Raw genomic sequence first — 111013 nt, forward strand, 5'->3', positions numbered from 1 at the left:
CGGCCACCACTGGCGGTTTCCGCCGCCCTGAGTCGGGTGCGGGGCGCGCCCGTGCGCGACGGGGCAGCCACCTCCGCCCTCTGTCTTCGCGTCGGTGACGATTGCGTCATGGTTCTCGGACATGGGAATCCTTCCGGACGGGGCGGATCGCGTTGCTCAGTAAGTGCGGGCGTTGGAGCGGTCGGGGCACAGGAGTGAGTGACCTCGGTTCGGCCGATCGACAAGCGGTGCGGTCGGACGCGCCGGTCCGATGGCCTCGGCGGCCGTTCGGCCGACGGGACGCGTCCCGTCGCGGTCAGCACGTGGAGGGGCTCGTCCAGGTTCTGAACGGGGCTGCCCGCACGATCGCTCACCCCGGAGACGACCGCCTCGGCAACTCCGAGGCGGTCACCGCCCCGGAGGGTCTCGAGCGGCGCGACGCGGGCAGTAGTCATCCGCGGACCGGCACCACGCAGGTCCTCGGGGATGGTCCCGTCACGTCTCTCTCCTGCCGTTCTGGAGTCTTCCTGTCCCTTGGCTATCGCCGGAACTGATCCTACGATGGATAGAGTCCAGGTCAACAAGAACACCAGACTCGTACTCAATCGGAGGCCGGACACTCACCGGTGGACGTCGGGTATATACCGCCAAGGCTGAAATAGGTGAACCGATATGAGTGACCTGCTGGAGCGACTGCGAGGACGTGGCTGGCGGATGACCTCCCAGCGGCGCGTCGTCGCGGAGGTGCTCGACGGCGACCACGTGCACCTCACCGCCGACGAGGTGCACGCGCGTGCCGTACAGCGACTGCCCGAGATCTCCCGTGCGACCGTGTACAACGCCCTGGGCGAGCTGGTCGCCCTGGGTGAGGTCATCGAGGTCTCCACCGACGGCCGTGCCAAGCGCTTCGACCCCAACGCGCACCGCCCTCACCAGCATCTGGTGTGCTCCACATGCGGCACGGTCCGGGATGTTCACCCGACCGGCGATCCGCTGGCCGATCTCCCGGTCGATGAGCGGTTCGGCTTCACGGTGTCCGAGGCCGCGGTCACCTACCGCGGGCTGTGCCCGTCCTGCGTCCCGGTGTCCTGACCCTGAGGCGAGGGGCGCTCGGATGGCCTCCTCGCCCTGATGCGCCGCACTGCTTCACCCCCGTCCGGCGGCCAGGACGTGTTCACGCAGGCTGACCGTTCGGTCCTGTAAAGGGCGGCGGACGCGGCCCCAGCCTGCCGTAGGGCAGCCGGCGCGGCACGGCCGACACGGCATGAGGGGGTCATCTCACCCTTGACCTGCAGGGCGTAGGCCAGGCTGGTGGTTTTCGAGGCCGTGGCGGAAGTCGGCGTCGCCCCGAAGCCGGTGTCCGCGACCTGCGCCGCTGCGCGACCGCGGCGAGTTCATCGAGCATGTTGAGCGCGAGCTGCCACCCAGGCCGGTGACGCCCCTCCTCGGAGATTCGGCAACGGGTCCGGCGGCTTCGGTGTCGTCCCACCCTGCTGGGCAGGAACAGCCGCCGGGACAGCGGGCACGAAGCGGCGTCGGACGCGGCATGGATGCTGACCCCGGTCTGACAGTTCCCGACCTTGCCCAAGGCGCCGGAGTGCTGCCTGGCCACTCCGGGCGAGGGACGCTCCGTCCTTGGGGACCCGATGGCACCCGCCACCCACACCACCGCCCGGCGGGCCAACCTGAAGCGCACCGTGTCCACCTGACACGCGACGACTTCACGAACTGCTGACGGTCCACACCCCGCCCCCTGCAATCGGCTGCATCGACTTCCGACGACGTGACAGTGCCCTATGGAACCCAGGAGGAGGTGGGGCCGCAGTGTGTGGTTCGGACGATCAGTCGCCGACGGAGGAGGAGACGAACTTGTGGTCGAGCGTGAGATCGTCGCCGGCCTTGGTCCGGAAGGTGGTGATCAAGTACCGGGTGTGCTCCGGGAGGTTGCCGCCCTTCCAGGCGCTGCACTGGCCGGCGCTGAGTCCCGACGTGGTCACCGTGCGGAGGATGTCGTAGTTCGAGTTCATCAACGTCGCCTTGACCCCGTAGCCGTCCGCGTCGGTGTCGCATGCCCTGAGCGCGTCGCCAGGCGTCGAGCCGGCCGGGTCGGCGTTCCACTCGGCGCGTCCGTAGCTGCCCGCCGGGATGGTCGTGGCGGCCGAGGCCGCCGTCGACATCCCGATCACGAGAACACCGCTCGTCAGGACTGTGCCGATCGCCTTGGTCTTCGGACCGATACGCATCAGATTGCTTCCCTCCCCATCGGGCGGCTGAACGTGCCGACCCTCGAACGGGTGATCATGCCGCAGCAGGAACGTCAGGTCCAGTCAATAAGTCCGCTGTCTGCGCGGGCAGTTCGGGGTGCCGACGCCAGGAGGACACCGCTCGGCGGCACCGCGTCGGGAGCGGGTCGGTGGTGCCGTGGCGCGCGGCATCGTCCAGCATCAGGGCTGATGAACGAGTTCTGTCGTTGATCTTGTGACGGCCGCATCCCCCGTGGGGTGTCTGGCCCCGTCAGCCTATGCTGAACGCGTTCAGTCGATCATTGGGCGGGATGCGGATGAGCACTTCATCGGGACGGTTGTCGGCTCTGGCTGCCGTGTTGGCCTGGGCCTGCGTGGGTTGCGCCGGCGCAGGGGGTGAGGCAGCCCGCGTTGATGAGTCGGCTCTTGCGGGCGCGTGGAGCAACCCGGCCGGCGCTCGCCTTGTTTTGAGAGCCGACCGCGGCATGACGTGGGACAGACTCGATAGCGCCATGTGGGGAGGCACACAGTGCCCTGACATGGCAGCCGGGCACTGGAGCTTCTTCAGCTCGCCGGACGACACGGGTACGTCATTCGCCGACGACGATTTCACCAGCGGCGACCACATGGCGCTGACGATTGGCGATCAGAAGACCCCCTGCCTCCTTCGAGCCCAGATCCGGCATGATGGGCAAGGACTCAACCTCTGCCTGGTAGAGGACCCGGACTCCGACTGCTCTGCCGAAGAACTCCTTCGCCCGGAGTCGGCGACGCCCACAGACCGGGCACGGAAATGACCGGCTGTCCTCACCTCCAGAGAGATCACTTCGGCCGAGTACGCCGGTCCCGCCTGCGTTTCGTGATCATTCGTGCGGGATGAGGGTGGCACCGCGCGGTAGGGATGGGCTGTTCGGGGTCGAACCCGTCGGGAAGAGGCAGCCGCAGGGCCGTCCGGCGCCGGTGGACAAGCGGGTCAGGGCGTTCGACCCGCTCGTCCCATGCCTTGTTCCACCTCCCGCGCAGCCCTGCGGGCCGCGCCGCGAGATGCGGTGCCTTCCATGGTGCCGTCGGCGGCCGCACCTCCTGGGCCCTGGACCGCAGTTCGGCCCTGAGGGCACGTCGGCGTCCGCCCGCGTCTCACGGTGTCGGGCCGCCGGTGGACGCAGGTGGCCGGAGCCGTGCGAGAAGCTCCCGGCCTCGAACACCGTGTCTTCGGTGCCGACGCCTGATTCCCTCGGGGTGAGGTATCTCCCACGGGCGTGAGCTATCTCCCGCTGGTGGGAGATCGACGCCAACGCTACTGATCGGTACCGTCCACGGGGACAGCGGATGCCGATCCCGGCAGCCGGAATGACATCGCCACCTGGGGCCGCTGTGCCCGCAACACGACAGGGGACATTGATGTTCCGCAAGGTATTGGTCGCCAACCGGGGCGAGATCGCGATCCGCGCGTTCCGTGCGGCGTTCGAGCTCGGCATCTCCACCGTGGCCGTGTTCCCCCACGAGGACCGCAACTCGCTCCACCGTGCCAAAGCAGACGAGGCCTACCAGATCGGTGAAAAGGGCCATCCGGTGCGGGCCTACCTCTCGGTCGACGAGGTCATCAAAGCCGCGCGCAAGGCGGGTGCCGACGCGGTCTACCCCGGATACGGCTTCCTGTCGGAGAACCCCGACCTCGCCGCCGCGTGCGCCGAGGCCGGGATCACCTTCGTCGGGCCGCCCGCTTCCGTACTGCACCTGACGGGCAACAAGTCCCGTGCGGTGGCGGCCGCCCGCGAGGCCGGGGTTCCCGTACTGAAGTCGTCGGAGCCGTCCACCGACGTGGACACGCTGGTCGGCGCGGCCGACTCCATCGGCTTCCCGGTGTTCGTCAAGGCCGTCGCCGGCGGCGGCGGGCGGGGGATGCGGCGTGTCGCCGAGCCCGCAGAGCTGCGGGAGTCGATCGACGCGGCGATGCGCGAGGCGGAGTCGGCGTTCGGTGATGCCACCGTCTTCCTCGAGCAGGCCGTCATCAACCCACGCCACATCGAGGTGCAGATCCTCGCCGACACCCAGGGCAATGTCGTCCACCTGTACGAGCGGGACTGTTCGTTGCAGCGACGCCACCAGAAGGTGGTCGAGATCGCGCCCGCGCCGAACCTCGACCCCGAGCTGCGTGCGCGCATCTGCGCCGACGCCGTGGCGTTCGCCAAGCACATCGGGTACGTCAACGCGGGCACCGTGGAGTTCCTGGTCGACGAGCGCGGCAACCACGTCTTCATCGAGATGAACCCCCGTATCCAGGTGGAGCACACGGTCACCGAGCAGGTCACCGGGCGGGACCTCGTGATCGGGCAGCTGCGGATCGCCGCGGGGAAGTCTCTTCCGGAACTGCGCCTGACGCAGGACGACATCGTGCTCACCGGCACCGCCATGCAGTGCCGTATCACCACCGAGGACCCCGCCAACGGCTTCCGCCCCGACACCGGCACCATCTCCGCGTACCGTTCCCCGGGCGGCCCCGGAGTGCGGCTCGACGGCGGCACCGTCCACACCGGTGCCGAAGTGTCCGCCCACTTCGACTCGATGCTGGTCAAACTGACCTGCCACGGCCACGACTTCGCCAACGCCGCCCGCCGCGCACGGCGTGCGATCGCCGAGTTCCGTATCCGCGGAGTGTCCACCAACCTGCCGTTCCTGGGCGCCGTGCTCGACCACCCCGGCTTCCGCGAGGGCCGCATCACGACGAGCTTCATCGCCGATCACCCCGAACTGATCCGGGCGCGCCCCTCGGCGGACCGCGGAAGCCGCATGCTCACGTACCTGGCCGAGACGACCGTCAACCGTCCCCACGGCCCGCGTCCCCAGGTCATCGACCCGGCCGTCAAGCTCCCTTCCGTCTCCTCGGGCACACCGTTCCGCGAAGGATCGCGGCAGCGCCTCGCGGCCCTCGGGCCGGAGGCATTCGCGGCGGAGCTGCGTGCGCAGCGGGCCGTCGCGGTGACGGACACGACGTTCCGCGACGCGCACCAGTCCCTGCTGGCCACCCGGGTGAGGACGCGCGACCTGCTGGCCGTCGCCCCGCACGTCGCCCACACCGCACCGGAGCTGCTGAGCCTGGAGTGCTGGGGCGGTGCCACCTACGACGTGGCCCTGCGCTTCCTCGCGGAGGACCCCTGGGAGAGGCTCGCGGCCCTGCGGGAGGCGGTGCCCAACATCTGTACGCAGATGCTGCTGCGCGGGCGCAACACCGTCGGCTACACGCCCTACCCGGTCGAGGTGACCGAAGCCTTCGTCGCCGAAGCGGCGGCGACCGGCATGGACATCTTCCGGATCTTCGACGCGCTCAACGACGTCTCGCAGATGCGTCCCGCCATCGACGCCGTACGGTCCACCGGCACCGCTCTCGCCGAGGTGGCCCTCTGCTACACCGCGGACCTGTCGAACCCGGCCGAACAGCTGTACACGCTCGACTACTACCTGCGCCTCGCGGAGGAGATCGTCGAGGCCGGCGCGCACGTCCTGGCCATCAAGGACATGGCCGGCCTGCTGCGCCCGCCCGCCGCCCGCACCCTGGTGACCGCGCTGCGCGAGCGCTTCGACCTTCCGGTGCACCTGCACACCCATGACACCGCGGGCGGCCAGCTGGCGACGCTGATCGCCGCGATCGACGCGGGCGTGGACGCCGTCGACGCCGCCGTCGCCTCGATGGCGGGCACCACCAGCCAGCCCTCGCTGTCCGCGCTCGTCGCCGCCACCGACCACACCGAGCGCGCGACCGGGCTCTCGCTCGACGCGGTCGGCGGACTCGAGCCGTACTGGGAAGCCGTGCGCAAGGTCTACGCACCCTTCGAGTCGGGACTGGCGTCGCCCACCGGACGTGTCTACCACCACGAGATTCCCGGCGGGCAGCTGTCGAACCTGCGCCAGCAGGCCATCGCGCTGGGCCTCGGCGACCGCTTCGAGCTGATCGAGGACTGCTACGCGGCGGCCGACCGGATGCTGGGCCGACTGGTCAAGGTGACGCCCTCCTCGAAGGTGGTGGGCGACCTCGCCCTGCACCTGGTCGGAGCCGGGGTCAGTGCGGCCGACTTCGAGTCGGACCCCGGCAAGTTCGACGTACCGGACTCGGTCGTCGGATTCCTGCGCGGCGAGCTGGGCGACCCGGCCGGCGGCTGGCCCGAGCCGTTCCGTACGCGCGCCCTCCAGGGCCGCCCTGCGCAGTCCGAGGCCGCGACCCTGTCGGAGGAGGACCGTGAGGGACTCGGCCGGAACCGGCAGGCGACACTGAACCGGCTGCTGTTTCCCGGCCCGACCAAGGAGTTCGACGCCCACCGCGAGGCCTACGGCGATACGTCCGTACTGCCCACGCAGGACTTCTTCTACGGTCTGGAGCCGGACACCGAGCACACGGTCACCCTGGGCGCCGGTGTCACGCTGCTGATCGAGCTGGAGGCGATCTCGGAAGCCGATGAACGCGGCTTCCGTACGGTGATGGCCACGCTCAACGGCCAGTTGCGCCCGGTCGCGGTACGGGACACGTCCGTCGCCACCGAGGTCAAGGCCGCGGAGAAGGCCGAGCGGGGCAACGACGGGCATGTCCCGGCGCCGTTCGCGGGCGTCGTGACGCTCCAGGTCGCGGAGGGCGACTCGGTGTCGGCGGGTCAGACGGTCGCCACCATCGAGGCGATGAAGATGGAGGCATCCATCACCGCCCAGCGTGCGGGCACGGTCGAGCGTCTCGCGATCGGACGGATCCAGCAGGTCGAGGCGGGCGATCTGCTCATCGAGATCGGCTGACGTCCGTCTCCTCATGGGGGAAGGCCGGTCCGGGCGATGTTCCCGGGCCGGCCTTCCCCCACGCGTGCCGAGTCATCCGGCCGCCGGGGTCCTTTCCGCCTCGATGCGGCGCAGCCGTTCGGCGTCGCAGGTGCGGGGGCAGGTGTCGCACGCCTCAGCGGGGCGGATCGTGTAGTAGAGGCAGCAGCCCGCCCGGTCCCGTGTCGGGTACGACCTGCCGTCCGCGGCCGTCAGGTCCCGGAAGCCGGCGCCGGCCGGGAACGGCGCGACCGGCCCCGGCAGCAGCCGTCCGGCCTCGCCGACCGCCCGTTCCTCCTCGCCGAGCATGCGTCCCACGTACCAGATGCCCGAGACGAGGTCGTCCTCGACCATGCCCCACAGCGCCCGGGGCCCGCGACGCACCCGGGGGCCGAGCGCCGCGCACAGCGGACGCACCAGATCGGCGACCGCCGTCCGCAACACGTCGCCGAGCGCTGCCTCGTCGGACACCCGGCGCACTCCTGGGAGGCCCTCGGCGGGATCGCCCGGCAGACAGGCGAACGTCCCGGGCACCACCTGGTACCGGTCCTCGCACCGGCCGATCCGCACATCCTCCGGCCGGGGCAGCGGGACCCGGCGGTCCAGGTACCAGGGTCCGCTCAGCAGCAGGCACAGCGACCAGAGGCAGTCGTGCAACAGGCGGGAGGCCACCACGTCGGGGCGCGCCCGGTGGTCGAAGCGCTGCGTGATCCGTGCGGCCTCCGTTTCGAGGAAGGCGTCCAGCAACCCGGGCCGGAGCGCCAGTTCGGCGACATCGACCCAGCTCTGCCCGGCCGGGGCACGCGGCTCGGCCACCTCCGCGTCCAGACCCGGGCAGAGTGAGGTGAGGCGGCGGTAGGTGGAGGCGAGGAGGGCGGAGGCGCTCGCGGCGGGCCGGAGTGACGCCGGTGCCGGGGCGAGGATCACGGGAGGCTCCTAGAGGGCGGGGGTACACACGTACGCAGGCGCGACCGCGGAGGTGCGGCAGCCCTGGCGGAGCGAGCGACTTAGGGGAGGCTCACCTTACTACCTTGCTGTCGATCGCGTCTCGGTTCGCGAACCCCCTGTGCGTGGCGACCAGTTGGTAAAAGTAGGTTTGCCTAACCTAAGCTCTCTTTCCTTTCTTGTCGTACCAGCGCGCCGGAAGTGATCGCCCATGCAGACGTACCTGCTTGCCCTCAATCCGACCGATTCGGTCATCAGTGGCTTCCTCCCGGCTGCCGGGCGGCTCGGCCTGTCCGTGACCGTGCTCACCGACCAGCCGGAGGCGTACGGGTCACCCGCCGCCCTCGGGCCGGACGTGGAGGTCGCCGCCTGCGACGTCCGCGACCACCGCGCCGTGATCACCCACATATCCCGGCAAGGGCAGCCCGCCGCGGTCTTCACCAACAGCGACCACCTCCAGACCCAGGGCGCACTCGCAGCAGACTTCTTCGGCCTGCCCGGCAAGAACTGGCAGGCCGCGCTGCGCACCAAGGACAAGGCCCTGATGCGCCGCCACCTCGCCGCCGCCGGGGCCGAACCCCTCCATGCTGTCGAGATCCTCCCCGGACAGTCACCCGCCGCGTGCGTCGAGGCCGGGGGAGTGGTGTATCCCTGCGTCGTGAAACCGCGCGACGGCGTCGCCAGCGAAGACGTCGTACGCGCCGAGGGACCCGCCGAACTCCTGCGCCTGTGCGCGGAGATCCGCGCGCGCCGACCGGACGCCGCCCTGGTCGTCGAGGAGTTCCTGCCCGGTGAGCTGTACACCCTGGAGACCCTGGGCGACGGTCGGCGCCTGCACGTCCTCGGCGGATTCCACACCCGCCTCTCGCCGCCACCCCACTTCATCGAACAGCGGCTGACCTACGTCCCCGACCACCCCGCCCCCGTACGTGAGCAGATCCTGGATCGGCTCGCGCTGCTCGGTGTGGGATTCGGCGCCTGTCACACCGAGTTCGTCGTCCACGAGGGCCGGGCGCGCATCATCGAGGTGAACTACCGCGCCATCGGCGACCACGGCGACCTGCTGCTCGCCGAACTGCTCGACATCCCGCTCTTCGACCACATCCTGGCCACCCATCTGGGTGCGGCCCTGCCGGAGAGCCTCGGCGCCCGCACGGACCGGGCCGCACGGATCGACTCCCCGTGCGCAGACCGGGCCGGGGTCCTCGCGTCCGCGCCCGGCCCGGTCGACCGGGTGGAGGGAGACGTACGCCTGACCTACCGGCCCCTGCGCCCGACCGGCGAGCGCCACCCGCTGCACCGCACCAACCGCGACTACCTCGGCATCCTGCGGACCATCGGACCCGACCAGGAATCCGTGGACCACGCCGCCGACACGTTCCTCGCCGACCAGCGGTGGGAGATCACCCCATGAGCGCGGACCGGCCCCGTGCCTCCGGCGAACAGGGGACGGCCCGGTCGGGCGCCGCAGAACCCCCGGCCGCCGCAGCCCACCAACTGCTGCGTGTTCTCGGTGCCCTGCTGCGCGAGGACGTGGCCGGGCTGCGCACCCGTACCACCCTCCTCCACCGTGCCGACGGCCCCTGGCTGCGGCTCGCCACCGGTTCCGGCCGCGCCCTGCTCCTCCCCGTGCGCGAGGACGGCTTCCAGGGGACCTGGGGCGCCCGGCTGCCCCTCCTGCACCAGGAACCGGAGGGCACCGACCTGACCACCACCGACGAGGTGCTCGCCGCTCTGGCCCTGCTCGCCGTGCCCGAGGACGCGCCCGGCTACGCGGCCTTCGCAGAGGAGTGCCGCAGCGACCTCGCGGCCCGCCGACTGCATGCCGCGACCCGGGACCGGGTCCTCGCCCGGCTGACGGACAGCCACGGGCCCCGTCCGGCCCACTGGCGCGGCCACACCGGATCCCTCGCCCACGACACCCTCGCCGCCCGGACCGACCACCCCGTGCACCCCGTGTCCCGGGGCCGCAAGGGCCTGGGGGAGCAAGAACTGCGCGCGTACGCACCCGAATTCCACCCCCGCTTCGCACTCCGCTGGCTGTCGTTGCCCGCCGGGCGGGTCACCCTGGCGCCCGGAACCGGGTCCGGCGTGACCCCGGCCCCGTACACCGCCTCGGAAAACGGAGACGTACCTCTGCACGAAGGCTGGCCCACGCCTGCCGAGCTGGGACTGCCTGCCGACCACCACGAGGGGCACATCCTGCTGCCCGTCCACCCCCTCACCGCCGCCGGCCGTCTCCGCGATGCCCTGGCCGAGTCCGGTCTCGGCCGGCACGCGGTCCTCGCCGAGACGCCCCTGCTCGACGCCGTACCGACTCTGTCCATGCGGACCGTCGCGCTCGTGAGCCGGCCCGACACCCACCTGAAACTCCCCCTCGCCACGGCCACGCTCGGACTCCTCAACCGGCGTACCGTCACGCCTGGTTCACTTCGCGACGGTGCCGCCGGACAGCGGCTGCTGGAGGGCGTCCTGCGCCGCGAACCCCGCTTCGCAGGGCGAGTCCTGCTCGCCGACGAGACCCGCTACGCCCACGCCGGACACGAACTCCTCGCCGTACTCCGCCGCACCCAGCCGGCCGGACTCGACGACGCCGCCGTCCTCCCGCTCGCCGCACTGCAGGCACCCGCCCCCGACGGGCGCCCGGTCATCGAGCACCTGGCCGACCGCTTCCACGGTGGCGATCCGGTCGCCCTCGCCGACGCCGTCCTGACCTTGCTGCTGGACTGGCAGACCACCCTCTTCGGCCACGGCATCGCCCTGGAGTCCCACCAGCAGAACATCTCCCTCGTGCTCGGCGGCGGAACGGACAAGCCCCGGCTGCTCCTCAAGGACAACGACGGACCGCGCGTCCACACCCGGCGGCTCGCCGAGGCATGGGGGTGCGCGGAGCCCACCGCCGACGACCTCGGTTTCGCCGACGGGCGGATATGCGGCACGGAGGACGCGCCCGTCGCCGACCTGTTCACCACCATCACCGTTCACCTGTGCTCGGGCTCCCTGGCCTTCGGCCTCGCCGCACACGGCACCGCGCCCCTCGACTGGCTGCTCGGGCTGATACGTGACCGGCTCGCGGACGCGATCGACCGGACCGCCGCCACCCGACCGGGCGCCGCGGCCGTGCTGCGCGCCCGCGTCCTCGACGCACCCGAGCTGCCCGTGAAGGCCATGGTGACGGCCGGCACCCTGCTCACCAAGGCCCGGTCCGGCGCCGCCGACATCAACAAGCACTACACCACCGGCCCCAACTACCTTTTGCGGAAGGCATGAACACCGATGCCCAGCACCACCACGCCCCGCACCCCGGCCCGCACACCGGCACACCCGCCCACCGCGGACGAAGCGGTCGGCCACACCCTCCTCAACTGCCTGCTGCGTGAGGCGACCGCACCGCAGGACCGCACCCTCGCCGACGGCCGACTCGTCCTGCGCCTGCCACGCCACGACACCCTTCTGCGGGTCGGCGTTCGCCGCGCCTCACTCCTGGGCGCCCACCGCTTCACCGGCCCCGTGAGCATCCGGGAGAGCCTGCCGGGCGGCGCGTGGACGGCGATCGGATGGCAACGGCTCGCCGAACTGGTGCACGCCGAACTATCCCTGCGCACCGGCACGGACAACGACGAGTTCCTGGCCCAGGTGGCCGCCAGCCACCGCTCGGTCGCCAGCGCCCTCGCCCGCCGGGCCACCGCCTCCGCCCCCGGGAACCCGGCGGGCCGACCGGATCCGCTCGCCGCCTACCTCGCCTCCGAGCAGTCCCTGCTCCTCGGCCACCGCTTCCACCCCACGCCCAAGGCGCACGGCGGCGACCCGGACGCCTGGACCGCGTACGCCCCGGAGGAAGGCGCCCGCTTTCCGCTGCGGCTGCTCGCCGTCCGGGAGAGGTTTCTCGCCGAGGAGACCGCCGAGCCCGGGGGAGCGGGGGCCCTCGACCGGGCCGGAGAGGCACCGCCCGGGTACCGGCTGCTGCCCGCGCACCCCTGGCAGTTCCGGCTGCTGGGCGGACACCCCGCCCTGCTGGCCGCCCTCGCCCGTCAGGACGTGCTCGACCTCGGTCCGGCAGGGGCACCCGTCACCCCCACCGCCTCGGTGCGCACGGTCCACGACGGGCACGCCTTCCTGAAGTTCAGCCTGGACGTACGCATCACCAACTGCCTGCGGAAGAACGCCTCGTACGAGCTCACCGGTGCTGTCGCCCTGACCCGGCTGCTCGCCCCCGTCCTCGCCGACCTCGCCCGGCGCCACCCCGCCGCCTCCGTACTCCGCGAGCCCGCCTACCGCTCGCTCGCCCTCCCCGGCGCGGACGGCCGCCCCGACCGCACCCTGCTCGAGGGCTTCGGTGTGATCGTCCGGGAGGGCCTCGCCCGCCACACCCCGGCGGGCACAACCCCCCTGCTGGCCGCGGCCGTTGCCGACGAGTACCCACTCGGACCCGGCCGGGTCTCCGAACTCCTGGCCGGCGCCGGACCCGACGAGGCCGCCGAGTGGTGGCGCCGCTACACCACCCTGCTCGTCCCGCCCGTCCTGACCGCGTACTTCCGCCACGGTGTGGTCCTCGAACCCCACCTCCAGAACGTCGTCGTCTGCGTCGGCCACGACGGCCTGCCGGAGCGGGTCCTCTTCCGCGACCTCGAAGGCACCAAGCTCCTGCCCGACCACCACGCCGCGGCGCTGCGCAGGCTCCCCAGCGAAGTTGCCGGGCCCCTCACGTACGACCGGCGGCGCGGCTGGGACCGGGTCGTCTACTGCCTGTTCGTCAACCACCTCGCCGAACTCCTCGCTGCCGTCGCGGACCTGCACCCCGAGACCGAACCCGCTCTCTGGCGGCAGGTGCGCACCACACTGGAACAGAGCGCGGACTCCCTCGGCCGACCGGCCCAGCTGAGCGCCCTGCTGGCGGGGGCACCGCTGCCCGCCAAGGCGAATCTGCTCACCCGCTGGCGCCGCTCGGCGGACCGCGACGCCGGGTACGTCCGCCTGCCGTCCCCGCTGGCCCCGCGACCTTCCAGCGGGGCGCACGCCCCCTGACCCCGGGCCGATACCGCCGACCAGCACTCCGGCCCGCCGACGACGAACGGATCACCGTTGCCCCCTTCTCTGCTCAACCCCGCCGTACGGGCCGAGGCCCGAGCCCTCGAATCCGATGAACTGCCCTGCTACGTATATGACCTGACGGCCCTGGACCTCCACGCTGCGGCGGTGCGCGCCGCCCTTCCGCGAACGGTGGAGCTCTACTACGCCGCGAAGGCCAACCCCGAACCTGAGGTCCTCGCCGCCCTCGCCCCGTGGACCGACGGCTTCGAGGTGTCCTCCGGCGGCGAACTCGCCCATGTACGAGCTGTCGTGCCGGGGCAGGCCCTCGCCTTCTCCGGCCCGGGCAAGACCCCCGACGAGCTCGCTGCCGCACTCGCCGCCGGGGTGGAGCGGGTGCATGCCGAAAGCCTCCACGAGGTGCGGATGCTCCGGGCGCTAGCCGCCCGCTCTCCCGCGCCGGGCCGCCCTCCCACCAGGGTCCTGCTCCGCATCAACCCGTCCGTTCCCGACGGGACCCTGGCAGGCAGCGCACTCACCATGGGAGGCCGTCCCACTCCCTTCGGCATGGGGACCGAGGAGGCATCCGAAGCGCTCCGCCTGCTCACCGGCGACGACTGCCCCGGGCTCGAAGCGGCCGGATTCCACGCGCATCTGGCCAGCGGGCTGCACGCCGAAGCCCTGCTGCGGGTGGCCGAGGCGGTCGTGGACGCGGCGTCCGGTCTGTCCCGCCACCACGGGACGGCCCTGCCGGAAGTCGTCGTGGGCGGCGGTATGGCCGTGGACTACACGCGCCCCGCCGACCGCTTCGACTGGGCCGCCTACGGAGCGGGTCTGGACGCCCTGGCCCGGCGTCACCCCGGCGTGCGCCTGCGCGTCGAGCCCGGCCGTGCCCTGACCGCCTACTGCGGCTGGTACGTGACCGATGTACTGGATGTGAAGCGCAGCCACGGGGAGGACGTGGCCGTGGTCCGCGGCGGCACCCATCACTTGCGGACGCCGGCCGCCAAGGGGCACGACCAGCCGGCGGAGGTGGTGCCCGTCGAGCCGTGGCCCCACCCGTGGCCGCGCCCGGCGGCGGAGGGCGGCCGGGTGACGGTCGCCGGTCAGCTCTGCACGCCCAAGGACGTGCTCGCCCGGGGTCTGGCGGTGGCCGGGCTCAGGGCGGGGGACCGGGTGGTCTTCGCTCTGGCCGGCGCGTACGCCTGGAACATCTCCCACCGCGACTTCCTGATGCACCCACCGCCGGGCTTCCGATTCATCGGCGAGCCGGGGACGCGGAGCCCCGGAGAGTGTTAAATTAGGCAAGCCTAACCTAAGGAGTTGCCAATGGCAGTCGTCCCTGCCCGCACCGCCCGGCTGTCCCACGCGGAGCGGATCCGCTCTGTCATCGCCGCCGCGGGCTCGCTCAGCCTGACCACCGCCGGCGCGTCCTACGACCTCATCGCCATGCACACGGTCGAGAACGGGCGGCTCGTGCTCCGCGTGCCCGAAGACACGCCGCTCGCCGCGGAGATGGTGTGCGCTCCGCACGGCGCGCTGGGCGCGCTCCTGGAGTTCACCGACATCGCGCCCGTCCGGGCACGGGACCGGATCCGCGCCCGGGTCACGCTGTCGGGATGGCTCTCGCCGTCCGGTCGGGGGCACGGAAGTGTCCTGGTCCTTGGCCTGGACCCGGCGCGCGCCGGCATCCAGTGGCACGGGCGTGTCCAACACGTCGGCCCCGACGAGGTGTTCCGCGCGGAGCCGGACGCCCTCGCGCTCCAGGAGGCGGCCATGCTGGGCCATCTGGACGACGACCACCACGACGTGGTCGCCCGGCTCGCCCGCCTGGCCGCCCCCGAGGTGCGCCGCGGAGTGGTCGACGTCCGCCCGTACGCCATGGACCGGTACGGGTTCACCCTCCGCTACGAGTACGCCCAGGGCCACCGCGACGCCCGCCTCCTCTTCCCGGCCCCGGTACGCGACGCCGCGGAGGTCGGGGTCCAGGTGGAGGCCCTGCTCGCCCACGCCCGCCACTGCCGGGGTGCCTCCCACTCCTGAACCGCCGCCGTTGACGCCCGGACGGTTCGGCCTCAACAGTGCCGCTCGGACGGCCCGGCTCAGCCGTGCAGCCGCACCGGCAGCGTCCGCACGCTGTTGCCCACGAAGGACGCGTGGCGCGGCAGTTCGGGGTCGGGGACGGCGAGATCGAGGTCGGGGAAGCGTGTGAACAGCTGCTCGAGCGCAACCGTGCTTTCCATCCGGGCCAGGGGTGCGCCCATGCAATAGTGCGCGCCATGGCCCAGCGAGAGGTGCCGGGCCTCGCCGTCACGGGTGATGTCGAAGCGTTCGGCGTCGGGCCCGTGGGCCTTCATGTCGCGGCCCGCCGCGGAGTAACCGGCCAGCACCGGAGTTCCCTTGGGTATCACGGTACCGCCGAGCGTCAGGTCGCGGGTCGGGTAGCGGAAGGGGAAGTAGCTGACCGGACTGTCCCAGCGCAGCGTCTCCTCGACCACGTCCGACCATGTCGCACGGCCTGTGCGGACCAGGGCGAGCTGATCCCGGTGCGTGCACAGAGCCCGTACGGCGTTGGTGATCAGATTGAGCGTCGTCTCGTGCCCGGCGATGATCATGAGCATCAGGGTGCCGATCAGCTCGAGCGGGCCGAGCCGGTCGCCGTCCTCCTCGCGGGCCGCGATCAGCGCGCTGGTGAGATCGTCCCCCGGATCCCCCGTCCGGGCGGCGGCCACCGCACCCAGTACCTCGACCAGATCCCGGTTGGCCGCTATCGCCTCCGCGGGTCCGATGTCCGTGGCGACCACCTGGTTGGACAGGTGGTGCAGCCGGTCGTGGTGTTCGGCGTCCACGCCCAGCAGTTCGCAGATGACACCCATCGGCAGCGGCAGCGCGAAGTGCGTACGCAGATCGGCTGCACCGTCACCGACGGTAGCCGCCTCTTCGAGGTCATCCAGGAGAGAAGCCGTCAACGCCTCGACGCGCGGGCGCATTTCCTCGACCCGGCGGGTGGTGAACGCCTTGCTCACCAGAGACCGCAGGCGCCGGTGATCGGTGCCGTCGGCGGTGGTCATCCCCTGCACGGTGGCGAACGTCTTCAAAGGCCAGCCGTCGGCGATCTCACCGGCCTGGAGCGCCGCGAAGTGCTGGGCGTTCTTGGCGACGTCGGGGTGCGACAGGAACTCCTTGAGCGCGTCGTGATCCAGTACCGCCATTCCCTCCACCTCGCCCGGGAGTATCACCGACGTGACGGCACCCTGGGCGAGGAGTCGGGCGTTGGCCGCGTGCGGGCAACCGCCTGCCGGGTCCATACGGTGCGGCTGGTCCACCGCGGAGTTCACCGGTGACGTGTTCAACAGGACTCTCCAGACTGAAGAAGTGAGTGGGTTCGGAGCACGCCGCGGGGTGCGGCATGTGGTGACCTGGGCGTCATCTTCTGTGGGACACCCCCAGCTCGATGAGGTATCGCTTCGTCACCCGGCCGTCGTACCGCCTCTCGATCAGGCCCGCGACGCACCCGAGCAGGCCGCTCCTGGCTGCTTCCGGAAGATCTCGGTGGCCGGAGTAGGTCCGCAGCAGTTCCAGATAGTCCGACGTGGTGTAGGTGAGGTCCTGCTCGTACCGGCGGTAGGCCGTGGGGCCGAACCGGCCGCTTCGCGCCACCTCATTCGTGTGGTCCGAGCCGTCGACGTCGGCGGCCGCCGGAGGCCTGAGCCCGGGTGGCGTCCGGGGGTCGAAGCGCTCGTAGCAGCGCTGGACCTCGATGAAGAAGTCCTCGGTGCCGCCCCGCACATGCTGGCTGCGCACCACGGCGAGTGCGCCGCCCGGACGCAGCGCGTCGGCGGCTTTGACCACCCGCACCGCGGGGTCGATCCAGTGGAACGCCGTCGCCGAGACGACCGCGTCGAACGGCTCCGGCGGCAACGGCCAACTCTCGAACCGAGCCGTCACCACCTCCACCGACGCGGCCCGGCCAGGTTGCGGCGGGCGACCGAGGCCATGCGCGCGCCCGCCTCGACAGCGGTGATCCGGCAGCCCCGCCCGGCCAGTGGCACCGTCGCCCGGCCGGTTCCGCAGCCCACCTCCAGCACGCGGCTGCCGGGGCGGACACCGGCGAGTTCCGCGAGGCCGTCGTACAGCTCCGGCGGATATCCGGGCCTGGCCCGGTCGTACAGCTCCGCGTCCTCGTCGAAGATCCCGCCCAAATGCACCCGCCGGGACTCCTCGGGCCTGTCGTCGCGTCGCGGACGGTCGGTGTTGTCGGGCATGTGAGCAGGCTAGCGATGTCGGCCCGCTCCTGAGGGGCGCCGGATGAATGGGCGGAAGGCTTTCGGGTGATCAGCGGCGCCGCAGCGACGGGTCGAGGAGCGCGGGCGGGGTGTCGAACTTCTCGTGCGCGGCAAGATCGACACCGGGAGCGACGATCGCGTCGATCGCATCGAGGACGTCGGCGGAGAGCACGGTGTCAGCGGCGGCGAGTTGCGAGTGCAGGTGGTCCAGTGTGCGGGGACCGATGATCGCGCTGGTCACCGCGGGATGGGCGGTCACGAAACCGAGCGCGAGCTGAATCATGGTCAGGCCGGCCTCCTCGGCGACTCCGGCCAACTGCTCGACGGCGTCGAGCCTGGCCCGGTTGGAGGGGATGGTGGTGTCGAAGCGTTCAGGCATGAACGTGGAGCGGCTGGTGCTGATCTCCCGGCCCTCGCGGACCGTACCCGACAGCCAGCCGGAGGCCAGCGGGCTCCACGCCAGCACACCGAGCCCGTACTGCTCGGTCACGGGCAGCACATGGGTCTCGATACCGCGCTGAAGGATCGAGTAGCTGGGCTGTTCGGTGACGTAACGGCCCAGGTGGAACTCGCGGGCGGCCCATTGGGCCTGCACGAGGCGGTAGGCGGGGAAGGTCGAGGAGCCGAAGTAGCGGATCTTTCCCGCGCGCTGCAGGTCGGTCAACGCCGACAGCGTCTCCTCGTCACTGGTGCGCGGGTCCCACCGGTGGATCTGGTAGAGATCGACGTGGTCGACACCGAGACGGCGCAGGCTGTTGTCCAGCTCGGTGACCAGCCAACGGCGGGAACTGCCCTGGTGATTGCGCTCGTCGCCCATCGGCATGTTCGCCTTCGTGGCCAGCACGATGTCGTCGCGGCGGCCGGCGATGGCTTTGCCGACCATCTCCTCCGACTCGCCGTCGCTGTACATGTCGGCGGTGTCGATGACATTGATCCCGCCTTCGAGTGCGGCATCGACGACAGCGGTGGCCTCCTCCTGGGTGGTGCGACCGATCCTGCCGAAGTTCATCGCGCCGAGCGTGAGGGAGCTGACCTGCACGCCGGTACGGCCCAAGGTGCGGTACTGCATGATCGTATTCCTCCATGGCGGGGGAGTGCGGCAGCGGCGCGGATTGGTCGCCGGGCCGCGCTCTGGCATGATGAGTAAACGGAACCTTGCTCCGTTAACGATACGGAACAGTGTTCCGCTTTGGCAAGCCCAACAGTGGACGGAGTGGCGCGGTGAAGGACGGCGACGATGGGACCGGGCGCGCGGCCCGGTCCAAGCGGGCGGACGCCCGGCGGAACGAGGAGACCCTGCTCGACGCGGCCGCCGCGGTGTTCGTCACGTCAGGGGTGGAAGCACCGGTACGCGACATCGCGGCCAGGGCCGGGGTCGGGATGGGCACGATCTACCGCCACTTCCCGACGCGGGCGGACCTCATCATCGCCGTCTACCGACACCAGGTCGAGGCCTGTGCCGAGGCCGGTCCCGCCCTGCTGGACGCCTCCGGGAGTCCGCACGCCGCACTGGGGCAATGGATCGACCTCTTCGTCGACTTCCTGGTGACGAAGCACGGCCTCGCTGCCGTACTGCAGTCCGACGACGCCGGTTTCGACACGCTGCACGCCTACTTCCTCGACCGCCTCGTGCCCGTGTGCACCCAACTGCTCGACGCCGCGGCAGCATCCGGCGAGGTCCGGTCCGATCTGGAGGCCTACGCGCTCATGCGCGGCGTCGGGAACCTCTGCATCGGAGCCGACCGCGATCCCCGGTACGACGCCCGCCGACTGGTCGGACTCCTCGTCGCGGGGCTGCGCCGGCCGCAGTGACCATCGGCCTCGGGGATCGCACCCCCGGTTCGCCGGTGGGGGGCGTCCTCCCCCGAACAGCTCCGCAGGAGCGGACCGGGCGGCGAGGCCGATGACGCGTTCATCGTCCGGGTGCTGGACGAGGACCCCGAGGTCCCGGGAATCCTGGAGGCCAACGGCGGCGCCACCGTCTGGGGCGTGGCGGACTGCTGGACCTCGCCCGTACGATCCTGCTCCTCGAGGAGGGCGCCCGCGCCCTGACGCTGGCCGCGAGCATCGGCGGATCCAGGAACTACGGTCCCGGGGTGCCGGCCCAGCAGTGGACCGCCATGGGGCGCGCCGACGGTCCCCGGGCCCAAGCCCGTATCGCCGAACTCGACGCGGTCGCGGACGGACGGGCGCCCGGTGGAGCACGGGACCGGTGAGCGGTAGGGGCCTTCCGTGAATGCGGAGGTCGGAGGCCCGCGCGGCGTCCCGCCGCGCGGGCCGCCTGGCATGTCTGCGGCCCGCCCCGCCCGCCCCCTCCTGCGCCCAGGTCACACGACCACGTGATTTGCCTAATAGTATTAGGTAAATGCATAATGGGCTCTGTCGAACGGGAGAAATGCATGGTGCGCGCAGGGCTGACCGCGGAACGTCTGACCCGGGCCGGAGCGGAGATGGCCGACGAGGTCGGCTTCGAGCAGGTGACCGTCTCGGCCCTCGCCAGGCAGTTCGATGTCAAGGTCGCGAGTCTGTACTCGCACATCAAGAACTCCCAGGACCTCAGGACCAGGATCGCGCTGCTCGCACTGGAGGAGCTCGCCGACCGTGGCGCCGCCGCCCTGGCGGGGCGGGCCGGCAAGGACGCCCTGGCCGCCCTCGCGAACGTCTACCGCGACTACGCCCACGAGCATCCCGGCCGCTACGCCGCCGCCCAGCTGAGGCTCGATCCGGAGGCGGCTGCCGCCAGTGCCGGCAGCAGGCACGCACAGATGACGCGCGCGATCCTCCGGGGCTACGACCTGCAGGAGCCCGACCAGACCCACGCGGTCCGGCTGCTGGGCAGCTTCTTCCACGGCTACGTCAGCCTGGAGATGGGCGGAGGCTTCAGCCACAGCGCCCCCGACACCCAGGAGACCTGGACCCGGATGATGGACGCCCTCGACGCCCTGCTGCGGAACTGGCCCGCGCCCTGAGACCACTGCCCCACGCACCCGAACGCTTCGACCAACAGGCTGAGACATGTACACCGAGCGCAACTGGATCACCACGCCCGTCACCGCTGACATCCTCCGCGGCGCCCTCGACCTGGAGCACACCGCGCAGGGCCTCCTGCCGCACCGGCTTCCCGCCTGGGCCCGCGCCCAGTGCACCGACGGTCAACTGTCGATGGCGGAGGCCCAGCCCTCCGGCGTACGGCTCGTGTTCCGCACGCGCGCCACCGCCGTCGAACTGGACACGGTGCCGACGAAGCGCGTCTACGTGGGTGCTCCGCCCCGCCCGGACGGCATGTACGACCTGCTCGTCGACGGCCGCCTGACCGGCCGGGCCGGCGTGTCCGGCGGCAACACCCTCACCATCGACATGACCACCGGATCGGTCGTTCACGAGCCCGGCGGGGCAGGCACCCTCCGTTTCGCCGATCTGCCCGACGGCGACAAGGACGTCGAGATCTGGCTGCCGCACAACGAGACCACCCAACTGGTCGCGCTGCGCACCGACGCCCCCATCGAGCCCGCACCGGACACGGGGCGCAAGGTATGGCTGCACCACGGCAGTTCGATCAGCCACGGATCCGATGCCGCAGGCCCCACCGGCACCTGGCCCGCACTCGCCGCGTCCCTCGGCGGCGTGGAACTGATCAATCTGGGCCTGGGCGGCAGCGCGCTGCTCGACCCGTTCACCGCGCGGACCATGCGGGACACCCCCGCGGACCTGATCAGCGTCAAGATCGGCATCAATCTGGTCAACACCGACCTGATGCGCCTGCGTGCCTTCGGTCCGGCGGTGCACGGCTTCCTCGACACCATCCGGGAGGGGCACCCGACCACGCCGCTGCTGGTCGTCTCGCCCATCTTCTGCCCGATCCACGAGGACACCCCCGGCCCGGCCGCCCCGGACTTCAGCAACATCGGAGAAGGGAAGCTGAGCTTCCTCGCCACGGGCGATCCTGCGGACCCCACCCGCCTGACGCTCAACATCATCCGGCAGGAACTCGTCCGCATCACCACCGTGCGGGCCGCCGACGACCGCAACCTGCACTACCTCGACGGACGCGAGCTCTACGGTGAGGCGGACTTCGCCGAACTGCCGCTGCCCGACCAGCTCCACCCGGACGCCGCGTCGCACCGTCGCATAGGCGAGCGCTTCGCCGGTGCCGCCTTCGCCGGCACCGGCGTCTTCACGGGCAGCAGCACCTGAACCGGCTGCTGTTCGGTCCGCCGAGTCACGCCCCTCGGGAGCCGAACGTCCGCCGGTACGCCTCGGGCGGCAGGCCCGTGACGCGGGTGAAGTGCCGCCGCAGAGTGGCGGCCGTCCCCATGCCCGTCCACGCCGCGATCCGCTCGATGCCGGCGTCGCTCGATTCCAGCAGCTCCTGCGCCCGCCGCACGCGCTGACTGAGCAGCCACCGCAACGGTGGCGTTCCGGTGACGGCGTGGAAGTGGCGGGCCAGGTTGCGGCTGCTCATGCCCGCCTGCCGGGCCAGGTCCTCCACCGTGAGCGGCTGGTCGAGCCTGGCCAGCGCCCAGGGAAGCAGATCGGCGAGTGGGTGGTCGCGCCCGTGCGTGACGGCCGCCGGAATGAACTGTGCCTGGCCGCCGTCCCGATGGGGCGGGGTGACGAGACGTCTGGCGAGCGCGTTGGCCACCGTCGCCCCGTAGTCGGCACGGACGATGTGCAGGCACAGGTCCATACCCGCGGCCTTCCCCGCCGAGGTGAGAACGTTGCCCTCGTCGGTGAAGAGCACTCCGGCATCGACCCTGACGCGCGGGTACCGCGCGGCGAGCAGGTCCGTATGGGCCCAGTGCGTGGTGACTCGGCGTCCCTCCAGGAGCCCGGCCGCGGCCAGGACGAAAGCCCCGGTGCACAGGGACACGATCCGTGCTCCCGCCGCGTGGGCGGTACGGACGGCGTCGACCAACTCCTCCGGCGGGTCCCCGTCGACGCCACGCCACGCCGGGACGACCACCGTGTGCGCGTCGGCCAGGGCTTCCAGCCCCCGTGAGGCCTCGGCCCGGAACCAGCTCCCGACGCGGGCCCCGTCCGTACCGCAGACGCTGAAGGAGTACCACGGGCGGGCGGCGAGGTCGGAGTGGTCCGTGCCGAAGACCTCGCAGGCCGCGGCGGCCTCGAAGAGCATGCTGCCCTCGGTGAGCACCATCACCACTGTTCGCATGTCCGAAACTGTACGCCCCTCGTCGTTTCAGCCGCTGGTGACGTACTGGGTGGGCGTAGATCATTGCGGGCAGGGGCACTTCGCCCTCCGGAGACCAGGAGTCAACGATGAGCTACGCCCCTTCCGCATCTGCCGCACCGTCCGCCGGGAACCGCTCCGGGCGGCCGGTGGTTGCCGTGCTCGGCGCCTACGGCCACACCGGCCGCTTCGTCGTGGCGGAGCTGCTGCGCCGGGGCCTGACACCCCTTCTTGTCGGGCGGGACCGCCAGAAGCTCGACGCGCTGCGCGGCACGGACGGCGACCTGTCCGTGCGTGTGGCGTCCACAGAGGACCCGGCGTCCCTCGACCGTGCCCTCGACGGTGCGGCGGCAGTCGTCAACTGTGCAGGACCGTTTGTCGCTACGACTCCTGCCGTCGCCCGGGCGGCGCTCCGTGCAGGCATCCCGTACCTTGACGTCGCGGCCGAACAGGGCGTCACCGCCGCCCTGTTCGACACCTACGGCGACAGCGCCCGGGAGGCGGGCGTCCTCCTCGTGCCGTCCCTGGCCTTCTACGGCGGCCTGGGTGACCTCCTCGCCACCGCGGCCCTGGGCGACTGGCCGGACGCCGACGAAGTCACCCTTGCCTATGGCCTCGACAGCTGGCACCCGACTCCCGGCACACGGCTCACGGGTGAGACCAACGCCGGGCAGCACCTCACGTACACGGGAGGGCGGCTCCAGCCCTTCAACTACTCCCAGGACGTCTTCCCGTGGCGTTTCCCGGAGCCGTTCGGCACCCAGGACGCCAGCGCGTTCGCGACGGCCGACCAGGTCACCCTCCCGCGCCACGTGCGGACGCCGGAGGTGCGCGCGGTGATGAACCTCGCGCCACTGCAGGACATCCGTGCCGCGGAGACCCCGGCGCCCGTACCCGCCGACGAAAGAGGGCGCTCCGCACAGAACTTCCTCGTCGAGGCGGTCGTCCGCCGTGGCCGTGAGACACGCCGAGCCGTCGCAGGAGGGCGCGACATCTACGCCGTCACGGCGCCGCTCGTGGTGGAAGCGGTCGCGCGCATCCTCGACGGGCGCTGCAAGGCGACGGGTGTGGCCGGTGTGGGTGAGGCGTTCGACGCCGTGAGCTTCCTGCGTGCGCTGACGCCCGAACACCTCACCCGGCTCGACCTGCCGGCCGACGAGGACCGGTGAGCTCAGCGGGCGTCCGCCGGCATGCCGCGGAACGTACGCCGGTAGGCGAGCGGAGTCACGCCGATGGCCGTGTGCAGGTGCTGACGCAACGACGTGCCGGTGCCGAAGCCGACCTGCGCGGCGATGTCGTCCACCGGGAGATCGCTGGACTCGAGCAGGTGGCGTGCTCGGGCGACCCGCTGCTGGATCAGCCAGCGGCCCGGACTCATTCCCACCTCGTCGCCGAAGCGGCGGGCGAAGGTACGCAGGCTCATGCGCGCGTGGCCGGCGAGTTCGGTCAGGCTCAGGGGCTCGTACAGGTGCTCCAACGCCCACTGGCGGGTGGCGGCCGTACTGTTCGCGGACGCCCCGGGCACGGGCTGCTCGATGTACTGGGCCTGCCCGCCGTCCCGCCACGGCGGAACGACGCAGGCGCGCGCGACGTGGTTGGCGACGGCGCTGCCGTGGTCCTTGCGCACGAGGTGCAGGCACACGTCCACTCCTGAGGCCGCACCCGCCGACGTCAGCACGTCGTCGTCGTCGACGAAGAGCACGTCCGGATCCAGCGCGATGTGAGGGAACCACTCCTGGAAGAGCCGGGTGACGGCCCAGTGCGTCGTGGCCGGCCGACCGTCGAGCAGTCCGGCCGCGGCGAGGACGAAGGCGGCCGTGCAGATCGACACGATGCGCGTGCCCGTCGGTACGGACGCGAGGGCCGCAGCGACCGGCGGCGGTACCTCCCGGGTGATGCGCGAGGTGTCGAAGGGCGGGATCACCACGGTGTCGGCCTCGGCCAGTGCCTCCGGTCCCTGTTGGACACTGATCGAGAAGTCGGAGTTGGTGTGCACCGGACGTCCGTCGACGGTGCAGGTCACGACCTCGTACAGGCCCCCTGCGGCCCCGAAGACCCGGCTCGGAATACCCAGCTCGAACGGGTACACGCCGTCCAGTGCGAGCACGACGACGCGGTGTGGACGTCCCATGGCAGAATCCTGTCGAAAGGTGGCAATCATGCCATGGTACTCAACCGGTGGTGCCGCGAAGCTGGACGTATGAGTCACAGCACAGCGAACAGCGCTGCCCCCGCCGCCACCATGCGCGCCATCAGCCAGAACACCTACGGAACCCCGGACGTCCTCGAGGAGGTCCGCCTGCCGCTGCCCGCCCCCGGACCGAGCCAGATTCTGGTCGCCGTCCGCGCGGCCGGCGTCAACCCCACCGACTGGAAGCACCGTGAGGGCGGCATGTTCCTCGACCGGCTGCCGCTCGTCCTCGGCTGGGACGTCTCCGGGACCGTCGAGGCCGTCGGCTTCGGCGTCACCCTGTTCAAGCCCGGTGACGAGGTCTTCGGAATGCTTCCGTACCCGTACGGACTCGGCTCCCACGCCGAGTACGTGAGCGGGCCGGCGCGGGCCTTCGCCCACAAGCCGGCCGGTATCGACCACGTCCAGGCCGGAGCCCTCCCGCTGGCCGCCCTCACCGCGTACCAGGCACTCGTCGACACCGCCGGGGTCCGGGCCGGGCAGCGGGTTCTCGTCCACGCGGCCGCGGGCGGCGTCGGCCACCTCGCCGTCCAGATCGCCAAGGCCCGCGGCGCCTACGTCATCGGCACCGCGAGCGGCGCCAAGCACGACTTCGTGCGCTCCCTCGGCGCGGACGAGGTGATCGACTACCGCAGCGTCGACTTCGCCGAAGTGGTTCAGGACATCGACGTCGTCCTCGACCCCCTGTCCGGCGACACCCGGGCCCGCTCCCTCGGCGTCCTGCGCACCGGCGGCATCCTCGTCTCCCTCCTGCCGGGGACCGACCCGGGCGAGGCGGACAGGGCGGCCGAGCTGGGCGTGCGTGTCGTCTCCATGCTCGTGGAGGCGGACCGGGCCGGCATGGAGGCGATCGCGAGCCTCGTGGCAGCGGGCTCCCTGCGTGCCCATGTCGAGGCCGCCTTCCCGCTCGCCGAAGCGGCGAAGGCCCATGCCCTCGGAGAGACCGGCCGGACCACCGGCAAGATCGTTCTGGTCGTCGGGCCCCAGGACGTCTGACCGGGCCCCGAGGTCGTGGCCGGACCGGGCGTCCGGCCACGACCTCGGGCGCACGCCGTCCGCCCCGTCGACAGGCCGCCCGGATCAGGTTAGCGTTACCTAAGTTCCGGCCGGTCGCCCGCCATCCGAGCGGCGGACAGCCCTGCCCAAGTGCCGGGCACGGACGACGAGATGGCCGCGACCTGCGACGACCGGTGACTGACTGCCCATGCTCTCCACGAGGCTGACGAACGCACACATCCTCACCATGGACCCGGACCGCCCCGTCGCCCACGAACTGGGCATCTGGAACGGCCTGATCGTGGGACTCGACGACGAGGCGGCCGCCCTCCCCGCACGTGAGGTCATCGATCTCCAGGGCGCCACCGTGCTGCCCGGTTTCATCGACAGCCACGTACACCTGGCATGGACCGGTCTCAGAGCGAGCACGCCCAGCGTCGCCCCCTGCGAGCGGGTCGAGGACGTCCTCGCCGTCGTCGCGGAGGCCGTCACGCGGACACCTGCGCCCGGTGCGTGGGTCGACATCGCCGGCTACGACCAACGGGCCCTGGGACGCCATCTGACCGCCGCCGAACTGGACCGGGTCAGCCAGGGGCGCAAGGTGTTCCTGATGCACGACTCCGGACACGCCTGCGTGGTCAACAGCGCGGTCCTGGAGCTCCTCCCGGCCGGAGTGCCGCAGCAGGAGGGCTTCCTGGCGGAAGGCGCCATGACCGCGGCACGCGGACTGCGCCTGCCGTACTCCCAGGAGGAGCTCGCCGACGCGATCGAGTACGCGGCCCGCGGCTGCCTCGCCGAGGGCATCACCGCGTGCGCGGAAGCGGGCATCGGTGGCGGCCTCCTGGGCAACAGCCCGGTCGAAGCCGGGGCGTACCAACTGCTCCGGGACCAGGGCCGGCTGCCCCTGAGGGTCCAGCTCATGGCCGCGGGAGACACCCTGCGGCCACGCGCCGCGCACCGCGACGACGGCATTTCGCGGGCCATGGACCTGGGCATTCGCACCGGGTTCGGCGACGGCTGGCTCTCGCTGGGGGCGCTCAAGATCTACACCGACGGCGGGATGATGGCGCGCACCGCGGCGCTCACCTCCCCGTACGAGGGCATGACCCACACCGGGCAGCTCCAGGACGACCCCGGCCGTCTCACGGACCTCATCGTGGACGGCCACCTCGCCGGCTGGCAGCTCGCCGTCCACGCCATCGGCGACCGTGCCGCCGACCTGGCGCTGGACGCGCTGGAGCGGGCGCAACGGCTGAGGCCCCGGCCGGACGCGCGCCACCGCGTCGAGCACGCCGGGCTGATCAGGCCCGATCAGCTGCCGCGCTTCGCCCGCCTCGGCGTGAGCGCCGTGATCCAGCCCAACTTCCTGCGCTACTTCGGCGACGACTACGCGGCCGTCATGGGGGAGGAGCGAGCGGCGTGGATGTACCGGGGCCGGGGATTCCTCGACCACGGCGTCACACTCGTGGGCAGCTCCGACCGGCCCGTCACGGACGGTGCGCCGCTGCGCGCGATCCAGTTCATGGTCGAGCGTGCCTCCGCCTCCGGCCTGCTGATCGGACCGGGCGAAGGCATCACCGTCGACGAGGCCCTGCGTGCCTACACCGTCGCCGGTGCCCACGCCTGCCGGTGGGACGACACCGCCGGCACCCTCAGCCCGGGCAGACGCGCCGACCTCGTGGTGCTCGGGGACGATCCGAGGCGCGTCGACCCCTCGCGCATCGGAGACATCGAGGTCGTAGCCACGTACGTGGCCGGCCGTGACACCAAGGAGACGGGAAAGCCGTGAGTGGACGAACGGAAGCACCCGAACGATGGGCAGGGCTGTGGCAGAAGACGCCCGCGCCGGCCGCCCGGTGGGTCATCTGGAACACGGACGGGGCGAGCATGGTCTTCGACAGGGAGCTCAACATGCCTGCCGAAGTGGCCGATACGGACCTGCGTGAGGTCCTGCGCAGAATGCGGGAGGCCGGGGCGCCGGAGGACGACGAGTATCCGGGCCGCGCGTGCGCCTAGCGGGCGCACCACTTCGCCCGTCGACCACCGTGCAATATCCGGTTGCTCCGGCCGTACGCCGTTGGCAGACTCCTGGCCATGATCGCCTTCACCGCCCATGACGGTACCGAGCTTGCCTGCCATGCGTTCGGAGAGGGCGCTCCGGTGCTCTGCCTTCCCGGCGGACCGATGCAGGACTCCGTGTACCTGGGGAACCTCGGCGGCCTCGCCGCGCACCGGCAGCTGATCATGCTGGACCTGCGCGGAACCGGACGGTCGGCCGTACCCGAGGATGTCTCCTCCTACCGCTGCGACCGGCTCGTCGACGACGTGGAATCCCTGCGCGTGCACCTGGGCCTCGACACGGTGGACGTCCTCGCGCACTCGGCCGGCGCCAATCTGGCCGTGCTGTACGCGGAGCGCCACCCGGAGCGCGTCGGCAGGCTCGCGCTGATCGCGCCGAGCGTCATGGCCGTCGGCATCACGATCACGGGAGAACTCCGGCGCGGGACCGCCCGCCTCCGCCGGGACGAGCCGTGGTTCCCCGAGGCCTTCGCCGCCCTGGAAGCGATCGTTGCCGGCAGCGCGACCCCCGAAGCGTTCGAAGCCATCGCCCCGTTCTTCCACGGCCGCTGGGACGAAGCGGCCAAGGCGTTCCGGGCCGCGGAGCCCGCTCAGAAGAACGCGGAGGCGGCGGGCGTGTTCGCGGCCGAGGGCGCCTTCGATCCGGACACCACCCGGGCGGCGCTCGCACGGTTCCCCGGGCCTGTCCTCCTGTTGGCAGGAGAGGTCGACCTCAACTCCCCACCGCCCGCGGTGAACGAGTTCGCCGGTCTGTTCCCGCACGCCGAGCTGGTCGTTCAGTCCGGGGCCGGGCACTTCCCGTGGCTCGACGATCCCGACGCGTTCGTGGCGTCCACCGCGGCATTCCTCGGATGAGGGACGCCACACCGCTGATCACGCCGTGGTCGGTTCCTCGTCGGAATGGATGATCGAGACCTCGAGCTTGCGCAGCAGTCGCGCCAGCTGGCGGCACTCGGACGGCGAGAGCCCGCTGAGCATCCGGCGTTCGTTGTCGAGGTGTTCAGAGAACACGGTGTCCACCGTCGACAGGCCCTTGTCGGTCAGACGGGAGTAGACGACCCGGCGGTCGTCGGCGTCCCGCTCGCGAACGATGAGACCGTCCTTCTCCAGGCGGTCGATCCGCAGCGTCACTCCTGCCGATGACACCAGTCCGGTGTCCGCGAGCTGACCTGCCGTCAGCCGGAAGGGCGCTCCGGACCGCCGTAGAGCGGTCAGCACGTCGAAGCCGGCCACGGAAAGACCGTGACGCTCGATCGACGCCGTCAGCCTGGTGCTGTAGCGCAGGAAGGAACGGTGGAGGCGCGCGAGGACCTCGAGGGGACTGGTGTCCAGCTCGGGGCGTTCACGTGCCCAGTCCTCGATCACGCTCGCGACGGCGTCCCGGTCCACCGGCTTCGATGCAGCCATGCCCATCCCCTCGTACAGCGCCCGCCACTTGTCACGGCACTGAGAATCTTACCGCTGAGGCGATGGGCCGGACCGGGGGAGGGGCCGGACAGCCCGCATCACCTGCGGGAACGTCGCCTCAGCAGCTGGATCACCACGACCGTGACCAGCACCGCCGCCGTCGGCACGGCTGCCTTCCTGAGCAGTACGGGCAGCACCGCCGCTCCGAGGTCCACCGCCTCCGGCTCGGACGGGAACCGGGCGGACGGCATCGCCGCGCCCGCCGCCGCAGTGACGGAACCGGAGTCCCCGGAGCCCCGCAGCAGCTCTTCGAGACGGGTGGCGAACTGCTGGACGATGCGGTCGCCGACCTCCGTCATGATGCCCCGGCCGAACTGGGCGGGACGGCCGGTGATGTCGAGGTCCGTACGTACACGCACCCGGGTGCCGAGCGGGTCGGCGGCCAGCGTCGCGGTGACCGTGGCCGACGCGGTACCCGAGCCCCGGGTCTCGCTCCCGCTGAGGTCGAGGTGCATCGAACGGGCGGACCCGTCGCGGCTGACGGTGCCCTCGCCGCGGTAACTCATCTGCACCGCGCCGACCTTGACCTTGACGCGGCCGGTGAACGAGTCACCGTCGAGGGTGTCCAGCACGGCGCCGGGCATACACGGTGCGACCCGGTCGAGGTCGAGGAACAGCTTCCAGGCGTCGTCGGGACCTGCCGGGACGGTGAAGGAGTGGTCGAGTTGCATGGGTGTCCAATCGGAGGAGCTGCCGGCCGGGCCGGAATGAGGGAGGTCCGGCCGCGGCGGTCACGCGGAGTCATCAACGGGCCGGATTCAGGTGCGGAACAGGTCGGGCGCTGCACGGGCTCACGTGCGGAACGGGTCAGGTGCTGCCCGGGCTCACATGCGGTCGGCCGTACGGATCAGGTCACGGACCCGGCTGGGGGAGAGCGGCCCGCGGCGTACGACCACGCCGAAGGGGCGCAGCGCGTCCTCGACGGCACCGGCCAGCACCGCTTGTGGGGCGATCGCGCCGCCCTCTCCGAGCCCCTTGACCCCGAGATCGTTCATCGGGCTGGGGGTGAAGGTCTCGTCCATGTCGAGGTCGGGTATCTCCGAGGACGTGGGCACCAGATAGTCCATGTACGTGCCGGTGCGGGGCTGGCCGTCGGGGCCGTAGACCATCTCCTCGTACAGGGCACCGCCGATCCCCTGAGCGATGCCGCCGGTGACCTGGCCCTCCGCGATCATCGGGTTGACGATGTTGCCCGCGTCGTGGACGACGACGTAGTGCAGGATCTCGATGCCGCCGGTGTGCGCGTTGACCTCGACGACCGCCGCCTGTGCTCCGGCCGAGACCGCGAAACCCGGTGGGCGGAAGTGCACGGTCTCGCTGATCTCCGTGCCGTACCGCCCGTCGGCGGGTTCCGGGGTGCCGGGCAACGGTGCGCGCCCGGCCAGCTCGGCCAGACCGATGGACGGGCCGCCCGGCTCCTTGGACGACACGACGCCGTCGTGCAGGCCGAGTCCGTCCGCGTCGACGCCGAGACGGCGCGCCGCCGCTTCGACGATCTTCTCGCGGACCAGCCGACCGGCCCGGTGGGTGGCGTTGCCCGCGTTGACCAGGGCCCGGCTGGCGATGGTGCCCACACCGAACGGGGTGGCCTCCGTGTCCCCGCCGACCACATCGATGGCATCGAACGGCACCCCGATGGCGTCCGCGGCGATCTGTGCCATGGAGGTGCGGTGCCCCTGTCCCTGGGAGGGGGCGCCGATGGCGAGGCGCACCCTGCCGCTGGGGGCGACGTCGATCCGGGCGGTCTCGAACGGTCCGAGGCCGGTGGCCTCGATGTACATGGCGAATCCGATGCCGACGTACTTTCCGTCACGGTCACCTGCGCGCTGCCGTGCGCGCACCCCCTCGACATCGGCCTTGGCCACGGCGCGGCGCAGCAGTTCGGGATAGTCCCCGGAGTCGTACGTCTGCGGTCGGCCCGAGCGGTCCACGAGTCCGGTCGCGTACGGCATCGCGTCCGGCCCGACAAGGTTGCGTGCCCGCAGCTCCTCCGGCTCGATCCCCAGTTCCGCGGCCAGCCTGTCCATCGCGCGTTCCATGGCGAAGACCGTCTCCGGGCGTCCGGCTCCCCGGTAGGGCGTGGCGAAGGTGGTGTTGGTGAGCACACCGACCACGTCGATGTCCACGTTGGGGATGCGATAGGGGCCCAGCAGATGGCAGAGCGAGTTGTACGGCACGACGAGGCCGGTCATGTTGTAGGCGCCGAAATTGACGGTGATCCGGTCACGTACGGCGATGATCAGGCCCTCGGAGTCCGCGGCGAGCTCGATGCGGTGGATCTGCTCGCGGGCGTGGGAGGAGGCGGTGAGGTTCTCGTTGCGGTCCTCGCGCCACAGCACGGGGCGGCCGATGCGGCGAGCGGCATGGGGGACGATGAGTTCCTCGACGTAGAGGATGCCCTTCTGGCCGAAACCGCCGCCGACGTCGGCCGCGATGACGTGGACGGCTGCGGGTTCCAGCCCCAGGGTGTGTGCGATGGCGTCCCGCAGCCGGTGCGGGGTCTGGGTGCCCGACCAGACGGTCAGCCGGCCGCTGTACGGCTCCACCTGGGCCGAGATCGCGCGGGTCTCGATCGGGGAGGCGACGTACCGGTGGGCCTCGAACCGCTCGCTCACCACGGTGTGCGCGCGGGTGAACGCCGCGTCCGGGTCGCCGACACGGGCGGCGACGGTGACCGCCGTGTTGTCGGGCAATTCCTCGTGCAACCGAGGCGCGTCAGGGGTAAGGGAGAGCTCGGGGTCGACGAGCACGGCCAGCGGGGAGTAGCGCACGTCGACGAGTTCCAGGGCGTCCTCGGCGAGGTAGCGGTTCTCGGCGAAGACCACGGCGACGGGCTGGCCGACGTAGAGGACCTTGTCGGCGGCGAGCAGCGGCATGGGAGTCATGCGGACCACCGGGTCCAGGAGTTCGGCGAGCCCCGGCGGGGTGCGCAGCTCCTCCTTGTTCAGCATCGCCGGAAGGTCCGCCACGTCGTCGCCGGTCCAGACGGCGACGACGCCGGGTGCGGCCAGCGCCGCGCTCACGTCGACGGAGTCGATGCGGGCGTGAGCGTGCGGACTGCGCAGGAAGGCGGCCTCGACGGCGCCGGGCAGGGCGATGTCGTCGACATAGCGGCCGTTGCCGCGCAGCAGCCGGTCGTCCTCGACGCGCGGGACGGAGCGGCCTATCCAGCTCCCGTCGCCGGGCCGGTGCGGGTGGGAATCCTGGGACATGCGGGTCACTCCCCGAATCGCTCGTCGAGTGCCTGGCACACGGCACGGCGGATGTTGCGGTAGCCGGTGCACCGGCACAGGTGCCCGCTGAGTGCGTCGGCGACCTGCTCCTTGTCCGGGCGCTCCGGCTGCTCGGTGAGGGCGGTCGCCGTCATCACGAACCCGGGCGTGCAGAAGCCGCACTGCATGCCGTGGCACTCGTGGAAGGCCCGCTGCACGGAGGTGAGCGGGGCGTCGCCGGGGGTGAGGCCCTCGACCGTGCGGATCTCGGCGCCCCGGCACTGCACGGCCAGAGTCAGACAGGTACGCACCGGTTCGTCGTCGACGAGGACGGTGCAGGCGCCGCAGACCCCGTGTTCGCAGCCGACGTGCGTACCGGTGAGACCGAGCCGGTCGCGCAGGAAGTCGCTGAGGAGCAGCCGGGACTCGACCTGGGCGCTGACCGGACGGCCGTTGACGGTGAGGGAGATCTCGTGCCAGGCGGAGGGCTCGGCGAGAGGCGGCGTACGCGCCGCGAGCGGGGTGGGGACGGACGGGGTCATCAGCAGCGCTCCCAGGCGGTGGTGCAGGCGCGGACGAGGAGATGAGCGGCGCCTTCGCGCCGGTACTCGGCGGAGGCATGGATGTCGTCGGAGGGGGCGAGCCCGGCCAGAGCGGCGTCGGCCGCCGCGGCGAGGGCCTGCCCGCCGGCATTGCTGCCGACGAGTGCGTCCTCGGATGCGGCCAGCCGTACGGGGACGGGGGCCGCGCCGCTGAAGACCACACGGGCGGTCCGGACCGTGCCCGTCCCGGCGCTCCGTTCCAGCACGACGGCCACGCCGACGGTGGCGAAGTCGCCGTGTCTGCGGGTGAGTTCCTCGAAGGCCCAGCCGTGACCCGCCGGGAGCGGGGGGAACACGACCTCGGTGAGGAGTTCGTCCGCCTCGACCGCCGTGGAGAAGGTCGCGACGAAGAAGTCCTCGGCGGTGACGGTACGCGTACCGCGAGGCCCGGTGATCACGAACCGTGCGTCCAGGGCGAGGGCCGCGGTGGGCAGCTCGGCGGCCGGGTCGTGGTGGGCGAGGCTGCCGCAGACGGTGCCGCGGTTGCGGATCTGCGGGTGGCCGATCTGCTCGATCGCGGCGGCCAGCAGGGGCCACCCGTCCCGTACCGCAGGGTCGGCGGCCGCGCGGGCCTGCCGCACGGCCGCTCCGATGCGGAGGTTGCCTTCCGTGTCGACGTGAAGGCGCCCGAGCTCCGGGATGCGGGTGATGTCGACGAGCAGCTCGGGTCTGGCGAGGCGCATGTTCAGCATGGGGATCAAGGACTGGCCGCCCGCCACGACCTTGGCCTCCCGCTCCTCGTCGGCGAGGAGGGCGACCGCCTCGCCGACGGTGCTGGGGGCGGTGTAGTCGAAGGATGAGGGTTTCAACCTGCTGCCACCGTTCCTCTCTGGTCGTCGTCGCGCCGTTCCGTTCGACACGTACAGATCTATCTAGTACCTAAAATGATTTACACTAAAGTTTCTTCTTGGCAAGAGGCTGTCCGAGATTTCCCAGTCCGAGGTGAGCGACGTGCGACACATCTTCGAGCAGGCGGACGCCTGGCAGCGCGACGGAATCCGCTTCGCCATGGCGACCGTTCTGCGGACCTGGGGCTCGGCGCCGCACGCGCCGGGCGCGTCGATGCTGGTGTCCGAGGACGGCCGTATCGTCGGCAGCGTCTCCGGCGGCTGCGTCGAAGCCGCCGTCTGCGCGATCGCGGAGGAGGTGCTCGCGGGCGCCGCCCCGACCGTCGAGCGCTGGGGCGTCGGTGACGAGGACGCCTTCGCGGTGGGTCTGACCTGTGGCGGCACGATCGAGGTGCTGATCCGTGAGGTGGGGCCCGAGGTGCCGCTCGGCCGTGTCGCCTCCGATCTGGCGGCCGGCGTACCGGTGGCTCTGGTCACTCCCCTCGACGGCGGCGGACTGGCCGTCGGCGGTGGGACGGTGACCGGCTCCCTGGGTGACCCGCATGCGGACAGAGCGGCGGTCCTGGCCGCCGAGGGCATGCTCGGACGGGCCGTGAGTGGGCTCGTGACCAGCGGAAACGATGCGGCCGACGGCGCTGCCTGCGGGCCGGAGAGGGAGCTGCTGGTGCAGTCGTTCGCCCCCCGGCCGCGGCTGCTGATCTTCGGCGCGGCCGAGTTCGCCCGGCCCCTGGCGGGCATCGGCGCCGCGCTCGGGCACCGCGTGACGGTCTGCGACGCCAGGCCCGCCTTCGCGGCGCCCGAGCGCTTTCCCGGCGCCGACGAGGTGGTCACCGACCGGCCCGAGCGATGGTTCCGCACCCAGGAGGATCTGGTCGACCCGGGGACCGCGGTGATCGTGCTGACCCACGACCACCGCTTCGACGTGCCGGTCCTCGCGCTCGCGCTGCGCAGCCGGGCCGGATACGTGGGCGCCATGGGCAGCCGCCGTACGCATCAGGACCGGCTCGAACGACTGCGTGCGGCCGGCACCACCGAGGCGGAGATCGCACGGCTGCGTTCCCCGGTCGGCCTGGATCTCGGCGGCCGGGGACCCGAGGAGACAGCCGTGTCGATCATGGCCGAGATCATCGCGGTGCGGCGTGGCGGCAGCGGACTTCCACTCACCTTCCGGTCCGGCCCCGTGCACACAGTGTGACCATTTTTGAACGACTGTTTTTATGAACACTCGTTTAATGTGAGGCCTGTGGATCCGATGAGCAAGGGCCGTCGACGAGCGGCCGGAAGTCCCGCCCCCGATGCCGGGCAGTCGGCGGCAGCGCCGCGCCGCCCCGGCTCCCACGACCCGGAAGGCAATCGACGCGCGGTCCTCGATGCTGCCCGCCGGTTGTTCGGCGCGCACGGCTACAAGGGTGTCGGGGTCCGCGCCATCGCGGCCGAGGCCGGGGTGACACCGGGCCTGGTGATGGCGTACTTCGGCACCAAGGACGGGCTGTTCCGCGAGGCGGTCGGGGGTGGAGCGGGTGTCAGCGGCGATGTGCTCGGTGCCGACGCCACGGGTGATCTGCCGGCTGCCCTGGCCCGGGCCTACCTGGAACGGTGGGACCGGCTGCCGGCCGACGATCCCTGGCCCGCTCTGATCCGTTCGGCGGTCAGCCACCCGCCGAGTGCGGAACTGCTGCGCACGATCCTGGAGAAGCAGGTCGGCGAACCGCTCGCGCGGCTGCTCGGCGACTCGGCCGAGGCGGAGGTGCGCATCGCCATGATCCGCAGCGTTCTCTTCGGCGTGATCATGGAACGCTATGTCTTCGCGCATGATCCGGCGGTTTCCGTCCCGACCGGGGAACTCGCTCCCGCGCTGACGGACGTGCTCACCACCGCCTTCGGCGACGCCCTCCGTTCCGCCCGCGGCCAGGAACACGGCACCCAGGGTTCCGGCGGGGCCTCGTCCACCCGCCCCGAGATGCCGGAGACCGGGCACCCGGAGGCCGGGCACCCGGAGGCCGGGCACCCGGAGGCCGGGCACCCGGAGGCCAGGCACCCGGAAGCCGGACAGCCGGACGCCCGGCGCCCGGAAGCCTGGCGGTCCGCGCAAGCAGCACCCCCTGGCGCGGACGATTCCGCCTCGTCCCTGTTCGACAGCCTCAGCGAGTGCGCCAGGCGTCATCAGGAGCTCGTCGGCAGGACCGTCCGGGCGTATGGCATCACTCCGCCCGCCTACGAGGTGCTTGCCACGCTGCGCGACGCGGGTGAGCCCCACCGCCGGACCATGGGCGAGGTGGCGGCCGCAGGCACCGTCCGTGCGGGCGGCCTCACCCAGCACGCGGACCGTCTGGAGGCGGTGGGCCTGATCCGGCGTGAGCGCGACGCCGATGACCGCCGGATCGTCCGGCTGTGCCTCACTCCCGAGGGCATCGCGCTGTCCGACCGGGTCTCCGCCGCACGGTCCGCCCAGGAGCGCGAACTGCTCGCCGGGCTGGGGATTGCGGACCGGCGCCGGCTGGCCGGGCTGCTCGGCACCCTGGGGCACACGCTGGGGGCCGGAGTCCCGGAGCAGTGATCACTGCTCCGGGACACCGGCCCCTCACCTGGAATTCCGGGTGCGTCAGGAGTTGAGCTCCTCCAGTGTTTTGCCCTTGGTCTCGATCGCGAACCAGGCGATCGCGGCGCCCACCGCGGCCACCACGGCGAGCTGGGCGAAGACGAGCCCCAGGCTGCCGCCGGCTCCGATGATCGCGCCCACGGTCACCGGGCCGAGAATGACGCCGCACCGGTTCCACAGGCCACCGAACGCCGCCCCCTTGGCCCGGTTGGCCGTCGGGTACAGCTCGGGGGAGTACAGGTAGAGACCCGCGTTGATCGCGTACAGGAAGAACGTCGTGCACGAGGCGAAGACGGCGACCTGGCCGCCCGAGGTCGCGCCGAGCAGGGCGAGCACGCCGAGTGAGAGAACAGTGCCCACGAGCGCGCTCATCAGGGCGGGCCTCCGGCCGAGGCGGTCGATCACCATAGCCATGATGAACGTACCGAGCAGACCGGTGACGTTGCTGAGCAGGGTGTAGACGAGTGCGGTGGTCAGATCCAGGCCGAACTGCTTCGTGTAGAGCGACGGCAACCAGGTGGAGATGCCGTGGTTCACGTAGTAGGCAACGAACCACAGGCCTGACAGGACCGCCGTGCGCCGCAGGTAGCGGCCCTGGAACAGGTCGCGCAGACGGCCCTGGGAGGCCTCGTCGGGGGCGCCGGCGGCCGGTGCGGGCAGCGGCTCGGCGGTGGCGCGGGCAACCTCGGCCTCGATGAGGCTGATGGCTTCCTCGGCCTCCTGCGTACGTCCACGGGCCAGCAGCCAGCGCGGGGATTCCGTGACGTGGCGCGGAAGCGCGGCGGCGATCAGCACCGGGAGGCCGCCGACGACGAACATCGCGCGCCATCCGAAGTTGGGCACCACCCAGACGGCGAGCAGGGTGGCGGCCGCCAGACCGGCAGGGAAGATCATCTCGTACAGCAGGACGAAGCGGCCCCGCTTGTCGGAGCGGGCTATCTCGTTGATGTACGTAGCCGCGACGGGCACGACGCCGCCGATGCCGAGACCCTGGACGAACCGGAAGAGCGAGAAGGTCTCGATGCTGCCCGAGAAGGCGACGGCGAGGCTGGCGAGGCCGGTGATCGCGACGCCCAGGGCGACGGTGCGCACTCGGCCGATCCGGTCGCCCAGCCAGCCCGCGGCGACGGCGCCGAGCAGCATGCCGATGGAGGCGGAGGTCACGGCGAAGGTGGCCTGGCCGGTGGTCAGGTTCCATTCCTTCATCAGGACGGGCAGTGCGGAGGCGGCCAGCAACTGGTCGAACGCCTCGAAGAACGTGACGGCGCCGATCAGGAACCGGACTTTGACGTGCCAGCGCGATTGCGGCAGTCGTTCGAGTCTCGCGGCTATGGAGCCGAGGGCTGGCTTGCCGGCCACAGTCGTCATGGAGGGGTTCCTTCCGCGGGCAGAGCAGTTGCGGAGACAGTAGGTTCCAGTATCTAAGCGGTCAATGGTTAAGAGCTTAGGAATCTTGCTTCCGGCAACTTGGTGTTCATCATCGACGCCACGGAGGGCGTGCTCAAGGCATGGAAGGCAACGATTTCACCCCGGGTCCTTGCGGAAAAATAGTTAAGCACTTAGATTTCTAGCACTTCGACGGTTTCGAGTGACGGAACGCACCCCGTGCTCCCTCACCTGCGGCCCAGCCCTGCCCGCCACCTCGCCCGGAGGTACACCCGTGCCGCACATCCCCACCGACATCCTGATCGCGGGCCAGTGGCGACGCGGAGCGGGCGAGCTGCTCGACACCGTCGACCCGGCGACCGGCCTCGTCCTCGCCACCCTCCACACCGCCTCCGCCGACGAGGTCGACGAAGCGGCCGAAGCCGCGGCGAAGGCAGTCGCCGACCCGGTCTGGCGGGACCTGCTCGCCCATGAGCGCGCCCGGCTGCTGCACCGCATCGCCGAGCTGACCGAGGAGGCGGCGGACGACCTCGCCGCACTCCAGACCGCCGACACCGGCAAGACGCTCACCGAGACCCGCGCCCTCGCGCTCAGTGCGGCAGGCACCTTCCGCTACATCGCGGCAGCTCTGGAGACCGCCGAGGACTCGGTCACGCCGTCCCGCGGCCCGTACGTCACGATGAGCGCGTACGAGCCGCTGGGAGTCGTCGGCGCGATCAACCCCTGGAACTCTCCCGTCGCCAGCGACGCGCAGAAGATCGCGCCCGCCCTCGCCGCCGGGAACGCGGTCCTGCTCAAGCCGGCCGCCTGGACACCCCTCGTCTCCCTCGCCCTCGGCCGCCTGATCACCCAGGCCCTCGACGAGTTCCGCCTGCCCACCGCCCTGTTGTCGGTACTGCCGGGCAGCGGCCGGGTGGTCGGTGACGCCGTCGTACGCCACCCCCTCGTCGCCCGCATCGGTTTCACAGGCGGTACGGAGACCGGTCGTTCCATCGCCACGCTCGCCGCCCGGAAGCTCATCCCCGTCTCCCTGGAGCTCGGCGGCAAGTCGCCGACGATCGTCCGCGCCGACGCCGACATCGAGCAGGCCCTGGCCGGGGTGATGTTCGGAATCTTCTCCTCCAGCGGGCAGTCCTGCATCGCTGGCTCCCGGCTCTTCGTGGCCCGGGAGATCTACGACTCCTTCGTCGGCGAACTCGTCGAGCGCGTCCGCAAGCTGCGCGTCGGACCCGGCACCGAACCGGGCACCCAGGTCGGCCCCCTGGTGCACCACAGCCACCGCGACTCCGTCGCCGCCTACGTGGACCTCGCCCGCTCCGAGGGCGCACGGGTCCTGTGCGGGGGCTCGGCGCCCGAGGGCGAGCGCTACCAGGACGGCGCGTACTACCTCCCGACGGTCCTGGACGGACTGCCCAACACCTCCCGCACCTGCCAGGAGGAGATCTTCGGGCCCGTCCTGGTCGCCCTGCCCTACGACGACGAGGACGACCTGGTCCGCCAGGCCAACGACTCCATCTACGGGCTCGCCTGCGGAATCTGGACCCGTGACCTGAGAGCCGCCTGGCAGCTCGCCCGCCGGATCGAGGCCGGCACGGTCTGGATCAACACGTACAAGCAGTTCAGCGCCTCCACCCCGTTCAGCGGATGGAAGGACAGCGGCCTCGGAACGGAGAAGGGCCGCGACGCGATCCGCGCCTACCAGCGCCAGAAGTCCCTGTACTGGGGCACCTCGGGCCACCCGCTTCCCTGGGCCGGCTGACCCGGCACGCACCGACGCCCGTCCGTCCGTCTGGAGAGACTGATGCACCAACCACCCCACGGCCCGATCGCCCGGCTCCGCTCACTGCGCTACGTCGAGCTGCACACCCCGGCCTTCACCGAGACCGCGGACTTCTACGAAGAGGTCTGGGGCCTGGAGACCGTCGAGTCCGACACCGGCGCCCGCTGGCTCCGCGGCACGGGCGACGAGCACCACGTCCTCCATCTCGCCGAGCGGGAGAAGGTCGGCCTCGGCCGCCTCTCGTTCGCCGTCACGACCCCTGCGGAGGTCGACGAGGCCGCGCGGCGCCTCGACGCACGCGGCATCGTCCCCGTCTTCGGGCCAGGTCCGCTGCATCAGGCGGGCGGCGGCTACGGGCTGCGGTTCACCGATCCCGAAGGGCGCCTCATCGAGATCAGCGCCCAGGTGGAGGCGGTCGTCCCGCGCGGCCGGGACGGCGCCGTACCCGTCGGGGTGACGCACGCCGTCCTCAACACCACCGACATCGACGCCGCCGTCACCTTCTACTGCGAGGTGCTGGGGCTGCGCGTCTCCGACTGGTCCGAGCACCAGATGGCGTTCCTGCGCTGCAACGCGGACCACCACTGCATCGCCTTCAACCAGGCCGAGTGGACCTCGCTCAACCACGTGGCGTACGAGATGACCTCGGTCGACCACTTCATGCGGGGCCTCGGCCGGCTCCGCCACCACGGCATCACCCCCCAGTGGGGTCCCGGTCGGCACGGCCCCGGGAACAACACCTTCTCCTACTTCACCGACCCGTCGGGCCTCGTCTGCGAGTACACCTCCGAGGTCGCCCAGATCGTCGAGGACGCCTGGATCGCCCGGGTGTGGCGGCGGGTGCCGGACCTGTCCGACCTGTGGGGGACGGCGGGACCGCCGTCCAAGGAGATCCGCTGCCACATGGCGGGCGCGCCGGACCCCGGCCCGCTCGCCCCCCTCGACGCCCAGGAGGCCACCGCATGAGCACCGTACGCAAGGTCGGCATCGTCGGCTGGGGCGCGATCGGCCGTGTCGTCGGCACCGCCCTCGCCGAAGGCCGGGTGGGCGGCGCCGAGCTGGTGTGCGTCGTCGACAACCGCCCGCTCGGCGAAGCCGCACCTGCGCGGCAGGCCACCTTCGAGGAAGCTCTGGAGACCTGTGACCTGATCGTCGAGGCCGCGGGCCAGGGCGTCGTACGGGAGTGGGGCGAGCGGGTGCTGGAATCCGGCACCGATCTGCTGATCGCCTCCACCGGAGCGCTGACCGACGAGGACCTCGCGAAGCGGCTGCTCGCGGCGGGACCCGGCCGGGTGTACTTCACCGGTGGTGCCGTCGGCGGTCTCGACCTGCTCCAGGCGGTACGTTCCCTGGGCCCGCTGGACGAGGTGAGCCTCACCACCACGAAGCTGCCCTCCACGCTCGAACAGCCCTGGATGGGCGAGGAGCTGCTGGCCCGGATGCGGTCGGCGACCGGCCCGGTCGTGGTCATGTCCGGCACCGCCCGCGAGGTCCCGGTCAAGTTCCCCAAATCGACGAACGTGGCCGCGTCCGTCGCGCTGGCCGTCGGCGACCTGGACACTGTGCGGGTCCAGGTCGTCGCCGACCCGGCGGCGCACCGCACACGGCATGTGATCGAGGCGTCCGGCGCACACGGTGCGTACCGCTTCGAGGTCGCCCACCTGCCCGACCCGGGCAATCCGGCCACCAGCCAGGTGGTGCCGTACGCGGTCCTGCGCAGCCTCGCGGCGCTCGCCGGACAGTCGGGCCGGATCCTGTGAACGCCCCGGCCGACGTCCACGTCGAAGAGGCCGGTGACCACGGCCCCCTGCTGCTGTGCCTGCACGGAATCGGCTCGTCGTCGGCGGCGTTCGCCCCGCAGCTCGCCGAACTCTCCTCCTATGCGCGGGTCGTGGCCTGGGACGCCCCCGGCTACGCGAAGTCGCCCGACCCGACGGGCCCGCTCGGTCTGGACGACTACGCGGACGCGGCAGCCGCTCTCATCCGTGAGCGCGCCTCGACCGCGCACGTCCTCGGAGTGTCCTGGGGCGGCGTGATCGCGCTGCGGCTCGCCGCCCGCCACCCCGAGCTCGTCGCCTCACTGATCGTCGCCGACTCCAGCACGGGCTCCGGCACGGACGAGGCGAAGGCGAAGGGTATGCGGGCGCGGGCCACCGAGCTCGCCGAGCTCGGCCCGCGCGCCTTCGCCGAGGGACGCGGACCGCGGCTGGTGTCGCCCGGCGCCCCCGACGAACTCGTGCGCAGGGTCGTGGACACCATGGCCGCCTCGGTACGGCTGCCGGGGTACGCGTACGCCGCCGAGTCCATGGCCGCCGCCGACCTGCGCGCCGAACTCCCCTCGATCGCCGCGCCCACCCTCGTGCTCTGCGGCGAGCAGGACCGGGTCACCGGCGTCGAAGCGAGCCAGGCCATCGCCGGAGCCATCCACAGGACCGCCTACGTGATCGTCAAGGACGCCGGTCACCTGGCCAACCAGGAGCAGCCGGGCCACTTCAACGCCTGGGTGCTCTCCCACCTCCGCATCACCGCATCCATCCCCGAGTAGGAGCTTCCACCATGCCTCTGACCACCGACGCGTACGACAACGGCGACGACCTCTCCGCGTACACCGACTCCCTCATCGCCACCAAGGCCTCCCGCGTGGCGGACTTCGACACCCTCTCCTTCCAGGAGAAGGCCGGCGCGCAGTTCCGCCGCGGCCAGATCCGGTACGTCGGCTCGGGTGCCACCGGCAACCACGAGAGCGACAGCCGGATCCTCCCGTCCGGCGGGTTCACCTTCTCCAACATGCTGCTGCCGCCCGGCGCCGAAGGCCCGGCCCACACCCACCACGACGTCGAAGAGGCCTTCTTCGTCCTGGAGGGCGAGGTCAAGGTCGGCATCCACCGCGGTCCCGACGAGGCCGAGTACCGCACCCTCGGCTACCGCGACATGATCGTGGTCCCCGCCGGAGTGACCCGTTCGCTCAAGAACGAGGGCGACACCGACGCCCTGTTCTGCGTCGTCATCGGCACGCAGAAGCCGCAGGTGCCGACCTACCCCGAGTACTCGCCGATGCACGGCGTCACCCGTGGCTGACCAGCCCCCGGCCGACGCACGCACTGTCGTCGTCACCGGTGCGGGCCGTGGCCTGGGACTGGCCACGGCCCGCCGGGCGGGCGCCGACGGCTTCCGGGTCGTCGTCGCCGAACTGGAACGGGAACGGGGCGAGCACGCCGTCGCCGAGCTCCGCGCGGAGGGCATCGACGCCCGTTTCGTGCGCTGCGACGTGGCCGACCCCGCCTCGGTGGCCGCGCTGGCCGCCGCCGTACGCGAGATCGGCCCCGTGTACGGGCTGGTCAACAACGCGGCCCTCGCCAACGGTGTGGGCGGCAAGGAGTTCCAGGACATCGACATCGAGGTGTGGGACCGGCTGATGGCGGTCAACGCCCGCAGCCCCTGGCTGGTGGCGAAGGCGCTGTACCCGCTCTTCGCGACACCCGGGCGGATCGTCAACATCGCCTCGGACGCCGCGCTCTACGGATCCCCCCGCCTCGCCCACTACATCGCCTCCAAGGGTGCGGTCATCGCACTCACCCGGGCCATGGCACGCGAACTCGGCGACAAGGGGATCACCGTGAACGCGGTCGCCCCCGGACTCACCGAGTGCGAGGCGACCGAGACCGTGCCCGCCGAACGGCACGACCTCTACCGCATGAACCGGGCCATCTCCCGGCCGCAGCAGCCGGACGACCTCACCGGGGTCGTCTCCTTCCTGCTCGGCGAGGAATCCCGCTACCTGACCGGACAGGTGATCGCCGTCAACGGCGGCTTCACCATGAACTGAACTGCAGGAGACACGAGTTATGGATCTGGGACTCGCCGACCGCACCATTGTGGTCACCGGCGGCAGCTCGGGCGTCGGCCTGGCCACGGTCCGCGCCCTCCTCGACGAGGGAGCCCGCGTCGCCACCTGTGGCCGTGACGCCGACCGGCTCGCCAAGGCGGCTGCCGACCTCGGCACCGGACACGACCGCCTCCTGACCGGAGTCTGCGACGTCCGCGACGCGGACGCCGTACACGACTTCGTCCGCCGCACCGCCGAGGAGTTCGGCGCCATCGACGGACTGGTCAACAACGCCGGACAGTCCCGGATGAAGGGCCTCGACGACGCCACCCCCGCGGACTGGCGCGACGAGCTGGAGCTGAAGTTCGCCGGGGTGCTCAACCCTCTGCAGGCCGCGCGCCCGCACCTCGCCGCCTCCGGCGCGGCGAGCGTCGTCAACATCAACGCGGTGCTCGCCAAGCAGCCCGAACCCCGGCTGATCACGACGAGCGCCGCCCGGGCGGGCATCCTCAACCTCTCCAAGTCCCTGTCGGTCGAACTCGCCGGCGAGGGCATTCGGGTCAACTCCGTCTGCCTCGGCCTCATCGACACCGGCCAGTGGACGAGGCGCTACGCAGCCGCCGACTCCGGCAGGAGCTACGAGGACTGGCAGGCGGAACTGGCCGCCGACCGCGGCATCGCCCTCGGCCGGCTCGGCCGGGCCGAAGAGGTCGCGTTCGCCGTCCTCACCCTGCTCTCGCCCCTCGCCTCGTACATCACCGGCACCAGCATCGACGTCTGCGGCGGAGTCGGCCGCTCCATCCTCTGAGGAGACACCATGCGTTACGACAACGGAGGCGATCTCCTCGTCGCCGTCCTGCGGGAACTCGGCATCGACACCGTCTTCGGTATCGTCAGCGTGCACAACCTGCCGCTCGTCGAGGCCGTCGACCGCGAACTGCGTTTCGTGCCCGTGCGGCACGAGGCGTCCGCCGTGAACGCCGCCGACGCCTACGGACGTGCCCGGGGCACCCTCGGCTGCGCGCTGACCTCCACCGGCACGGGAGCCGGCAATGCGGCCGGATCGCTGATCGAATCGCTCAGCGCGGGCAGTTCCGTCCTGCACATCACCGGTCAGGTGGAGAGCGAATTCCTGGGCAGCGGACGGGGATTCATCCACGAGACCAAGGACCAGCTCGGCATGCTCAAGGCGGTCTCCGCCCACGCCGCGAGCGTGCCGGACGCCGTACAGGCGGGCCGCATCCTGCGCGAGGCGGCCCGCGCGGCGCTCACCGCGCCGGGCGGCCCGGCGAGCGTGGAGTGGCCGATCGACCTCCAGTTCGCGGCGCAGACCGACGAGCCGGCCGAGCCCCCCGCAGCCGCCGCCCCGGTTCCCGCGGCGAGCGAACTGGCCGCAGCCGGCGCCCTTCTGGCCGCCGCCCGCCGCCCGCTGATCTGGGCAGGCGGCGGCGCGGCAACCGCCCGCGGCGAGCTGGCCGGGCTGCTGGAGGCGACCGGAGCGGGACTGCTGACCTCGAACTCCGGGCGTGGCGCGGTGCCCGAGGACCACATACAGGTCATCGGCAACTTCGCCACCACCCCCGCGGTCCGCGCCCTGCTCGCCGACGCGGACGTGCTGCTCACCATCGGTACGCACTTCCGCTCGAACGAGACGGCCGACTACACGCTGGAACTGCCCGGGGCGCACATCCAGATCGACATCGACGAGGACGCGCTGGGCCGGGTGTACCCCGCCACCCACGCGTTGCACGGCGATGCCGCCGCCGCCCTGACCGCCCTGCTGCCGCACGCCCGGCCCGCGGAGAGCGGCTGGACGGACCGCGTCGGCGCCGTCCGCACCGAGGTACGGGCGCTCCTGCACGACAACATCGGACCGCAGGCCGCGATCTGCGACGCGATCCGTGCCGCGCTGCCCCGCGAGGCCGTCGTGGCGCGCGACGTCACGATCCCCTCCAGCAGCTGGGGCAACCGGCTGCTGGAGATGTACGACCCGCGCGACAACGTCTTCCCGCGCGGCGGCGGCATCGGACAAGGGCTCGGCATGGGCATCGGTGCGGCGCTCGCCCGGCCCGACGCACCCACGGTCGTCATCGCCGGCGACGGCGGGCTCGCCGTCCACCTCGGCGAACTCCTCACCCTCGCCCAGGAACGGCCCCGGCTGACCCTGATCGTCTTCAACGACGGCGGCTACGGAGTGCTGCGCAACATGCAGGACCGCTACAGCGAGCGCCGCTCCGGAGTGGACCTGGCCACTCCCGACTTCGAACTGCTCGCCCGCGCCTGCGGGTTGCCGTACCTGCGGATCGCCGCCGAGGAGCACGCCGGCCCGGTGCTCAATGAGGCCATCGCCTCCGACGGGCCTACGCTCGTCGAGGTCGATCTGACGGCACTCGGACCGATGAAGGTCCCGTTCACCCCACCCGTGAGGATCCCGGGCCAGTAGCCCGGTCGCGCGTACTGCCGGTAAGGAGGCAACAGGCCATGAGCGAGCATTCGCTGCAGCTGGTCGTCCATCGAATGACCTGGGAGGCGGAGGGCGTACTCTCCGTCGAACTCACCCACCCCGACGGCAAACCCCTGCCCGCCTGGACTCCGGGCGCGCACCTCGACGTCCATGTCGGGGGCCAGGTACGCCAGTACAGCCTGTGCGGCGACCCGAACGTGCCGGACGTCTACCGCATCGGCGTGCTCAACGAGCCGGCCTCGCGAGGCGGTTCGCGGTTCGTGCACGCACAGCTGCGCCCCGGGCAGCCGGTCACGGTCTCCGAGCCGCGCAACCACTTCGCGCTGGAGGAGGCCGACGCCTACCTGTTCGTCGCCGGAGGCATCGGGATCACCCCGCTGCTGGCGATGGCCAGGGAGGCGGCCCGCAGGGGCACCACGTGGCGGATGGTCTACGGAGGCAGGGGCCGGGCGTCGATGGCGTTCACCTCGGAACTCGCCGCGCTCGGCGGGGACGTCACGCTCGTCCCGCAGGACGAACTGGGTCACATCGACCTGGATGCCGCGCTCGCGGAACTGCCCGACGGCACCCTGGTGTACTCCTGCGGTCCCGAGCCCCTGCTCGCGGCCGTCGAGGCACGCTGCCCCGAGGACCGGCTCCGCCTGGAGCGGTTCGCCGCGCCGACCGTGGAACGCACCGGTGACGACGAGGAGTTCGAGGTCGAGTGCCGGACCTCGGGCGTGACCCTCACCGTCGGCGCCGGCACCTCCATCCTCGACGCCGCCGAGGCTGCCGGGATCGACGCACCGCATTCGTGCCGCGACGGAATCTGCGGGTCGTGCGAGACCCGGGTGATCGAGGGCACCCCCGATCACCGTGACTTCCTGCTCAGCGAGGCCGAACGTGCCACCTGCGCCACGATGATGATCTGCGTCTCGCGGTGCGCCTCACGGAGCCGGCTCGTCCTCGACCTGTGACACCTTCCCCCGCACTTTCAGGAGACACCGTGACCGACACCTGGCCGTACCTCGACATCCACCAGTCCCGTACGCACGAGCCGACCCCGTACGAGTACAAGCTCGCCGCGACCCTCGAGGAGGTCTTCACCAAGGAGGGCCACGAGCTGGCCGACGTGGTGCGCGGACTCAACGCCCGCCAGGTCCACGCCGGTGACGGCACACCGTGGACCGAGGAATCCTTCCGTGCCGAGATGAACCGACTGGGAGCCTGACCATGACGCTGACGACCTCCGCCACGGCGGACCACATCTACGCCACCGGCCTGCGCAACCAGTGGCACCCCGTCGTCCCCTCGCACTTCGTCGCCCCCGGCGCGATGCGCAAGGTGACCGCGCTCGGCGAGCAGTGGCTGCTGTTCCGCCGCTCCGACGGAGCCCTGTCCATGCTCGCCGACCGCTGTCCGCACCGCGGTGCACCCCTCTCGCTCGGCAAGCACCTCGGCGACCGGGTCGCCTGCTGGTACCACGGTGTCGAGGTGCAGTCCGACGGGACGGTCTCCTCCGTCCCCGGGCTGCCCGGCTGCAGCCTGGAGGGCAAGAAGCTGGTCACCTCGCTGCCGGTGCGCGAGGTCGCGGGCGCGATCCTCGCCTACTTCGGCGACGAGGAGCACCCGGAGCCTGCCGAACTGACGCTCCCGGAACCGCTGACGGACCCCGAGGTGGACGCGTTCCTGTGCTACGCCGAGTGGGAGTCACCGTGGCGCTACGCCGTGGAGAACCTTCTCGACCCGATGCACGGCGCCTTCCTGCACCACGACTCGCACACGATGTTCGACGGTGACACGACGGCCAAGTTCCGTATTCGGGAGACCGGGCGCGGCTACTTCTTCGAGAAGACCGACCAGCGCGGTGTCAACTTCGACTGGGTGGAGCTCTGCCGCACCGGCGTGGACTGGGTCGACCTGTCCATCCCGTACCCGCCGTCGGCCGGACCCGGCGGACCGTTCGGGATCGTCGGCATGGTCTGCCCGGTCGACGAGCGGCGCAGCGGCGTCTTCTTCTGGCGCTACCGCCGGGTCGAGGACTGGCAGCGCGCTTCCTGGCGCTTCCTCTACCGGACGCTGATCGAGAAGCGCCACTGGGAGGTCCTGGAGCAGGACCGCGTCATGCTGGAGGCCATGCCGGCCGACGCCGACCAGCAGGAGAACCTCTACCAGCACGACCTGGGTGTGGTGAGGCTGCGCCGGCTCTACCGTGCGGCGGCCGAGACACAGTCGTCGGCGGGTGCCTGAGGGCGCCGCGACAGCCGCCGGTGCCGGGCGCGACGGGCGGGAAGACCGCGCCCCCGGCGCCCGGCCCGGGCCCGGTTTGTCAGAACTCGACAGGCTCGCGGATGAGGGGACAGGTCATGCAGTGGCCACCGCCCCGGCCGCGGCCGAGCTCCGCACCGACGATCGGGATGACCTCGACCCCGGCCGCGCACAGCAGGTCGTTGGTCTGGGTGTTGCGGTCGTAGGTGAAGACGACCCCGGGTTCGAGGGCGACGGCGTTGTTGCCGCTGTCCCACTGCTGGCGCTCGGAGGCGTACACGTCGCCGCCCGTCTCGATCACCCGTAGAGCGGGCAGACCGAGGCTCCGGGCCACCACATCGACGAACGGGCGGGACCCCTCATCGGTGACCTCCACGCCCGGTGACGTGTCGCCGGGGCGGAGGGAGAACGTGTGGACCGCGTCCATGATCTTCGGGTAGAGGGTGACGATGTCGCGGTCGGCGAAGGTGAAGACGGTGTCCAGGTGCATCGCCGACCTCAGCTTCGGCATGCCCGCCACCACGACGTGCTCCGCGGCGCCTTTCCTGAACAGGGCGGCGGCGACCTGGGTGATGGCCTGCCGGGAGGTCCGTTCGCTCATGCCCATGAGGACGACACCGTTGCCGACGGGCATGATGTCACCGCCCTCGAACGTGGCGCTGCCCCAGTCGAGTTCGGGATCACCCCACCAGACCGTGTCGCCGGCGAAGTCCGGGTGGAAGCGGTAGACCGTCTTCATCAGCAGGGTCTCGTCATGACGGGCGGGCCAGTACAGCGGGTTGAGCGTGACTCCTCCGTACAGCCAGCACGTGGTGTCGCGGGTGTAGAGGGTGTTCGGCAGCGGCGGCATGAGGTACTCGCGCGCCCCGGTCGACTCACGGGCCAGGCCGAGGTAGCCGGAGCGGTACTCCGCGGGCAGGTCGGTGGTGGCCAGGCCCCCGATCAGGTACTCGGCGAGCTTCCGGGGTTCCAGGGACTCCAGGAAGGCGCGGGTCGCGTCGATGAGCCCCAGGCCGACCTCGTTGGCGGTGATCTTGCGGTCGAGGAGCCATGACGTGGCCCCGGGCACCGTCAGGGTCGCGGCCAGCAGCTCATGCAGTTCCACGACCTCGACGCCGCCCTGCTGGAGCTTCCTGACGAAGTCGGCGTGGTCACGCTGCGCGTTGTCCACCCACATCACATCGTCGAACAGCAGGTCGCCGGCGTTGCTGGGGGTGAGCCGGCGGTGGGCGAGGCCGGGTGCGCAGACCAGCACCTTGCGCAGTCTGCCCACCTCGGAGTGCACACCGTGCACGGGAGCTGCGCCGGCGTCGGTCGTGTTCGTCATGAGTGCGTCCTTTCGGTCGTGTGCTGGTGTGCCTGCCCGGAGCAGGACGGATTGCGGACGGGTCGTCAGAGGCTGATCCAGCCCGCGGCCAGGGCGATCACTCCGACGGCGGCTCCGGCGATGGAGACGCCGAAGATGACGAGTTCGGCAGGCGAGAACACCTGCCGCTGCTGCTCCCGGCGGGCCATGGCGAACAGGATCGTGGCAGGGGCGTAGATGATGAGGGAGACCAGCACGAACTTCAGGCCTGCCGCGAACAGCAGGAACGCGGTGTAGAGCGTCGCCACGACGCTCACCACGAGGTCACGCCTGCGGCCCTGTCCGGCCGTCAGCTCATCCGGCCGCACCATGATCTTCACGGCGAACATCGCCGCCATCAGGAAGGGGATCAGGGACAGGGAGCTGGTCAGGTCGAGCGCGAAGTTGAACGCGTCGTCCGAGAACAGGGTGACGACGAGGACCACCTGGGACAGTGCGGTGGTCATCAGCAGGGCGGGCACGGGCACATCGGCGGAGTTGGAGCGGCGCAGGAAGCGCGGCATGTCGTCGTCCTTGGCGGCCACGAAGAGCACCTCCGCCGCCATGAGGGTCCAGGCGAGATAGGCGCCGAGCACGGAGATGATCAGCCCGACGCTCACGAAGACCATGCCCCAGGTCCCCACAGCCGCTTCCAGCACGGCAGCCATGGACGGCTGGCGGAGTTCGGCGATCTCGGCCATGGGCAGGATGCCGTACGACACGATCGTGACCGAGGCGAAGACGGCGAAGACGCTGAGGAAGCCCAGCACAGTGGCCCGTCCGATGTCCTCGCGCCGCTTGGCGTGACGTGAGTAGACGCTGGCGCCCTCCACGCCGAGGAAGACGAACACCGTGGCCAGCATGGTGCCGCGCACCTGGTTGAACAGGGAGCCCGCGTAGTCCGCTCCGGCGAAGTTGTCGGCGAAGACGCTCGTGTCGAGGCAGAAGAGCGCGAGGATGACGAAGACGAGGATCGGGACCACCTTGGCGACGGTGACCACCCTGTTGATCGCGGCGGCCTCCTTCACGCCCCGGCGGATGAGCAGGTAGAAGGCCCACAGGCCGAACGTGGACAGCACGATGGCGAGCACGGTGTCGCCGTCCCCGAGCGCGGGCCAGACGGCTCCGATCGTCGACATGATCAGAACCCAGTAGGTCACGTTGCCGACGCAGGCGCTGGCCCAGTATCCGAACGCCGAGAAGAATCCGAGGTACTCGCCGAACCCGGCCTTGGCATAGGCATAGACACCGGCGTCGAGGTCCGGCCTGCGCACGGCGAGCGTCTGGAAGACGAACGCGAGCATCAGCATGCCCGTACCCGCGATGGCCCAGGCGATCAGCGCCCCGGCGACACCGGTCTCCTGCGCGAAGCGGGAGGGCAGGGAGAACACTCCGGCGCCGACCATCGAACCGACCACCATCATGGTCAGCGTGAGCAGCGTCATCTTGACCGCGGTGCCGGAGCCCTGGACGGCATCGGTCCCGGTGTCGGAGCTTGCCATGTCATCCCCTCGTGCGAGACAGATACGGGAACCGGCGGATGGAAGAGCCACCGGACCCACCGTCCAGCCGCCTGATGCCGCGGAGGGCGTTACGGACTTTAGCGACAAAGTGGACTTCGTGTCTGGTGGGTGGGCAGGCACCCGGGACCGGGTCGGGCTCGCAGCACGGGAATCCTGGTGGGCCGCGAGCGTTGAATCGTGCGTGAGCCCTTCGATCGAATCGACCCGTTTCTCGTTCCTGGACCGCTCCCGCACCCGGGAGGGGCGCGACGGTCCGCAGGCACTGCGCGACACCGTCCGGCTGGCCGGAGTGGTCGAATCTCTCGGGTACCACCGCTTCTGGGTTTCCGAGCACCACAGCGTGCCGGGCGTGGCCGGATCCGCGCCGACCGTCCTGGCCGCCGCCGTCGCGGCCGCCACCTCCGTCATCCGCGTCGGCACGGGCGGAGTGATGCTCCCCAACCATCAGCCGTTCGTCGTCGCCGAGCAGTTCGGCGTGCTCGCCTCGCTGTTCCCCGGGCGGATCGACATGGGCCTCGGACGCTCGGTGGGCTTCACCGACGGCATCCGCAGGGCGCTGGGCCGGGGCAAGCAGGACGCCGACGACTTCGCGGGGCAGCTCTCCGAGCTCCTGGGCTGGCTGGACGGCACCCAGCAAGCCCATCCCCAGGTCCACGCCCGGCTCGCCGAAGGGCTGCGGATCCCCCCATACGTCCTCGCGACCGGCGAGGGCGCGTCGATCGCCGCCGCGGCCGGGCTTCCTCTGGTGGTGGGCGACCTTCGCGGCCGGGAGAAGCTGCTGCACGCCGTCGACGTCTACCGCAGGGAGTTCCGGCCCTCCGCCTGGGCCCGGGAACCCTACGTGGTCGTGGCGGGAACGATCGCGGTCGCCGGGACGGCCGAGGGGGCCCGGCGGCTCCTGGTTCCCGAGGCCTGGTCCATGGCGTACGCGCGCACCCACGGTACGTTCCCGCCGCTCGCCCCGGCGGAGCGGATCGAGGGACTGGCGATGACCGACAAGGAGCGAGGGCTGTTCGAGAGCGGGCTGCGCGGCCACCTTGCGGGCACGGAGGAGACGGTCGCGGCCGAACTGGAGCTGGTGATCAAGGAGACGGGCGCCGACGAAGTGCTGGTCACCACGAGCACGTACGACCGTGAGGCGCTCGAGGACTCGCTGCGGCGGCTCGCGAGGGCAGCAGGTCTGAGCGGGCCGGGCACCGCGACTGCCGGCGGAACAGCCGACAGTGCGGAGTGACCGGGGCGTCGAGGGTTACTCGAACCGTGCGGTATCACCCGCTCCGCGACGTACGATCTCGAGTTCGCCGTTCGAGAAGTCGATGACCGTGGTCGGCTCGGTGCCGCAGTCGCCGGAGTCGAGCACGACGTCCACCACGTGGTCGAGGCGTTCCTTGATCTCCCAGCCCTGCGTCATCGGCTCCTCCTCGTCGGGCAGGAGCAGCGTGCTGGAGAGCAGCGGCTCACCCAGTTCGGCGAGGAGTGCCTGAGCGACGGCGTGGTCGGGAATCCGGACCCCGACGGTCTTCTTCTTCGGGTGCAGCAACTGCCGCGGCACCTCTTTGGTGGCGGGGAGGATGAAGGTGTAACTGCCGGGCGTCGCCGCTTTGATGGCCCGGAAGACGTCGTTGTCGATCTGCACGAACTGCCCCAGCTGTGCGAAGTTCTGGCACACCAGGGTGAAGTGGTGGCGATCGTCGAGATTCCGGATCGACCGGATCCGCCCGATGCCGTCGCGACTGCCCAACTGGCATCCCAGGGCGTAGCAGGAGTCCGTCGGATACGCGACGAGCGCACCGGACCGGATGCTGTCGGCCACGCTGCTGACGGTGCGTCGCTGAGGATTTTCGGGGTGTACGTCGAGATACTTCGCCATTCGCCGAGTCTAAGGGCTCGGGGCGGTCCCGTTCGGCAGCAGGCGGTACCGGCTGGAGCGACCTGACAGCACCGCGCCCCCGGAGCTCGCCGAGGAGCTCCGGGGGCGCACTGTTCGCTGTCAGGCGCCGGACGCGTCCAGCATGGCGGCGCGCTCGACGACCTTGATCCGCTCGCGGCCCTGCTCCGCTCCGAGCGCCTGCTCATGGGCGTCCAGGCGGTGCCAGCCCTCGCGGGTGGTGTAGCGGACGCCGCGCTGCTCGAGGAATTCGACGACCGCATCGGGCTCGGGCTGCTCGGGGGCGGGCAGTCGCCCGGCGGTGTGGTCCTGAAGGAGGCAGGCGACCGTCTCGTTGGCGTCGCCCTTCGTGTGCCCGATCAGGCCGATCGGACCACGCTTGATCCACCCGGTGACGTACACCGAGGACATCGGCTCCTCACCGCTCAGAACCCGTCCGGCGGCGTGCGGGACGGTACCGGAGGCCACGTCGAAGGGCAGCTTCGGCAGCTCCTCCGAGTAGTAGCCGACCGCGCGGTAGACGCTCTGCACGTCCCACTCGGTGAAGCGGCCGGTGCCCCGGACGTTGCCGGTGCCGTCCAGTTCGGTCCGCTCGGTACGCAGGGCGGCGACGCGGCCGTCCTCGCCCAGGACCTCCACCGGGGACTCGAAGAAGTGCAGGAACAGCTTGTGCGGACGGTCGCCCGTGTCCCGGATCGCCCAGTTCTCCAGCGTGGAGGCGACCATGTTGGCCTGCTTGTTCTCCCGCCGGGTCGCTATCGAGCCGTCGTCGTAGTCGATGTCCTCGGGGTTGACGATGACCTCGATGTTGGGGGAGTGGTCCAGCTCGCGCAGTTCCATCGGGCTGAACTTGGCCTGGGCCGGACCTCGACGCCCGAAGACGTGCACCTCGAGCGCCTTGTTCGCCTTGAGGCCCTCGTACACATTCGCGGGGATCTCCGTCGGGAGCAGCTCGTCCGCCGTCTTGGCGAGCATGCGCGCCACGTCGAGGGCCACGTTGCCCACGCCCAGCACGGCGACCTTCTCGGCCTCCAGGGGCCAGGTGCGCGGGACCTCGGGGTGCCCGTCGTACCAGGCGACGAAGTCGGCGGCGCCGTAGGAACCGTCGAGGTCGATCCCCGGTATGTCCAGGGCGCGGTCCGCGTCGGCTCCCGTGGAGAAGATCACCGCGTCGTAGAAGGTCCGCAGGTCGTCCAGGCCGATGTCGTTGGGGTAGTCGACGTTGCCGAACAGCCGCAGCTGCGGCTTGTCCAGCACCTGGTGCAGGGCCTTCACGATGCCCTTGATCCGCGGGTGGTCCGGGGCCACGCCGTATCGGATCAGGCCGAAGGGGGCGGGCATGCGCTCGAACAGGTCGATCGATACACCCGGGTCCTGGGCGGCGTCGGATTTGAGCAGCGCGTCCGCTGCGTAGATTCCGGCAGGACCGGCTCCGACGATGGCGACGCGGACGGGGCGTGTCATGGAGGTTGTTCCTTCGGGCGGGTGGTCAGGGGCATGGTGCGGCGGAGTAAGGCTTGGCTTACTACACTCCGCCCCACGGTATGCCCTGCGCACGAGCGACCCTGGAGCGGGGCAAGTGTGTAATTCGGATATAAGTGTGTATATAGACATCAAAGGTGCGCGATTAAGTGAGCGGATGTCTCATGAGCCCCGTGGAGGCACCCGGACGTGACCTGTCCGCCGGTGTCCCCGCGTGCCCCGGACCTTCCGGGGAAGTGTGAGGGACGAACGACGCAGGACGTCGACGAGAGGAGCACGTGTCATGCCGATCGAGGGCGAGTACGAGCCGAGTCCGACGCCGTGGGTGCGTGAGCAGGTCGAGCTCATCGAGAGTTCGGGCGGCACGCAGGGGACGACGTTGCACGGCAAGCCCGTCATCCTCCTGACCACGCGCGGCGCCAGGAGCGGCAAGATCCGCAAGACGCCCCTCATGCGGGTCGAGCACGACGGCCGCTACGCCGCGGTCGCCTCACTCGGTGGCGCCCCCAAGCACCCCGTCTGGTACCACAACGTGGTCGCCGATCCCCATGTGGACCTGCGGGACGGCACCGTGCGGCAGGGCATGGTCGCCCGTGAGGTCACCGGTGAGGAGAAGGCCCTGTGGTGGGGCCGGGCCGTGGAGGCCTTCCCCGACTACGCCGACTACCAGACCAAGACCGACCGAGAGATCCCCGTGTTCGTCCTGGCGCCGGCCGGAGAGCGGTAGCGGAGCCGCTGCTCGGGGAGATCTCCCTGAGGTCGGGCGCCTGCCTGGACAGCGCCCCGACCCGGGCGCCTATCAGGAGAGCGCCTTGACCCGGGCGCCTACCTGGGCAGCCCCCGACCCGGGGGCCTACCAGGACAGCGCCCCGACCCGGGCGGCGATCCGGTCGCGGTCCCAGGCGCCGTCCGCGACCAGGACCCGATAGCGGCGGGTCATCGTCTCAGCGGGTGCCAGGACCAGTTCGTCATGGAAGGCGAACGACGGAGCCACAGCGGCGAACGGGGTGTTCCGCACGAACCAGTGCGCCGGATGAGTTCCGCCCGCGCCGGTGTGGTCGTTCTCGGGGGAGTGGACGAAGACGAGCGTGGCGTGGCCGTCCACCCCGTCGTGCTCACCGCTGTAGGCGAGCCAGTCGGCCTGCTTCCCCATGAGCTCCGGGCCCTCGGCGTCCGGTGCGAGGATCCGCCCGTCGCGGAAGGCGCGCGGCCCCCGCCAGAACAGCCCGGTGTACCCCGCGCCCGGACGGCCGTGCGTCGTCGGGCTGCCGAGGCGGAGCGGCTCCTCGCGCCGGTTGGTGACCGCGGACGACCATGTCAGCGCCCAGCTCCCGGTCGTCGCGTCGACATCGTGCACCTCGATGTGACGGACCTCCTCGGCCCAGACCTCTCCGCTGTGCGGGTGCCAGGTCAGCCGCTCGGTGATGCCGGCCCCGCGGTCGTGCACCGACACCTCGTCGAATCCGCGGTGCGCCATCGAGCCGACGCGCTCGGGCAGGGCGAGATAGCCCTTGCCGTGCACATAGGTGTTGCCGCCCCACAGATTCTGTCCCGACAGATGCGAGGCGGTCATCTGCAGGCCCTTGTGCCAGCGGTGGTCGTTGGGGCGGTAGTCGGTCACCACCCGGCCGGACAGCGTCCGCAGCGGGTGGATGTACGGTTTCGGGGCCTCCCAGGGGGCCTCGGCCCGGTACACGTACCGCAGCAGTTCGACCCCGCTGCCGGCGACGGACACGGCGAGGTGGTCGCCGTGCACGTGGGTGAGCTCCACCGCCCCCGTCATGCCGTGACCTCCGCGGATTCTGCCCTCGGGCGGGGAGCCCAGCCGGGAGCGTTGCCGTGCAACGCGCCGTAGAAGGGATCGCCGGGACCGGTCTCACCGGCCCGGACCGTCGCCCCGGTGAAAGCGGCCTTGTAGAGGGCTGTGACCAGTTCCAGACTCTTGCGGCCGTCGGTGCCGCTGCTGCGGGGCCTGCGCCCGGCCCGCAGGTCCTCCAGCAGCTCGCGCAGCTGTGCCTCGTGCGAAGTGGGGACGTCGGCTCCGAAGTCCCGCCAGGAGGCTGCCTGCGCGGGTGGGACTCCCGGTGCGGGCGTGATCCGCCAGTCCGCGTTGCGATGCCCGTACAGGTGAGTGAGTTCGACCGTGGCGTGCTCGCAGTCGATGCGGATCCGGCTGACCTCGTCCGGGCTGAGCACGCTGTTCACGACCGTGGCCATCGCGCCGCTCTCGAAGCGGATGAGCGCGGTGGAGACGTCCTCCGTCTCGACGTCGTGCACCAGCCGCCCCGCCATCGCGCGGATCTCCGTCCACGGGCCGAGCAGGTCGAGCAGGAGATCCATCTGGTGGATGCCGTGCCCCATGGCGGGCCCGCCGCCCTCGCTGCTCCAACTCCCGCGCCAGGGAACGGCGTAGTATGCCTCGTCGCGGTACCAGGTCGTCTGGCAGTGGGCCACCAGGGCCCTGCCCATCGCTTGTTCGGCCAGTAGTTCCCGCACATGGCGGGAGCCCGAACCGAAGCGGTGCTGGAAGACGATCGCCGCGTACGGCCCGCCGTCCTCGGGGCCTTCGGCTGCCTCGATCGCGTCGAAGTCCTCGAGCGAAGGACAGGGCGGCTTCTCGCACCACACCCATGCCCCGGCCCGCAGTGCGGCAACGGTCTGATCGCGGTGGAACCGGGGCGGGGTGCAGAGCGTGACCAGGTCGGGCCGCTGTTCGGCCAGCATGGCGGACAGGTCCGTGTACGGGTGGGGGATGCCCGCATCCGTGCAGAACGCCTCGGCCGACGCCGCATCGACATCGACCGCGGCGACGATCTCCAGCGGCTGACCGGCGGCGAGCGCGGTCAGCGCGGGCAGGTGGCTGCCCCGCGCGATCGCGCCCGTGCCGACGATCGCGACCCGGACCGGTCCTCGGTGTGAAGGACGGCTGGGCATGACGTACCCCCTTGAAGATCACCGGTCGGATGGCGAGCGCCTGATAGCAAGCGCTTTCTCTCCAGGGGAACCTAGGCTCCGTACGCGAGCCGGGTCAAGTGCCCGGCCCCGCGTATGCGGAGGTCAGGCCTTCAACAGCCGGGGCAGCCGGGCGAGTTGCACCGCCTGCTGGAACGGTCCGCCGCCCTCGTGGTCGTTGAAGTCGTACACCTCGATCTCTTTGTCCGGGTGCGCGTACGCGTTGAAGGCGGCGAACACCGTGGACGGCGGGCAGGTCTGATCCTCGAGGGCGACCGAGAACAGTGCGGGCGCCCGGCAGCGGGCCGCGAAGTGCACCCCGTCGAAGTAGGCCAGCGTCGCCCTCGCCTGCTCGGCGCGGCCCCGGTGCGTCTTGAGGTAGTTGCCGATCTCGCGGTAGGGCATCCTGTCGGTCAGGCTGATCGCCCGGGGGAAGTCGCACAGGAACGGGACGTCGGGTGCGACAGCGGCCAGGTCGGGTATCAGCCCGCCGACCGCGAGGGCGAGCCCGCCGCCCTGGCTCGCACCGATCGCGGCGGTGCGGGCCGCGTCCGTCAGCGGGTGCGAGCGGGCCGCCTCGACGGCCCGTACCGCGTCCGTGATCAGCCGCCGGTAGTAGTACGCGTCCCGGTCCTCGATGCCCCGGGTCATGAACCCCGGCAGCGACGGGCCGCTCCCCACGGGGTCGGCCGTGTCGCCCGGAGCCCAGCCGCTTCCCTGGCCACGGGTGTCCATCACGAAGTGGGCCATGCCGGCCGACGCCCAGAGCAGGTACGAATGCGGCAGCCCGCGCCCGCCCCCGTACCCGATGAACTCCACGACCAGGGGCAGCGGCCGCGTGGTGCCCGCCGGCATGACGAGCCAGCCCCGGACCGGATGTCCGCCGAAGCCGGCGAACGTCACGTCGTACACATCGACGGTGGTCAGGCCGGTGTCGGTGCGCAGTTCGAATGTGGCATCGAGGTCGTGGGTTCTGGCCTCCTCGAGGGTGGCCGACCAGAAGGCGTCGAAATCGGCCGGCTCCGCCGACCCGCTGCTGTAGGTGCGCAGTTCGTCCAGGGGCAGATCGAACAGGGCCATGCGGGACCGCCTTTGTCGTGAAGTCGATATGGATGATCACACCGTACGACCGGCATCGCGGCAGTCAGGAATTTCTTGTGTCCACCGACCCGCCGCACCGCAGGCGCCGGCCCGCCGGGAACGCGGAAAATCGCGTTGCCCGTACGGCCGGCGCCTGCCACGCTTCCGGCATGTCCGAAACAGATAACCGCAGTTCGCACCAGGTGGCAGCGCTCTTCTCGCACGGTCGCCTGACGGCGATCCCCCGGAAGGTTGCCCGCCGCGAGCAGCTGCTCGTCCACCTCGCCCACACGCTCTTCGAGCAGGACCGGGACTACACCGAGCGCGAGGTCAACGAGGCGCTGCTCACCGTGCACGAGGACTGCGCGGCCCTGCGCCGCTATCTGGTGGTTGCCGGGTTGCTGGTCCGCCCGAAGGACGGCAGCAGCTACCGGCGGGGCCGCTGAGGGCCTTTCCGGGTCACAGAGGGCTTTCCGGCAGGTGGGATGATCTCCCCATGGGGAGACGTTCGGGCTCGTGCGCCCGGTGTGGGAGACATCGTCGGCTGAGTGGCGGGACCTGCCGGAAGTGCCGGTCCGCGGGACACCGGGCGGACCGGGCCGATGCGGCCGCGGACCTCGGCGAGACCGCTGTGGAGATGGGCGCCCTGGGGGCGTTGGGACGCGTGTTCCGCGCCGTCCTGCGGGCTCTGCTCGACTGACGGCCGGTTCCGGTTCAGTTGAGGGTGTCGGGGTCCGGGCCCGTGCGCATGCCCCGGTCGAGACCGGCGATCGCGTCCATGTCCGCGGACGAGAGTTCGAAGTCGAAGACGTCGATGTTCTCCCGGATGCGGGCGGGTGTGACCGACTTGGGGATCACGACGTTGCCGAGCTGCAGGTGCCAGCGAAGGACCACCTGGGCGGGGGACTTTTCGTGGCGCTCGGCGACCGCTACCAGCGCGCTGTCGTCCAGCAGCGCGCCCTGCGCCAGAGGGCTCCATGCCTCGGTGGCGATGCCGTGCTCGGCGTGCAGGGTGCGCAGTTCCTTCTGCTGGAGGCCCGGGTGCAGCTCGATCTGGTTCACGGCCGGGACGACGGAGCCGGCGTCGATCAGGCGGCGCAGGTGGGCGGGCTGGAAGTTGGACACTCCGGCAGCCCGGATCCGGCCGTCGGCCAGCAGCTTCTCCAGGGCACGCCAGCTGTCCGGGTAGAGGTCGCGGGCGGGCGTGGGCCAGTGGATGAGGTAGAGGTCCACATAGTCGAGGCCGAGCTTGGCCAGGCTCGCGTCGAAGGCGGCGAGCGCAGAGTCGTAGCCCTGGTCCGCGTTCCACAGCTTCGTGGTGACGAACAGTTCCGCGCGTGGGATCCCGGACGTGGCCAGGGCGCGGCCCACGCCGGCCTCGTTTCCGTACACGGCGGCGGTGTCGATGGAGCGGTAGCCCGCGTCGAGCGCGCCGGACACCGCTGCGGTGGTCTCGTCGTCGGGAACCTGGAAGACGCCGAAGCCGAGCTGCGGAATCGTGATGCCGTTGTTGAGAGTGACGGTGGGGACCGTGGACATGGGAGACCTTCCTGAGGTGCCGGACGCTGCCGGGCCGAAGGGCTGCGGCTGCGCCGGACTGTGCCGATCCGCGTACGATGATTACTGGCGCCAACAATAATTGCATACGCGGGTTAATGGCAAACGCGGGTAAGTTGACAGGCTAATGCGCCCCGAGCGCACAGTAGGAGCCGCCGGGGTGCGGCGCACGCGGCCCGGGGCCGTCCGGGCCCGGGCCATGTGCTGAACTGTCCGGGAAACACCGGATCCAGGAGCACCCTTGAACAGCTATCGCCACCCCGGCCTCGTCCTCACCGACCGTCGGTTCACGGTCCCACTCGACCACGACGACCCCGGCGGCGAGACCATCGAGATCTTCGGCCGGGAGGTCGTGGCGGGTGGCAAGCCGGACGAGGACCTGCCCTGGCTGGTGTACCTGGAGGGCGGTCCCGGCTTCGGCGCCCGCAGGTTCATCGGCACGGAGGCATGGCTGGGGCGGGCGGTGCGGGAGTTCCGCGTCCTGCTCCTCGACCAGCGCGGCACGGGACTCTCCACCCCGGCCAACCGGCAGACCCTTCCGTTGCGCGGGGGGCCGCGCGAGCAGGCCGACTACCTGGCGCACTTCCGCTCCGACAGCATCGTCCGGGACTGCGAACTCATCCGCCCCCGGCTCACCGGTGGTGCGCCCTGGACCGTTCTGGGTCAGTCCTTCGGTGGTTTCTGTGCCGTCCGGTATCTGTCCGCCGCCCCCGAGGGGCTCAAGGCCGTCCTGATCACCGGCGGGCTGCCCTCCCTGGACGCCCATGCCGATGACGTCTACCGGGCCGCGTATCCGCGTATCGAGCGGAAGGTCGCGGCCCACTACGCCCGCTACCCGCAGGACATCGACCGCGCCCGGGCGATCGCCGCGTACCTGTCCGAGCACCGCCCCACGAGCGGCGGGCACCGCCTGACACCCGAAGGATTCCAGTCCCTCGGCATCCTGCTGGGCGGCGGGAACGGCAGCCACCAGCTCCACCACCTCCTGGAGAACGCCTTCGTCGGCGGCCCGCACGGCATCGAGCTCTCCGACACCTTCCAGGAAGCCATGCGTACGGCCACGTCGTTCGCGGGCCACCCGCTGTACGCCGTGATGCACGAGGCGATCTACGGGCAGGGCGGCCGGCCGACCGGCTGGGCCGCCGAACGCGTACGCGCCGAATTCCCGCAGTTCGACGCCGCGTCGGTGGGCGACGGCCCCGTGATCTTCACCGGCGAGAGCATCCACCCCTGGCACTTCGAGGTCGATCCTGCGCTGCGCCCCCTGCGCGAGACGGCCGAGCTGCTCGCCGCCCGGCGCGACTGGCCCGCCCTGTACGACACCGAGCGGCTCGCGGCCAACGAGGTGCCGGTCGCCGCGGCGGTCTACCACGACGACATGTACGTGGACACGGAGCACGCGCTGCGCACGGCCGCCGCGATCCGCGGCCTGCGTACCTGGGTGACGAGTGAGTTCGAGCACGACGGACTGCGGGCGGGAGGACCGCGCGTCCTGGACCGGCTGCTCGCACTCGTCCGCGGCGAGAGCGACCGGTAGCCCCCGCCGCGGCCGGGTCAGCGCTGCAGGGCGTCCAGGGTCGCGTCCAGGTCGGCTGCGGCACGAGGCGCACGGTTGTGCGGGAGCTTCGCCAGTGCCGCCGCCATGCCGCAGGTGTTGGTCACCGCGGAGAAGACGAGACCGGAACCGATGCCCGCCGACAGCCAGCGCGCTGCGGGGAAACGCTTGCCCGCGAGCAGGCCGGCCACGACCAGGGAACCGGCCGCGAGCCGCACCTGGCGCTCCATCGGCCAGGTGGCCCGGCCCCCCTCGGGGCGGTCCAGGCCGTGCCCGTCGCCCGCCCAGGCGGACGTGCCGCCGGTCAGCGTGACGGCTTGGATGTCCGCCCGGGCGAGGACCTCGCAGGCCTTCGTGGAGCGCACACCGGAGGCGCACACCACCAGCAGGGAGCCGCGGGCGGAGGCGGACTTGAGTGCGGGTACCGCTTCGCCGAGCCGGTCGAGCGGAATGTTGAGGGCGCCGGGGACGTGCCCCGAGGCGTACTCACCGGGCGCCCGCACGTCGATGACGGTGAACTCCTCCAGCCGGGCTGCGGCCTGGGCGGGGGAGAGGGAAGCGGGACTGGTCACGAGCGGGTTCCTTTCGTTCGTTCACCGGGGCACGGAGAGCGGCGGGGTCTCACCCACCCCGCGCCAGAATACCCACCGGGGTATCGGAGGCAGGGGCGGCTCGACACGACCCGGCTCGGTCGGGCAAGCGGCTCCCCTCCCTCACCCTGCCCTGATCCGTTCCCGGAATGCACGAGGTCGCGGCCGTCCGTGGGCGGCCCGCAGGGTGTAACGCGGGAGGACCGTCCCGTCTTCCCGTCAGGGACGGGATCCTCGGCCGATTGACAAAGCCGTTTGCTGATTCTGCAATGGGGTCATGAAGGAACAGAGTCAGGACGACCCCGAACTCGATGCCGTACTCACCGGAGTCGGCCCCCGGCTGCGCCGGCTCCGCAAGGACCGGGGAGTGACCCTCGCCGCGCTCTCGGAGGCCACCGGAATCTCCGTGTCCACCCTGTCGCGGCTGGAATCCGGGGGGCGGCGTCCCAGTCTCGAGCTGCTGCTCCCCATCGCCCGCGCCCACGAGGTGCCGCTCGACGATCTCGTGGGGGCGCCCCCCGTGGGCGACCCGCGGGTCAGGGCGAAGCCCATCGTGCACGGCTCGAAGACCTCCCTGCCGCTGACCGGGAGGCCGGGCGGTCTCCAGGCGTACAAGGTCATTCAGGAGGCGCCCTGCACGGAGGAGCCGGAACAGCGCACCCATGAGGGATACGAGTGGCTCTATGTGCTCAACGGGCGGCTGCGCCTCAAGCTCGCCGAGCACGACCTGGTCCTGGTGCCCGGAGAGGCGGCGGAGTTCGACACCCGGTTGCCGCACTGGTTCGGACCCGTGGGCGACGAGCCGGTCGAGTTTCTCAGCCTGTTCGGGCCGCAGGGCGAGCGCATGCATGTCAGGGCGCGACCGAAGCGTGCGTGAAGGAGCTGTCGCCGACCGGTGCCAGGTGTTCCCAGACGGGCAAGCAACCGCTTAGTATGCGCCGGAGCAGTGGTAATGCCGACAGTGTTGTGGAGGCCCCTCATGCAGGCATGGCGAGTGCACCGGAACGGCGAGCCGAGCGAGGTGATGGAGCTCGAAGAAGCGGACCGGCCCAGTCCCGGACCGGGGCAGGTGCTGCTCGAGGTGCGCGCGGCGAACATCAACTTCCCCGACGCGCTGCTCTGCCGCGGCCAGTACCAGGTCCGGCCCCCGCTCCCGTTCACCCCAGGTGTGGAGATCTGCGGCGAGACGGAGGACGGGCGCCGTGTGCTCGCCACCCCCGCTCTCCCGAACGGCGGCTTCGCCGACTACGTCGTCGCGGACGAGGCCGCCCTGCTGCCCGCCCCCGACGCCCTGGACGACGCCGAAGCGGCCGCACTGCACATCGGGTACCAGACCGGCTGGTTCGGACTCCACCGCCGCGCGCATCTGCAGGCGGGCGAGACGCTGCTCGTGCACGCGGCGGCCGGCGGCGTCGGCAGCGCCGCCGTCCAGCTCGGCAAGGCGGCCGGCGCCACGGTCATCGGAGTCGTCGGCGGACCGGACAAGGCCGCGATCGCCCGTGGACTCGGCTGCGACCTGGTCATCGACCGCCACAGCGAGGACATCGTCGCCGCAGTGAAGGAAGCCACCGCGGGACGCGGCGCGGACGTCGTCTACGACCCCGTCGGTGGCGATGCCTACGCCAAGTCCGTGAAATGCATCGCCTTCGAAGGCCGCGTCGTCGTCGTCGGCTTCGCGAGCGGCACCATCCCCACCCCGGGCCTCAACCACGCCCTGGTGAAGAACTACTCGATCGTCGGGCTCCACTGGGGCCTCTACAACACCAAGGACCCGGCCGCGGTCCGCGCCTGTCATGACGAGCTCACCAAGCTGGCCGCACAGGGCGTCGTCAAGCCCCTGGTCAGTGAGCGGCTCCCGATGGCCGACGCCGCGCGCGGCGTCCAGCGTGTCGCCGACGGCACCAGCACCGGCCGCATCGTAGTCCTACCGGCAGGAGGCGCCCGATGACCAGCATCGACGCAGCAGAGATCCGTCGGCGTACGCAGGAACTGCTCGCCGCCCATCCGCCGGCCACGACGGACCGTACCGACTTCCTCACGGCACGCTTCGACGCCGGTCTCGCGTGGGTGCACTACCCCGTCGGCCTCGGTGGACTCGACGCATCCCGCTCCCTGCAGCCCGTCGCCGACGCCGAACTCGCCGCCGCCCAGGCCCCGGACAACGATCCGCGGCGTATCGGCATCGGTCTCGGCATGGCGGCGCCGACGATCCTCGGCTACGGCACCGACGAACAGAAGCAGCGCTTCCTGCGCCCCCTGTGGGTCGGCGAGGAGGTGTGGTGCCAGCTCTTCAGCGAGCCGGGCGCCGGCTCGGACCTGGCGGCCCTCGGTACGCGCGCCGTCCGTGACGGCGAGGACTGGGTGGTCGACGGGCAGAAGGTCTGGACGTCCAGCGCCCATGTGGCCCGCTGGGCGATCCTCATCGCCCGCACCGACCCGGACGTGCCCAAGCACCGGGGCATCAGCTACTTCATCTGCGATATGACCGACCCCGGCGTCGAGGTACGGCCGCTGCGCCAGATCACCGGCGAGGCCGAGTTCAACGAGGTCTTCCTGACCGGAGTGCGCATCCCGGACAGCCGGCGCCTCGGCCCGGTGGGCGAAGGCTGGAAGGTCGCCCAGACCACCCTGATGAACGAGCGCGTCTCGATCGGCGGAGCCCGCATCCCGCGCGAAGGCGGCATGATCGGCACGGTTGCGAAGACCTGGCGCGAACGCCCCGAGCTGCGCACCCATGACCTCCACCAGCGGCTGGTCACGCTCTGGGTGGAGGCCGAGGTCGCCAGGCTCACCGGTGAGCGGCTGCGCCAGCAGCTCGTCGCCGGGCAGCCGGGCCCCGAAGGATCCGGCATGAAGCTCGCCTTCGCCCGCCTCAACCAGGAGATCAGCGGCCTCGAGGTCGAACTGCTCGGCGACGAAGGCCTGCTGTACAGCGACTGGACGATGCGCCGACCGGAGCTCGTCGACTTCACCGGACGCGACGCCGGTTACCGCTATCTGCGTTCCAAGGGCAACTCCATCGAGGGCGGCACGAGCGAGGTCCTGCTCAACATCGTCGCCGAGCGCGTCCTCGGTCTGCCCGTCGAACCGCGCAACGACAAGGATGTCGCCTGGAAGGATCTCTCCCGATGACCGCACAGACCGAAGCAGCCCACGCCCCCGACCTGCTCTACTCGGAGACCGAGGAGGACCTCAGGTCCGCGGTGCGCTCGCTGCTCGCCGACCGGGCCGACGCGCCGACGGTCATCGCCGGTATCGAGTCCGACACGCCGTACGACCTGCGGCTGTGGGAATCGCTCGCCGCCGGCATCGGGGCAGCGGGACTGCTGGTGCCGGAGAAGCTCGGCGGACAGGGGGCCTCCCACCGTGAGGCCGCCGTGGTCCTGGAGGAGCTCGGCCGCAGCGTCGCCCCCGCCCCGTATCTGACCAGTGCCGTCGTCGCGACGGAGATCCTCCTCGCGCTCGACACGCAGGACGGTCCGGTGGGTGAACTGCTCGGGGACCTGGCGGCGGGGCGCAAGGTCGCCGTTCTCGCCCTGCCGTTCGCCACGCCCGCCGCCGATGCCGCCGCGGCGATGACCGGAACCCTCGACCGGACGGTGACCGGTGTCGCCGAGGCGGTGGCGGCCGATGTGCTGCTGGTGCCCACCGCCGAGGGGCTGTTCGCCGTCGACAGGGCCGGGGACGGCGTCACCGTCGATTCGCTCGTTCCGCTCGACCTCACCCGTCCACTCGCCACGGTCACCCTCGCAGGGGCTGCGGGTACCCGGCTCGCCGAGGCCGGGCCCGCGGCCCAGGCCGTGGCGAAGGGGCTGCTGTCCGGAGCCGGACTGCTCGCCTCCGAGCAGCTCGGCATCGCCGAGTGGTGCCTGACCGAAACGGTCCGCCACACCCGCGAACGGCACCAGTTCAACCGGCCGGTGGGTTCGTTCCAGTCGCTCAAGCACCGGATGGCCCAGCTCTGGCTGGAGGTCGTCTCCGCGCGCGCGGCGGCACGCAACGCCGCGGACGCGCTGGCGGCCGGCAGCCCGGACGCAGCGCTCGCTGTGGCCGTGGCCCAGGCCTACTGCTCGAAGGTCGCGGTGCATGCCGCGGAGGAGTGCGTCCAGCTGCACGGCGGGATCGGTATGACCTGGGAGCACCCGGCGCACCTCTACCTGAAGCGGGCCAAGGCCGACTCCCTCGCGTACGGCACGGCAGGGCGCCACCGCGAGGCCGTCGCCCGGCTGGTGGAGCTGCCCGCACCGTAGGGCCTCTCGTCCGGATCACGACAGGAGCGGGGGTACGTGCTCACGTACCCCCGCTCCGGCATGCCCGCCCGGTCCCATCCCCTCGTCCCACCGGCCCGATCACCTGGGTAACAGCAGGCACAGCGCAGTCGACGGGCGGAAGGCGACGGGTCCAATTCTTGGCAGGTACCTGACTTTCGATGTGCTCGCGGCTCCATACTCGTCGCGTCCACCCGCCCGCTCTGCCCGCTCACCGCTTCAGGGAGACCCCATGGCACACCTGACCCGCCGCAGAGTCGTCACCACCGCCCTGGCCACCGCCGCCGCAGGCGCCTTCATCCCCGCCCAGTCGGCAACCGCGGCGCCCGCCGTCCCCTCCGGCCGCCCCCACGGCCCGCGCCCGCTGGCCCGCGCCCACGCGCACAACGACTACCTGCACCCGCGTCCCCTCCACGACGCGCTCGCGCACGGGTTCACCAGCGTCGAGGCGGACATCTTCCTCGTCGGCGGCGAACTCCTCGTCGCTCACGAGGAGTCCGGCCTCGATCCCACCCGCACCCTCACCTCGCTCTACCTCGACCCGCTGCTCGCCCGGGTCAGGGCGAACCACGGCTCCGTGTACTCCGGCTACCGTCCCCCGCTCCAGCTGCTGATCGACATCAAGACCGACGGCGCCGCCACCTACCTCGCACTCGACGCGGTGCTCCGGCGCTACCGGCAGATCCTCACCCGCTTCAGCCACGGCCGGGTACGCAGCGGTGCGGTGACGCCCGTCATCTCGGGTGACCGCGCCGCCCGCGCGCCGATGGAGGCGCAGAGCACGCGCTACGCCTTCTACGACGGTCGGCTCGACGATCTGGGGACCGCCGCCCCCGCCTCCTTCATCCCGCTCATCAGCAGCAACTGGACCCAGAGTTTCAGCTGGCTGGGCACCGGCCCCTTCCCCGCCGCCGAACGGGACAGACTGCGCACTCTCGTCTCCGCCGCCCGCACGAGCGGTCAGCGGGTCCGGTTCTGGGCCACGCCCGATGTGGCGGGACCGGAGCGCGACGCCGTGTGGACGGAGCTGCTCGCCGCCGGCGTCGACCATCTGAACACCGACGACCTGGCGGGCCTCGAAGCGTTTCTCCGCCATCGTGACCGGGCCGGCCGCACCAGCCGCTGACCGCATCGCGGCCGGCGCCTCCGATCACCCTGCGTCAACACCCGTTCGGCGGACACGCCAGTCCGCCGGATGGCCCCTCCGCTGCGCCACACTGGCGGCCGAATGCCGCAATTCCGGCGCGGCGGAGGAGGTTGGCGATGGCCATTTCGATCTCACTGGTGCTGCTCCTGCTGATCCTGGCAGTGATCTTCCTGCGCAACGGCGGGCTCAAGGTCTCGCACGCGATCGTCTGCGCCCTGCTCGGCTTCTTCCTCGCAGGTACGAGCATGGCTCCCACCATCCACGAGGGGATCGCCGCCACAGCGAATGTCGTCAGCGGCCTGAAGCCCTGACCTGACCCCACGCACCGTCCGGGTGCGGGACAATGGCGACTGATCGTGGCAGAGCGCCGCACCGGACCAGTGAGGGAACGCAGCAATGTCCTTTCCGCCACCCGGACGGCAATCGGGCGCCGCCCACCACGAGTACTGCAACACGGCTCTCTGCTGCCGCTGCCAGCAGCGGCAGTGGGCGACGAAACAGGGCGACGAACGCCTCTGCGGCCTCTGCGCCGCTTGCTGCCGTGACTGCGGCCGCGCTCCCGCCCCCCACCTGGACGGACTCGACGAGGGGCTTTGCGCCGAGTGCCGCGGTATGTGCGGTCGGTGCCAGCGACAGCTGCCTCTCGTGGGTCCCTGCGTATGTCGCAAGTGGCGGGAGCGGGCAGGTGGCGATCCGGTCACGTACATCCTGCAGGCCCTCCCGCAACCGCTGGTCCAGGCGCTCGGTCACCGCACCCCGCAGTCCGTCCACGAACTGATCCACCGGGAACTCTCCCGGCGGACCCCCGACCAGCTTCTGGACCGCCTCGAGCGCCGGTGGAACGTCCGCTGGGCGCACGCACTCCAGGAGAAGGACGAGGACGGCCGGCGCCGCTGGACCGCGCAGGAGGTCGCCGAAGCGCTGCTGAGCCCGGGCCACTGCGCGAACCCGCAGTGCGAGGACGGCTACCTGGTCACCACCGACACGCCCTGCGGACAGTGCCTGCGCCCCACTCACCGGTTCGTCACTTCCGTGGCCGACCGCACGGCGACCTCGGCCCACGCGAGGGAGACCGCTGCCCAGATCAGACGCGCGCTCCTGGACGGCCGCTCGACCAAGCCCGGCAAGCCGCGCCCGCCGCGCTGACGAGCCGTGCTCAGGCCGCGGACCGGACCGAGGCCGCGACGTCCTTGCCCAGAGCGGTTCGCACCAGAGCTGCGGCGAGCACCGCGGGGTCCCGCCCCTTCGCCAGCCGTGTCAGCCCGGCCGACGAGCTGGGCAGGCCCAGCCGCTGGGCGCCTTGCAGCGCCTTCGCGTCGAGGTAGGGGGCCGTCTCCGGCCACACCGTCTGCACCTCGCGCAGGAAGATGTCCGCACCCGTCGGACCCACCCCGGGAAAGCGCCGCAGCATGGTGCGGAGTGCGCCGATGTCACCATCGGCGTCCCGGCGGAGGCGACGCAGATCTCCGCCGTGCGCGGTGAGCAGCAGGACGGCGCCGTCCCCGAGCTGGGTGGCAGTCCGCTCGTCGTACCGGCGGTACCCGCCCTCGCCCAACGCGTCGACGCGCTGCTGCCACGTCGCGTCGGCCATCCGGCGCGGAGTGCGCATACCGTGCGCGTACAGCGCCCGTGCCGCGGCCACCGCCACGGAGGCGCGGATGCGGGCGCTCAGCAGGTCGCTCAGCACGAGGAGCTGGTACAAGGGCTGAGGGGTGTCGCGCAGCCGGATGCCCGCCTCGTCCGCGTACGTCGTGCCCTGCAGCTCCAGCAACGCGTCCAGGGTGTCGCGTGCACTCATGTGAAACCGAAGATGCGGGCGATGAAGTATCCGGCGACGACGGCCGAGCCGAGCAGCACCACCGCGGCCCACAAGGCCGGATGCTCCCAGATGCCGCCGTCCGCACGTTCGACGTGGGCCTCGCTGATGCAGCCCTCACCCGGAGGCGTTTCGCCCGGGGGTATGCGGGTGCGCGTGGATGACAGGGAGACCGGGGGAGTGTGTGAGATAGCCATACCTCCACGATGCCCCCGCAGGGCCCGCCCCGCATCGCAGGTCCTGGAGGGGTGCGGGTACCTCCGTACGGAGTCTGCCTGCCCTCCGAAGCGCTGCGGCACCCCGGTTCGGGGCACCGTCAAGGAATGCCTGGAGTATCCGCGCCCGCGCCCGTCATCAAACTCGTGCAGCGCACCACCGAGCCTGCCGCCGCGCAGTTGCTGCGGTCCACCGCTGCGGCGGTCATCGCCTTCGCCGTGGCCCAGTGGGTTCTGCCCGAGCCCCATCCGGCACCACTGACCGCTCCTCTCACGGCTCTGCTCGTGGTGCAGGTGACGCTGTATGCCACGCTCACCACCGGAATCCGACGGGTGAACTCGGTCGTCGTGGGAGTGCTGATCGCCAGCGGTTTCAGCTCCCTGGTCGGGCTGAGCTGGTGGAGCCTGGGACTGACGATCTTCACCTCGCTCCTGATCGGGCGCTTCGTCAGAGTGAACGAGTTCGTGCCCGAGGTGGCCATCAGTGCGATGCTCGTTCTCGGCGTCGCGCAGGTCGCCGACACAGCCTGGGAGCGAGTGTTCGAGACGCTCATCGGCGCAGGGGTCGGACTCCTGTTCAATCTCCTGTTCGCGCCGCCCGTCTGGGTCGAGACGGCGGGCGTCTCCATCGGAGGCCTGGGGGAGCGGATGGGCAGCATGTTCCGGGCTCTGGGCGAGGAGATCGGCGGCAACCACCCCGTGCCGGAGGCTGCCGCACGCCTGCACGAGGCACGCAGGCTGGACCACGACATCGTGGAGGTGGACGCCTCGCTGCGGCAGGCCGAGGAGAGTCTGATGCTCAATCCCCGGGTACGGCAGGGGATGCTGTACCGCGTGGTGCTGCGCACCGGACTCGACACACTGGAGATCTGCGCCGTGGTGCTCCGTGTGATGACCCGCACCCTGACCGACCTGGCCAAGGCGCGCACGGACGAGTCGCTCTTCCCCGAGGACGTGGCCGTATCCCTGCGGGAGCTGTTCGGACACATGTCGGACGCGATCGAGGGCTTCGCGGTGATGATCACGACACCGATCGCCGCCAGCGGGGAGGAGGCCGAGGAGCGCCTCGCCGAGGCACTCGGCCGCAGTCGCGCGACACGCGACCGGGTGGCGGACCTGCTGCTCGAGGACGTTCAGGAATATCCCAGGCAGTGGCAGCTGCACGGAGCCCTGCTAGCCGAGGTGGACCGCATTCTCGACGAACTCGACATCGGCAAGCGCACGGAACGCCTCGGTGAGGAGCTCGACCGCCACTCGGCGGAGATGCACGAGCGCCACCCCCGTATCCAGTCGGTGCTCCGCCGGCTGCGCGGGGCGACGCGGACCAGGCTGCGGGCGGAGGTCTGAGGCGGCCTCAGCTCTCCTCGTGCTCGCAGACCTTGGCCAGCCGGTTGAGCATGGCTCGGTGGCGCAGTTGGATCACCAGATCGAAGGCCGCGTTGTGCAGTGCGGCGCCCGCGCCTCGCAAGGGGTGCTCGTCGACGATCAACAGGGTGTCGTCGCCCCATGGGCGGACATCGAACGCGACCCTCGCCGTCCCCAGATGACCGCTGTCGATCTCGAGTTCCAGGATCCGTGGCGGTTCGCAGCGGCGCACGACGGTCTCGTTGTCCAGCTCGACGGGGCCGATCCTGACCCGGTACGCGATGCTGGAACCGACTCCCGGCCACCGGCCCTTCGCAGGACGGGAGTCGGCCGTGCCGACCACCCACCGGTCGTAGCGCTCCCCGTCGGACAGGACGGCCCAGACCGCGTCCGCGCTCCTCCTGATCAGTTTGTGCCGTACAGCCATGAGCTCCTCCGGCTTGTGGCGGTGCGATCGGACCTACCCGCACTCCCAGCGTAGGACGACCCGGCCGGTCCGGCTTCCCGGCCGCTGCGGCTGTCCTCACCGTTGTCGGGCGGCGGGTTCACCGGTGCCGTCCGCCCCTGGGTTTCCCGGGGCCGGTCCGGAAGGTCCCGCCGAGGGTGTGCGACCGTGAGGTCGTTCGGACGTTCGACCCCGCTCAGCATCGGTGTTCTCCTCACGGTTCGTGCGACGCCGGTGGCTGGTGTCGCACCACGGGTACATCCGGCTCCGCCGGCAGGTGCAGACGGCGACGACGAACCGGTTCGACACGGCCACACTCCCGTCGGCGCACGTGACTTCCACAGGCCCGTCGACCAGCATGGGGCCTTCGTCGTCGAGAGAGATCCTGCGTGGACGTTCAGGGGTGTTCGGCACGGATGACCACCAGTTCCTCGGTCGTTTCGCTCTCGCCCACCAGGCCCGACTCCCTCAACCAACGGAGTCTGGACCGCAGCACGGGCCCGAGGGGCACGCGGGCGCGGTCACTGACCCGCGCGTGCAGACCGGCGTCCGACAGACGGCGCAGGGTCGCGTCGCTGTCGCACAGGCCGGAGTGGACCATCAGCAGAAGGCCTCCGGGACGCAGCGCTGCCGGAGCCGCCGCGCAGACACGGTCGAGGACCGCACGACCGTCGTACCCGGCGTCCCAGGCCCGCGCGGAACCGTGCTCCGGCAGTCGGCCGATGGGGGAGGGGACGTAGGGCGGATTGCAGATCACCAGGTCGTAGGAGCTGCCGGGCAGTGCGGACAGAAGGTCGCTGCGCTGCACGGTGATGCGCCGGCGGTGCAGCAGTGCGTTCAGCCGCGCGGTCATCACGGCCCGCCGTGCGATGTCCACGGCTGTCACCCGCGCCCCCAGCCGCGCCGCGTGCAGGGCCAGTGCACCACTGCCCGTACCGAGGTCCAGGACGTCGGTACCCGGGCCGATCTCCTCCTGGTCCAGCGCCGCCATGAGGAGGCGTGTGTCGTGCTGCGGTGCGTACACGCCGGGGAGCGTCAGGAGCCGGGACACACGGGCCGGCTTCTCAGTCAGTTCTGCGGACATCCAGGACTCCTTGCCTCCATGGAACGACTCGGGGTTCCGACTCCATGAGCCCGTGCGAACGGGACGGTGCGAGCGGCTGGATCATGTCTGCCAGTCCGCGAGCAGTCGTTCCCCGAGCCGGTCCTCCAGCCACGAGGTCGCGGTGACGCCGAAGGCGATGTCGGCCGCCAGTTCCGGTTCGTCGTCGAGCAGCCCGCCGATGACGTCACGGCGCACCACCTGCTCGTGGACCGCGTCGGCCTCGACGTGCTCCGTGTAGAAGAACTCCGCCGCCGGCCCCGCCCCCGTTCGTTTCATGGCACGGGCCAGACGCCGGGAAGCGGGTGAGGAGGTGATCTCCACAGCGGCGAAATGCCCCACCAGCGCGCCGCGCAGCCGCCGGTGCAGGCCGAAGAGCGACATCAGGTTCACCAGGGCCAGCATCTCGGCGCAGCCGTCGTCCAGGTAGCGGCCGTAGGTGCTGTCGAGACCCAGGTCGGTCATGAGGTCGGCGAAGAGCTGTGCGTGAACGCGATCAGCGCGTCCGCCTCCGAACTCGTCGTACTCGATCGCCGCCATGCCTGCCTTGGCCCGTCCGCTCAGCCGTGGCAGCACCCACGCGTGCGGGTCGGCCTCCTTGAGGTGGTAGAGGGAGCGCTGCACCGCGTAGGCCCGCATGTGCCGCAGTTCGCCCCGGTCCTGCAGAAACCACGAGAGCCCGGTCCCGTGGACCGGTTCCACCAACAGGCCGGCCAGTACGTCGTCGAGATCAGCCGTTCCTGTGGCGTCACGGCGCAGCGCCTTGAGGAAACGATTTTCCAGCTCGGCGCGGACGGTGAGCAGACCCGGATCCCACTCCAGATCGGGCCGCACGCCGGCAAAACCCCGGTAGTGCAGTTCGTAGCAGGCGTACAGAGCAAGGTGCAGATCGTCCCCGTACGCGTCGGTGTCCACGGCGGAGGCGGGATCCGGCAGAGGCGCGTCACCGCGCAGGAAGCCGACCACGCCCGCCGACACCGGGCCACGGGTTCGCGGAAGAGAGGGGCCAGTGCGTTGATCGGGCATGGGCACCTCCTGCCCCGTCATCCAGGGAAACCACACAGGCATCGTGATCGACTGTACGCCGGAGGTCCCGCCACAGCCTTCCGGCGCATGCCGGGCCCGCCGACCAGGCAGACAATCGAGGAAGGAAGCGGGAACACCCGTCCGGCTCGAAGGAGTACGCATGTGCGCTGACCGGGGGCGTCACGACGGCGATCCGTCGGACGGTGACGACGCGTACGAAGTGGACCGAAAGGTACAGGACGCGCTCGACCGGCTGACGCTGCTGACCAACGCGGCGGAGGCACTGGCCAGCACCCTCGACGAGGAGACCGGCCTGCGCCGGCTGTGCAACACACTCGTACCCGGGCTCGCCGACTGGTGCGCCGTCGACCTCGTGGACCGGCGGGGCCGACTGCGCAGGATCGTCGTCCAGCACCGCGACGCCGACCGCCTCTCGCCGGGCCTGTACGAGGGGCTCCTCCCGCCGACCGAGGGCTCCGACGCGGCCGCGGCACGAGCCATGCAGGGTGCCGGCCCGATACTCCTGACGGACTTCCTCCCGCCGCGCCGTGCCGCCGACCCACTGCATGCGCGCGAGCTCGAACTCTTCGACCACATGACGGCCGACACCGCCGTGATCGCACCGCTGCGGGCACGCCGACAGGTGCTGGGCGTCATCACGCTCGTACGGACCACGAGCGAGGCCCGGCTCGACGAGGACGTGCTGCCCCTCGTCGAGGACCTCGCCCACCGGGTCGCCCTGGCCGTCGACAACTCACGCCTGCACTTCGAGGCTCAGCACACCGCTGAACGCCTGCAACGCTCGCTCCTGCCCGACCTGCCGGCCGAAGGGCCCTTGGAGCTCTCCGCCCGGTACCAGTCGGCGGTCGCGACGGCTCAGGTAGGTGGCGACTGGTACGACGCGTTTCTGCTGGCCGAGGGCGCCACTGCGCTGATCATCGGAGATGTGGCGGGTCACGACCTCCGCTCCGCGGTGACCATGAGCCAGATGCGCAACATGCTGCGGGGCATCGCCTGCGACAGGAAGGAGCCGCCCGGCAAGATCCTGGCGCGGCTGGACGCTGCCACCCACATCCTCTACCCCCACCAGACGCTGACGTGCATCTACGCCCTGGTGGAGAAGCCGGTCGTCGGCGATCCCTGGCGACTGCACTACGCCGTGGCCGGCCACCCCGCGCCGCTCCTGGTGACCTGGGAGGGCGAGACCCGATTCCTCGAGGGCGGCAGGAGCATGATGCTGGGCGTCGACCCGGACGAACACCGCCCGGCCGACATGGAAGTGCTCCCCCCGAACTCGACCGTCCTGCTCTACACGGACGGGCTCGTGGAGCGCCGCGACGAAATGCTGGACCGGGGCCTGGCCCGACTGCGCCAGCACGCCGCGGCACTGGCGCGCGAGCCGCTGGAGACCTTCTGCGACGAGCTGCTCAACGGACTCGCGGCAGCCGGTACGGATGACGTGGCCCTGATCGCGGTCCGCATCGCCGGGCCCGCTGCGGGCCCCGCGACCGCCACCGCCGAATGACCGGGACCGTCATCCGGCCGTCTTCCCCCGGGTCCACTCCAACAGCCGGACCGCCGTCCATGAAGTGATGACACGGTCGGCCGGGACCCCGCACTCCTCCGCCCGCGCACAGCCGTAGATCTGCCAGTCCAGCTGACCGGGGGCATGGGCGTCCGTATCCACGGAGAAGAGAACCCCCGCAGCGACCGCGCGCCTGAGCAGAGGGCGTGGGGGATCGAGCCGTTCGGGTCGGCAGTTGATCTCGACGGCCGTCCCCGCCTCCGCGCACGCCGCGAAGACCTCGTCGGCATCGAACTCCGACTGCGGGCGGGTCCGCCCGCCCACGAGACGCCCCGTGCAATGCCCGAGCACATCCGCGTGCGGATCGCGTACCGCCGCGAGCAGCCGCTTCGTCATCTCCGCCGCGCCCATGCGCAGCTTCGAATGGACGGAGACGACGACCACGTCGAGACGTTCCAGCAGCTCGGGTTCCTGGTCGAGGGAGCCGTCCGACAGGATGTCGCACTCGATTCCCGTGAGCAGCCGGAAGGGTGCCCACTGCTCGTTCAGCTCCGCCACCACGTCCAGCTGACGGCGCAGACGCTCCGGAGACAACCCGTTGGCCACGGTCAGTCTGGGGGAGTGGTCGGTGAGCACGGTCCACTCGTGGCCCAGTTCCGCCGCGGCCCTGCCCATCTCCGCGATCGGACTCCCCCCGTCGGACCAGTCGGAGTGCGTATGGCAGTCGCCGCGCAGGGTCGCCAGCAACGACTCACCCCCCTGGGTGAGCGGCTCCAAGGCTTCCTTCTCCAGCCGTTCCAGGTACCGGGGCGTCGCACCGGTCATCGACTCCCGGATCACTTCCGCTGTCCGGGGGCCGATGCCCCGCACCGACTCCAGGGAGCCCCGCGCCACCCGGTTCGCGAGCTCGCCGTCCTCCATGGCTGTGACCGCATCAGCAGCCGTGCGGAAGGCCTTCACCCGGTACGTGGCCGCCTGGGACCGCTCGAGCAGGAACGCGATCCGGCGCAGGGCCGTGGACGCCTCCACGGTCAGAGCCCGGAGGTGTGGTCGGGGTGTCCGTGGGTACGCCGGGCTTCCTTCATCTCCGCCTCGTACAGATGCTGCCGCCCTGCCACGAGGTCCTGCCGCACCCGGGCTTCGACCTCCACGAACGGCCGGTAGTAGGTCGCGTCGTACGCCTCCACGACCTGGTAGGTCCAGCAGCCCGGGATGACGTTGCGCCCCAGGATCTCGCGCTCCACCAGGTCGGCATGGCCCGCGTGACCGGCCGTTCGGAGCAGCTCGACAGCCCGGTCCAGGGTGAGGTCCGCGCCGCCCGTCAGCTGATGGAAGTCGTACAGGCGGCCGCGAGCCCGCTCCACCGTCTCCAGCGCTTCGGTCAGCGCCCCGAGGGCCTCGACGGTGGTGTCCCCGACGGCCGGCGGGCGCGCATGTCCGTCCTCGGGCCCGCTCTCCTCATGTGATTCACGCATGCCTACGACTGTGCACCCCCTTGCGCCGACTTCGTTGTCCCGGCGGGCCGAAGGGGTGAGGACCGGACCCTCGTCGGCCTGCCGCCCAAGATGCGCGGAGCCCTGCTGTCGTGAGACTGGATCCCATGGCAGAGAAACAGCGCACCCGTGCCGGGCAGGCAAAGAAGGCGACAGCCTCGCGCCCCTCGTCCCGGCGAGGCCCCGAGCATGCCGCCCGTGTCGCCTGTCAGAGCCTGGAAAGCCTCATCGGCCATCCCACGGAGGGGGTGTCCGCGGTGCGACGGAGCGAGGACGGATGGTGCGTCGTGGTGGATGTGCTGGAAGTCCAGCGCATCCCCGACACGACGAGCCTGCTCGCCTCCTACGAGGTGCAGTTGGACGAGGACGGCGAGCTCCTGGAGTACAGCAGGGTCCGCCGGTACCGACGGGGCGCCGCCGACGAGTGACCCGTGTTGCCCCATCAGCCGGAAGGAAACTCCATGACCACCATGTACGCCGACGAAGTCGTGCCGTGCCCGCCGCGCGCCGGAACGCTCTACGACGTTCTGGAACTCATCCTCGACCGGGGGATGGTCATCGATGTGTTCGTCCGGGTCTCGCTGGTCGGCATCGAGATCCTCAAGATAGACGCACGCATCGTGGTCGCCAGCGTGGACACGTACCTGCGATTCGCCGAAGCATGCAACCGCCTCGACCTGGAGCGCGACTCGGGCAGCAGGACCGTCCCCGAGCTGTTCGGCGCGGGCGCGGCCAAGTCCGTCGGCAAGCGCAAGGTACGCAAGGCCGCGGAGTCCGTCGGAGACAGCGTCCGCAAGGCGGTGGGCGCCGGTGACGACGACGACTCGGACGACCAGGAGGAGCAGCACGAGCGACCCAGGAAACGCCGGGCGCCCGCACGTGAAGGTGCGAGCCGACGACGCCGCGCGGAGGCATGAGCGTGACAGCGAACGGCGTGTACGTCTACGCAATCGTCCCGACGGGTGGATCGCTCCCGCGGAAGGCCGCCGGTGTGGGTAGCCCGCCTGCCGCGCTTCGGCTGATCGGCGAAGGGCCGGTCACCGCTGTGGTGAGCGATGCGCCGCCGCAGCTCCGGGCGCGGCGGCGGGACCTCATGGCACACCAGGACCTGCTGATGGGACTCGCGGACCTCGGCCCCGTACTCCCCATGCGCTTCGGAATGGTCGCGGCGGACGAGGACACGGTACGCGGCGAACTGGCCGGATCCCGGGAAAGCCATCTCGCCTCTCTGCGGCACCTGACCGACGGCGTCGAGATGAACCTCAAGGCCCTTCCGGCCCAGGACGCACTCGCTGCGGTCCTGGCGGAGGAGAACCAGGTACGGCGGCTCCGGGAGGAGGTGCGCCGACGCCCCGGCTACGAGGCGAGCGTCCGGCTGGGAGAGGCGATCGCCACTGCTCTCTCGCGCAGGGCTGCGGACGCCGGCAAGAGGATCGTACGCACGCTGACGCCCATGGCCCGGGCGGTGGCAGCCGGGCCGGAGGTCCACGGATGCGCGCTGAACGTGTCGTTCCTCATCGACCGGCGCGACAGCGAGCGCTTCCGGACAGCGGCGCAGTCGTTCGCGGACACCCACCGCGCACACGTCGAACTCCGGATCGCCGGACCGCTGCCCTGCTACAGCTTCGTCGCTGCTCAGCCCGCCCGGACAGCGGTGGCGGGGAGCTGACATGGGGCTGATCAGCGGGATCCTCCTGCTTCCACTGGCACCGGTCCGCGGAGTGATCTGGGTGGCGGAGAAGGTGAACGACGCGGCCGACCGCGAGATGCACGACCCCGGTGTGCTCCGGGCCCAACTGGCGGCGCTGAACCAGGAGCTGGAGGACGGCAACGTCAGCCTGGACGAGTTCGAACGGGAAGAGGAAGAGCTGCTCGAACGGCTGCACGTCGCTCGGGTCCGCTCCGTGCAGAACGATCGAAGGTGACTGACTCATGGAAGACCAGACCAAGGTGACTCTGGCGGCCGCGGTGGTCGGCGGATATGTGCTCGGCCGTACGAAGAAGGGTCGTCTGGCGATCACGATCGCGACATATCTGGCGGGCAGGCGGTTCGGTCTGGAACCACGCCAGCTTGCCGCCGAAGGGATGCGCAGGTTGGGGGATATGCCCCAATTCGCCGAACTGCAGGAGCAGTTGAAGGGCGAGGTCCTCGAGTCGGGCCGAAAGGCCCTGACGGCCGCTGCGGATCGTGGCATGAACACGCTCGCCGATGCGCTCAGCGACCGTACCGCCCGGCTCACGGACCGGGATGAGGAAGAGGAGGAGTACGAGGAGGAGCCGGACGAGGACGGCGAGTACGAGGGCGAGTACGAGGAGGAGGAAGAGCCCGAGGGGGAGTACGAGGACGAAGAAGAGGAGCCCGAGGGGGAGTACGAGGACGAAGAGGACGAGGAGGAGTTCGAGGAGGAGCCGGACGAGTCCGAGGACGAGGACGCCGAAGAGGAAGAGGAAGAGGAAGAGGACGAGGAAGAGGACGAAGAGGAGCCGAAACCGAGCAGGTCCCGCGGCTCCCGACGTCCGTCGAAGCAGGCTCCGGCAGAGAGAGCTGCTCCGGAAAAGAAGGCTCCCGCCAAGCGGACGCCCTCGAAGAAGGCGGCTCCGGCGAAGAAGGCTGCTGCGAAGAAGCCTCCGGCGAAGAAGGCCGCTGCGAAGGCTCCGGCAAAGAAGGCCGCGGCGAAGAAGGCTCCGGCAAAGAAGGCTCCGGCGAAGAAGACCGCTGCGAAGAAGGCGTCTCCCGCCAAAAAGTCCTCCGCCAAGAAGTCTGCGCCGACCAAGAGGTCCCCTGCCAAGAAGTCCCCTGCGAAGAAGTCTGCGGCCAAGAAGTCTGCGCCTGCCAAGAAGTCCACGGCCAAAAAGGCCACGTCATCAAAGCGAGCCGCGTCCAAGCGCACAGAACGGCGGAGGTAGCCAGTCATGGCCAGGACAGACAGAGACGAACCGGAGGCTGCGGAGTCGGGCATCGACCGGCTCCGGGGAGAGGCGTCGAACTTTCTCAGCGCGCAGGTGGAGAAACTTGCCGAGAAGGCCGGCGGAAAGCTGACCGACGTCACGGGGCAGCTCACGGACATCGCGGAGAACGGGGGCTCGCTTCCCTCGATCGGCTCCCGTGTCCTGCAGGGCGAATCGCCGGTGAAGGCGTTCGTTTCGGAGAAGGCCAAGGGCGTCAAGGACAACGTGGTGGACAAGGCCAAGCAAGCCTTCGGTGGAGGAAAGAGCAAGCGCAAGTCCAGCGGCAGCAAGATCACGAGCATCATCGAGGTCCTCGATGTGGGTGTGTCCCTGCGGGACGCATATGACTACTGGACGCAGTACGACAAGTTCAGCAGCTTCGCCAAGGGCGTGCGCGACGTCTCGACGAGTGACGAGGTGACCAGTGACTGGAAGGTCAAGGTCGGTCCGTCCTCCCGCAGCTTCAAGGCGACCGTTCAGGAGCAGGTGCCCGACGAGCGGATCGTCTGGACCTCCGAGGGCGCGAAAGGCACTACCCGAGGCGCTGTCAGTTTCCATGAAATCGCTCCGAAGCTGACGCGGATCGTCCTGGTCGTGGAGTACTACCCCTCGGGGTTCTTCGAGAAGACAGGCAACCTGTGGCGTGCCCAGGGTCGCCGTATGAGGCTGGACTTCAAGCACTTCCAGCGGTACGTCACGCTCACCGAGGAAGAGCCCGAGGGCTGGCGGGGCGAGATCCGCGACGGCGAAGTCGTGGAGAGCCACGAAGACGCCGTGGAACGAGAGGAAGCCGACTCCGAGGAGGAAGAGCCGGAGGAGGGCGAGGAAGAAGAGGGCGAGGAAGAAGAGGGCGAGCCCGAGGAAGAGGACGACGACGAGGGAGACGGTGAGTGGGAGGACGAGGAGGAAGAGGAGCCCGAGGACGAGGAAGAGGAGCCCGAGGAGGAAGAAGAGGAAGAAGAGGAAGAGGAGCCCGAGGAGGAAGAAGAGGAAGAGGAGCCTGAGGAGGAGGCCCCCGCGCCCAAGAAGCACCGAGGCCGGAGGCGCAGCCGTGACTGATGCGGGCCTCGTGCAGAACGGCTACCAGGTCCCTGGACCTCAGACGACCAACCTCGCCGACATTCTCGAACGTGTTCTCGACAAAGGCATCGTCATCGCAGGCGACATCAAGATCGACCTGCTCGACATCGAACTGCTCACCATCCGGCTCCGCCTCTTCGTGGCGTCCGTGGACACCGCGAAGAAGGCCGGGATCGACTGGTGGGAGACGGATCCGGCGCTCAGCTCGCACGCCGCCCGCAATGCGCTCCAGGACGAGAACCGCGAACTCCGCGAACGCCTGGAGGCACTCGAGTCGAAGGCGGACGAACTACCGGCGGGGCACGACGACCGCGCGGCCAGTCACTGAGCAAGGAGAACCGAAGCACATGACGGAGTCGGGAGCCGATTCTTCGGACGGCAACGCCATCTACGTATTCGCGGTGTGCGGGGCCCCGGTCCCGGCCGCGGTCGAGGAACTGCCGGGCGTCACTGCGGACGCACCGGTACGCACCATGCCGTTCGGAGAGCTGACGGCCGTTGTCCAGACCGTTCGCGCCGACGAATTCTCCGACGAAGCCTGGCAGGCGCGCCTGTCCGACACGGCCGAGCTCGAACGCTACGCACGGGCCCATCACCACATCGTGACGACCGCCGCAGCGGCCTGCCCCACCGTTCCGTTGCCACTGGCCACTCTCTACCACGACGAGGAGCGGGCCCGGCAGGCGCTCACCGGCGAGGCCGGGCGTTTCCACGCCGCGCTCGCCCGAACCGCGGAGCACTCGGAATGGGGAGTCAAGGTCTACGCGGCGGAACGCCCCGCGCCGGACACCGAACGCCCCGCGGAGGACGTGAGCAGCTTTCCGCGCCGTGCGGCCGTGCCCGCCGACCGGGCCCGTCCGGCTCCGGGAGCGGGCCTTGCCTATCTGGACCGCAAACGCGGGATGCAGGCCCGGCGCGAGCAGCGGCAGGAAGAGAGTCTCCGTATCGCGGAGACGGTGGACGCGGAGTTCCAGAAGGTGGCAGCGGCTGCTCGCAGGCTGCGGCCGCACAGCCCCGAACTGGCCGGCGATCACCGGGTCCAGGTGCTCAACGCCACGTATCTGGTCGCGGAATGCCGGTCGGGCGAGCTGGAGACGCTGACCAGGACGCTCCAGGACAGCACCGGCGCGCAGATCGAACTGTCGGGGCCCTGGGTTCCCTACTCATTCGTCGGCGAGGTGTAGCGGATGGCGCACGACGTCGTGCCCTGGAACAATCCCGAGCCGCTGACCGGCCCCATCGGCGTGCCGCTCGTCGACCTGCTGGACCGGTTGCTGGCAACCGGTGTGGTGGTCAGCGGAGACCTGGTGATCGCGATCGCGGACGTCCCGCTCGTACGACTGTCGCTCCACGCCCTGCTGTCGTCCGTCAACGAGCGGATCCCGTCACCCTGGGCAGACGGAGGTCCGCTGTGACCGCCTCCCGCGCTTCCCGCGTCGACGTGGACACGGATCAGCTCGGGCACGACCTCGTCGCTCTCGTCCTGACCGTGGTGGAACTGCTGAGGCAGCTGATGGAGCGACAGGCCATTCGCCGCATCGATCAGGGGGACCTCACCGATCGGCAGGTCGACGAGATCGGGACCACGCTCATGCTGCTCGACCAGCGCATGACCGAATTGTGCGAGCAGCACGGCGTGCGGCCCGAGGACCTGAACCTCGACCTGGGGCCGCTGGGGACACTGCTGCCGCGCAGCTGACGGGGCTCAGACGGTCAGGAGGGTCTTGACCATCCCGTCCTTCTTCTCCTGGAAGGTGCGGTATGCCTGCGGCCCTTCCGCCAGGGGCAGCCGGTGTGTGGCGAAACCGTCGACGCCCAAGGGGTCGGAATCCTCGAGCAGCGGGAGGATGTCGTCCACCCAGTGCCTGACATTGGCCTGGCCCATGCGCAGCTGGACCTGCTTGTCGAACAGGGTCAGCATCGGCACGGGATCGATCGCACCTCCGTAGACGCCGACGACGGAGATGGTCCCGCCGCGGCGCACGGCGTCGACGGCCGTGTTGAAGGCGGCCATGCAGTCGAGGCCGGCATGCTCCATGACCTTGGCGCCCAGCGCGTCGGGCAGCCGTGCCGCGATCCGTTGGGCCGTCCTCACGATGGGTGCTCCGTGCGCCTCCATACCGACGGCCTCGATGACGGCGTCCGTGCCGCGTCCGTGGGTGAGACGGCGGATCTCGTCCGCCACGTTGTCGTGTTCCTCCAGGTCCAGCGCGGTGACGCCACGCGCGCGCGACCTGGCCAGCCGTTCCGGTACCAGGTCCACGCCGATGACCTGTTCCACCCCCTGGTGGAGGGCGATCCGCGTAGCCATGTCACCGATCGGGCCGAGCCCGAGAACCGTCAGGCTTCCGCCCGGCGACACATCGGCGTAGGCGACCGCCTGCCATGCGGTGGGCAGCACGTCCGACAGGTAGACGAAGCGGTCGTCCGGCGGACCGTGGGGCACTTTGACGGGCAGGGTGTTGCCGAAGGGGACACGGAGCAGTTCCGCCTGTCCGCCCGGTACCTGCCCGTACAGCTTGGAGAACCCGAAGAGTGATGCCCCGGTGCCGCGCTCCTGTACCTGCGTGGTCTCGCACTGCGACTGCAGGCCCTGTTCGCACATCCAGCACGTACCGCAGGAGATGTTGAAAGGGACCACGACACGGTCGCCGACCGCGACCGCGGTGACCGCAGGGCCGACCTCCTCGACGATTCCCATCGGCTCGTGTCCGAGAATGTCACCTGCATCGAGAAAGGGGCCCAGGACCTCGTACAAATGCAGATCGGACCCGCATATACCCGTAGATGTAATGCGCACGATGATGTCCGTAGGATCCACGATCTTCGGATCGGGCACCGTCTCGACGCGTACGTCGCGCTTTCCTTGCCAGGTGAGCGCCTTCATCGTGACCTTCTCCCCGGTGTGCCGATCTATGGCGCACCACGTAGAAATGGCCCCTCTCCCTGTATACGCCGCCTGAGCATGCCCGGCGCATCGGAGTGAATATACGTGGTGGTCATTGCGGTCACTGCGGGCATATGCTCAAAAGAGCTCACATTTCGAGCCGAGGGCCGTACGGTCGGAGGAAACGATGATCATTATTGGAGCAATTCTCCTCATCCTCGGCCTGGTGACCGGGCTGGGCGTCTTGTGGACCATCGGCATCATCCTGCTGGTCATCGGGGTCATCCTGTGGCTCCTGGGGTCCGTGGGTCATGCAGTCGGCGGCCGCAAGCACTATTGGTGACCTCCCGGCTGAGTGTTCCGACGGGTTTGAACTGCGCACGGCCGGGCACAGCCCAAGTGGCGCGGGAGCGCTCCCACGCCGTTGAATCCCCCCACTCCCGAAGGTGGAGATCGAGCATGAATTGTCATGATCACTTCAAATTAAGTCCCTGGGTGTTTCGCTTGGGCGGCGTGCTCGTTGCCGCGCTGCTCTGCATGCTCCCCTGGACCGGGACAGCGAACGCCCACGGCTCCGTGATCGACCCGGCCTCCCGCAACTACGGTTGCTGGCTGCGCTGGGGCAGTGACTTCCAGAACCCGGCCATGGCACAGGAAGACCCCATGTGCTGGCAGGCGTGGCAGGCAGATCCGAACGCCATGTGGAACTGGAACGGGTTGTACCGCAACGGCTCCGGCGGCAACTTCCCGGCCGCGGTGCCCGACGGTCAGCTGTGCAGCGGCGGCCGGACCGAGAGCGGCCGCTACAACTCGCTCGACACGGTGGGTGCCTGGAAGACCACGGACATCGGCAGCGACTTCACCGTGAAGCTGTACGACCAGGCCAGCCACGGCGCCGACTACTTCAAGGTCTTCGTCACCGAAGAGGGCTTCGACCCCGCCTCCCAGCCGCTGACGTGGGGTGACCTCCAGTTGGTGGCGGAGACCGGCAGCTACGGCCCCAGCCAGAACTACGAGGTCCCGGTGAGCACCTCAGGCCTCAGCGGTCGGCATGTGGTCTACACGATCTGGCAGGCCTCGCACATGGACCAGACCTATTTCCTGTGCAGTGACGTGAACTTCGTCTGACGCACACCTGTCCCGCCGGATCCCCCTGTCCGGTCGGACCTCGCGCGCGGATCCCGCCGTCCCGGCGGGGTCCGCGCCGCCCTGTCGACGGCAGTTGAGAGGGGTTGGCGGCCCCGATTGGCGAGGAACGCCCGTTCGGCCTACGGTCGATGGGTGAACGTTTCCGTTCACCCACTGTGCGAACGGCTCGAATTGCAGTACTGCTATGACGGAATCAGCGGCGAATACCTCGACACTTGCCGAATCCCCGGAGCGGGGCCGCGGCAAGGGTATGGCACTGTTCGTCATCGCCTCGTGCCAGCTGATGGTCGTTCTCGACATCACCATCGTCAACATCGCACTTCCGCACATCCAGACCTCGCTGGGCTTCTCGACCGAGAGCCTGTCCTGGGTCATCAACGCCTACACCCTGACCTTCGGCGGGCTGCTGCTGCTCGGCGGCCGGCTTGGCGACATCCTCGGGCGCCGGAGAGTCTTCATCTTCGGCGTCCTGCTCTTCGTGTTCGCCTCGCTGCTGGGTGGACTCTCGCAGGATTCCTGGCAGTTGCTCGCAGCCCGTGCGCTGCAGGGCGTCGGCGGCGCGATCGCGTCTCCCACGGCGCTCTCGCTCATCACCACGACCTTCCGCGAAGGACCCGAGCGGAACAGGGCATTCGGCGTGTTCGCCGCAGTCTCCGCGGGTGGCAGTGCGATCGGCCTGCTGGCGGGCGGAATCCTGGTGGAATGGCTCGACTGGCGATGGGTGTTCTTCGTCAATGTGCCCATCGGGCTGCTGATCGCCTTGGCGACACCCCGCTACATCAAGGAGTCGGAACGCCATCCAGGTCACTTCGACGTCCTCGGTGCGCTCACTTCCACGATCGGCATGGTGCTCCTCGTCTACGGCTTCATCCGCGCCTCGGAGGACGGCTGGAGCGACAGCCTGACCATCGGGTCGTTCCTCGCGGCGCTGCTGTTCCTGGGCCTGTTCCTTGCCGTCGAGAGCCGGTCGAAGCAGCCCATCACCCCCTTGAAGATGTTCCGCGACCGCAATCGCGCCGGCACCTACGGAATGATGCTGAGCCTGGCGGCGGCGATGTTCGGCATGTTCTTCTTCCTGACGCTCTTCGTGCAGAACATCCTGGACTTCAGTCCGCTGCAGGCGGGGCTCGCCTTCCTCCCCATAAGCGTGGTCATCGCCATCAGTGCGGGTATCGCCTCGCAGTTGCTGCCCAAGTGGGGGCCGAAGCCCTTCATGGTCGTGGGTGCGGTCCTGGCGGCTCTGGGACTCGGCTGGCTGACGTTCACCGACATCCACAGCAGCTACCTGGGGAGCATCCTGGGCCCGATGCTGGTCTTCGGCTTCGGCATGGGGATGCAGTTCGTGTCGCTGACGCTGATGGCCGTCTCCGGAGTGGCACCGCGGGAGGCGGGAGCCGCGTCGGGCGTCCTCAACGCAACTCAGCAGGTGGGCGGTTCGCTGGGCCTGTCCATCCTGGTCACGGTCTTCGGTACGGCCAGCCGCAACGAGGCCACCGACCAGGTACCGGCCTTCCTGGCCGAGTCGACCCCGGCCCAGCAGCTGGAATTCCGCAGGACGGGCGAACTCCCGGCCCCCTGGGGTAACGAGGTGCTGGCCTCAGGAGTCTCCAGCGCGTTCGTCGTCGCTGCCGTCATGGCCGTTGTCGCCGCACTGATCGCCCTGTTCGTGATTCAGGTGCGCGCCTCCGACCTGGAACGCCTGCGCGGCGGAGCGGTGATGCCGGGTGGCGGGACGGGCGGCGAGGAGGCTGCTCAGGGGAAGGGCCGGCCGGACAGTGCCACGGGCTCTCCCGCCCCGGTACGGAATCGGGGCGCGGACGACGCGGACGTGCACCGGGACCCGGACGGTTGAGGCCTGCCGGGCAGGGCGACCCCGTCGGCGGGCCCGGTGGGTCACAGCAGGTTGACGAGCCGTATGTAGCGCACCCAGTCCCAGTTGACCCCGGGGTCGGTGTGGTCGCTGCCAGGGACCTCGTGGTGACCGATGATGTGTGCACGATCCTTGGTCAGGCCGTAGCGGTCGCAGATGTTCGCGGTGAGCCTGGCCGACTGCTCGTACATGGAATGTGTGAAGTAGGCAGGCCGGTCTACCCAGCCCTCGTGCTCGATGCCGATGCTTCGGGTGTTGTGGTCCCAGTTCCCCGCGTGCCAGGCGACGTCCTTCTCGCGCACGCACTGGGCCACGTAACCGTCCCCCGAGCGCACCACGTAGTGCGCCGAGACCTGCTTGTCCGGATTCCGGAAGATGCCGATCGTGTCGGCGAAGGTTTCCTGGGCGACGTGGATGACGACGAAGTCGACCGGATACGCCGAAGGCCGACTCGACGCCGTGTAGTTGGAAGGGGAAGCCGGAGCCCAGTGGGCCGACGGGTAGTCCGTGTCGCCCGTGGGGACCGCGGCTGCTCGGACCGATGCCGGTAAGAGGGCCGCGGCGGCTGTGACGGATGCACTCTGGAGAATCCTTCTGCGGCGCATCGACACTCCTGTTCGGGAGACGCCCGTAGTCCGTGACGGGCCGTCCGCTTTACGGCAGAGTAACCGGCCGTCTCACGGTAGGGCTGGGTTACGGGGGAAGGAAGAGGTCCTCCCGTGGGGGAACGGCACGCGCGCACAACGGCAACCGGGCGCAGGCGTCGCGGGACCGACGGCTGCGCCCGGTGACGGTGTGTCGTGCGGGATCAACCCCTCGGCAGTGACGGCAGCTTGGGCGGTGTCGACGACGTCTCGGTACCGCCGGCAGCAGGTGAGGAACGGGACGGCCGGCCGCTCAGACGTCGGACAGTGCCCCGGCCAGCGCGCCCGCCGGATCCTCGTCCGCCGGCCCGGCCGGAAGCCACCGGCCGCGCTCCTTGCGGTACGGCCACCAGCGTCCGTCCCGCCCGTACCGCAACTGCGCACCGGAGCCCGTTGCGGTCCAGCGGTTGTTCGCGGCGCGCAGCTGCGGGCCCTCGCCGTCCTCCCATGCGGCGGCCAGCTGCGCACGGGCCCGCGCGAGCTCTTCCGGGCCCGGCAGCCACTCCTCGTCGAACACCGCCAGCGCGGCCGTTCCCCCGTACTGCCAGGCCCGTACAGCGGCGTCCAGGTCCGCCCGCGGCCGTCCCGAGGCCGAGGCGAGACGGGCGGACACCTGACCGTACGGCCGGGTGCAGGCAGCCAGCCGCACCGCGTCCTGATCCGGCGTCAACCCCTGTGCCACGGGCTGCTGTTCGTGACCTTCGGCGAGGGCATCCGCCAGCATCGCGAAGGCCCGTACGGCGCTGTCCGCCGCCAGTACCTCCAGAGCGGCAGGGTCGACGCCCGCCACCGGATCCGTCTCCGAATCCAGCGACGGCGGCGGACCCGGTTCCGCAGGCAGCGGCGGAGGAGGGGGCAGGGGCGGCAGGATGTCCCGCGCGGCGAACGCCTCGTCGGCCCGGACGCCGCGCGGGAGACCCGCACCCGCCAGAGGGTCCGGCCCTGGATCCGCATGGTCCGCCCCACGGACGGCACGCGCGGCACTGCGCACCTGGAGCTCGTCCAGCAGCCGCCGTTCGTCACGTCCCCGCAGCAGCAGCAGGACGAACGGGTCCTGGTCCAGGAGCCGTGCCACCTGGTAGCACAGGGCCCCCGTGTGCGGGCAGTGGTCCCACGCCTCGCAGCTGCACTCGGGCTCCAGGTCGCCGATCTCCGGCAGCAGTTCGACTCCGGCTGCCGCCGCGTCCTCCACCAGATGAGGGGGCATCTCACGGTCCAGCAGCGCGGCGATGTGCCCGGACCGTTCCGACGCCATGTCCAGGAAACGGTCCCACTCCGCCTCGCTCAGCTGCTGGAGGAGCACATCACTTCGGTACGCGGTCGAATCGCGGTCCTGTACGACCGCGGTGATCCGGCCCGGCCGGACGGAGACCGCGCCGACCCTGCCCTCGCGGGCCAGCTTGCGGCCCTTCTTGAGCTGTTGACCGTCGAGCGCCGTGTCCTCCAGCGCCTTCAGCCACGCCTGCCCCCACCAGGACGACGCGAATCCCCTGCCGTGTGCGGGCGGGAGGGCCGCGAACGTACGCTCCGGTCCGTGGCTGTCGTTCATCGTGCGCCCCCTCGCAGTTCGACCAGGTCGGCCAGTTCGGCGTCCGTCAGTTCCGTCAGCGCCGCCTCGCCGCCGCCGAGGACGGCGTCCGCCAGCTTCTGCTTGCGGACGAGCATGTCGGCGATCCGGTCCTCGATGGTTCCCTCGGCGATCAGCCGGTGCACCTGGACCGGCTGGGTCTGCCCGATCCGGTACGCACGGTCGGTGGCCTGCGCCTCCACGGCCGGATTCCACCAGCGGTCGAAGTGCACCACGTGCCCGGCGCGGGTGAGGTTGAGCCCCGTACCCGCAGCCTTGAGCGACAGCAGGAACACCGGGGCACCGCCCGCCTGGAACCGGTTCACCATGGCCTCCCGCGCGGCGACGGGCGTGCCACCGTGCAGGAACTGGGTGGGCACCCCGCGGGCTGCCAGATGCTGTTCGAGCAGCCGCGCCATCTGCACGTACTGGGTGAACACCAGCACACTCGCCCCCTCCGACAAAATCGTGTCGAGCAGCTCGTCCAGCAGCTCCACCTTGCCCGAACGGTCCGCGATCCGGGGCCGCTCCTCCTTGAGGTACTGCGCCGGGTGGTTGCAGATCTGCTTGAGCGCCGTCAGGAGTTTCACGACGAGTCCGCGTCGCGCGAAGCCGTCGGCGCCGGAGATCTCGGCGAGGGTCTCCCGCACCACCGCCTCATACAGACCGGTCTGTTCCGCCGTCAGTGACACCGCGCGGTCGGTCTCCGTCTTCGGCGGCAGCTCCGGCGCGATGCCGGGGTCGGACTTGCGGCGCCGCAGGAGGAACGGACGTACCAGTGCGGCCAGCCGCTCGCCGGCGGCAGGGTCGTTGCCGCCCTCGACCACGCCTGCGTACCTGGTACGGAACGTACCGAGCCTGCCCAGCAGCCCGGGGGTCGTCCAGTCGAGGATGGCCCACAACTCGGAGAGGTTGTTCTCGACGGGGGTGCCGGTGAGCGCGACGCGTGCTCCGGCGCCGATGGTCCGCAGCTGCTTGGCCGTTGCCGAGTGCGGATTCTTCACGTGCTGGGCCTCGTCGGCGACGACCATGCCCCACGACGCCTGTGCGAGCCGTGCCGCGTCGAGGCGCATCGTGCCGTACGTGGTGAGGACGAACTCGCCGTCGGCCAGGTCCTCCAGGGAACGCGCCGCGCCGTGGAAGCGGCGTACCGGCGTGCCCGGGGCGAACTTCTCGATCTCCCGCTGCCAGTTGCCCATCAGGGAGGTCGGGCACACCACGAGGGTCGGCCCCGCGGCGCGCTCGATGCCCTGGCGGTGCAGATGCAGGGCGATCAGGGTGATGGTCTTGCCGAGCCCCATGTCGTCGGCGAGACAACCGCCGAGGCCGAGCGACGTCATGGTGTGCAGCCAGTTCAGGCCGCGCAGCTGGTAGTCACGCAGGTTCGCGGCGAGTGCCTTCGGCTGACCGACCGTCTGCAGGTCCCGCGACTCCGGGTCGGCGAGACGCACGCGCAGTTCCTCGAGCCAGCCCGTCGCCGAAACCTGCACGCGCCGTCCGCCGATGTCCGCGGTTCCCGTCAGCACGGTGCCCAGGGCGTCGATGGGCGTGACCTTCCGGTCCTGAGCCTCCCGGGCGTGCCGGGCCTCCTCCGGGTCGATGAGGACCCACTGGTCACGCAACCTGACCAGAGGTCTGCCCGCTTCGGCGAGCCGGTCGAGTTCCTCGCGGCTCAGCTTCCGGTCCCCGAGCGCGAACCGCCAGTCGAACGAGAGCAGCGCGTCGGCGGACATGAGCGAGGGCGTGCCCGATTCCGTCCTCACGGGGCGGTCTGCCGCGCCCTCCTGCTCGTCCCGGCCGAACGCGCCCGAGGGACCGATCACCGCGCGCGCGGTGAGCTTCCTGGCGAGCTCCTTGGGCCAGTGCACCTGAACTCCCGTCGCGGCGAGGGCACGGGCGGCGGGGCCGAGCAGCTCCGCGATCTCCTCGTCGGCCGGCTCGACCGCGTCCGGCACGGCGGCCGACAGCAGCGGTGTCAGCGGAGGCCAGGCGCGGGCGGCGCGGCGCAGTGCCAACAGGGCGTCCATGCGGGCGCGCGGGCCGAACAGCGAGGCGCCGGGGGAGCGGGCAGCCCATACGTCGGCCGCGTCCGCGACCAGGGCGGGATCCTGAACGCTGTGGATCTGCAGGACGGCACGGAACGACGGCTGTGCGTCCGCACCGTCCGCCGCGTCGGTCGCCCCGGAGAGGCCCAGCACTTCGATACGCAGAGAGAGCCGGACGCCCGCGTCGTTGCCGGCGGCCACATCGGCCGCCCACGGCCGTAGCCCGGGCAGGTGCTGGGCGGCCCGGGACGCGAACGCGGGCCCGCCCGTGACGAGTTCGGCGGCCGGGGTGCGAGGCATTCCGTCGGCGACGGCATCGAGGAACGAGCGCAGCAGCGGCTCGGGTTCGGCGAGCATGACCGTATCCGCAGCCGCGTCGAGCGGCACCGCGTGAGCGGTGGGTGGCATGGAAGCCGCCAGGATCCTGATCCGTTCAAGGTCCTCGGCGGTGAGCGGGCCGGCGCGCCAGGCGTCGTTGTCGCCGGGGCTCAGCCCAGGCAGGAGCAGCCCACGCGCGACGAGTTGAAGGGCGAGCATCCCGGCGGCGCCCCAGAACGCCGTCGCGGCGGAGGCGTCCGCGCTCGCGCGCGCCCGTGTGAGAACGGGCAGCGCGTCACGTACCGGCACGGCCAACGCCTGCACGGTGCAGGGGCGGGCGTCGCTTCCGACGACCGTCAGTTCCGTCGAACTCCCTGGTCCACCGGGAGGGGTGCTACCGTCCGGGTTCCAGAACGCGATCAGGCCGGTACGGGCCGGATCCGCGGGGAGGAAGACTGCGGAGCAGCGGGACAGTTCAACGATCTCGTCGTGTGTTGTTGCCGCAGGGAGCCTGTGCACAGCGATGTCAGATTCCTCAAATTTGACTAGTGAGCCCGGGGTCGCCGAGGGTACTCCATCCAAGGCCCGTTCCGGGAGAAATGCACAGTGAGCCACCTCACTCATTTCTGCCTTCTGAAGCTTGGGGTGCAGTCGGCATCACCACGGGGGAGGGGGCTGGCCCCCGCACGACCGGGGTGGTGACGTCATGGCAGCCGCAGGCCCGCCATCCGTACGTTTGACGAGGTCAGCGTAGATGCCCCAGAAACCGGAGACGTCATGCCCCAGGCGGTAGCCACCGTTGCGCACCACACCCGTGACGGATCGGAAGGTCCGGGAACCTCCCAGGCCTCCGGCAGTGATTTCGCACCGCTCCTGAAGGCCGTGAAGAGCCAGGGACTCCTGGAGCGCCGCACCGGCTGGTACGCGGCGGGCATCTCCGCCAACCTGGTCGCTCTCGGAGGGGTCATCACCGGCATGGTGGTCCTCGGTGACACGTGGTGGACCCTGTTCCTCGCCCTTCCGCTGGCCGTCCTGTGGACGCGTACCGCCTTCTTCGGGCACGACGCCGGGCACGCGCAGATATCCGGGAACCGCAAGGCGAGCCGCAGTGTCGGGCTGGTCCACGCCAACCTGCTCCTCGGCATGAACGAGGCCTGGTGGAACGACAAGCACGTACGGCACCACGCCAATCCCAACCACATCGACAAGGACCCCGACGTCGGGGTCGGCGCCCTGGTGTGGACGCAGAAGCAGGCGGCACAGCGCGAGGGCTTCGCCCGTTGGCTCACGCGCAATCAGGCGCGGCTCTTCTTCCCGATGCTGCTCCTCGAGGGCATCGCCCTCAAGATCTACGGCTTCCAGTTCCTGCGCCGCCAGCCCGTCCGCGAGCGTACGCTCGCCGGTCTGTTGCTGGCCGGCCACCTCGCGCTGTACGCGACGCTGCTTCTCACCACGATGTCGCTGGGCAAGGCCGTCGTCTTCGCCCTCGTGCACCACGCGCTCTTCGGCCTCCACCTGGGCATGGCCTTCGCGCCGAACCACAAGGGCATGGAGATGCCCGACCCGGACGGCGACCGCTGGGGCCACCTGCAGCGCCAGGTCCTCACCTCACGCAACGTCCGCGGCGCCGTCCTCACGGACTGGTTCCTCGGCGGCCTGAACTACCAGATCGAGCACCATCTCTTCCCGAGCATGCCACGCCCCCACCTGCGGCTGGCGCAGCCGCTGGTCAGGGCCCACTGCCGCGAGATCGGGATGCCGTACGCGGAGACCGGCCTCATCGAGTCCTACCGGCAGGCCCTGGAGCACATGCATGAGGTCGGCGAGCCGCTGCGCTAGACGGGAACGGCCTGCTGGAACCGATGGGCGGTCGCGGGCGTTCTCACATCAGGAGCGGCTCGGGCCGCGGAGGAGGCATGGATCATGTCGAACGGTGCAAAGATCGCCATCGGGGGAGTCGTCGCGGCAGTCGTCCTGATTCCGTTCATCGGATTCTGGTGGTCGCTGCTGGTCCTCATCGGGGTGCCCACGGTGGGCTACCTGATGCTCGATCCGGCCCAGAGGCGCAGGCTCCGCAGGATCAGCCGTAAGGAGATAGGGCGCTGAACAGCACAGTCGTGGCCGTCAGCAGTAACGGCGTGTACGCGTTCACCAAACCGAACCGGGACAGCGTCACCCTGCTGACCGGGCTCGGAGTGGAGGGTGACGTCCACGCAGGTGTCACGGTCAAACACCGGTCGCGAGTCGCTCAGGACCCGACGCAGCCCAACCTGCGGCAGGTCCACCTGATCCATCAGGAGCTGTTCGCCGAACTGCGGGAGGCGGGATTCGACGTCGCGCCCGGTGACCTGGGTGAGAACGTCACCACCGGCGGCATCGACCTTCTCGCCCTTCCGGCGGGCACGCTGCTCCACCTCGGCGACGAGGCTGTCGTCGAGGTGACGGGCCTGCGCAACCCGTGCCTCCAGATCGACCGCTTCCAGGACGGACTGCTCAAGCAGGTCGTCGGGAGGGACCAGGACGGCGGCATCGTCCGGAAGGCCGGGATCATGGGCATCGTCAGAGTCGGCGGAGTCGTGCGGCCCGGTGACCCCGTCACGAGCGAGCTGCCCGCCGAACCGCACCGTCCGCTGGAGCGGGTCTAGGACCTCCTGTCCGGCCCGCTCGGGTGCAGGCGTGCTGGTCCGGGTCCGCACAGACCGCCTGCTCCCACGGATCGGCGCGGTGGCGGCTGCCGGTCACTCGTTGCGGACCCTGGACTCAGGTCGGCCGCACCGCCAACTCGTCCAGTGACTTCAACAGTCCCGGCAGTTCGGGGCCGCGGCCGACCGGGAGGACCTCGCCCGGCTCCTCGTCCAGCAGGACGAATGCGATGTCGTCGGTTCGGGCGACCAGGGACCAGCCGGGGCCGTCGACGCGCAGCATGCGGGCCCCGCCGGGGGCGAACGCGGAGCGTATCCGGCCGGGCGGGGGTGGGGCCGATATGTATCCGTCGGCCTCTTCGAGCGCTCGGCGAACGCCAGGGTGCTGCCGGGAGCCATTGCCTTCCGCGGCATTGCCGGCATTCCCCTGCCCACCCTTCGATGCCTGCTCGGCCGTAGCCTGCCCGCCTTCCGGCTTCCCGTCCTCCGGCGCTTTCCCGCCGGGCCTGCTGAACGTGGTGTCGTCGTCGATCTGCTCGCGCCAGGCGGCCCACTGCAGGGCTATCTCGTCCGCGCCGAGACGGCGCTGGGCCGCTCCCCACGCCTCGGTGTCCGGCGGTGTCAGGGGTGCCGGGTCGGTTCCCTCGGCAGCAGGGTCCGGCAGCGGGTCGTGCGGCTCGGGAACGCCGGGCGCCGCGACCGCCAGGGCCAGCGGCCAGCCCGGCAGTGCGCATACCACCGAGCGGTCGTCCGGGGAGAGGTCGTACTCCATGCCGCAGTCCCAGGAGGCGATGGCGACAGCCACCAGAGAGACATCATCGACGACGACCGTCCAGCGGGCGCCGCCGCCGTCCTGGCCGAGCACCAGACCGTATCCCTCGGCGTACGGCTCGAGGCCGAGTGCGCCGCACGCGGCCACGTAGTCGTCGCCGAGCACGCTCGGGAACTGCGCGGGGGTCAGCAGTACCGCGGTCAGCACAAACAGTGCGTCGTCGTCGGCGACCGCCTCATCGGTCCCGGCCACAGCACCCTCCTCTTTCCTCACAGCTTCGTCCGTCGGCGCACCTTAACTACTCGGTAACCCTGCCGTCGAGGCCCTGACAAGGGATCTTGCCCGGTGGGGGAGGGTCTCGGCCCCCGCTCCGGCACGCCGGAGCACCCCCTCGCACCGTGGTGCCCGTCAGCCCGGCCCGCGTAGGCTCGTGCCTCCGGCCGACGAGGGGACAGCCAGGGTGAAGCGGTTCGAACGGCTCAAGGAGATCCAGCGTCTCGACCCGGAGCGGGACTTCCTCGAGATCTACCGTCTCACCGTGACGTACGAATTCCCCTGGGACGTCACCCGCGCACTCGAACTCGCCCTGTACCGCACCTACGCCGTCCCCAGTATCGGCCGACTTCTCGCGGAGACGGGGGAACTGACGGAACGTTCACAGAAGCGGTACGACGACACCGCGCTTCTCCTCGACTCCGTCGTGGAGCACGGCTTCGACAGCGACGCAGGACGCACGGCGGTCCGGCGGATCAACCGGATGCACCGCAGCTACGACATCAGCGACGACGACATGCGCTACGTCCTGTGCACCTTCGTGGTCACCCCGAAACGGTGGCTCGACACCTACGGCTGGCGCAGGCTGTCCGGACACGAGCTGCGCGCCTTCGCCGCCTACTACCGAACCCTCGGCACGCATCTGGGCATCAAGGACGTGCCGCAGACGTACGAGGACTTCGAGCGCACCCTGGACACCTACGAGGAGGAGCACTTCGGCTGGGACGAGGGTGCACGCTCGGTCTCCGACGCGACGCTGGCCCTCATGGGTTCCTGGTATCCGCGCCCCCTCGCACCCGTCGTGCGCAAGGCGGCGCTGGCGCTGCTCGACGATTCGCTGCTGCGGACGTTCCGCTACGAACGCCCCGGCCCCGTCGCCCGGGGGCTGACCCGCGGAACGCTGCGCCTGAGGGCCCGAGCCGTACGGCTCCTGCCACCCCGCTCAACCGCGCACTACGCCCGTCAGAACCCCGAGATCAAGGGCTACCCGAACGGGTACGAGGTCGCCGGGCTCGGCACGTTCCCCACTCCGGGCGTCCGCGGATGCCCGGTCCCGCACGAGCGGCCCTCAGGCAGTCCGGTCGAGTGAGCCGAGGGTGGAGCGGAGCCATCTCAGCTCGGTCTCACTGGTCGCCCGGGCGATCGTGAGGATTCCCTGGCGGAACGGATCGTCCAGTTCCTCGGCGCGCAGCGGCCGGTCCCCGGCGTAGAAGAAGCTCGCGGGCTCCTCCAGGAAGGCCAGCCGCCGCCGGAGCACCTCGGCCTGGGCCGACGGGTCCGGCAGATGGCGCAGGAACGCCAGGAGTGTGAACCAGCGATTCTCGTCGGTGATGTCGCCCCTGGCGGGTTCCGCCAGACGGTGCCGCAGTTCCGTTCTGCCCGCCTCGGTCAGTGTCAGGACGTGACGGGGTGCGGCCGTGCTGCCCGGCTGCGTCTCCCGGGCAAGCAGCCCCGCTTTCTCCAACCGCTTGATGGCCGGATAGAGCGTGCTTTCCGCGACCGGCCTCACGTGTCCGGTCAGGGCCGTGATGCGTTTGCGCAGTTCGTAGCCGTGCAGGGGGGCGTCGTACAGGAATCCGAGGATGGAGAGCTCCAGCATGCCCGCATTCTGCCTCATACGCGGAGTACATCGTTGCGATAATACATCGGTGACGATGTATGCTCCAGGCGAAGCGGTACGCGGACGAGTGGGGGAGTGGGACCAGTGCACGAGGCGAAGTTCGACCAGCGGGGCAGTGTCGTCCGGTGGACCGAGTCGGGCGGGGCGCCCGACGACATCGGCGCGGCCTCGGTGTACGTGCACGGGCTCGGAGCGATGTCCTCCGTGTATCACGCGCACATCTCGGCCGACCCGGCGCTGACCGGGCGCCGTTCACTCCTCGTCGACCTTCCCGGCCACGGCATCAGCGACCGGCCCCAGGATTTCGGCTACACGCTGGAGGACCACGCGGACGCTCTGGCCGCCGCACTCGACGGAGCGGGAGTGCGCGGCGCGGACCTCATCGGCCACAGCATGGGCGGCGCGGTGGCGATCGTCCTCGCGCACCGGCGTCCGGAGCTCGTCCGGCGCCTGGTCCTCACCGAGGCCAACCTCGATCCGTACCCGCCGGTCACCGCGGGCAGCAGTGGCATCGCCGGACAGTCGGAGGAGGAGTTCGTGCACGGCGGCGGCTTCGCCCGGGTGCTGGCGCGGGTGGGTCCGGCCTGGGCCGCGACCATGCGGCTCGCCGACCCGCTCGCCCTGCACCGCACGGCGACCGGCCTGGCACGCGGCACCGACCCGACCATGCGCCGGATGCTGATGGAGTCGCCGGCCGAGCGTGTGTTCCTGCAGGGCGCGCTGAGCGGTGAACTCCCTGGCAGACAGGAGCTGATGGCCGCCGGCGTCCGGGTGGAGACCGTCCCGAAGGCCGGACACGTCCTCATGTTCGACCGCCCGGATGCACTGGTGCGAGCTGTCGCCGGGCGTCCCGTGTGACGCGCGGACGCTCAGTGCGCGCGTACGGCGAGCACCAGGAAGCGGTCGTCCTCGTCGGTGTACGAGTCAAGTACCCACCCCGCGTGTGCCAGCAGGGGACCGAGATGCGGCTCCGCCCGTAGATCGGCGTCGGAGATGCTGCGGCCGTGCCGCGCGGCGAGCGCGGCCCGGCCGATCGGGTGGAACAGTGCCAGCCGGCCACCGGGGCGCACGACGCGTGCCAGCTCGCGCAGTCCCTCTCCCGGATGGGTGAGATGGGAGATCAGGCCGGCCGCGAACACCGCGTCCAGCGCTCCGCCGCGCACCGGCAGCCGTGCCGCGTCGGCCACGAGCAGGTCACCACTGGCGGCCCGCCCCGCCCGTACCGCCGCATCCAGCATGGCCGGTGTGAGGTCGGCGCCGAGCACCTTGCCGCCAGGTCCCACGGCGTCCCTCAGGTGCGGAAGTGCGCGCCCCGTACCGCAGCCCGCGTCGAGAACGGCGTCGCCGGGGCGCAGCCCGAGGGTGTCGACGGCGGCGGCGTACGCGGGCCCGTCATCCGGGAACCGGCTGTCCCAGCCCGCTGCTCGGACCGAGAAGAAATCCTGGACATGTGCGTGGTCGTCGGCCATGCAGACATGATCGCGTAGTCCGTATCCGAGCGAAACGGCACGGTGCGGTGCGCACGTTCGAACCCGGCCCGATCGTTCGGGAACATCTCTCTGTCATATTTCAACAGCTTTCGAAATGCGCCCCTGGCATACGCCCCTCAGCGGGCTAGCGTCCCCGATCCATGGGACACCTGGACCACGCCACCTTCGGCTGGCTGACACCCGCGCTGTCGTACGCGATGGCATCGATCGGCGCCGCACTCGGGCTCCGCTGCACCGTGCGCGCGCTCGCCACGAGCGGTCGTTCGCGCCGCAACTGGCTCCTCACCGCCGCATCCGCCATCGGAACGGGCATCTGGACGATGCACTTCGTCGCCATGCTCGGCTTCGGTGTCACCGGCACCGACATCCGCTACGACGTTCCGCTCACCCTGCTCAGCCTGCTGGTCGCCATGGTGGTGGTCGGGGCCGGAGTCTTCGTGGTCGGCTACGGTCGTGACCGCTCGCGTGCGCTCCTCATCGGCGGCCTCACGACCGGGCTCGGGGTCGCCAGCATGCACTACCTCGGCATGGCCGCCCTGAGACTGCACGGCACCGTCGCGTACGACCCGCTGCTCGTGGCGCTCTCGGTGACGATCGCCGTCGTCGCCGCGACAGCGGCACTCTGGGCGGCACTGAACATCAGGACGCCCGGGGCCGTGGCTATCGCGTCACTCGTCATGGGCGCGGCAGTCAGCAGCATGCACTACACCGGAATGCTGGCCGTCGGAGTCCGCGTCGCGCCGTCGGGATCGGAGCTCTCCGGAGCGACCGTGATGCAGTTCATCTTCCCGCTCGCCGTCGGCCTTGGCTCGTACCTCTTCCTCACTTCGGCGTTCGTCGCGCTCTCACCGGCGGCCCGCGAGCGCGTCGAGGACGCCACCGAACGGGCCCCGGCCGCCATGGCGCCCTGACGCCGGGGCGGCGGAAACACCGCCCCGGCGACCGGACGGCGCGGAGTCCGGCCGTACACAGCACTCGGGGCACTCAGCTCCACACCTGGAACGAGGAGGCCATGCGCACACCCCGCACGACGACCCCCGACCCCGGTGCGCACGCCGAACGGGCCGCGCCACCGCCGCGCGGACGACGCGCGCACGCAGGCCGGCCGGCCGACGAGCGCACCGACCACGAGACCGGGTCGGCGGCGCCGGACGATCTCCTGGCGCGCCGCGGATCCCTGCGCCCCAGGACCGTGCGGGCCAAGGTCATTTCCCTGCTGATGGTCCCGGTCGTCTCACTGCTCGCCCTGTGGGGCTTCGCCACCGTCACCACGGCGCAGGACGTGGCCCGACTGCGCGAACTGCAACGCGTGGACAGCACCGTACGAGCACCGGTCCAGACGGCCGTCGCCGCCCTGCAGACCGAACGCGAGGCGGCACTGCGCCAGTCGGTGGCCCCGGGCACCGGGCACGCCGCTGACCTGAAGCGGCAGGCGAAGCACACCGATGCCGCGCTCGGAGCGCTGCGCCTGGGCGACCGGCACACGGTCGCCGACGCAGGCAACCTCCCCGCGGGAGTCGCGGGCCGGCTCAGCACCTTCCTCGAGCACACCCAACAACTCACCACCCTGCGCAGCAGCCTCCTGGACCCTCCCGCCCGCGGTTCCCGGGGCCGGGACCGGGACGCCGACCGACGCGCCGACGCGGAGGCCGCGTTCACGCAGTACTCCGAGGCCATCTCCGCTGCGTTCGGTGTCTCCGGCGCACTGACCGGGATTCAGGACGCCGAGCTGGGATCAGAGGCCCGCGTCCTGCTCGAACTGGCGCGGAGCGGCGAGATGCTGGCGCGGGAGGACGCACTGCTGGCCTCCGCCGGACTCACCGGGACACTCGACGGTGAGCAGCTGCGCGACTTCACCGGCGCGGTGGCGACCCGCCGGAGCCTCGCAGGTACGGCCGGGGCCGATCTGCCGTCCACCGGCCGAAGTGCCTGGCGCGTCCTCACCGAAGACGGCGCCTATCGCAGGATCACGGCAGCCGAGGACAAGGTGCTCCAGGCGGAGCCGGGCCGCCGAGCCGCGCAGGCGGTGTCCGCCGCGGCATGGGAACGCGACGCGACGGCCGTGCGTGAGGAGCTGAGCTCGATCGAAACCGGCGCGACCGACCGTGCCGCCGACCCCTTTGCCCGCGCACTGTTCAGTCCCGCCGGAGCGGCAGTCCTCTTCGGATTCTTCGCCGCCGCCGCCTCACTCATGATCTCCGTGCGCATCGGCCGGGCGCTCGTGGTCGAGCTCGTCAGCCTGCGCAACAGCGCGCTGGAGATCGCCCGGCGCAAACTGCCTCGCGCCATGGAGCGACTGCGCGCCGGCGAGGAGCTGGACATCCGGGCGGAGGCGCCGCCCGGCAAGCCTTCCCACGACGAGATCGGCCAGGTGGGCGAAGCGCTCGACACCGTTCACCGTGCCGCGCTCAGCGCCGCCGTCGAACGCGCCGAACTCGCCAGCGGGATCTCCGGAGTCTTCGTCAACCTCGCCCGTCGCAGCCAGGTTCTCGTCCACCGCCAGCTCACCCTCCTCGACGGCATGGAGCGTCGCGCCGAGGATCCCAACGAGCTGGGCGACCTGTTCCGGCTCGATCACCTCACGACCCGGATGAGGAGGCACGCGGAGAGCCTGATCATTCTCTCCGGGGCGGCACCCGGGCGCGCCTGGCGGATGCCCGTACCACTGACCAACGTCGTGCGTGCCGCCGTCTCCGAGATCGAGGACTACTCACGGGTGGAGGTGCGGGCGCTGCCGGATGCGGGCGTCAAGGGGGCCGCAGTGGCCGACCTCACCCACCTCCTGGCCGAACTCGTCGAGAACGCGGCACAGTTCTCCCCTCCGCACACCAAGGTGCGCATCAGTGGCGAACCGGTGGGCAACGGCTACGCCCTGGAGATCGAGGACCGCGGGCTCGGCATGGGCAAGGAGTTGCTCGGCGAGGCCAACCGGCGCATCGAGCAGTCGGAGGCCCTCGACCTCTTCGACAGCGACAGGCTCGGCCTCTTCGTGGTGAGCAGACTCTCCGCCCGTCACCAGGTCAAGGTCCAGCTGCGCACCTCGCCGTACGGGGGCACGACGGCGGTGGTACTGCTGCCGACCGCAGTGCTCCAGGGCGGACTGCCGGCAGGGCAGGCGGCCGCTCCTGCGGGCGCCGACCCCGGGAACGCTGCGACGGTGGCCCGGGACGACGACGGCAGCAGGGCGCCGGGACCAGGGCACCGCGCGGCTGCCTCGCGCCCCACCGCGTTCCCCGCCCCCGTGGCCGTGCCCGCGATCGAGCCGCGTGCGCCCGTCGAAGCCCGCACAGGCCCCAGGACCGCACCCGCCCCGGTCACCTCGCTGCACCGGCGCGCGCGCCCCTCGGGTTCCAAGGGACCCTCGGGTTCCACGGGTCTCTCGGGAGTTCCGGGTCCCGCCAGCCCTTCGGACGAGGACGGCGAGCTGCCGCGTCGGGTCCGGCAGGCCAGCCTCGTACCCCAGCTGCGTGAGAGGCCGCACCCGGAGCGCGGCGACTCGCGCGACCGAGGGGCCACTCCGCCGCTCGAACGCACGCCCGAGCAGGCCCGCGACCGCATGACCGCCTACCGCAACGGATGGGTCCGCGGCGGCGGGACCGCGCCCGGCGGCAGCACATCCGGACCCGCTTCCGGTATCCGGCCGTACACCGAAGGAGACCAGGCATGATCGCGAACGAGAGGGCGGCGGCTCCCCGTGGCTCCGGCGAACTCGACTGGCTGCTGGACGATCTCGTCGCACGGGTCGGCGAAGTCCGGCACGCAGTCGTGCTGTCCAACGACGGGCTGGCCGTCGGTGCGTCCAGCGCCCTCAGCAGAGAGGACGCCGAGCACCTCGCGGCTGTGGCCTCGGGCTTTCACAGCCTCGCGAAAGGGGCGGGCCGGCACTTTCGCGCCGGGGGAGTGCGTCAGACGATGGTCGAGATGGACGAGGGCTTCCTGTTCGTCGCAGCAGCCGGCGACGGATCCTGTCTCGCCGTGCTGAGCACGGCCTTCGCGGACATCGGCCTCGTGGCCTACGAGATGGCGCGCCTGGTGAAGCGGGTGGGCGAGCACCTCGCCACGCCTGTGAGGCTCGCCGAACCACCGGCGACCGGCTGAGGGGGCGGCCGTGCGCACGGGCATGAGTGACGACGGCACAGGAGTGGGCAGCCAGTGGTACGACGCCGAGGCGGGCCCGCTGGTCCGCCCCTACGCCGTGACGGGAGGGCGTACCGATCCGGGGCCCAGCGGTGTGCGCTTCGACCTGATCGCGCTCGTGGCGGTCGACGAGGCCGCGCCGGACGGTTCCGACGAGGGACTGCTCGGCCCGGAGCACCGGGCGCTCCTGACGCTGTGCCGCAGCGAGACCCAGTCGGTCGCGGAACTCTCCGCCGACGCCGACCTGCCCGTCGGCGTGGTGAGAGTGCTCCTCGGCGATCTGCTCGAAGCCGGCTTCGTACGGGTCAGCCGTCCGGTCTCCCCGGCACAGCTTCCCGACGAGCGGATCCTGCGTGAGGTGATCGACGGCCTGCGGGCGCTGTGACCAGCCTCCTCCGCGATGGCTGTGCGCGCTGCCCTCGCGCGTCCGACACGTCGAATGCCTGGGGTGCCCGAATACCTGAAATGCCTCGAATACCTCGATCACCGAGTCGAATTCCGACCTGAGCGGCCGGATGTGAACATCGAACGGGTCCATCCGGCCACATCGGTCAAAAACCGTTCACTCCCTTCGGCGACGGCCGCTCCTTGCCATGCTGTCGCCTCTACTGATGGCACTCGCGAGAGAAGTGATGGATGTCCTCCGAGCATGTGGACAGCACGGGTGGGGAAGAGACCGAGGACACCACGGCCCTCGCTCTGAAGATATTGGTCGCCGGCGGCTTCGGGGTCGGCAAGACGACGCTGGTCGGAGCCGTCAGCGAGATCAGGCCCCTGCGCACCGAGGAACTCCTCAGTGAGGCAGGGCAGTCCGTGGACGACACCGGCGGAGTGGACCAGAAGACCACCACGACCGTGGCCATGGACTTCGGCCGCATCACCATCAGGTCCGGGCTGTCGCTCTATCTGTTCGGCACCCCGGGGCAGGACCGCTTCTGGTTCCTGTGGGACGAGCTGTCCACGGGGGCGCTGGGAGCGGTCGTGCTGGCCGACACCCGACGGCTCGAGGACTGTTTCCCGGCCGTCGACTACTTCGAGCACCGCCGCATTCCCTTCGTCGTCGCCGTCAACTGCTTCTCGGGTGCACGTACGTACGGGGAGGAGGACGTCTCCCGCGCACTCGACCTCGACCGGGGCACACCGGTCGTGCTGTGCGACGCGCGCGACCGTGCCTCAGGAAAGGAGGTCCTGATCCGCATGGTCGAGTACGCCGGGCGGATGCACACCGCCCGGCTGCTCGACTCGGTGGGGCAAGCCGGCGCGATCTGAGCCGGACGGAGTGGACCGTGCCGGTCCGCCGGCACGGTCCAGCCCTCTCGTTCGGATCTTGCCGGGCTCGCGTGCCCTGGCACCGCACCTCGCGGCGTTGTCGTCAGTCGGCGACGCTCCGCGTCGTCTCCTTGCTCCGCCTTGCGATGCACGGCACCGGACCCCGCTCCCCGGTCCGGCCTGAACCGACCGAAAGACCCTAGGAGGCCATATCCGCCATGGCCAGCACCTTGTCGATGTGCACGCGTACGACGAGTTCGCCGGCCACACCGTTGCGTGCCCCGAACTCCTCGGCCGCCTCCGCACCCATGTACCGGCCTGCGATACGGGTCGCCCAGTGGCGTAGTTCGGCGAGGTCCTCGCTCAGGTCCGCACGCCCTCGGAGCACGGCGAACGCGAACGGGGGCCGGTCGTCGTCCACGCAGATCGACACCCGTCCGTCCCGCGCCATATTGCGGCCCTTGACGCTCTCCTTCCCGGTGTTGAAGACCAGATCGTCACCGTCGAGCAGGAACCAGACGGGCGCGATGTGCGGGCTTCCGTCCGCGCGTACGGTAGAGATCTTGGCGGTGCGGGTCCCCTCCGAGAGGAACGCCCGCCATTCGTCCTGGGTCATGTGGTGTGCCATGAGTCCATCTTCGGACGACATCCCGAGCATGGCGTGAAGCGACGCCCCGGGGGCAGGGAGGCGCTTGCCCGCGAGGGGCCCGTGCGCGAGGCTTGCCCATCGACGCGGGGAACGAACGGGGAGGATGAGCACATGCCGATGGATCAGGGACTTGACTGGCTCCTTGACGATCTCACCAGCCGGGTGGAGCACATACAGCACGCGCTGGTGCTGTCGAACGACGGGCTGGTCACCGGAGCCAGCACGGAACTGGCACGTGAGGACGCCGAGCACCTGGCGGCGGTCTCGTCCGGACTGCACAGCCTGGCCAGGGGATCGGGGCGTCACTTCCGGGCCGGAAGAGCGCGTCAGACCATGGTGGAGTTCGACGAGGCACTGCTCTTTGTGACGGCGGCGGGTGACGGCAGCTGTCTGTGCGTGCTGAGTTCCGCGGAGGCCGACGTCGGCCAGGTCGCCTACGAGATGACCTTGATGGTCAATCGCGTGGGCGAGCACCTCGGCGTCACAGCACGGCAAGGTGCGGAGCGAACCGACCGCCTCTGAGCTGCGCTTCTCGCTGAGCATTCGGAGTTATCCACAGGGGCAGCGAGATCTGCCTCCCCTGGCTACCGTGGTCACAGAGAGTATTCGACCACACGGGGGAGGCCAGTCATGGCTGTCAAGGAAGCGGCACGCACTGCCCGCGCGGGAGCGAAGCGGACGGACGCGGGAGGGGGTGCGGGCGCCGGAGCGGCTGAGGGCGCGGGTAGCACGTTGGCCGCAGGGCGCGCCGCGCAGGAGCTGGAGTTGAAGCGCGGCGAGTTCGACCTCGCCGTCCATCTCGAGCTTATCAGCACGGACGCGCCGCCGGGCGGCGGAAGGCCGCGGGTCCGAAGGCAAGAAGTCGACAGGCTGCAAGCCATGGCCGGTTTCCCCGAATCCCTCCGGGACAGGGTGCGCACGGCGGGGACGGCGGAGGGCGCTGCACTGCTCGGCATCAGCGGTGTCCGCTTCAGCGGGCTCGCCCGGATCGGGTGCATCTCACCGGTGGCGTTCTATCTGAATCGGTACCGTGCGGTGGTCTGGCTCTATCTCGTGGACGAACTCGCAGGTTTCGGCGCCAAGGAGCCCGAGCTGCTCGCCGGAAAGAGCCCGGTCGGGATGCGGACCATGCTGGAGTCCGGCGTCGACTGGCGTGCGCGCAACTGGCGTGCGCGCAGGATCGACAGGTTGCTGAGCCGGACGGAGGATCCATGGGCGCGTGCCGCGGTACAGGCGTCCGCGCTGGACGCGGTCCAGCTCGCGGAAGTGGTGGACGACCCGTACGAACGCGCCTACCTTGCGCGTGTCCGGCCGGAACCTGCCTTCGGACGGCCGGGATCCGTGTCCGGGAGGGAGACCATGGGGCAGCTGATGCTGGCCGACGATCCGGACGAGATCCTGTGGCGCCGGGTGAACCTGGTCATGGAGCTGGACCGGGCGCGCGAGCGTCGCTCCGCTCCCCGGCCAGGTGGTGAATCCGGTGGTGCGCCGGTACCTGTACCCCTGCGGGCGAGGGAGGCGGTCGACCAGGTGCCGGGTCGCGCCGCCGTGCCGGCCGTCGCCGGGCCGGGCCTCCTTGCCCGGATCGGGCTGGGCAGGCGACGGAGCCGAGATCATTAAGTGCTTGCGACCGGCCCGTGGACACAGGCATCTTTGCCCCATGCTGATCAGAGAAGCCACTGCGGAGGACTGGCCCGCCATCTGGCCGTTCTTCCACGAAATCGTCTCCGCAGGCGAGACGTTCACCTTCCCCCTGGACCTGGGGGAGAACGATGCCAGTGGGTGGTGGCTCCTGTCCGCACCGAGCCGCACGGTCGTCGCGGTCGACGGCGCCGGGACAGTCCTGGGCACGGCCAAGATGAACCGGAACCACATGGGCAACGGATCGCACATCGCCAGCGCCAGCTACATGGTCGACTCCCGGCGCTCCGGCCGCGGTGTGGGCCGGGCCCTGTGCGAGTACACCATTGAGTGGGCGCGGGAAGCGGGCTTCCGCGCCATGCAGTTCAACGCTGTGGTGGAGACCAACACCCACGCCGTACGGCTGTACCGCTCGCTCGGCTTCGAAGTACTGGGGACGCTTCCGGAAGGATTCAACCATCCCGCCGAGGGTTACGTCGGACTGCACATCATGTACAAGGCCCTCTGAAGCGCCCGCCGAGCCGCTCAGTCGCCGACACCGCTCAGTCGCCGACACCTGAGATCGTACGACCCGCGGGTCCGGCGTCCTCAACACCGCTCCTGGTCTCCGGAGCGACCACGGTGCCGGCCCAGGAGAGTGCCTTCCAGCCATCTTCGGGCGTGCCCTCGACCACCACGACTCCCGTGTTGTCGAGGGCACGGGCGGCGGCGAACTCCACCGAGACGTTCTGGGCCCGGGCCGCCGTCCACATCCTGATCGCCGCGCCATGGCTGATCAGAGCAACCGTGCCCGAGTGGGCGACCGTACCCGTGTGGGCCGGTCCGGCAGCCGAGGCGGCCTCCGCGACCACCGCGTCGAAGCGGGCCAGTGCCTCGGCGCCGCTCTCGCCCCCTGCCATACGCCTCGCCGTGTCGCCGGCGGACCAGGCGAATGCCGTTGTCAGATACTCCGCCACCGCCACCTGGTCGGCGCGCATCTCCAACGTCCCGGCGGACAGTTCGCGGATGCCGTCGCGGATGCGTACCTCCAGACCTCGTTCGGCAGCCAGGGGTGCCGCCGTCAGCTGCGTGCGCACAAGCGTTGACGCGTAGAGGGCCTGAATCTCCTCATCTGCCAGGGCGGCCGGCAGTTCGGCCGCCTGGCGCAGGCCCAGAGGGGTGAGCCCGGGTCCGGGGCGCGCGGTGTCCAGGAAGTGGCCGAGGTTGGACGGCGTCTGACCGTGACGGATCAACAGCAATCGCATAGAACGGGTCGGGCTCCAAGGCGGGCCGCATCGTGCGACAACAGATATATGTACTGGTCACTGTCTCATCGAGCCATCCCTGGCCGCACCCGCTCCGGACCCGGCGTGTCCGCCATGTCATAAGTCGCGGTGATGTGGCAACAGTTGGTGTGTCCGATGCTTCGTGGGGTGGGTGCACACCCGGGTGGCGGGGGCAGTACTGTGCGCCCCACCGCCAGTCCGGCGGGGAAACTCGTATGAAGGAAGAATCCATGACCATACCCAGGAGATCGTGGCGTGGCGCGGGAGCATTCGCGGCCGCTGCGGTTGTCGGCCTGGCCGGCGGAGTCATCTCCGCCGCCCCGGCCGCAGCTCACACCCCCACCTGGGTCGTGACCTGCTCCGACGTGAGCGTCGACCTGACCGCCTACTCGAGCGACGTGGCCAACGTCGTGACCGTCTCCGTGGTGGGCGGTAAGGAACTGCTCCCCGCGACGACGTTCGGTCGGGAGTTCCACACGAAGACGCCGCTCCAGCTGCCGCCGCACGACAAGGAGCTGACAGTCCGGCTCGTCGTCAAGGCCGGGGACAACGAGAAGTTCTCGCGCGACCTGACCAAGCAGGCCCCGGTGTGTGAGGACAGCACGCCGACGCCGACGCCGACCGAGACGAAGCCGACCGAGCCGCCGGCCACGCAGACCCCCGAGCCGAGCGAGACCGCAACGGAGGCCGCGCCCGCCCCGGCGAAGTCGAGCCCCAGCGCGCCCGACCTGGCCGAGACCGGTTCGTCGTCCGCGACGCCCGTCATCGGGGGAGCCGCGATCGCGGTTCTGCTCGCCGGTGGCGGCATCCTGTGGTCCGTCCGTAAGCGCCGTTCCGCGCAGCACTGACGTACTCCGGCAGTCCGGCCCGACGGGCCGGTACCGGCAGGCCGGGTGAGGGGCGTACCGCGTCGGAAGCGATGCGGTACGCCCCTCACCGCGTTCCTCGTGGCCGCGCCGGATCCGGGGGCTGCACTCGGATGCCGAACTCGGATCAGGGACGAGGTGCAGTCGAGGCGGCCGTCGGGGTGGTGTCGGAATCAGGGGAGGCCGGGCCCATCTCGCACCAGACGGCCTTGCCCTCTCCCCGGGGTTCGATGCCCCATCGTGTGGCGACCGCGTCCAGGAGCAGCAGGCCGCGTCCAGAAGTCGAGGTCTCTCCCGGAGTGCGACGCCGCGGCCAGACACTCGAACGGTCCTGGACCGACAGCCTGATGCGCCGGACAGGTTCCGGCAGGACCTCCAGCGTGAGAACGGCCCCGCCCTCCGTGTGCAGCAGCACATTCACCAGCAACTCCCCGGTGACCAGCTCCGCGTCGTCGGCCAGTGCGGCCATGTCCCAGTCCGTAAGCGCCTGGCGGACGATGGCGCGCGCATCCGACAGGCCCTCCGGGTCCGCCTGATGGATGTACTGATGGAGCCGAGGAGCGCGTGGTGACCCCAGGTCCGGGCTGCGTCGCAGCACCAGCAGCGCCACGTCGTCCCCCGAACCCCACCGTTCCCACAGCCGGTCCGACAGATGATCCGCCAGCGCCTCGGCGCCCGCCGGGCCGTTGCTGATCTCGTGAACCAGCGTGGCCACGCCCGAGTCGATATCGGCGCCGGGCTCCTCCACGAGTCCGTCGGTGTACAGGACGAGGGTCTCGCCCGGTACCAGGTCGAGCCGAGTCTCCGGGAATTCCTCGTCTTTGAAGGTCGTGGAGATCCCCAGGGGCAGACCACCGCGCACCTGAGGGCTGGCGACCCTGCCGTCGGTGTGCCGGATGAGCGGGCCGAAGTGCCCGGCACGCACCACACGCACGGTGCCCGTGGCGAGATCCACCTGTGCGTACGCGCACGTGGCGAAGCGGTCGGTGTCCAGTTCGGCCAGGAAGCGGGAGGCACGAGCCAGCACCGTCGCCGGCGGGTGCCCCTCGGCCGCGTACGCACGCAGGGCGATACGCAGCTGGCCCATGATCGCGGCAGCGTGGGTGTCGTGGCCCTGAACGTCACCCACCACGACGCCGAAGCGGTGGTTGGGCAGCGCGATCACGTCGTACCAGTCGCCGCCGACCTGCCGGCCGCTCCACGCCGCGTGGTACCGGACCGCGATCTCCCCGCCCTCGATGTCGTGGATCCGCCGCGGCAGCATGGCCGACTGGAGCCCGGTGGCGAACTCGCGCTCTTCGTCGAACAGCATGGCCCGCTGGAGCGACTGGGCGACGATGGCGGCCAGCCCGAGACAGAGAATGCGCTCGTCCGCGCTGAACACCGTGCGTTCCCGGTAGAAGAGAGCGAGCCCGCCGAGAGGTCGTGCCTGGGCGACCAGCGGAAGGTAGGCGGCGGCGCGGAACTTCAGCCGGCCCATGTGCGGCTCGAGCACCGGATAGCGCCGGATCAGGGAGTCGAGCGAGGTGATGAACCGGGGCTTTCCGCTGAGAATCGTGTCGCCCAGGGGAAGGTTCGCGTCGAGCTCCCCGGAGCCCAGTCCACCGAGTACCTCCACGGAGTCGCCGCTCAACGCGATGATGTTGAGCGCGGAGTTCTCCACCAGTCCGAGTGCCAGTCCGTCCGAGCCGAGCCCGGCCAGGCCGCCCGGGCCCGTGAGCGCTGCCGTGACGTCGTCGACGGTCACCGCACGTGACATCGCACTCGTTGTGCGTTCAACGATATTGGTCTGGCGCTGGCGGCGCTTTTCCAGATCCTGCACGAAGGCCGAATGGGTGACTTCCGCCGTCGCGTCCCGTACCACACCGATGACACGGTGTGCGCGGCCGTCCTCGGAACGCAGGATCCTGGCCTGGACGTGAGTCCACTGGCGGGTGCCGTCCGCCAGGGGCACCCGGAAGTGCACGCTGTAGGAACTGCTCCCGCTGGAGAGCGCCTCGTCGATGGTGACGTCCAGACGGGCTCGCTCCGACGGCTCCAGCCGCTCCACCACGGCCCCGGGCCGTGCGTCGAAAGTGTCAGGGTCCAAGCCGAAGACCATCAGCCCGGCTTCGTCGATGTCCAGGGTCCCGGCGTCCAGGTCCCATTCGAAGCTGCCGGTCCGGTTCATGGCGAGGCGTTCCGCCGTCCCCGTTTCGCTGCTACCGGTCCCGTCGGACCGGAGGGGAGGCGGAGCCTTGGAACCTGCTCGCCGTGGATCGTCGGTCATTCCTGCTCCGGAGGTCGTCCGGCGGGGCTGCTGGACGTCGCGGCCCGTAGGTCTCAATTGTCGAGCCCGTCGTGCGGGAGTGCCACAGCGGTTCGCCGGGGCACCCGCCTCCGGAGCGTCGAGGAGGCCGTCGCAGAATGGCAGGCAGAGATCTCCCACGACCGGTGGACGCACCGCCCATGCCTGACCGGAGCGCACATATGAATGACGACGAGCCTGTCCTGCTGCATACCGAGGGTCACAGCCTGCACATCACGCTCAACCGCCCCCGGGCCCTGAACGCGCTCACCCACACCATGGTGCGCAGCATCGACGAGGCGCTCACTCTCGCCGAGCAGGACGACGCCGTCACGGCCGTCGTGATCAGCGGAGCCGGCGAGCGCGGACTGTGCGCCGGCGGCGACATCCGGTCGATCTACGAGGACGCGCGAGCCGGACGCCGCGCTTCCGTGGACTTCTGGCGCGACGAGTACCGGCTCAACGCCCGTATCGCCCGTTTCCCCAAGCCCTACGTGGCGCTCATGGACGGCATCGTGATGGGCGGCGGGGTCGGGGTGTCCGCCCACGGTGACGTCCGTATCGTCACCGAGCGCTCCCGAGTGGCGATGCCCGAGACCGGGATCGGCTTCGTCCCCGACGTCGGCGGTACCTATCTGCTGGCCGCGGCACCCGGTGAGCTCGGCACCCACCTCGCGCTCACCGGGCAGGCCGTGGGCGCCGCCGACACACTCCTGTGCGGGCTCGCCGACCACTTCGTGCCCTCGGAGCGGCTGGCGGAGCTCACCGCGGCCCTTGCCCTCTGCACGACGGCCGCCGGAGTCACGCAGACGGTGGGGCGATACGTCACGACGGCACCCGAAGGGGAGCTCGCGACCCACCGCTCGTGGATCGACTCCTGCTACGCCGCCGACACCGTCGAAGAGATCATCGGCCGCCTCGTCGACAGTGGAGAGCCCGCAGCGAAGGAGACCGCCGGGACGCTCCTCTCCAAGTCGCCCACCGCGCTCAAGGTCACCCTTGCAGCCGTGCGCCGCGCCCGGCGTCTCGAAAGCCTGGAAGCGGCACTGGACCAG

Annotated in this window: 111 protein-coding genes and 1 pseudogene (2 of these 112 only partly in view); 70 read left to right on the forward strand and 42 right to left on the reverse strand. The window is 70.6% G+C overall.

Features of this window, described 5'->3' with window-relative positions; genetic code table 11:
• Positions 1-123, reverse strand: the 5' end (the start) of a protein-coding gene (gene katG / locus ABZS61_RS07730) for a catalase/peroxidase HPI (protein WP_356417251.1). It extends 2109 nt beyond the left edge of the window; only the first 123 of its 2232 coding nucleotides appear in the window; the start codon lies at positions 121-123; its stop codon lies beyond the left edge, outside the window.
• 528 nt (positions 124-651) lie between these two features.
• Between katG and ABZS61_RS07735 the strand changes: the two genes are divergently transcribed.
• Positions 652-1071 (forward strand): Fur family transcriptional regulator, encoded by a 420-nt coding sequence (locus ABZS61_RS07735; protein WP_356417252.1) that lies wholly within the window; start codon positions 652-654, stop codon positions 1069-1071.
• A gap of 181 nt (positions 1072-1252) precedes the next feature.
• Here ABZS61_RS07735 and ABZS61_RS07740 read toward each other — a convergent pair whose 3' ends face one another.
• On the reverse strand, positions 1253-1684 hold the full coding sequence (locus ABZS61_RS07740) for a transposase (RefSeq protein WP_356417253.1): 432 nt from the start codon (positions 1682-1684) through the stop codon (positions 1253-1255).
• Between the two features lie 136 nt (positions 1685-1820).
• The gene (locus tag ABZS61_RS07745) at positions 1821-2222 is read right to left on the reverse strand and encodes a hypothetical protein (RefSeq protein ID WP_356417254.1); all 402 of its coding nucleotides are present in this window, start codon (positions 2220-2222) and stop codon (positions 1821-1823) included.
• A 539-nt stretch (positions 2223-2761) separates the two neighbouring features.
• Here ABZS61_RS07745 and ABZS61_RS07750 point away from each other — a divergent pair.
• Together ABZS61_RS07750 and ABZS61_RS07755 are read left to right on the forward strand one after the other, a co-directional pair.
• Positions 2762-3019 carry a hypothetical protein gene (locus ABZS61_RS07750; RefSeq protein ID WP_356417255.1) on the forward strand — a complete coding sequence of 86 codons (258 nt, stop codon included), beginning with the start codon at positions 2762-2764 and terminating at the stop codon, positions 3017-3019.
• Between the two features lie 604 nt (positions 3020-3623).
• Entirely contained in the window at positions 3624-7001 is a 3378-nt protein-coding gene (locus ABZS61_RS07755; RefSeq protein ID WP_356417256.1) for a pyruvate carboxylase, read from the forward strand.
• Between the two features lie 72 nt (positions 7002-7073).
• Here the strand turns inward: ABZS61_RS07755 and ABZS61_RS07760 are convergent, their stop codons facing one another.
• Positions 7074-7946, reverse strand: coding sequence for a (2Fe-2S)-binding protein (locus ABZS61_RS07760; protein ID WP_356417257.1), 873 nt, complete (start codon positions 7944-7946; stop codon positions 7074-7076).
• A gap of 229 nt (positions 7947-8175) precedes the next feature.
• Between ABZS61_RS07760 and ABZS61_RS07765 the strand changes: the two genes are divergently transcribed.
• From ABZS61_RS07765 to ABZS61_RS07785, 5 genes are read left to right on the forward strand one after another with little or no spacing between them, the layout of a single operon-like run.
• Positions 8176-9378 carry an ATP-grasp domain-containing protein gene (locus ABZS61_RS07765; RefSeq protein WP_356417258.1) on the forward strand — a complete coding sequence of 401 codons (1203 nt, stop codon included), beginning with the start codon at positions 8176-8178 and terminating at the stop codon, positions 9376-9378.
• Positions 9375-11234, forward strand: a complete 1860-nt coding sequence (locus ABZS61_RS07770; RefSeq protein WP_356417259.1) for an IucA/IucC family protein — start codon at positions 9375-9377, stop codon at positions 11232-11234. Before ABZS61_RS07765 ends, ABZS61_RS07770 begins: the two co-directional genes overlap by 4 nt.
• 6 nt (positions 11235-11240) lie before the next feature.
• Positions 11241-12989, forward strand: a complete 1749-nt coding sequence (locus ABZS61_RS07775; protein ID WP_356417260.1) for an IucA/IucC family protein — start codon at positions 11241-11243, stop codon at positions 12987-12989.
• A 57-nt stretch (positions 12990-13046) separates the two neighbouring features.
• Positions 13047-14291: a type III PLP-dependent enzyme gene (locus ABZS61_RS07780; RefSeq protein ID WP_356417261.1), complete on the forward strand. Its 1245-nt coding sequence runs from the start codon at positions 13047-13049 to the stop codon at positions 14289-14291.
• Between the two features lie 30 nt (positions 14292-14321).
• The gene (locus ABZS61_RS07785; RefSeq protein ID WP_356417262.1) at positions 14322-15035 is read left to right on the forward strand and encodes a DUF2470 domain-containing protein; all 714 of its coding nucleotides are present in this window, start codon (positions 14322-14324) and stop codon (positions 15033-15035) included.
• Positions 15036-15094: 59 nt separating this feature from the next.
• Here ABZS61_RS07785 and ABZS61_RS07790 read toward each other — a convergent pair whose 3' ends face one another.
• The 3 genes and pseudogenes from ABZS61_RS07790 to ABZS61_RS07800 all read right to left on the reverse strand — a co-directional run bounded on the left by ABZS61_RS07790 (position 15095) and on the right by ABZS61_RS07800 (position 18347).
• On the reverse strand, positions 15095-16300 hold the full coding sequence (locus ABZS61_RS07790) for a cytochrome P450 (RefSeq protein ID WP_356417518.1): 1206 nt from the start codon (positions 16298-16300) through the stop codon (positions 15095-15097).
• A 118-nt stretch (positions 16301-16418) separates the two neighbouring features.
• Positions 16419-17257 (reverse strand): annotated as a pseudogene (locus ABZS61_RS07795) (class I SAM-dependent methyltransferase).
• Positions 17258-17327: 70 nt separating this feature from the next.
• Positions 17328-18347 (reverse strand): aldo/keto reductase, encoded by a 1020-nt coding sequence (locus ABZS61_RS07800; protein WP_356417263.1) that lies wholly within the window; start codon positions 18345-18347, stop codon positions 17328-17330.
• A 152-nt stretch (positions 18348-18499) separates the two neighbouring features.
• On the opposite strand from ABZS61_RS07800, the gene ABZS61_RS07805 reads away from it, so the two are divergent.
• The 3 genes from ABZS61_RS07805 to ABZS61_RS07815 all read left to right on the forward strand — a co-directional run bounded on the left by ABZS61_RS07805 (position 18500) and on the right by ABZS61_RS07815 (position 21472).
• Positions 18500-19090: a helix-turn-helix domain-containing protein gene (locus ABZS61_RS07805; protein WP_356417264.1), complete on the forward strand. Its 591-nt coding sequence runs from the start codon at positions 18500-18502 to the stop codon at positions 19088-19090.
• Between the two features lie 587 nt (positions 19091-19677).
• The gene (locus tag ABZS61_RS07810; RefSeq protein WP_356417265.1) at positions 19678-20247 is read left to right on the forward strand and encodes a TetR-like C-terminal domain-containing protein; all 570 of its coding nucleotides are present in this window, start codon (positions 19678-19680) and stop codon (positions 20245-20247) included.
• 46 nt (positions 20248-20293) lie between these two features.
• Entirely contained in the window at positions 20294-21472 is a 1179-nt protein-coding gene (locus tag ABZS61_RS07815) for a GDSL-type esterase/lipase family protein (protein ID WP_356417266.1), read from the forward strand.
• 25 nt (positions 21473-21497) lie between these two features.
• On the opposite strand, the gene ABZS61_RS07820 is transcribed toward ABZS61_RS07815, so the two are convergent.
• A complete protein-coding gene (locus ABZS61_RS07820) occupies positions 21498-22448 on the reverse strand; it encodes a helix-turn-helix domain-containing protein (protein ID WP_356417267.1) in 951 nt (316 codons plus the stop codon).
• 107 nt (positions 22449-22555) lie between these two features.
• On the opposite strand from ABZS61_RS07820, the gene ABZS61_RS07825 reads away from it, so the two are divergent.
• Complete coding sequence (locus ABZS61_RS07825) at positions 22556-23635, forward strand: saccharopine dehydrogenase NADP-binding domain-containing protein (protein ID WP_356417268.1); 1080 nt, start codon at positions 22556-22558, stop codon at positions 23633-23635.
• A gap of 2 nt (positions 23636-23637) precedes the next feature.
• Here ABZS61_RS07825 and ABZS61_RS07830 read toward each other — a convergent pair whose 3' ends face one another.
• Complete coding sequence (locus ABZS61_RS07830; RefSeq protein ID WP_356417269.1) at positions 23638-24597, reverse strand: helix-turn-helix domain-containing protein; 960 nt, start codon at positions 24595-24597, stop codon at positions 23638-23640.
• A gap of 111 nt (positions 24598-24708) precedes the next feature.
• Here ABZS61_RS07830 and ABZS61_RS07835 point away from each other — a divergent pair, with 111 nt between their 5' ends.
• From ABZS61_RS07835 to ABZS61_RS07850, 4 genes are all read left to right on the forward strand, one after another.
• Entirely contained in the window at positions 24709-25653 is a 945-nt protein-coding gene (locus ABZS61_RS07835) for an NADP-dependent oxidoreductase (RefSeq protein WP_356417519.1), read from the forward strand.
• 208 nt (positions 25654-25861) lie between these two features.
• Positions 25862-27442, forward strand: coding sequence for an amidohydrolase (locus tag ABZS61_RS07840; protein WP_356417270.1), 1581 nt, complete (start codon positions 25862-25864; stop codon positions 27440-27442).
• On the forward strand, positions 27439-27669 hold the full coding sequence (locus tag ABZS61_RS07845; RefSeq protein ID WP_356417271.1) for a hypothetical protein: 231 nt from the start codon (positions 27439-27441) through the stop codon (positions 27667-27669). Before ABZS61_RS07840 ends, ABZS61_RS07845 begins: the two co-directional genes overlap by 4 nt.
• Before the next feature lie 78 nt (positions 27670-27747).
• Positions 27748-28587 (forward strand): alpha/beta hydrolase, encoded by an 840-nt coding sequence (locus ABZS61_RS07850; protein WP_356417272.1) that lies wholly within the window; start codon positions 27748-27750, stop codon positions 28585-28587.
• Positions 28588-28605: 18 nt separating this feature from the next.
• Here the strand turns inward: ABZS61_RS07850 and ABZS61_RS07855 are convergent, their stop codons facing one another.
• The 5 genes from ABZS61_RS07855 to ABZS61_RS07875 all read right to left on the reverse strand — a co-directional run bounded on the left by ABZS61_RS07855 (position 28606) and on the right by ABZS61_RS07875 (position 33822).
• Positions 28606-29145: a MarR family transcriptional regulator gene (locus ABZS61_RS07855; protein ID WP_356417273.1), complete on the reverse strand. Its 540-nt coding sequence runs from the start codon at positions 29143-29145 to the stop codon at positions 28606-28608.
• A 92-nt stretch (positions 29146-29237) separates the two neighbouring features.
• A complete protein-coding gene (locus tag ABZS61_RS07860) occupies positions 29238-29870 on the reverse strand; it encodes an SRPBCC family protein (RefSeq protein ID WP_356417274.1) in 633 nt (210 codons plus the stop codon).
• 153 nt (positions 29871-30023) lie between these two features.
• Positions 30024-32411: a xanthine dehydrogenase family protein molybdopterin-binding subunit gene (locus ABZS61_RS07865; protein ID WP_356417275.1), complete on the reverse strand. Its 2388-nt coding sequence runs from the start codon at positions 32409-32411 to the stop codon at positions 30024-30026.
• Between the two features lie 5 nt (positions 32412-32416).
• Complete coding sequence (locus ABZS61_RS07870) at positions 32417-32953, reverse strand: (2Fe-2S)-binding protein (RefSeq protein WP_356417276.1); 537 nt, start codon at positions 32951-32953, stop codon at positions 32417-32419.
• Complete coding sequence (locus ABZS61_RS07875) at positions 32953-33822, reverse strand: xanthine dehydrogenase family protein subunit M (RefSeq protein WP_356417277.1); 870 nt, start codon at positions 33820-33822, stop codon at positions 32953-32955. Before ABZS61_RS07875 ends, ABZS61_RS07870 begins: the two co-directional genes overlap by 1 nt.
• Before the next feature lie 142 nt (positions 33823-33964).
• On the opposite strand from ABZS61_RS07875, the gene ABZS61_RS07880 reads away from it, so the two are divergent.
• Complete coding sequence (locus tag ABZS61_RS07880) at positions 33965-35056, forward strand: XdhC/CoxI family protein (protein WP_356417278.1); 1092 nt, start codon at positions 33965-33967, stop codon at positions 35054-35056.
• A gap of 57 nt (positions 35057-35113) precedes the next feature.
• Positions 35114-36418 (forward strand): TetR family transcriptional regulator, encoded by a 1305-nt coding sequence (locus tag ABZS61_RS07885; protein ID WP_356417520.1) that lies wholly within the window; start codon positions 35114-35116, stop codon positions 36416-36418.
• 45 nt (positions 36419-36463) lie between these two features.
• Here ABZS61_RS07885 and ABZS61_RS07890 read toward each other — a convergent pair whose 3' ends face one another.
• Entirely contained in the window at positions 36464-37828 is a 1365-nt protein-coding gene (locus ABZS61_RS07890) for an MFS transporter (protein WP_356417279.1), read from the reverse strand.
• Between the two features lie 292 nt (positions 37829-38120).
• On the opposite strand from ABZS61_RS07890, the gene ABZS61_RS07895 reads away from it, so the two are divergent.
• From ABZS61_RS07895 to ABZS61_RS07945, 11 genes are read left to right on the forward strand one after another with little or no spacing between them, the layout of a single operon-like run.
• Entirely contained in the window at positions 38121-39605 is a 1485-nt protein-coding gene (locus ABZS61_RS07895) for an aldehyde dehydrogenase (RefSeq protein ID WP_356417280.1), read from the forward strand.
• 42 nt (positions 39606-39647) lie between these two features.
• Positions 39648-40592, forward strand: a complete 945-nt coding sequence (locus ABZS61_RS07900; protein ID WP_356417281.1) for a VOC family protein — start codon at positions 39648-39650, stop codon at positions 40590-40592.
• Positions 40589-41386 carry an aspartate dehydrogenase domain-containing protein gene (locus ABZS61_RS07905; protein WP_356417282.1) on the forward strand — a complete coding sequence of 266 codons (798 nt, stop codon included), beginning with the start codon at positions 40589-40591 and terminating at the stop codon, positions 41384-41386. The genes ABZS61_RS07900 and ABZS61_RS07905 overlap by 4 nt, the downstream gene beginning before the upstream one ends.
• Entirely contained in the window at positions 41383-42171 is a 789-nt protein-coding gene (locus ABZS61_RS07910; RefSeq protein WP_356417283.1) for an alpha/beta fold hydrolase, read from the forward strand. The genes ABZS61_RS07905 and ABZS61_RS07910 overlap by 4 nt, the downstream gene beginning before the upstream one ends.
• An 11-nt stretch (positions 42172-42182) precedes the next feature.
• Positions 42183-42704 carry a cupin domain-containing protein gene (locus tag ABZS61_RS07915; RefSeq protein ID WP_053930186.1) on the forward strand — a complete coding sequence of 174 codons (522 nt, stop codon included), beginning with the start codon at positions 42183-42185 and terminating at the stop codon, positions 42702-42704.
• Entirely contained in the window at positions 42697-43452 is a 756-nt protein-coding gene (locus tag ABZS61_RS07920) for an SDR family oxidoreductase (protein ID WP_356417284.1), read from the forward strand. The genes ABZS61_RS07915 and ABZS61_RS07920 overlap by 8 nt, the downstream gene beginning before the upstream one ends.
• 19 nt (positions 43453-43471) lie before the next feature.
• Positions 43472-44260, forward strand: a complete 789-nt coding sequence (locus ABZS61_RS07925; protein WP_356417285.1) for an SDR family oxidoreductase — start codon at positions 43472-43474, stop codon at positions 44258-44260.
• Between the two features lie 9 nt (positions 44261-44269).
• Positions 44270-45895: a thiamine pyrophosphate-binding protein gene (locus ABZS61_RS07930; protein WP_356417286.1), complete on the forward strand. Its 1626-nt coding sequence runs from the start codon at positions 44270-44272 to the stop codon at positions 45893-45895.
• Positions 45896-45933: 38 nt separating this feature from the next.
• Complete coding sequence (locus tag ABZS61_RS07935; RefSeq protein ID WP_356417287.1) at positions 45934-46872, forward strand: PDR/VanB family oxidoreductase; 939 nt, start codon at positions 45934-45936, stop codon at positions 46870-46872.
• A 29-nt stretch (positions 46873-46901) separates the two neighbouring features.
• Positions 46902-47126, forward strand: a complete 225-nt coding sequence (locus ABZS61_RS07940; RefSeq protein ID WP_356417288.1) for a recombinase-like helix-turn-helix domain-containing protein — start codon at positions 46902-46904, stop codon at positions 47124-47126.
• A gap of 2 nt (positions 47127-47128) precedes the next feature.
• Positions 47129-48145 carry an aromatic ring-hydroxylating dioxygenase subunit alpha gene (locus ABZS61_RS07945; RefSeq protein ID WP_356417289.1) on the forward strand — a complete coding sequence of 339 codons (1017 nt, stop codon included), beginning with the start codon at positions 47129-47131 and terminating at the stop codon, positions 48143-48145.
• 79 nt (positions 48146-48224) lie between these two features.
• Here the strand turns inward: ABZS61_RS07945 and ABZS61_RS07950 are convergent, their stop codons facing one another.
• Both ABZS61_RS07950 and ABZS61_RS07955 read right to left on the reverse strand, forming a co-directional pair.
• Positions 48225-49490 carry an arginine deiminase gene (locus tag ABZS61_RS07950; protein ID WP_356417290.1) on the reverse strand — a complete coding sequence of 422 codons (1266 nt, stop codon included), beginning with the start codon at positions 49488-49490 and terminating at the stop codon, positions 48225-48227.
• Positions 49491-49555: 65 nt separating this feature from the next.
• Positions 49556-51010: a basic amino acid/polyamine antiporter gene (locus tag ABZS61_RS07955; RefSeq protein ID WP_356417291.1), complete on the reverse strand. Its 1455-nt coding sequence runs from the start codon at positions 51008-51010 to the stop codon at positions 49556-49558.
• Between the two features lie 202 nt (positions 51011-51212).
• Between ABZS61_RS07955 and ABZS61_RS07960 the strand changes: the two genes are divergently transcribed.
• Positions 51213-52265, forward strand: coding sequence for an MsnO8 family LLM class oxidoreductase (locus ABZS61_RS07960; protein ID WP_356417292.1), 1053 nt, complete (start codon positions 51213-51215; stop codon positions 52263-52265).
• Positions 52266-52280: 15 nt separating this feature from the next.
• Here ABZS61_RS07960 and ABZS61_RS07965 read toward each other — a convergent pair whose 3' ends face one another.
• Together ABZS61_RS07965 and ABZS61_RS07970 are read right to left on the reverse strand one after the other, a co-directional pair.
• Positions 52281-52901, reverse strand: a complete 621-nt coding sequence (locus tag ABZS61_RS07965) for an L-threonylcarbamoyladenylate synthase (RefSeq protein ID WP_356417293.1) — start codon at positions 52899-52901, stop codon at positions 52281-52283.
• A gap of 120 nt (positions 52902-53021) precedes the next feature.
• Complete coding sequence (locus ABZS61_RS07970; protein ID WP_356417294.1) at positions 53022-54383, reverse strand: FAD-dependent oxidoreductase; 1362 nt, start codon at positions 54381-54383, stop codon at positions 53022-53024.
• 301 nt (positions 54384-54684) lie between these two features.
• Between ABZS61_RS07970 and ABZS61_RS07975 the strand changes: the two genes are divergently transcribed.
• Complete coding sequence (locus ABZS61_RS07975; protein WP_356417295.1) at positions 54685-55128, forward strand: nitroreductase family deazaflavin-dependent oxidoreductase; 444 nt, start codon at positions 54685-54687, stop codon at positions 55126-55128.
• A 126-nt stretch (positions 55129-55254) separates the two neighbouring features.
• Here the strand turns inward: ABZS61_RS07975 and ABZS61_RS07980 are convergent, their stop codons facing one another.
• The 3 genes from ABZS61_RS07980 to ABZS61_RS07990 all read right to left on the reverse strand — a co-directional run bounded on the left by ABZS61_RS07980 (position 55255) and on the right by ABZS61_RS07990 (position 58433).
• On the reverse strand, positions 55255-56184 hold the full coding sequence (locus tag ABZS61_RS07980; RefSeq protein ID WP_356417296.1) for a PmoA family protein: 930 nt from the start codon (positions 56182-56184) through the stop codon (positions 55255-55257).
• Complete coding sequence (locus ABZS61_RS07985) at positions 56181-57335, reverse strand: Gfo/Idh/MocA family oxidoreductase (protein ID WP_356417297.1); 1155 nt, start codon at positions 57333-57335, stop codon at positions 56181-56183. The genes ABZS61_RS07980 and ABZS61_RS07985 overlap by 4 nt, the downstream gene beginning before the upstream one ends.
• Positions 57336-57458: 123 nt before the next feature.
• Positions 57459-58433 (reverse strand): acetylxylan esterase, encoded by a 975-nt coding sequence (locus tag ABZS61_RS07990; protein WP_356417298.1) that lies wholly within the window; start codon positions 58431-58433, stop codon positions 57459-57461.
• Between the two features lie 170 nt (positions 58434-58603).
• On the opposite strand from ABZS61_RS07990, the gene ABZS61_RS07995 reads away from it, so the two are divergent.
• Entirely contained in the window at positions 58604-58879 is a 276-nt protein-coding gene (locus ABZS61_RS07995) for a DUF2087 domain-containing protein (protein ID WP_356417299.1), read from the forward strand.
• 268 nt (positions 58880-59147) lie between these two features.
• Here the strand turns inward: ABZS61_RS07995 and ABZS61_RS08000 are convergent, their stop codons facing one another.
• Positions 59148-59972, reverse strand: a complete 825-nt coding sequence (locus tag ABZS61_RS08000; protein ID WP_356417300.1) for an aldo/keto reductase — start codon at positions 59970-59972, stop codon at positions 59148-59150.
• A gap of 259 nt (positions 59973-60231) precedes the next feature.
• On the opposite strand from ABZS61_RS08000, the gene ABZS61_RS08005 reads away from it, so the two are divergent.
• Complete coding sequence (locus ABZS61_RS08005) at positions 60232-61527, forward strand: alpha/beta fold hydrolase (RefSeq protein ID WP_356417301.1); 1296 nt, start codon at positions 60232-60234, stop codon at positions 61525-61527.
• 17 nt (positions 61528-61544) lie between these two features.
• Here the strand turns inward: ABZS61_RS08005 and ABZS61_RS08010 are convergent, their stop codons facing one another.
• The gene (locus ABZS61_RS08010) at positions 61545-62117 is read right to left on the reverse strand and encodes a rhodanese-like domain-containing protein (RefSeq protein WP_356417302.1); all 573 of its coding nucleotides are present in this window, start codon (positions 62115-62117) and stop codon (positions 61545-61547) included.
• 295 nt (positions 62118-62412) lie between these two features.
• Between ABZS61_RS08010 and ABZS61_RS08015 the strand changes: the two genes are divergently transcribed.
• The 7 genes from ABZS61_RS08015 to ABZS61_RS08045 all read left to right on the forward strand — a co-directional run bounded on the left by ABZS61_RS08015 (position 62413) and on the right by ABZS61_RS08045 (position 68696).
• Entirely contained in the window at positions 62413-63012 is a 600-nt protein-coding gene (locus ABZS61_RS08015) for an XRE family transcriptional regulator (RefSeq protein ID WP_351180138.1), read from the forward strand.
• A gap of 102 nt (positions 63013-63114) precedes the next feature.
• Positions 63115-64083, forward strand: a complete 969-nt coding sequence (locus ABZS61_RS08020) for an NADPH:quinone oxidoreductase family protein (RefSeq protein WP_356417303.1) — start codon at positions 63115-63117, stop codon at positions 64081-64083.
• Complete coding sequence (locus tag ABZS61_RS08025) at positions 64080-65267, forward strand: acyl-CoA dehydrogenase family protein (RefSeq protein WP_356417304.1); 1188 nt, start codon at positions 64080-64082, stop codon at positions 65265-65267. Before ABZS61_RS08020 ends, ABZS61_RS08025 begins: the two co-directional genes overlap by 4 nt.
• Entirely contained in the window at positions 65264-66385 is a 1122-nt protein-coding gene (locus tag ABZS61_RS08030) for an acyl-CoA dehydrogenase family protein (RefSeq protein WP_356417305.1), read from the forward strand. The genes ABZS61_RS08025 and ABZS61_RS08030 overlap by 4 nt, the downstream gene beginning before the upstream one ends.
• Positions 66386-66635: 250 nt before the next feature.
• Entirely contained in the window at positions 66636-67529 is an 894-nt protein-coding gene (locus ABZS61_RS08035) for a phosphatidylinositol-specific phospholipase C/glycerophosphodiester phosphodiesterase family protein (RefSeq protein ID WP_356417306.1), read from the forward strand.
• A gap of 137 nt (positions 67530-67666) precedes the next feature.
• Positions 67667-67861 carry a hypothetical protein gene (locus tag ABZS61_RS08040; RefSeq protein WP_329204393.1) on the forward strand — a complete coding sequence of 65 codons (195 nt, stop codon included), beginning with the start codon at positions 67667-67669 and terminating at the stop codon, positions 67859-67861.
• 85 nt (positions 67862-67946) lie between these two features.
• Positions 67947-68696: a hypothetical protein gene (locus ABZS61_RS08045; protein ID WP_356417307.1), complete on the forward strand. Its 750-nt coding sequence runs from the start codon at positions 67947-67949 to the stop codon at positions 68694-68696.
• A gap of 10 nt (positions 68697-68706) precedes the next feature.
• On the opposite strand, the gene ABZS61_RS08050 is transcribed toward ABZS61_RS08045, so the two are convergent.
• Both ABZS61_RS08050 and ABZS61_RS08055 read right to left on the reverse strand, forming a co-directional pair.
• Positions 68707-69348, reverse strand: a complete 642-nt coding sequence (locus ABZS61_RS08050; RefSeq protein WP_356417308.1) for an endonuclease — start codon at positions 69346-69348, stop codon at positions 68707-68709.
• On the reverse strand, positions 69345-69563 hold the full coding sequence (locus ABZS61_RS08055; RefSeq protein ID WP_356417309.1) for a DUF6480 family protein: 219 nt from the start codon (positions 69561-69563) through the stop codon (positions 69345-69347). Before ABZS61_RS08055 ends, ABZS61_RS08050 begins: the two co-directional genes overlap by 4 nt.
• 126 nt (positions 69564-69689) lie before the next feature.
• Here ABZS61_RS08055 and ABZS61_RS08060 point away from each other — a divergent pair, with 126 nt between their 5' ends.
• Complete coding sequence (locus tag ABZS61_RS08060) at positions 69690-70928, forward strand: aromatic acid exporter family protein (RefSeq protein ID WP_356417310.1); 1239 nt, start codon at positions 69690-69692, stop codon at positions 70926-70928.
• 7 nt (positions 70929-70935) lie between these two features.
• Here ABZS61_RS08060 and ABZS61_RS08065 read toward each other — a convergent pair whose 3' ends face one another.
• The 4 genes from ABZS61_RS08065 to ABZS61_RS08080 all read right to left on the reverse strand — a co-directional run bounded on the left by ABZS61_RS08065 (position 70936) and on the right by ABZS61_RS08080 (position 73519).
• The gene (locus ABZS61_RS08065; RefSeq protein WP_356417311.1) at positions 70936-71373 is read right to left on the reverse strand and encodes an SRPBCC family protein; all 438 of its coding nucleotides are present in this window, start codon (positions 71371-71373) and stop codon (positions 70936-70938) included.
• A gap of 96 nt (positions 71374-71469) precedes the next feature.
• Positions 71470-71775 (reverse strand): CDGSH iron-sulfur domain-containing protein, encoded by a 306-nt coding sequence (locus tag ABZS61_RS08070; protein WP_356417521.1) that lies wholly within the window; start codon positions 71773-71775, stop codon positions 71470-71472.
• A gap of 13 nt (positions 71776-71788) precedes the next feature.
• Complete coding sequence (locus ABZS61_RS08075; RefSeq protein ID WP_356417312.1) at positions 71789-72475, reverse strand: HemK2/MTQ2 family protein methyltransferase; 687 nt, start codon at positions 72473-72475, stop codon at positions 71789-71791.
• Between the two features lie 81 nt (positions 72476-72556).
• The gene (locus ABZS61_RS08080; RefSeq protein ID WP_356417313.1) at positions 72557-73519 is read right to left on the reverse strand and encodes an iron-containing redox enzyme family protein; all 963 of its coding nucleotides are present in this window, start codon (positions 73517-73519) and stop codon (positions 72557-72559) included.
• A gap of 160 nt (positions 73520-73679) precedes the next feature.
• Between ABZS61_RS08080 and ABZS61_RS08085 the strand changes: the two genes are divergently transcribed.
• Positions 73680-75044: a GAF domain-containing SpoIIE family protein phosphatase gene (locus ABZS61_RS08085; protein WP_356417314.1), complete on the forward strand. Its 1365-nt coding sequence runs from the start codon at positions 73680-73682 to the stop codon at positions 75042-75044.
• Between the two features lie 9 nt (positions 75045-75053).
• Here the strand turns inward: ABZS61_RS08085 and ABZS61_RS08090 are convergent, their stop codons facing one another.
• Together ABZS61_RS08090 and ABZS61_RS08095 are read right to left on the reverse strand one after the other, a co-directional pair.
• Positions 75054-76073, reverse strand: coding sequence for a PHP domain-containing protein (locus ABZS61_RS08090; RefSeq protein ID WP_356417315.1), 1020 nt, complete (start codon positions 76071-76073; stop codon positions 75054-75056).
• Between the two features lie 2 nt (positions 76074-76075).
• A complete protein-coding gene (locus ABZS61_RS08095) occupies positions 76076-76519 on the reverse strand; it encodes a hypothetical protein (RefSeq protein WP_356417316.1) in 444 nt (147 codons plus the stop codon).
• A gap of 125 nt (positions 76520-76644) precedes the next feature.
• Here ABZS61_RS08095 and ABZS61_RS08100 point away from each other — a divergent pair, with 125 nt between their 5' ends.
• Genes ABZS61_RS08100 through ABZS61_RS08145 form a run of 10 tightly spaced genes read left to right on the forward strand, consistent with a single transcriptional unit; the run spans position 76645 to position 82265 of the window.
• Complete coding sequence (locus tag ABZS61_RS08100) at positions 76645-76965, forward strand: gas vesicle protein (protein ID WP_356417317.1); 321 nt, start codon at positions 76645-76647, stop codon at positions 76963-76965.
• 33 nt (positions 76966-76998) lie between these two features.
• Positions 76999-77454: a gas vesicle protein GvpJ gene (gene gvpJ, locus ABZS61_RS08105; RefSeq protein WP_356417318.1), complete on the forward strand. Its 456-nt coding sequence runs from the start codon at positions 76999-77001 to the stop codon at positions 77452-77454.
• A 2-nt stretch (positions 77455-77456) separates the two neighbouring features.
• Positions 77457-78206 carry a GvpL/GvpF family gas vesicle protein gene (locus ABZS61_RS08110; protein WP_356417522.1) on the forward strand — a complete coding sequence of 250 codons (750 nt, stop codon included), beginning with the start codon at positions 77457-77459 and terminating at the stop codon, positions 78204-78206.
• A gap of 1 nt (position 78207) precedes the next feature.
• Positions 78208-78462 carry a gas vesicle protein GvpG gene (locus tag ABZS61_RS08115; RefSeq protein WP_356417319.1) on the forward strand — a complete coding sequence of 85 codons (255 nt, stop codon included), beginning with the start codon at positions 78208-78210 and terminating at the stop codon, positions 78460-78462.
• Between the two features lie 7 nt (positions 78463-78469).
• Positions 78470-79444 (forward strand): histone protein, encoded by a 975-nt coding sequence (locus tag ABZS61_RS08120; protein ID WP_356417320.1) that lies wholly within the window; start codon positions 78470-78472, stop codon positions 79442-79444.
• A 6-nt stretch (positions 79445-79450) separates the two neighbouring features.
• Positions 79451-80545: an SRPBCC family protein gene (locus tag ABZS61_RS08125; RefSeq protein WP_356417321.1), complete on the forward strand. Its 1095-nt coding sequence runs from the start codon at positions 79451-79453 to the stop codon at positions 80543-80545.
• Positions 80538-80894 carry a gas vesicle protein gene (locus ABZS61_RS08130; RefSeq protein WP_356417322.1) on the forward strand — a complete coding sequence of 119 codons (357 nt, stop codon included), beginning with the start codon at positions 80538-80540 and terminating at the stop codon, positions 80892-80894. The genes ABZS61_RS08125 and ABZS61_RS08130 overlap by 8 nt, the downstream gene beginning before the upstream one ends.
• Positions 80895-80913: 19 nt before the next feature.
• Positions 80914-81750, forward strand: a complete 837-nt coding sequence (locus ABZS61_RS08135; RefSeq protein WP_356417323.1) for a GvpL/GvpF family gas vesicle protein — start codon at positions 80914-80916, stop codon at positions 81748-81750.
• Positions 81751-81753: 3 nt separating this feature from the next.
• On the forward strand, positions 81754-81981 hold the full coding sequence (locus tag ABZS61_RS08140; RefSeq protein WP_356417324.1) for a gas vesicle protein: 228 nt from the start codon (positions 81754-81756) through the stop codon (positions 81979-81981).
• Positions 81978-82265 carry a gas vesicle protein K gene (locus ABZS61_RS08145; protein WP_356417325.1) on the forward strand — a complete coding sequence of 96 codons (288 nt, stop codon included), beginning with the start codon at positions 81978-81980 and terminating at the stop codon, positions 82263-82265. Before ABZS61_RS08140 ends, ABZS61_RS08145 begins: the two co-directional genes overlap by 4 nt.
• 6 nt (positions 82266-82271) lie before the next feature.
• Here ABZS61_RS08145 and ABZS61_RS08150 read toward each other — a convergent pair whose 3' ends face one another.
• Positions 82272-83453 carry an alcohol dehydrogenase catalytic domain-containing protein gene (locus tag ABZS61_RS08150; protein WP_356417326.1) on the reverse strand — a complete coding sequence of 394 codons (1182 nt, stop codon included), beginning with the start codon at positions 83451-83453 and terminating at the stop codon, positions 82272-82274.
• 187 nt (positions 83454-83640) lie between these two features.
• Between ABZS61_RS08150 and ABZS61_RS08155 the strand changes: the two genes are divergently transcribed.
• From ABZS61_RS08155 to ABZS61_RS08165, 3 genes are all read left to right on the forward strand, one after another.
• Positions 83641-83796: a DUF6131 family protein gene (locus ABZS61_RS08155; RefSeq protein WP_356417327.1), complete on the forward strand. Its 156-nt coding sequence runs from the start codon at positions 83641-83643 to the stop codon at positions 83794-83796.
• A 116-nt stretch (positions 83797-83912) separates the two neighbouring features.
• On the forward strand, positions 83913-84581 hold the full coding sequence (locus ABZS61_RS08160) for a lytic polysaccharide monooxygenase (RefSeq protein ID WP_356417328.1): 669 nt from the start codon (positions 83913-83915) through the stop codon (positions 84579-84581).
• A 205-nt stretch (positions 84582-84786) separates the two neighbouring features.
• Entirely contained in the window at positions 84787-86454 is a 1668-nt protein-coding gene (locus tag ABZS61_RS08165; RefSeq protein ID WP_356417329.1) for an MFS transporter, read from the forward strand.
• A gap of 41 nt (positions 86455-86495) precedes the next feature.
• Here ABZS61_RS08165 and ABZS61_RS08170 read toward each other — a convergent pair whose 3' ends face one another.
• The 3 genes from ABZS61_RS08170 to ABZS61_RS08180 all read right to left on the reverse strand — a co-directional run bounded on the left by ABZS61_RS08170 (position 86496) and on the right by ABZS61_RS08180 (position 91565).
• Positions 86496-87077 (reverse strand): N-acetylmuramoyl-L-alanine amidase, encoded by a 582-nt coding sequence (locus ABZS61_RS08170; protein ID WP_356417330.1) that lies wholly within the window; start codon positions 87075-87077, stop codon positions 86496-86498.
• A gap of 292 nt (positions 87078-87369) precedes the next feature.
• Entirely contained in the window at positions 87370-88665 is a 1296-nt protein-coding gene (locus tag ABZS61_RS08175) for an SWF or SNF family helicase (RefSeq protein WP_356417331.1), read from the reverse strand.
• Positions 88662-91565 carry a DEAD/DEAH box helicase gene (locus ABZS61_RS08180; protein WP_356417332.1) on the reverse strand — a complete coding sequence of 968 codons (2904 nt, stop codon included), beginning with the start codon at positions 91563-91565 and terminating at the stop codon, positions 88662-88664. The genes ABZS61_RS08175 and ABZS61_RS08180 overlap by 4 nt, the downstream gene beginning before the upstream one ends.
• Before the next feature lie 258 nt (positions 91566-91823).
• Here ABZS61_RS08180 and ABZS61_RS08185 point away from each other — a divergent pair, with 258 nt between their 5' ends.
• The 3 genes from ABZS61_RS08185 to ABZS61_RS08195 all read left to right on the forward strand — a co-directional run bounded on the left by ABZS61_RS08185 (position 91824) and on the right by ABZS61_RS08195 (position 93691).
• The gene (locus ABZS61_RS08185; RefSeq protein ID WP_356417333.1) at positions 91824-92885 is read left to right on the forward strand and encodes an acyl-CoA desaturase; all 1062 of its coding nucleotides are present in this window, start codon (positions 91824-91826) and stop codon (positions 92883-92885) included.
• Positions 92886-92969: 84 nt separating this feature from the next.
• Positions 92970-93152, forward strand: coding sequence for a hypothetical protein (locus tag ABZS61_RS08190; RefSeq protein ID WP_329237680.1), 183 nt, complete (start codon positions 92970-92972; stop codon positions 93150-93152).
• On the forward strand, positions 93149-93691 hold the full coding sequence (locus ABZS61_RS08195) for an MOSC domain-containing protein (RefSeq protein ID WP_356417523.1): 543 nt from the start codon (positions 93149-93151) through the stop codon (positions 93689-93691). The genes ABZS61_RS08190 and ABZS61_RS08195 overlap by 4 nt, the downstream gene beginning before the upstream one ends.
• 115 nt (positions 93692-93806) lie before the next feature.
• Here the strand turns inward: ABZS61_RS08195 and ABZS61_RS08200 are convergent, their stop codons facing one another.
• Positions 93807-94712, reverse strand: a complete 906-nt coding sequence (locus tag ABZS61_RS08200; RefSeq protein ID WP_356417334.1) for a hypothetical protein — start codon at positions 94710-94712, stop codon at positions 93807-93809.
• 208 nt (positions 94713-94920) lie between these two features.
• Here ABZS61_RS08200 and ABZS61_RS08205 point away from each other — a divergent pair, with 208 nt between their 5' ends.
• Positions 94921-95823, forward strand: a complete 903-nt coding sequence (locus ABZS61_RS08205; RefSeq protein ID WP_356417335.1) for an oxygenase MpaB family protein — start codon at positions 94921-94923, stop codon at positions 95821-95823.
• Here ABZS61_RS08205 and ABZS61_RS08210 read toward each other — a convergent pair.
• Complete coding sequence (locus ABZS61_RS08210; protein ID WP_356417524.1) at positions 95803-96333, reverse strand: PadR family transcriptional regulator; 531 nt, start codon at positions 96331-96333, stop codon at positions 95803-95805. The two genes, ABZS61_RS08205 and ABZS61_RS08210, sit on opposite strands and share 21 nt — an antisense overlap.
• A 105-nt stretch (positions 96334-96438) precedes the next feature.
• On the opposite strand from ABZS61_RS08210, the gene ABZS61_RS08215 reads away from it, so the two are divergent.
• Complete coding sequence (locus ABZS61_RS08215; RefSeq protein WP_356417336.1) at positions 96439-97212, forward strand: alpha/beta hydrolase; 774 nt, start codon at positions 96439-96441, stop codon at positions 97210-97212.
• An 11-nt stretch (positions 97213-97223) separates the two neighbouring features.
• Here the strand turns inward: ABZS61_RS08215 and ABZS61_RS08220 are convergent, their stop codons facing one another.
• The gene (locus tag ABZS61_RS08220; RefSeq protein ID WP_356417337.1) at positions 97224-97823 is read right to left on the reverse strand and encodes a methyltransferase domain-containing protein; all 600 of its coding nucleotides are present in this window, start codon (positions 97821-97823) and stop codon (positions 97224-97226) included.
• A 161-nt stretch (positions 97824-97984) separates the two neighbouring features.
• Here ABZS61_RS08220 and ABZS61_RS08225 point away from each other — a divergent pair, with 161 nt between their 5' ends.
• From ABZS61_RS08225 to ABZS61_RS08245, 5 genes are all read left to right on the forward strand, one after another.
• Positions 97985-98755 (forward strand): MHYT domain-containing protein, encoded by a 771-nt coding sequence (locus ABZS61_RS08225; RefSeq protein ID WP_356417338.1) that lies wholly within the window; start codon positions 97985-97987, stop codon positions 98753-98755.
• 101 nt (positions 98756-98856) lie between these two features.
• Positions 98857-101511: a nitrate- and nitrite sensing domain-containing protein gene (locus ABZS61_RS08230; protein WP_356417339.1), complete on the forward strand. Its 2655-nt coding sequence runs from the start codon at positions 98857-98859 to the stop codon at positions 101509-101511.
• Positions 101508-101942: a roadblock/LC7 domain-containing protein gene (locus ABZS61_RS08235; protein ID WP_356417340.1), complete on the forward strand. Its 435-nt coding sequence runs from the start codon at positions 101508-101510 to the stop codon at positions 101940-101942. The genes ABZS61_RS08230 and ABZS61_RS08235 overlap by 4 nt, the downstream gene beginning before the upstream one ends.
• A gap of 22 nt (positions 101943-101964) precedes the next feature.
• A complete protein-coding gene (locus tag ABZS61_RS08240; RefSeq protein ID WP_356417525.1) occupies positions 101965-102366 on the forward strand; it encodes a DUF742 domain-containing protein in 402 nt (133 codons plus the stop codon).
• A gap of 251 nt (positions 102367-102617) precedes the next feature.
• Positions 102618-103250 carry an ATP/GTP-binding protein gene (locus tag ABZS61_RS08245; protein WP_356417341.1) on the forward strand — a complete coding sequence of 211 codons (633 nt, stop codon included), beginning with the start codon at positions 102618-102620 and terminating at the stop codon, positions 103248-103250.
• A 199-nt stretch (positions 103251-103449) separates the two neighbouring features.
• Here ABZS61_RS08245 and ABZS61_RS08250 read toward each other — a convergent pair whose 3' ends face one another.
• Positions 103450-103878 (reverse strand): PPOX class F420-dependent oxidoreductase, encoded by a 429-nt coding sequence (locus tag ABZS61_RS08250; RefSeq protein WP_356417342.1) that lies wholly within the window; start codon positions 103876-103878, stop codon positions 103450-103452.
• Between the two features lie 132 nt (positions 103879-104010).
• On the opposite strand from ABZS61_RS08250, the gene ABZS61_RS08255 reads away from it, so the two are divergent.
• From ABZS61_RS08255 to ABZS61_RS08265, 3 genes are all read left to right on the forward strand, one after another.
• A complete protein-coding gene (locus ABZS61_RS08255; RefSeq protein WP_356417343.1) occupies positions 104011-104421 on the forward strand; it encodes a roadblock/LC7 domain-containing protein in 411 nt (136 codons plus the stop codon).
• Between the two features lie 108 nt (positions 104422-104529).
• Entirely contained in the window at positions 104530-105519 is a 990-nt protein-coding gene (locus ABZS61_RS08260; protein WP_356417344.1) for a DUF6397 family protein, read from the forward strand.
• 40 nt (positions 105520-105559) lie between these two features.
• Positions 105560-106048: a GNAT family N-acetyltransferase gene (locus ABZS61_RS08265; protein ID WP_356417345.1), complete on the forward strand. Its 489-nt coding sequence runs from the start codon at positions 105560-105562 to the stop codon at positions 106046-106048.
• A gap of 34 nt (positions 106049-106082) precedes the next feature.
• Here ABZS61_RS08265 and ABZS61_RS08270 read toward each other — a convergent pair whose 3' ends face one another.
• Positions 106083-106784: a histidine phosphatase family protein gene (locus ABZS61_RS08270; RefSeq protein ID WP_356417346.1), complete on the reverse strand. Its 702-nt coding sequence runs from the start codon at positions 106782-106784 to the stop codon at positions 106083-106085.
• Between the two features lie 251 nt (positions 106785-107035).
• On the opposite strand from ABZS61_RS08270, the gene ABZS61_RS08275 reads away from it, so the two are divergent.
• Positions 107036-107653: an LAETG motif-containing sortase-dependent surface protein gene (locus tag ABZS61_RS08275; RefSeq protein ID WP_356417347.1), complete on the forward strand. Its 618-nt coding sequence runs from the start codon at positions 107036-107038 to the stop codon at positions 107651-107653.
• A gap of 145 nt (positions 107654-107798) precedes the next feature.
• Here ABZS61_RS08275 and ABZS61_RS08280 read toward each other — a convergent pair whose 3' ends face one another.
• Positions 107799-109940 carry a SpoIIE family protein phosphatase gene (locus tag ABZS61_RS08280; RefSeq protein ID WP_356417348.1) on the reverse strand — a complete coding sequence of 714 codons (2142 nt, stop codon included), beginning with the start codon at positions 109938-109940 and terminating at the stop codon, positions 107799-107801.
• Positions 109941-110140: 200 nt separating this feature from the next.
• On the opposite strand from ABZS61_RS08280, the gene ABZS61_RS08285 reads away from it, so the two are divergent.
• Positions 110141-111013, forward strand: the 5' portion of a protein-coding gene (locus tag ABZS61_RS08285; protein ID WP_356417349.1) for an enoyl-CoA hydratase/isomerase family protein. It continues 186 nt past the right edge of the window; only the first 873 of its 1059 coding nucleotides appear in the window; its start codon is at positions 110141-110143; the stop codon falls past the right edge of the window.

Source organism: Streptomyces sp. NPDC005566, assembly GCF_040605575.1.
Classification (GTDB): Bacteria; Actinomycetota; Actinomycetes; order Streptomycetales; family Streptomycetaceae; genus Streptomyces.

Bases quoted from the DNA above. Each gene is read 5' to 3' on its own strand.
- ABZS61_RS08035 (WP_356417306.1), top strand. From the start codon at position 66,636: ATGGCACACCTGACCCGCCGCAGAGTCGTCACCACCGCCCTGGCCACC.
- ABZS61_RS07890 (WP_356417279.1), bottom strand. From the start codon at position 37,828: ATGACGACTGTGGCCGGCAAGCCAGCCCTCGGCTCCATAGCCGCGAGA.
- ABZS61_RS08240 (WP_356417525.1), top strand. From the start codon at position 101,965: ATGAGTGACGACGGCACAGGAGTGGGCAGCCAGTGGTACGACGCCGAG.
- ABZS61_RS08210 (WP_356417524.1), bottom strand. From the start codon at position 96,333: ATGCTGGAGCTCTCCATCCTCGGATTCCTGTACGACGCCCCCCTGCAC.
- ABZS61_RS07755 (WP_356417256.1), top strand. From the start codon at position 3,624: ATGTTCCGCAAGGTATTGGTCGCCAACCGGGGCGAGATCGCGATCCGC.
- ABZS61_RS07955 (WP_356417291.1), bottom strand. From the start codon at position 51,010: ATGGCAAGCTCCGACACCGGGACCGATGCCGTCCAGGGCTCCGGCACC.
- ABZS61_RS07990 (WP_356417298.1), bottom strand. From the start codon at position 58,433: ATGGCCCTGTTCGATCTGCCCCTGGACGAACTGCGCACCTACAGCAGC.
- ABZS61_RS08125 (WP_356417321.1), top strand. From the start codon at position 79,451: ATGGCCAGGACAGACAGAGACGAACCGGAGGCTGCGGAGTCGGGCATC.
- ABZS61_RS07900 (WP_356417281.1), top strand. From the start codon at position 39,648: ATGCACCAACCACCCCACGGCCCGATCGCCCGGCTCCGCTCACTGCGC.
- ABZS61_RS08170 (WP_356417330.1), bottom strand. From the start codon at position 87,077: ATGCGCCGCAGAAGGATTCTCCAGAGTGCATCCGTCACAGCCGCCGCG.
- ABZS61_RS07800 (WP_356417263.1), bottom strand. From the start codon at position 18,347: ATGCAGTACCGCACCTTGGGCCGTACCGGCGTGCAGGTCAGCTCCCTC.
- ABZS61_RS07855 (WP_356417273.1), bottom strand. From the start codon at position 29,145: ATGGGCATGGCTGCATCGAAGCCGGTGGACCGGGACGCCGTCGCGAGC.
- ABZS61_RS08260 (WP_356417344.1), top strand. From the start codon at position 104,530: ATGGCTGTCAAGGAAGCGGCACGCACTGCCCGCGCGGGAGCGAAGCGG.
- ABZS61_RS08150 (WP_356417326.1), bottom strand. From the start codon at position 83,453: ATGAAGGCGCTCACCTGGCAAGGAAAGCGCGACGTACGCGTCGAGACG.
- ABZS61_RS08275 (WP_356417347.1), top strand. From the start codon at position 107,036: ATGACCATACCCAGGAGATCGTGGCGTGGCGCGGGAGCATTCGCGGCC.
- ABZS61_RS08120 (WP_356417320.1), top strand. From the start codon at position 78,470: ATGGAAGACCAGACCAAGGTGACTCTGGCGGCCGCGGTGGTCGGCGGA.
- ABZS61_RS07985 (WP_356417297.1), bottom strand. From the start codon at position 57,335: ATGCCCAGCCGTCCTTCACACCGAGGACCGGTCCGGGTCGCGATCGTC.
- ABZS61_RS08075 (WP_356417312.1), bottom strand. From the start codon at position 72,475: ATGTCCGCAGAACTGACTGAGAAGCCGGCCCGTGTGTCCCGGCTCCTG.
- ABZS61_RS07975 (WP_356417295.1), top strand. From the start codon at position 54,685: ATGCCGATCGAGGGCGAGTACGAGCCGAGTCCGACGCCGTGGGTGCGT.
- ABZS61_RS08020 (WP_356417303.1), top strand. From the start codon at position 63,115: ATGCAGGCATGGCGAGTGCACCGGAACGGCGAGCCGAGCGAGGTGATG.
- ABZS61_RS08250 (WP_356417342.1), bottom strand. From the start codon at position 103,878: ATGGCACACCACATGACCCAGGACGAATGGCGGGCGTTCCTCTCGGAG.
- ABZS61_RS07830 (WP_356417269.1), bottom strand. From the start codon at position 24,597: ATGGGACGTCCACACCGCGTCGTCGTGCTCGCACTGGACGGCGTGTAC.
- ABZS61_RS07945 (WP_356417289.1), top strand. From the start codon at position 47,129: ATGACGCTGACGACCTCCGCCACGGCGGACCACATCTACGCCACCGGC.
- ABZS61_RS07735 (WP_356417252.1), top strand. From the start codon at position 652: ATGAGTGACCTGCTGGAGCGACTGCGAGGACGTGGCTGGCGGATGACC.
- ABZS61_RS08115 (WP_356417319.1), top strand. From the start codon at position 78,208: ATGGGGCTGATCAGCGGGATCCTCCTGCTTCCACTGGCACCGGTCCGC.
- ABZS61_RS08045 (WP_356417307.1), top strand. From the start codon at position 67,947: ATGTCCTTTCCGCCACCCGGACGGCAATCGGGCGCCGCCCACCACGAG.
- ABZS61_RS08040 (WP_329204393.1), top strand. From the start codon at position 67,667: ATGGCCATTTCGATCTCACTGGTGCTGCTCCTGCTGATCCTGGCAGTG.
- ABZS61_RS08265 (WP_356417345.1), top strand. From the start codon at position 105,560: ATGCTGATCAGAGAAGCCACTGCGGAGGACTGGCCCGCCATCTGGCCG.
- ABZS61_RS07815 (WP_356417266.1), top strand. From the start codon at position 20,294: ATGTACACCGAGCGCAACTGGATCACCACGCCCGTCACCGCTGACATC.
- ABZS61_RS07840 (WP_356417270.1), top strand. From the start codon at position 25,862: ATGCTCTCCACGAGGCTGACGAACGCACACATCCTCACCATGGACCCG.
- ABZS61_RS07980 (WP_356417296.1), bottom strand. From the start codon at position 56,184: ATGACGGGGGCGGTGGAGCTCACCCACGTGCACGGCGACCACCTCGCC.
- ABZS61_RS07775 (WP_356417260.1), top strand. From the start codon at position 11,241: ATGCCCAGCACCACCACGCCCCGCACCCCGGCCCGCACACCGGCACAC.
- ABZS61_RS07970 (WP_356417294.1), bottom strand. From the start codon at position 54,383: ATGACACGCCCCGTCCGCGTCGCCATCGTCGGAGCCGGTCCTGCCGGA.
- ABZS61_RS08185 (WP_356417333.1), top strand. From the start codon at position 91,824: ATGCCCCAGGCGGTAGCCACCGTTGCGCACCACACCCGTGACGGATCG.
- ABZS61_RS08030 (WP_356417305.1), top strand. From the start codon at position 65,264: ATGACCGCACAGACCGAAGCAGCCCACGCCCCCGACCTGCTCTACTCG.
- ABZS61_RS08000 (WP_356417300.1), bottom strand. From the start codon at position 59,972: ATGTCCACGGTCCCCACCGTCACTCTCAACAACGGCATCACGATTCCG.
- ABZS61_RS08160 (WP_356417328.1), top strand. From the start codon at position 83,913: ATGAATTGTCATGATCACTTCAAATTAAGTCCCTGGGTGTTTCGCTTG.
- ABZS61_RS07790 (WP_356417518.1), bottom strand. From the start codon at position 16,300: ATGGACCCGGCAGGCGGTTGCCCGCACGCGGCCAACGCCCGACTCCTC.
- ABZS61_RS07750 (WP_356417255.1), top strand. From the start codon at position 2,762: ATGGCAGCCGGGCACTGGAGCTTCTTCAGCTCGCCGGACGACACGGGT.
- ABZS61_RS07765 (WP_356417258.1), top strand. From the start codon at position 8,176: ATGCAGACGTACCTGCTTGCCCTCAATCCGACCGATTCGGTCATCAGT.
- ABZS61_RS07850 (WP_356417272.1), top strand. From the start codon at position 27,748: ATGATCGCCTTCACCGCCCATGACGGTACCGAGCTTGCCTGCCATGCG.
- ABZS61_RS08085 (WP_356417314.1), top strand. From the start codon at position 73,680: ATGTGCGCTGACCGGGGGCGTCACGACGGCGATCCGTCGGACGGTGAC.
- ABZS61_RS08270 (WP_356417346.1), bottom strand. From the start codon at position 106,784: ATGCGATTGCTGTTGATCCGTCACGGTCAGACGCCGTCCAACCTCGGC.
- ABZS61_RS08175 (WP_356417331.1), bottom strand. From the start codon at position 88,665: ATGAACGACAGCCACGGACCGGAGCGTACGTTCGCGGCCCTCCCGCCC.
- ABZS61_RS07825 (WP_356417268.1), top strand. From the start codon at position 22,556: ATGAGCTACGCCCCTTCCGCATCTGCCGCACCGTCCGCCGGGAACCGC.
- ABZS61_RS07810 (WP_356417265.1), top strand. From the start codon at position 19,678: ATGGTGCGCGCAGGGCTGACCGCGGAACGTCTGACCCGGGCCGGAGCG.
- ABZS61_RS08065 (WP_356417311.1), bottom strand. From the start codon at position 71,373: ATGGCTGTACGGCACAAACTGATCAGGAGGAGCGCGGACGCGGTCTGG.
- ABZS61_RS08190 (WP_329237680.1), top strand. From the start codon at position 92,970: ATGTCGAACGGTGCAAAGATCGCCATCGGGGGAGTCGTCGCGGCAGTC.
- ABZS61_RS08245 (WP_356417341.1), top strand. From the start codon at position 102,618: ATGTCCTCCGAGCATGTGGACAGCACGGGTGGGGAAGAGACCGAGGAC.
- ABZS61_RS08060 (WP_356417310.1), top strand. From the start codon at position 69,690: ATGCCTGGAGTATCCGCGCCCGCGCCCGTCATCAAACTCGTGCAGCGC.
- ABZS61_RS08055 (WP_356417309.1), bottom strand. From the start codon at position 69,563: ATGGCTATCTCACACACTCCCCCGGTCTCCCTGTCATCCACGCGCACC.
- ABZS61_RS08135 (WP_356417323.1), top strand. From the start codon at position 80,914: ATGACGGAGTCGGGAGCCGATTCTTCGGACGGCAACGCCATCTACGTA.
- ABZS61_RS07905 (WP_356417282.1), top strand. From the start codon at position 40,589: ATGAGCACCGTACGCAAGGTCGGCATCGTCGGCTGGGGCGCGATCGGC.
- ABZS61_RS07915 (WP_053930186.1), top strand. From the start codon at position 42,183: ATGCCTCTGACCACCGACGCGTACGACAACGGCGACGACCTCTCCGCG.
- ABZS61_RS08165 (WP_356417329.1), top strand. From the start codon at position 84,787: ATGACGGAATCAGCGGCGAATACCTCGACACTTGCCGAATCCCCGGAG.
- ABZS61_RS08235 (WP_356417340.1), top strand. From the start codon at position 101,508: ATGATCGCGAACGAGAGGGCGGCGGCTCCCCGTGGCTCCGGCGAACTC.
- ABZS61_RS07950 (WP_356417290.1), bottom strand. From the start codon at position 49,490: ATGACGAACACGACCGACGCCGGCGCAGCTCCCGTGCACGGTGTGCAC.
- ABZS61_RS07925 (WP_356417285.1), top strand. From the start codon at position 43,472: ATGGATCTGGGACTCGCCGACCGCACCATTGTGGTCACCGGCGGCAGC.
- ABZS61_RS08225 (WP_356417338.1), top strand. From the start codon at position 97,985: ATGGGACACCTGGACCACGCCACCTTCGGCTGGCTGACACCCGCGCTG.
- ABZS61_RS07745 (WP_356417254.1), bottom strand. From the start codon at position 2,222: ATGCGTATCGGTCCGAAGACCAAGGCGATCGGCACAGTCCTGACGAGC.
- ABZS61_RS07770 (WP_356417259.1), top strand. From the start codon at position 9,375: ATGAGCGCGGACCGGCCCCGTGCCTCCGGCGAACAGGGGACGGCCCGG.
- ABZS61_RS08280 (WP_356417348.1), bottom strand. From the start codon at position 109,940: ATGACCGACGATCCACGGCGAGCAGGTTCCAAGGCTCCGCCTCCCCTC.
- ABZS61_RS08095 (WP_356417316.1), bottom strand. From the start codon at position 76,519: ATGCGTGAATCACATGAGGAGAGCGGGCCCGAGGACGGACATGCGCGC.
- ABZS61_RS08080 (WP_356417313.1), bottom strand. From the start codon at position 73,519: ATGCCCGATCAACGCACTGGCCCCTCTCTTCCGCGAACCCGTGGCCCG.
- ABZS61_RS07885 (WP_356417520.1), top strand. From the start codon at position 35,114: ATGAGCAAGGGCCGTCGACGAGCGGCCGGAAGTCCCGCCCCCGATGCC.
- ABZS61_RS07995 (WP_356417299.1), top strand. From the start codon at position 58,604: ATGTCCGAAACAGATAACCGCAGTTCGCACCAGGTGGCAGCGCTCTTC.
- ABZS61_RS08100 (WP_356417317.1), top strand. From the start codon at position 76,645: ATGGCAGAGAAACAGCGCACCCGTGCCGGGCAGGCAAAGAAGGCGACA.
- ABZS61_RS08140 (WP_356417324.1), top strand. From the start codon at position 81,754: ATGGCGCACGACGTCGTGCCCTGGAACAATCCCGAGCCGCTGACCGGC.
- ABZS61_RS07935 (WP_356417287.1), top strand. From the start codon at position 45,934: ATGAGCGAGCATTCGCTGCAGCTGGTCGTCCATCGAATGACCTGGGAG.
- ABZS61_RS07785 (WP_356417262.1), top strand. From the start codon at position 14,322: ATGGCAGTCGTCCCTGCCCGCACCGCCCGGCTGTCCCACGCGGAGCGG.
- ABZS61_RS07865 (WP_356417275.1), bottom strand. From the start codon at position 32,411: ATGTCCCAGGATTCCCACCCGCACCGGCCCGGCGACGGGAGCTGGATA.
- ABZS61_RS08230 (WP_356417339.1), top strand. From the start codon at position 98,857: ATGCGCACACCCCGCACGACGACCCCCGACCCCGGTGCGCACGCCGAA.
- ABZS61_RS08220 (WP_356417337.1), bottom strand. From the start codon at position 97,823: ATGGCCGACGACCACGCACATGTCCAGGATTTCTTCTCGGTCCGAGCA.
- ABZS61_RS08025 (WP_356417304.1), top strand. From the start codon at position 64,080: ATGACCAGCATCGACGCAGCAGAGATCCGTCGGCGTACGCAGGAACTG.
- ABZS61_RS07820 (WP_356417267.1), bottom strand. From the start codon at position 22,448: ATGCGAACAGTGGTGATGGTGCTCACCGAGGGCAGCATGCTCTTCGAG.
- ABZS61_RS08255 (WP_356417343.1), top strand. From the start codon at position 104,011: ATGCCGATGGATCAGGGACTTGACTGGCTCCTTGACGATCTCACCAGC.
- ABZS61_RS08015 (WP_351180138.1), top strand. From the start codon at position 62,413: ATGAAGGAACAGAGTCAGGACGACCCCGAACTCGATGCCGTACTCACC.
- ABZS61_RS07870 (WP_356417276.1), bottom strand. From the start codon at position 32,953: ATGACCCCGTCCGTCCCCACCCCGCTCGCGGCGCGTACGCCGCCTCTC.
- gvpJ (WP_356417318.1), top strand. From the start codon at position 76,999: ATGACCACCATGTACGCCGACGAAGTCGTGCCGTGCCCGCCGCGCGCC.
- ABZS61_RS08155 (WP_356417327.1), top strand. From the start codon at position 83,641: ATGATCATTATTGGAGCAATTCTCCTCATCCTCGGCCTGGTGACCGGG.
- ABZS61_RS07965 (WP_356417293.1), bottom strand. From the start codon at position 52,901: ATGGCGAAGTATCTCGACGTACACCCCGAAAATCCTCAGCGACGCACC.
- ABZS61_RS07860 (WP_356417274.1), bottom strand. From the start codon at position 29,870: ATGCAACTCGACCACTCCTTCACCGTCCCGGCAGGTCCCGACGACGCC.
- ABZS61_RS08050 (WP_356417308.1), bottom strand. From the start codon at position 69,348: ATGAGTGCACGCGACACCCTGGACGCGTTGCTGGAGCTGCAGGGCACG.
- ABZS61_RS07835 (WP_356417519.1), top strand. From the start codon at position 24,709: ATGCGCGCCATCAGCCAGAACACCTACGGAACCCCGGACGTCCTCGAG.
- ABZS61_RS07930 (WP_356417286.1), top strand. From the start codon at position 44,270: ATGCGTTACGACAACGGAGGCGATCTCCTCGTCGCCGTCCTGCGGGAA.